Source organism: Algoriphagus jejuensis (assembly GCF_039523455.1).
Taxonomy (GTDB): Bacteria; Bacteroidota; Bacteroidia; order Cytophagales; family Cyclobacteriaceae; genus Algoriphagus; species Algoriphagus jejuensis.
In genome coordinates this window covers 1-115,343 of the sequence record NZ_BAAAFI010000044.1, presented here as the reverse complement: position 1 = coordinate 115,343, position 115,343 = coordinate 1, and the positions used below count along the sequence as shown (strand labels likewise).

Sequence of the window (115,343 nt, the reverse complement as noted above, 5' to 3'; positions counted from 1 at the left end):
GATATACCAAAAGCGAGTACATGTTTGAGGGTAATTCTTGTGGTGTGCTTTCTGCTATTCACGAGCAGTCCGCCGACATCAATCAGGGCGTAGACCGCAAGACTCCAGAGGAGCAAGGAGCCGGTGACCAGGGAATGATGTTCGGATATGCGACCAGCGAAACTGAAAACTACATGCCTTTGGCTTTGGATCTGTCTCATATGATCCTCCGCGAATTGGCCGAGTTGAGAAGAGAGAACAAAGACATCGCTTACCTCAGACCGGATTCCAAGTCTCAGGTAACCATCGAATACAGTGACGACAACGTGCCTCAGCGGATCGATGCCATCGTCGTATCTACCCAGCACGACGACTTCGACGTAGAGGAGACTATGCTGGAGAAGATCAAAGCCGATATCATCAACATTCTGATCCCAAGAGTAAAAGCGAAACTGAAGCCGGAGCTTCAGGCGCTCTTCACTTCTGATATCAACTACCACATCAACCCAACCGGCAAATTTGTCATCGGAGGTCCTCACGGAGATACCGGCTTGACTGGTCGCAAGATCATCGTGGACACCTACGGTGGCAAAGGCGCTCACGGCGGAGGAGCTTTTTCAGGCAAAGATCCATCCAAAGTGGATCGCTCTGCAGCCTATGCTACCCGCCACATCGCCAAAAACATGGTGGCTGCCGGTGTCGCTGACGAGATCCTCGTGCAGGTTTCCTACGCGATCGGTGTTGCCAAACCAATGGGAATTTATGTCAATACCTATGGAACCGCTAAAGTTGGCTTGAGCGACGGAGAAATAGCGAAGAAAGTAGAATCGATCTTTGACATGCGCCCTTACGCCATTGAGCAGCGACTGAAGCTTAGAAATCCGATCTATGAGGAGACGGCTGCATACGGTCACATGGGCAGAAAAAATGAAGTGGTAAGCAAAACCTTCTACTCTCCTTATCGCGACGCAATCACCAAGGAAGTCGAACTTTTCACTTGGGAAAAGCTCGATTATGTGGATAAAGTCAAATCCACCTTCGGATTGTAAAACAACTAAGCTTCGAATCAAATTCGAAGCTTTTTTTATTCCTTAGACAACAACTCCCCCTTTGCGTTGCTGAATTTTCAATTTTTGAAGATTTTTAGCTATATTCAAGAAGTCACCATTTTCAAAAAAAGGAGCTCCTTTTTAATTTTTACTTTAACAACCATGTCAAAAACAATCATTGTCTCCAATAGGCTTCCTGTGTCCCTACGCGTCAAAAAAGGGCAATACGAATCCAAACCCTCTGCCGGTGGATTGGCCACAGGCTTGGGCTCCATCTACAAAGAGGGAGAAAACATCTGGATAGGATGGCCAGGAACAGTGGTAGAAAATCCAGAGCAAAGGGCAGAGATCATTCTAGATCTCCATAACCACAAGATGGCCCCGGTTTTTCTTTCCCAACAAGACGTCGAGGAGTTCTACGAGGGATTCAGCAATGAGACCCTTTGGCCGGCTTTTCATTACTTCACCCAGTACATGATCTACAATCCGGAGCATTGGCAAGCCTACTACCGGGTCAATGAGATGTTTTGCGAAGCAATCCTCAAGAAAGCCGAACCTGACGACACGATTTGGGTGCATGACTATCAACTCATGCTCCTCCCAAAGATGCTGCGGGAAGCTCTTCCAGATGCTACGATAGGCTTCTTCCAGCACATTCCGTTTCCTTCCTATGAGATCCTCCGCATGATTCCTTGGAGAAAAGAAATCCTAGAGGGCGTTTGTGGAGCTGATTTGATCGGTTTTCACACTTATGACGACATGAGGCACTTCCTCAGTGCGGTTGGAAGGATCACCGGACTATCGTCGGAAAGTGGCTATATCCAGGCCGAAAATCGCATTATTAATGTTGATTCTTTCCCGATGGGGATCGACTATGGAAAATTTGAAAAACAGGCGAAATCCAAGAAAACCCAAAACTTGGTGGCCGAGTATCGTAAACAACTCGGAGATCATAAGTTGATACTCACGATCGACCGACTGGACTATTCCAAAGGGATTCCCCAGCGACTGCACGCCTTCCACCAATTGCTGCTTGATCATAAAGAACTCCACGGGAAAGTGTCGATGATGATGATCGTGGTACCCAGTCGCGACCAGGTACAGTCGTATAAGGAGTTAAAAGAGGAGATCGACCTACTCGTAGGCAGGATCAATTCAGAATATTCTACCCTTAACTGGATGCCGGTTCAATATTTCTACCGAGGATTCCCTTTTGACGAATTGAGCGCATTTTATAGTATGTCCGACATCGCTTTGGTGACGCCGCTGAGGGACGGGATGAATCTCGTCTGCAAAGAATATGTCGCAAGCAAGATCAACCAAACCGGCGTTTTGATTTTATCCGAAATGGCGGGAGCCTCCAAGGAGCTGCAAGACGCTGTTTTGGTAAACCCAAATGACAAGCAAGGTGTCGTGGATGCGATCTACCAGGCGCTGAACATGCCGACCGAGGAGCAAACAGAACGCATCAAATCGATGCAGAAAAGTCTAAGGAAATATGATGTCTTTCAGTGGGTTGATGTGTTCATGGACAGACTGAGGCATGTCAAGGCCAAGCAAGCCGAGTTGACCTCCAAAATCGTCGACGGAGAGGTGATGGAAGAAATTGTCAACGCATTTCAGGGGGCTAAAAAACCTGTTTTCTTCTTGGATTATGATGGTACGCTGACCGGTTTTACCGGAAATCCGCAGGATGCAAAACCTGATCAGGAGCTTCAAGATCTCGTCAGATCACTAAGCCAGCGGGCACAGGTCGTGCTGATTTCCGGTCGAGACAAGGATACGCTGGGAACTTGGTTTGAGGGTTTCGATGTCGATCTGATTGCAGAGCATGGAGTATGGATGAGAAAAAAGGAAAACCCCAGCGAATGGGAACTCTATGCCGAAATCGAGGACAGCTGGAAGGAAGACATTCGCAACATTATGGAGTATTATGTGCTGCGAACGCCGGGAGCATTGATCGAAGAGAAACACCACTCGCTCGTCTGGCACTATCGCAAGGTGGAGAAGGGTCTCGGAGACCTCCGAATGAGAGAGCTATTGAGCCATCTCAAATACATGGCTCGCGGGCACAATCTCCAGGTACTCGAAGGAAACATGGTACTGGAGATTAAGCGACCCGATATCAACAAAGGGCGGGCCGCGCTGAACCTGCTGAAAGGGCACGAAAATGATTTCATCCTGGCCGTCGGAGATGACTGGACGGATGAAGACACCTTTAAGGCGCTGCCCAAGGAGGCCTATACCATACGGGTGGGGTATTCCTATACCCAAGCCGATTACAATATCAAATCTTTCCGCCAGGTAAGAAATCTACTGAGCAAGCTGGTGCGCTAGAGCCCAGCTCAAGTTTTACTCAAAGTCAAAATCCCTGGATAATCGCTTTTTAGTGGCGACTATTCAGGGATTTTGGACTTTTAGCGTAGGATATTTCAGAGAAAATTGGGCCTGTCCAGCTTTCTCCCTATGCGAAATGCTGCATTCATCAGCCCCACATGGGAATAGGCCTGCGGAAAATTGCCCCATTGGCTACCCGTTTTTTGATCTACATCTTCAGAAAAGAGCTGAAGGTGATTGCAGTATTTGGTCAGCGTCTCAAATCCCTCAATCGCCTCATCCAGTCGATTCACACAAGCCAGCGCTTCAATGTACCAAAACGCACAGATGAGGAAGGTCGTCTCCGGCGTCCCGAAATCGTCCTGGTGCTTGTAGCGGTAAAAAAGGTAGTCCTTTGCCAAAAGCTCGCCTTCCAGCGCTTTGAGGTGATTGTTTGCCCGCTCGATGTCATTCCCAAAATAGCCCATCGTGATCAGCTGTAGGGTACTTGCGTCCATGTAGATCGATCCGATTGCCTGCGCATAGGCTTGCCTCTCGGGAATGTAGCACTCTTCGATTTTTCTGGCTGCCTCTGCTTTGAGTTCGACAGCCTTAGCGTACATCTCCTGATTTTTGAGGCGATTGGCAATCTTCATCGCTGCCGACGCTCCTGCCCAGTGGAACAAAAAGGTATAGCAATGTTGCTGTGCCAGATTCCTGAATTCCCACAAGCCGGCATCTTTTTCGTGCATGGTGTGCTCGATCTTGTTGAGGAGATTCATGATCATCGGCTCGGAGTAGCTTTTCTCTTTTGCTGTGAATCGGTGATCGGAATACAACGGAAGCAGGGAGACAAGGACTTGTCCGTAAAGGTCATTTTGAACGTGAGTGTAGGCCAAATTCCCAAAGCGTACCGGCTTGTTGCCTAGATAACCTTCCAGCGGGGAGATTTCTTCTGTCAAAAACCAGTCACCCGTAATGGAGTACAAAGGCTGATATCGGTTGTCTTGGACGGTAGGCAGGTTTTGGATGTATTCGAAATATTTCTCCAACTCCTCAAAGTGACCGATGCTATTGAAGCAGGTCAGCGTGTAGTAACTATCCCGGATCCAGCAGTAGCGATAATCCCAGTTTCGCGTAGAGCCGGGGGCTTCCGGTAGCGAAGAGGTGGAGGCGGCAATGATGGCTCCGGTGTCTTCGTATTGGTGGATCTTGAGAATCAAGGCGGATCGTAAGACCAGCCGCTGATGAAAATTGTAGATACTCGTGGACTTGACCCAGCTATGCCAGTACTCCGTGGTAGAGTTGAGAAATTGCTCCGCGGTCATTTCGATAGGTGCTTCCAGCGGACGACCATAGGTGAACACCAAATAGATCGGGCGCTGCAATACAAAACTTTTTTCCTCGACGATGAAGCTGAGCGGCGCGTTGGTTGTCAGGCGTACTTCCTGATCATAGCTCCGGTACTGAATATGATTGCTGCCCTGCGTTCCTTTGAGCTTGACCGTACCCCGCTCCCCTACTGGCTGGCATTTGATTGTGATTTTGGGATAGCCCTTGACTGGTTCAATCTTCCGGATGATCATCAGCGGGCGGTAATAGCGGTCGAAGTTTTTGAATCGCGGAGCAAAATCCGTGACTTTATAAGCCTCATCCCCTGTCTTGATGACCGTCTCCAGAATATTCGTGTTTTCCCGATAAGTCTGAGTGGATTTAAAGTTTTCTGTACCTGGCAGGATCGTAAACTCTCCTCCTTTTTCCTTGTCGAGAATCCCCCCAAACAAAAAGTCTGAGTCAAATCTTGGCATACAAAGCCAGGATATGTTGGTGTTCTTTTGAATATGGGCGATAAAGCTGCAATTTCCGATCAAGCCGGAATCATAAAGGTGCTTTTCCATTTAGCTAGTGGTTTGGTTAAAAAAAATGCTATTGCAATAGGGCAGCTTTCAATAAACTAAAAGCGGCAATAGCATCCAAGATACTGGCACGGAATCTCCCAATTCACTCAAAATAAGTGCAACCCTGCTTTATCGCTCCATCATGATCCAGCCGTTTGGATCCACGATAGGCGGTGTGGCACTGTTTACTTCAGCCGGTTTCGGTCCTAGGTTTACTCTCACTAGCCCGTCGGAGGTCTGGATTTCCACCGGCATCGTAAAGTCAATTCCCTGGAGAGAAATGGCATAACCGGACTTGCCCCTTTTTCCCACCTTAAGTTTTGGCAACGCGGTACTGTAGAGATAGAGATCGAAAAAACCCGTAAGATCCTGACCGGAATACTCCTGCACAAAATCCGTAAAATCCTGCGTGTCGACCATATTCTGATAGGTGAATCGTTCATCAGTGGCAAAGGCTTTGATCATCGGGAAGAAAACCTCGTCACCCAAAATCCCCCGAAGGGAATGGATGACCATGGCACCCTTGGAGTAGATCTCCCCGTGATAGGCCACTTCCTCCGTGGAGTTAACCGGACTGACGACCGGCTTCTGGTGAGGGATAGATTTGTAGTCAGTCTTGACCTTGCCAAAATAGGCCTCTGCCCCACCGTGTTCCCAATAGAACAGGAAATCTCCATAGGCAGTCAGGCCCTCATGAAGCCACATGTCAGCAAAATCCGCCACGGAGATCTTGTTGCCAAACCATTCATGACCCAGCTCGTGATGCAGCAACCAGTCGTATTGGGTATCTCCCATGGGCACAAATTGGAAATTGTTGCCATAAGCATTGATCGTCTGATGCTCCATTCCGAGGTAAGGAGTCTCGACGACGGCGATCTTATCCTTAGGAAAAGGAAATGGGCCGAAATACTTTTCCTGTGTTTCCGCACTCACCTTCAAAACCTCAAGCAAGGCCATGGCTTTTGCCCGATTTTCCTGCAAAACCCAAACGTGCATTGGGACGATTTGCCCGGAAACAGACTGAAAGTCCAGCTTTTCCTCTTGGAAAACACCCATCGTAAAGTTGATGTTGTACACATTGATCGGATAGGTAGTCGCCCAATGGTAAGTAAGTTTATCCTCACTTTCTTTGGTCTCGATCAGTCGTCCGTTGGAAGCGACAAAGTACGGCTTTGGTACTGTGAGGATCATGTCCGCTCCGGCGCTGGGTTCGCTGGCGGGATGATCCAAAGCCGGCATGAAGACCTGCGAACCATCCCCTTGGTCGGACAGCCCCATCCAATAGTTGTCGAACTGGTCCTTTTCCCAGGTAAACCCTCCTTCCCAGGGCGGGTCCTGGGCAATCGGAGTCTTACCGCCATAGAAGACCTGCACCTGATCGCAGTCACAATTGCCAGGGAAGATATCCACTAAATCGTCATGACGATTGAATTGCACCTCCTTGCCTCCCATCAGGACTTTTTCGACCTGATACACATCGATGAGATTGAGTCGAAGAGTGTCCAGTTTTTCGTCAGCAGAGAAGGTAATGGTATTGGAACCTTGGATGCTTTGGGTTTCGGGAAAAAACTCCAACTCCAATCGATAATGCCGGACTTTGAACTTCTGCTGCAAGGGGTCCATTGGCCCACCCCAATCCCAGCCTTGGGCTAACGTGAGTTGGGCGAAAAGGGTCAATATCGAGAGGATAGCTGGTTTTTTCATGTCAAATAGGAATGGAACTTCACGGGAATCGGTAAAGGATTTGATTCATCGGCACACCAAATTCTACCGATTGGCTTTCTGAATCTTTGTGAAAACCGACGCTCTTGTAGAGGTGAACAGCGGGATCGAGTCCTGAGGTGGTGTAGAGGTAAGCGGACGAGTATGCTTTTTCATGATAAAAAGCCATCCACTCTGCCATCAGTATTTTCCCCAAGCCAATTCCCCGGTAAGCTTTTTCAAGGATGAAATACCGCAATTGAGCCTGGTTTTCCGGGCGATGCATGAGGAGCAGAAAACCGACCATTTTGCCCTGGGCCTCTACGACCCAAACGCGGTCTTTTTCGGGATCAAATTGCCGATGAAATTCCACGAGGCTTTCCATTACGTAGGTTTCGAAACCAAATCCAAAACCGTGCTCTTCGGCGTAGATCTTCCCATGGAGGTACGCGACCTGTCCAAGATCGCCTGATCTCAGCGTGTTTCGGATCGAAAAATTTTCCATCGCGCAAATTAGCCAGCTGTCAGATAAACGAAAAACCGCCCGAACGAAACATTGGGCGATATTTTCTTAATCTTCTGCGTAGTTGAAAGCGTCAACTTGCTCTTTGACCCAGTCCAGATATTTGTCCTTACGGTACTCGACCCATTCGCTTTTGTACTTGGAACCATCGATCACAAACTTAAACCCGGTGGCTGCCTTTGGTTTGCTGAGTGCATTGACCAGATCTTCGGCGAGGCTTTTTTCCTTGATTTTGCGATCCACGAAGTCCTGCATCATCTGATGCTCTTGCGATGGCTCCATCTTGGTAAACTCGGCAAAATTGTCCGGATCTTCGTCAATTTCGTCTAAAACATCCTCTTCTTCTTTGGTCAGATCGTAGTTGAAGTAGTCTTCGTCGTCGGGCATTTGGTGGATCTTCTTCTTGTCTATGCGATAGAAGCAGATCATTCCTTTCAATAATTGGGTAGCGATAGTATCTACCTCTTTTTCAGTAAGCGAAAGCATGTATTGGATTCAAGATTTATCGAAAAATAACGAAGACTAAAATTTCGTCAAATTGTTTCAAACATAGCAATCTCCGGGCTAAAAAATAGTCTCATTTCTTTCTATTTATGATTTTTTCTAAAAGCCCGGCATCCAACTCATGTCCACCGGTATGCGACAGTCGCAAAACATCCTTTCCCATGCTGGAAATCAATGCCTCCTGCTGGATCACATGGTCAGAAGTAATTAGTTCGTCCGCGCTTCCGACTGCCAAAATCACCTCTGTTTCCCGAAATGCCGATTTTGATTTTTCAAGATTTAAGTCTAAAGCAAATCCACCCGCCCAAAGTACCAACGTGTCAATCTTTCCGTCCCATTGACTTGCCCAGCGGGTCGCTGTGGCTGCCCCTTGAGAAAATCCCAAGACATGGATAGTTGGCCGATGCGGATATTTTTCCAGAAAAGAATCGAGTAAGGTGTCCAAAAACCGGTGGTTGTTTGCAATAGCCGTTTCCCGCTCGTGCTTGGTCATCCAGTTGGCACCAACACGCCCCTGAAACCCCTCTAGGTAATTGTAATTGGTCCCTTCGGGCGCAATAAAAATTCTGTCCGGTGAAAAAACAGTCTTGAATTTTCGGACAAAAAACTCCGCGAGCTGCCCATATCCGTGCAAAACCAGCCAGATTTCTCGCTCCTCGTACGATGGTTCGTTGGAGAGATAGTAATGTGCTTCGTACGGAAACTGAATGGATGTTTTCACGAGTTGGTAAAGAAATCATTGAACTTCAACGGCAAAAGTGGAGAGATTCCTCTGACCCGTAGGATATTTCCAGTAGCTGTCAAAATCAGAACCGTGACAGATTTTCCAAAGCGTTTTTCGGCTTCGTTGATTGTCTGGCGACAAATGCCACAGGGAGACACATCTGCCCAGTTTTCGTCGGCCGCGCGTTTGGCGACAATGGCAAGCATGACGGGAGCTGAGTTGGGATAGTTGGCACCGGCGTAACCCAGGACTAGACGCTCTGCACAGGAACCCGCCGGGAAGCTGACATTTTCCTGGTTGGAAGATTGAAAGACTTCCCCATTTTCCAGCAGGACTGCGGCACCCACCTGAAAGTCAGAATAGGGTGAGTAAGCCATTTTAGCCACGCTTTGAGCTCTTGAAAGCAAGGTCTGCTCCACATGATCCAACTCTTCAGGACTTAATTCCTCGATCTCTGAACTCAGAATTATCTTTTTCACAGTAAAATTCAGTTTAGAAAAAACCAAACCGTCAAAGTAAGGAATTGTTCTTTAATTAATTTTAATAGGGCTGTTTCCGCCAAATATATTCCCAATTTTGTACCGTAACCCTCAAGCGATGAACACGATTTTAATCCTTGGAGCCGGGAAATCGGCCACTTTTTTAATTGACTATCTGGCAGAAAGCTGTGAAAGAAAAAACCGGCGTCTGATCCTGGCTGATCTGAATTTGGATACGGTCAATCACAAACTTCACGGCCGTCGCTATACTACAGGTGAGCAGCTGGACTTGGAGGATGGGACGAGACGAAAATCACTCCTCAGTCAAGCCAATGTGGTCATCTCCATGCTTCCGGCAGCTATGCACCCCATGATTGCCAGAGATTGCATCGAGCTGGAAAAGCACTTTTTTTCCGCCTCCTATGAATCCGATTTCCTACGGGAAATGAGGCCTGAAATCGAAAGGAAAGACCTTTTCTTCCTAAATGAATGTGGCTTGGATCCAGGGATCGATCACATGTCGGCGATGAAGATCATCGATGATGCGAAAGCCAAGGGCGAGGAAATCCTCTCCTTCAGATCCTATTGCGGGGGCTTGTTGGCACCGGAATCCGAGGACAATCCCTGGAAATACAAGTTTACCTGGAACCCCAGAAATGTCGTGTTGGCTGGGCAGGCGACTGCGCGGTACATCCAAACCGGTGAGCTGAAGTATGTCCCCTACCACCAGCTTTTCCGGCGGACTGAAACGATCAGTTTTCGCGGTTTGGGAGACTTCGATGGCTATCCCAACCGGGACTCACTCAGCTACCGGACGGTGTACGGACTGGAGGATATTCCGACCATGATTCGAGGGACACTTCGCCGAGCGGGTTACTGCAAAGCCTGGGATGTCTTTGTTCAGCTAGGGATGACCGATGATTCCTTTCAGATGAAAATGCCCGATGACGCTACGTTGAAGCAGTTTTTGAATGCTTTCCTCCCCTTTCATTCGCAACTGAGCGTGGAGGAAAAACTCGCTGAAGTAATCCCCGAACTGGATTTCCCAACTTTCGAAAAGCTGCAATGGTTGGGATTTTTCGAAAACAGAAAACTGCCCATAACCAAAGGTACTCCCGCACAACTCCTGCAAGCCATCTTGGAAATCGACTGGAAGCTACAGCCAGAAGACAAGGACATGATCGTGATGAAGCATCTGTTTGAGATCCAAACTACCGAAGGCATCAAAAAAGTGAGTTCCAGTTTGGTAAGTTTCGGGCAGGATTCAGTCTACACGGCCATGGCCAAGACCGTTGGGTTACCGCTGGCGATTGCGGTAGATCTGTTTTTGGATGGAAAAATCCCGCTGACCGGACTGCATGTCCCTATCCTCCCCGAACTTTACAATCCTATTTTGGCAGAATTGGAAAAATGGGGAATCGGGTTTGAAGAGACCGTTACGTTCTAAAAAAAACCTGCTTCTGGAGAAGCAGGCTAGCTTGGTTTCTTGATTAGGGCTTCCAATCTGCCGGCGGACTCACCGAGGTGCCCTGAACCGTCAGACAATCGTCTGGGATCAATGCGTTATTTTGATGAAAAGTAAGGTCTGAATTGTTAACGTAGATTCGCTTGGTAGTTTCACCCGCTGCGATAAAATACCCAAGAACCACCTCTTCAGGATTGTCTAAGCTGGTCATGTTGCCCCGAATAGTTGCAGGAGGTGGGTCAAAAACGGAGCCGCTGATCTCCGCCTGTTGCTTGACTAAGCGCAGGAATCGATAGGCTTCCTGAGAGATCCCAAGCTGCTTCACATCAATTCTGAATGTTCGCACAAATCGCCTACCATCGTCCTCTATAAAGGCAACAGGGATATGAGTCGTCAAGCCATTGAAGTCATCGTCTGTCTCGACAAACATGCTCCGGTTGCTGGAAATCTCAGTGCGATAGCACGTAAAACAGCAGGGCTTTGGTTGAGGTATCCGATCGGGGTTTGCGGGGGACGTCGGAGGTGTGTAGAGATCCGGTCTGGTCTCCAACACGTACGTTGCAGGGCCGTTTCTCCAGTAGTAGAAGTTGTTTTGGTCTCCGGGGTCATTCACCTCCGCGATCACCTGAATTCCGGATCTGGGATTTTCGCCGCCGGCTTGATCGATCACCACAGTACGAATCCCGACGTTTTCCAGCGCAGGCACCGATTCGACTTTTTCCGGACGTGATGCATAGGTCTTTCCATCTATCGTCTCGATCAGAAGCGTATAGGACTTGCCGATTTCAGCTTGGAAACTCGCCGAAGTGAAGTATGATCCCCTTGCTTCCGAGCTTTCTGTAAGTATCGTCGTAGCCCCGGACTCGTCACGAACCGCTACCGTGGCTTGGGTCACCGGCCTGATCAAGGCCTCAAAGATGCTACCATACGTTGCCGTTCGAGTGAGCGTCACGGCATGCGGCCCAGGGCCGGAGGTGATGGTTGCCTCTACCATAAGGAGCTGCTCACCTTCGGGAACGTCAAGCTTGTAAGGTTCGATGCAGGCCACCGGAAGGATCAAAGCTAAAAAGATCAGTCGTCTTAGCATCTTGTCAAAATTTGATTGCATAGCTTAAGCTTGGAAGAGGTACGCCCAAAAGGGCTAGTCTAAAGGACTGCGGCGGCGATCCTTCGGAATGATCGAAATAGACAGAGAATGGATTTTTTCTGCCGTATACATTCAGTAGGGAAAAGGTCCAGTTGCCATCAAAGAACTTGCCCTCACCTGCAAACTTAAAATTCAGCGACATATCCAGTCGGTGAAAATCCGGCAGTCGACCTTGATTACGGTCGGCAAAATAAGCCAGCGTGTTGCCAGAATAGTCGAACTTTGCCGCCGGCAAAGTCACCGGCCTTCCGGTACTGTAGGCAAATGTCGCGGATACTGACGTATTTGTACTGATTTTGTAGTTTCCTATCAGCGTCAGATCATGGGGTTTATCAAAGTTGCTCGCATACCATTCTCCATCGTTGATGTTTTCTTCCTCAAATGAGGTGATCACCCTTCTCAGCGACCTGGAGTAGGTATAAGACACCCAACCCGTGATTCTACCAAGGTTCTTTTTCACATAAAGCTCCAAGCCGTAGGCTTGTCCTTCAGCCGGGACGAGCTCAGTTTCGATGTCATTCTGGAGAATCAGGTTAGCGCCGTCCTTGTATTCCACCACATTCTGAAGGTCTTTGTAATAAACTTCCAGCGAGGTTTCGAAGATGTTGCCCTTGAAATTCTTAAAGAATCCCAACGAATATTGGTCTGCGATCTGCGGAGCAAGGAATTGATCGCTCAGCTTCCATACATCGGAAGGGGCGATGGTGGCCGTATTTGAGATCAAGTGGATAAACTGGTACATCTTGTTGTAGCCAAGTTTGATCGAGCTGGACTTATTGAAGGAATACCGAACGGAAGCCCGAGGCCCCAACCCATTGTAGGTTTGGATAACCTCCCCGTCCGAATACACCGTTTCCGATATGGCACTTCCGTCCGAAATCGGCTCGTTTTCCTCGTAGTCTCTCACCGTACGAGGGCCTAGATATTGGTAGACATCATACCTCAGCCCATAAGAAAATCCAAATTTTTCTCCGAGTTCGAACTCGTGCTGAAAGTGAGCCGCCAGCTCTCGCCCAAGTTCGTCCTGCACCTTTTGAGGCAAAATATCCTCCTCCCCTTCCGGTATCAGTTCACCCGGCTGTATGCCGACTTGCTTAAACATCCCGCCAAAAGAAAACTTGCTGGTCGGACTGAAATCATAGAACAGATTTACCCGTCCCCCCAGATCCTTAATGTCAGAGTTGATCCTAAAATCGTTGATCCCGGATTCATTGAAAATCCCATAATCATAGACGGTATAGTAACCGAGGACATCCAGACTGAGTTTTTCACTGAGTTTACTTTTCCATTGAAGGGAATGAGCGGTATTTTTCCAAGAAATGGTCGTATCGGAGGAAAAAGCAAAATCATCGTAACTGGTGTAGTAGCTGTAAGTAAACTCGTTGTTTTCCGACACCGGAGCGCTGATGATGATATTCCCGTCGTAAAAATTGGCGTTGGAGTTTCGCAGGGTCTCATTGCTCATCGCCTTCAAAAACCAATTGATGTAGGATATCCGAAAGCCGCCTAAGATCGAAACTTTGTCCTTGACCAGTGGGCCGTTCAAGGAGATCTTTCCGGAGTAGTTGCTCACGGACAGGTCTCCTCCCCAGTGATCCACTCCACCAGCCTTTGGCAAAATATCTAAAATCGCAGAGCTCCTTCCGCCAAATCTGGAGGGAACGGCGGCCTTATAAAGTGTCACGTCATTGACCATGTCGGCATTGAAAGCTGTGAAAAGCCCAAACATGTGCGAAGGATTATAGATCGGGGCTCCGCCAAACTGAATCAGGTTTTGATCCACTCCTCCACCACGGACATTTAGTCCTGAGGAGGCTTCCCCGACTTGACTTACCCCCGGAAGCGTGGCCAGAGATCGGACGATATCCACTTCTCCCAAAAAAGGGGGCAGTTCCTTGATCGTGTTCATGCTCAAAGTGACCGCTCCCATGTCCGTGGAGCGGATGTTTTTCTCAGGATCTCTGCCAAAAATCACCACATCGTCCAGCTGAAAATCCTCCTGAATCATCCGGATAGTCAGCCGCCCATCTCCAACCGCAGTGATCGGATAGTCAATAAGCTCGTAACCCACATATCTGAATTGCAGGTTGTACTCAGCCCGGCTTAAAACAAGATCGAAACTTCCATTTGTGTCGGTGACACGCGTCACGTCCAGTTCGGGCACAGAGACGGTTGCACCTACCAAGCCCTCTCCGGTGATTTCGTCGATGATTCGTCCTTGGATTTTTATGCCTTTGAGCTGTCCGATGTCGCGACCGACAACCTCTCGCTTGCCGGGAGTCACAGTCTGAGCCCAAGCCGACTGACCTAGCAAGAAAAGCGCAAGGAGTAATATTTTTTTCATAGACAGGTGTAAAATCCCCTTGGGATCAGATCGGCAGACTCCCTTGGAACTGGGAAGCAAACCGTGGTGAAAAGCTGAAACACAGGGTCGGATGCTAGGTCCAGAGTATGGGATAATAAACTACGGGCCATGCAGACTAAATTCATGGTAACCAATGCCTCCTTTCTCACCGGAACGTCAAACATCGTTTCGGTTTGGCATTGTTATTTCCGATCGGGAAATGCGTAAAACAGCAAGACCTTGGAAGGAGTGGTGGTTGGTGAAATCAAAAATAGAAAAAGCCAAATAATTACAACCTACCATTTTTAATTCGGCTGAATTTTTCTTCAAAAATCAAAAAATAACACCCTGATTTTTTAATAACCCAACAAAAACTCTGAAAGTAAAGCCGAATAGGAACCGGAATAGCTCAGATCTTCATTTTTAAGTATGAGGGTCTCAGATTTCTTATCCTGATTCGACGAGGTGAAGCCACAGACTTCCCGGTAAATCGGTTTGGTTGCGATATCCTGGACTTTGGTTTTTTGAAAAATAAAAAGTCCAGACTTCAGCGCCAGGAGCTCCAGATCCCGCATTTGTCGGGGAGGAAGGATCACCCAAAACGTTCCAGAAGGCGAAAGGAGTGCGGATACTTTTCCGATCAGCTCTTCAAAGGAAAGTTCGTCGGTGTGAAGTGCCTTGTTGCGCTTGGCGTCATGGGACTTGAGATGGTCTGGAAAAAAGGGAGGGTTACTGACGATCAACTCATATTTTTCTTCAGCCGGAAAATCCTGAATCCGACCTTGAAAGAGGCTCATTCTCTTTGAAAATGGACTTTCTTGAAAATTTTCCAAAGATTGATTTGCCGCGTCTTCGTCCAGCTCGACCGCTCGGACGGTTGCATCTGGAAATCGTTGAGCCAGCATCAGCGCAATGACCCCTGTGCCCGTCCCGATATCTAGAATTTTTGTCGGATATTCGGCTTTGGCTAGTGAACCCAACAGGACTGCATCGGTACTGATCTTCATCGCGCAGCGGTCTTGATTTACCCGAAACTGCTGAAATTGAAACCAGGAATTGCCCATCAATTTCGGGCTTTGCTGAAAAATTTGCTTCGGAATCCGGAGCGATCTTCCATCGTATTAAGATCATCTTCGGATACACGTTTTACGCTTTCAATCGTATAGAAGGCCTTTTCGTCTACTTCTTTGACTTTGGAGATAAACTCTTGAAGAGTGTCACGCTTCATGACAGTGAATAGCAGGTTGACCTTTCCGTATCTTCCCTCTCCGCCGACATTGGTAAATCGGTAGTTTCTTTCCTTCATAAACTCCAGCAATTCCGGATGGATCTCCGGAGTGATCACCCGGACGAGCACGCGGCCGATCGCGAGTTTTTCTTCTAGGGTCATCCCGACGTACGTTCCTGTAGCAAAGCCGCCCGCATAAGCGAGGTACGAGATAGGGTTGTCGACATTCTGAAAAATCTGTCCAATCGCCAGCAACCAAATCAAAGCCTCAAAGAAACCCAAAACGGGGACAATACTCTTTTTCCCATTCATCATAAACATGATCCGCAGGGTGTTCATCGACACGTCCCCGATTCGCGCAACAAAGATCAGTAGGGGCATCAGCACGTAGTTGAGCAGGTTTTCGGAAATTCCCAAGGAGGTAAATAGGTCTTGCATCGGTGTTTAAAATTCAGCGCGAATTTACCGCTTTCTTTTGTGACGAAGAACTATTTGCCCAATCTCAGTTCTATAATCTTCCGCCAAGTTATTGTTGAAATTTATACACTAAACATATAATATTTTGCACAATATCCAATATCTAGCCGTTTGAGTTTAAATTTTTTGATTTTTTAAAATAATATTTGTATAATTAGCTGAGTGCAAACACGGATCGCTTGCTTTCTCTCTGAGGAGCACGAAGACAATGATCGACTAATCATTTTTTCACAACGACAACAGCATCAAACCTACCCGCCAGCCTTCGAAATTCAAGGAAAATCCCGCTTTCGTTACCGAAGATCCCATTTAGGGCTACATCTATTTTCGCCGTCAATCCCATCTATTTTTTTCACACATAACCCAAAATACCATGTTAAACTCAAAGACAGTTTTCTATTTACGCTCTCAGAACAACGAGTTGTTTGACGGAGCTGAGACCGGAAATTCGGTCAGTCTGCTGGGCAAGATAGCCGCGACAACTAAAGAAAATGAATTCCAGGTCACCAGGGGATTTATCGACATCGGCAAAATTCCAGGAATCGAAAATTCAGCTTCATTTACCCTTGAGGCCACTATTCAGCCCCAAAAAGTCACGGGAAGTCGGCAGAATATATTGGAGTCGCAATCTCCTCCGGTGGCCATCTTTCTCGACGATGCAGGAAAACTCAACGGCAGCGTCCACACTTCCAAGGGCTGGCAGGTGATCACATCGACGAGCGCGATGCCTCAGGACAAAGAAGTTCATGTCGTATTTTCCCGAGAGGAAAACGGAACGAATACGCTGGAGGCAAACGGCAAAGTCGTAGCAACTAAAAGCATGCCCGGTCAACTGGTTCCAGTGGGTGGCATGGGCTTCCGTGTGGCGACTGGCATGGATGGAAGAGCTTTTCAATTTTTGGGAAAAGTGGCCGATATCCAGATCAAACGCGGAGTCGTAAACAGGGCCTCAGCAAAAAAAAGAATAGATGATTGTCTCAAGCTCGAAGCAGTAATCAAAACCAAATTGGGCTCGAAAGCTTTGGTACGGGTCGTGTCGAGTTGGGACGAAAGTCACGCACGCTTACTCCCGATCAAAAACATCATGAACGCCGCGGGTGTTGAAAAACTCAGCGATTTGGATAAATTGAAGATTGCGGTCCCGACGAATATTACGAGAGGCAAGGTCATGGTTGCCTCTAAAAAGAGTAATCGATTTGTAGTCGATTGGGATGCAATTGCAACAGGTTTTGGCAGTCTAAAAGAAGCGGAGAAAAAGGTTCAACTAGCCAAATTTTTGCCCAACCGAAACAGCGTCCAAGTATTAAAGGCCGCAGCGGACAGTGCTACCAAGCCCTCGACCTCACCGGCTGCAAACGCACCCGCAAAACCAACCTCCAGCATCCTATTGGCCAATCGTAACTTCGGAACCCGCTTGGACAATTTAACTATCGCCCCGAGAACAGGTCTACGCCTACCTAAAGCCGTAATCGCAAATAGTCCGACCTTGGCTACCACCCGAGTTTCTCAACCACTCAATGCAGTCGTGGATCTTGATGTTAAAAATCTGGTGGTCAGAAATCCTGAAATGCTGAAAAACTTAGCCAGCAAACAGCCCCAGAGTTGGCCGATACTGACCACTCAAGCCAAGATGATGTCCTTGACGACGCTGCCAGTGGATCAGTCGGTCATCATCGCAGGAGTACTCGATCTGACAAATATCCGATTGAGTATCGAAGCCAACGTCGAAAAGCTGATCATCATCGCAGAAGAGATAATTTGTGGTCCAAACGCGGAGATCACCTGGAAAAAGCCGGGAGGATCTACTCCACCTCGCGCGACTGACCCTGGACTGAACGGCCGTGGATGGTCGGGAATCCACACCAATGGAAACAACAGGCATGGACTGGACGGTGAAAACGGCCGGGGCGGCTCCTCAGGGATCACCGGCTCGAACGGATTCAATGCGCCCGAACTTGAAATCTGGGTAAAAAACCTGACAAATATTCCGAACATTAATCTCAGTGGCGAGGATGGAATATTGGGAGGAAAGGGCCAGAATGGCGGACGAGGAGGAAATGGTGCTAACGGTGAAGGTGGAAAGTGGGCATGGTTCTTTGGCGAGCATTGTGTATCCGACCCGGGAGATGGTGGTGACGGTGGTGACGGTGGTCGAGGAGGAAATGGAGGAAAAGGAGGTAACGGTGGCAACGGAGCCAAAATCACCGTCGGTGTGTTAGATGGAACCTTGGCGCAGACCGTTTCAGCCAATGCCTTTCGACTCAAGAATGAAGGTGGAAGGGCCGGAAGAGGAGGGGCTGGTGGCTCTGGAGGTCAAGGTGGAAATGGCGGCAGAAGTGGCAATGGAGAAGTTTGCAAAAGTGCCCGAAACGGAAAAAGTGGAGCGCAAGGTCAGCCGGGTGCAGTGGGCTCAGATGGAAGCCGAAATGGCATAGATGCCTTAAACGAGTTCTTTCAGTTTAGCGAAGATGCTTGGGATGATTTGTTGACTCGACCTTATATCACGGAATTGAACCCGGTGGAGGTTTTTCCAGGGAATAATATCACCATACGTGGGACTCGATTTGCCAACAACGATCGGGTGATCTTAGAGGGAGGCATTACTTTGGTTCCCACCATCAATGCGGATGAAAGTATTTCCGTGACGATTCCCAACAATATCTCAGGAGGGAAAAAGTCGCTTTTCTTGAGACGAGCCTTCGACAATACCGAAAGCAACAGGCTGTTCATACGGGTGAAACCTCAACTGGACAATTTGCCGGCAGTGCTTGCTCCTATGGCAACCATCGAACTAACCGGGAAAGCATTCTTGAACGGGGCGACAGCGCTGGTGGACGGTCAAGCAATACCCGCCGAAGTTCTAACCCCAAACAGACTGAGATTTGTGATGCTTGGAACTCCGGGCACCGGGACATCCGGAGGAAATGTATCCATACAAGTACGGAATCCCGACGGGCTGCTTTCCAATGCCAGGACAGCGGCTAAACCGAGAGTTCTGGAGATTCCCTTCACCTACGGTGTGCACAACTTACCTTTCGACAATTTCAAAGATGGCGTTCCAACTTGGGGGACGTTTGAAGATACCTTTGGTGCAGCCGAAGTTTGGCATGAGCTGCTGGATCCGGTGTTCGGGCATCCGGTTTTGACCGGCGCCTTTTACATCTTTTATGAACACTTTCTCAAAGGTGAAGACAACGGAGGGCTTGCCACTGGATTTTGCACCTCCTTGGCGAGCGTTGTGGCTGACAAGCTCTGGACCGGACAGACCAATGCGATCTCTACTTCCAAAGCCAGCATTCACACGATGCTAACGGCAATTCATGGCAAGCTGCTCAGTCGCGAAAGCCTGATTCATTTCCATGACCAAAGCAGGGAAGGCGTATCCAGGGTTGAGCGAACTGCCCGTTCGATCGAGCGGACTTTTATGACGGGATGCGACCGGGAAAATGCCCCGTTGCTGTTCTTCATCCCTTCAGGAGCGATTTGGGATGCAGGTTATATCGACGGATTGAGTTCTTCTCACTGTATTATGCCTTACCGCTTTGTCTATCCGGAAGGCCATCCTGGGCCCCAATTGTCGCCCGGAGATTTCACGACCATCTCTAGTCTGGATGGCGTAGAGATGTATTGTTGGGATTGCAACCATGCTGATAATACCAATTGCAGACTGGTATTCAAACTGATTGAGGGGGTGTTGCACTACGACTATTTCGATGGCGGCGACACGGTCAAATTCTGCAGCGAAGAAAATATTACCCTGGGAGTCATGAGCAATGGCAACTATTTATTGGCAGATCATGATCTGCCATTTAGCGGCCCATTTGGTCTGACCAGCTTTATCCTGGATTTTCTACTCAGTCCAGCAGAACTGGAAATCACCGATGAGAATGGATTGCGTGTGGGAACATTCAATGATAAGATCTTCAGCGAAGTTCCGGATTCACATCCATGCTATTTGGTAAAAGGAGCCTACCTGCTTCCTTTGGACCGAAACTATACCCGAAAAATCGTCGGAAATGGGGCGGGAAAATATACCTATAACAGCATCATGCCGGATGGCACCACGATACGGGTGGAAGACGTAAACACCGCACCGGGACAAATCGACACCTTGATTGTCAATGCTGATGCGAGTTTGATCCGTTTTACCCCGCAGATCGAAAAGCAGTTCACCATGACATTTTCCAGAATGGTAAACAATCAGGTGCGATCCCTGTCCTTTAGCGGAATCGGTGGTGGCCCGACTGCCGAGACGGACATTACAATCAGTCCAGATCTGAGCATACTGCGATTGGGAAACCGGTCAACCTTGAAAAATGTCCAAGTGAAAGCCTTCACGGTAAGCAGGTCGACAAACAATCCGATTACCACGAGCTCTTCAATTCAGCTTCCGCAAAATCATGATCTGATCGTGACGGTTGCCAACTGGAACAATGCTCAAATGAATCTTTCGACCTTGGATTTCTGAGTGAACTGAAGGATGTATTCTAAAGACTGCTTCATCCTTTGGAGCAGTCTTTTGTTTTCCTTCGCAAAAAACATACTGAGAGTCAGCGGACTTACTGAATCTTCTTATCCCTCCCCGCCGGCAACCCAAAAGCTAAAAACTGAAGGGTCATAATCAGCAAAAACCAGATCAGAAAATTCCAGTTGCCAAACATGTCCATCGAGATCCCGAAAATCAATGGTCCCAAAGCGGCCAAAATATAACCGGCCGACTGCACCATTCCGGAGAGTTTGGCAGTGGTCAGATCCTCCGCCGAACGGAGCGAAATCAGCGTGTAAGCGATACTTAGACTCGCTCCACTTCCTATCCCGATGATGGTAAGAGCCGCGAAAGTGACTAGTTCATTGTGTATAAAAAGGGCTCCGTATCCGATCAGATAGCCGATTCCGACGATCAGGATTACGTTGGATTGTTCTTTGAGTCTTATCAATAATCCCGGGATGAAAAACGTCCCTATCAGCGAAATCAGCTGCATGTAGGAAAGAGAAATGCCAGCCCGCACCGGGCTCATTCCTCGGGCGATCAGCATATCCGGCAGCCAGGTAATCATCGTGAAATACATTACGGACTGAGCTCCCATAAACAGCGTGACCTGCCAGGCCAAGCGCGATTTCCAGACATTCTTGGCAGGAAGGAGCTTAGTTTGATTGCCCAATTGATGAGGCTTCAGTTGTGGCAGCCAAGCAACCAATGCCAAAACCATCAACACGCTCCAGGAAGCCAAAGAACCCCTCCATCCCCAGCCCAAATCTACTGCCAACGGAACACTGATTCCGGAAGCGACGGCTGCGAAAAGCGACATGCCGGTCGTAAGAATTGCAGTCATCAAGCCGATTTTCTCAGGTATCCTCGCTTTGAAAAAAGGAATCATCAGCACATTGGCTATAACGATCCCGATCCCGGTCAGCGCAGTCCCAAAGTACAGTAGTTCAATACCTCCGAGGACTCGGATCACTACACCAATAGCCAAAAAGAAGATCCCCATGAAAATGGCTTTGCCGTGTCCTAGTCGCTTTCCGATAGAAGGCGCAAAAAGTGAAAATACAGCGAAAGTCAACAGGGAAAGTGTCGTCAGAAAACCAGCAAGCCCATTGGAAATCCCCAGATCCTCCCGGATGAAAGGGATCAACGGTCCCACCGAAGCGATGGAAGTCCGAAGGTTGATGGACACCAGGATGATGCCGAGGATGAGGAGAGACTGGGCGGAGGATTTGTTCAAGGAAGTATCAAGAAGTGAGACTTAAGTATCAAGACGCTAGACATAAGATTCGAGGGACACAAAAGTCACAGTAGGAAAGTATACCATTTGCCGGGGCGAACTCCCCCTTTATTTTTGAATCCCATTTTGGAAATGCAATTATCATCAAAGGGGGTTGGGGGGATTTGGTTGTTTTAAACCTATTTGCCAAGGCTGAAGGCTTCGACTTCGCTCAGCCTGACAGCGCTCGACCAAATCTCAAACCCCGATTCTCAAACTGACCTTATGTTTTGCGTCTTCTCCAGAAGCTGGAATTCTAATGAGAAATTTTTAACTCCTAGACTAAACCTGATACGCCGACTGGAAGAAATCTCGAATGTCGAATATCAAAGTTCGAATCATTAAGATCTTGACTCCACCATGTCCTTCACACAATCCACCCAGGTGTCGTTGGAGTTTAGGCTCGGTACCAACTCCCAGTGTTCACCGCCGAGCGCTTCAAACTGCTCTTTGTATTCCTGAGCGACTTCAACGGTCGTTTCCAGACAATCCGCCACGAAAGCAGGCGAGAAAACGAGAACTTTCTTCACCCCTTCCGCTGCCAGTTCCTTGATGACTTCATCCGTGTAGGGTTTGACCCAAGGATCTTTGCCGAGTCTGGACTGGAAGCAGTTCGTGATCTTCTCTTTCGCCAGACCGAGTTTCTCGGCAAGCAGTCGGGTCGTATGAAAGCATTGTGCACGATAACAATATTGGTTCTTCGAACTGTAGGTATCGCAGCAGGTTCCTAGCTGACAGTGCTCTCCGACACTTCCTTTTAGAATCTGACGCTCGGGCAGGCCGTGATACGAAAATACAAATTTATCGTAGTCATGGCCTTGCATCGCCTTTCTCCCCAATTCGGCCCAGGCCTCGAGGAAAAGCGGATGCTCTATGAAATTACTGATGAAAGTGATCTCGGGGATGATTTGCCAAGTGCGGGCAATTTCCATGACTTTGTCATGCACTGATCCTGTACTTGCGGAAGCATATTGCGGGAAGAGCGGCAGGACGATGATCTTGCCCACTTCGGCTGCTCTCAGCTCGGCAAGACCTTTTTCGATACTGGGATTCTGGTAGCGCATTGCCATCGCCACGATATAGTTGTCGGGATCTAGCTTTTGGATGAGCTTGGCCTTGAGATCTTCTGTGTGAAAAAGCAGCGGAGAACCTCTTTCCGTCCAGAGTTTCCGGTATTCGGCGGCGGATTTTGGAGCTCGGGTAGGAGCAATGATCAGGTTGATCAACATCCAGCGATTGACAAAAGGAATGTCAATCACGCGTCCGTCCATTAAAAATTCCCGCAGGTATTTTCTTACATCACTGGTTTGGGTGCTGTCTGGCGTTCCCAGGTTGACCAGCAGAACGCCGGTTTTCGCTGTAGGCTTAGTCATCGATTGTAATCAGATTTCCGTTAGAAAGCGCAAAAATAGCCCCTTTGTTTAGATTCTCCCGATTGAATTTTTTGATGTGTTATTGAAATACAGGATCGCAACCCTCGTCATGCTTCGTTGAGGAGGGCGAGTGCTCAGGAAGGCACTTAGTGTATTTTTTCTCAAATCTTGTGTGAATGTCTCGCGCCTCATTTCCGCGTATCTCATCAGATTTTGCGTTTTTCTGCCCAAGCCATCATCGGCCCGGTACCAATACTGGCGACTAAGGCTAAAATTACCAAACCGATAAACAGCGATTCCGAGAGCAACCCGGCTTCCAAGGCGATCAAACCGAGAACGATATCCATACTGCCCCGTGCACTGAGCCCAAATCCGACGACCATCGATTGCTTTCGCGAGACTCCACCCATTCGGCCACCAAAGTAGGCTCCAAAATATTTGGTGACTAGACCAACGATTACCACGATACCGACGATTGCCAAGTCAAAGCCCTCGATAAAATTGACCTTGAGCCCGATACTCAAAAAGAAAATCGGAGCGAAAATGTTGTTGATAAACTGGTGCAAGATTTCCTTGGCCTTTTCCGTTAGATACTCTGAATCGCCCAGTGCCACACCGATGATGAACGCTCCGAAAATGGCGTGAATACCAATAAATTCTGTGAAGGACGCCGCCAGAAAGCAGATGGCTAGGGACAAAGAAAGTAGACCTCCTGGCCAGGCCAATTTTTTATTAATCCAAGGTAAAACCCGATTGATCAGTCCTTTGCCGACAGTCAGCATGATAATCGTAAATGCGAATGTCAGGCCGATAGTTTGCCAGAGCCCGAGACCTTCCTTGCCAGTTTCGGACAGGGACAGAATCACCGAGAACACGAACCATCCCAAGATATCGACGATCATCGCCGACGCGATGATCAGCAATCCTGTTGGAGTTTTGAACAAGCCCAGATCCATCAAAACCCGCGCGACTACGGCCAGGCCTGTGATGGAGATCGCCAATCCAAAAAAGGTAGAGGCTACGATCCGGTCGTTGATGTTTACTCCCAAAAACTCAGGGAATGCGTAAGCGACCACGAACCCTGCAATGATTGGCAGAACCATAGAAGCCACAGCGATCTTTAAGGCGTTTTTCCCCTGATTCCAGACGACCTGCAGCTCCACTTCGAGCCCAGCGATAAAAAGCAACAGTACGACGGAGATCTGGACAAAGCCATCCAGCGCGATGTTGGTTTTTTCATGAGATTCAAAGAGATAGGTGAAAAATTCCGGCATCAGTGCCCCCAAGATCGTGGGCCCGATAATGATCCCGGCCAATATCTCACCCACGACGGCTGGCTGCTTTAATTTTCGCGCTATCTCGGCAAAAACCCGCGCCATGATCAACAAGGCCGCGAGTTGTAAGAGAAGGTTGATGACCTCCTTGTGGTTGAGGGTTTCCATGGAGGTTTAGTTTTTTACGATTAAAAGATTGCAAGGAAGGGTACTGAGCAAGTCCTCCAAATCGTGAGGGAAAATTCGATCAAAGAAGTTTAGCTTTTGATCATCGCCTACCACCAATAAATCTGCTTCGATCTTTTCACAATATCTCGCCAACTCCACCGCCCATCTACCTCCCGTTACCTTGATATTGATCTTCAGAGAGCCTTTGTCCATGGTATTTAGAATTTCCTCCACGTAGGTGATCTCATCCTGCACCAGTTGGCGTCGGGTATTGGAAGCCTCGAGTTCGGAATCTTCTGCCGCGGTAGCCATTTGTAAGCCATACATCTTGATCTCGTTGAGTATGGATACCTGATTTGCGGATACTTTTTTGGAAAATTCTATTCCAGCCTTGATGACTCTTGGGGTGATCTCCAATTGCGTTCCGTTGATAACGACCTTCGAGAAATCAGACGATTGTTCTTTGGGTTCGATCAGTGTCAGCACCGAGCAATAGGCTTTTCGGATAACTTTTCTGGCCACCGAACCCAGGTAGTACGCCAGAAGCCCCTCACTTTTCAATGCCCCCAACACCAACAAATCTACTTGCTCTTCCTTACAGGTATGGAGGATCGTCTTTGCTGGTTTTCCTTCCTTCCAGATCGTCTTTACCCGACCAGCTTCTAGCCCTTGATTCTGAAGAAATGCTGAAAGTTTCCCTTCTACTTCAGGGGTTTTTAACCCAACATGAATCAAAACCAATTCTGATTCGAAAATTTCTGTAAGTCTTTTGGCTTCAGCAATCAATGCCTCCATCCTGGGAGAGAATGCGATCGCAAGTGCAATTTTCTGGTACATGGGAACCGGCTTGTTTTTTCTGAAATAAGGGAATTTTTGCCAAAGGGCAAGACGAAATCTGAAACCGCGCCGCTTATCCAAGGCGGTTTCCGCTTGCGACTGATTTCTTTTTTCAAAAAAATCCACCCTGAAAATCTTGCCTTTTTTTGCTAAACTACCCTTGAATTTCTAATCCCGTTGTTCAGAAAAAACCCGAACCCATAACTTATGCGAAAATTCTTACTTACCGGACTGATGCTGGGGAGCCTGATTTGCAGCAGCGTTTTTGCGCAAGCAGACTATCCCACCCTCAGTCAGGTCACCCAACGACTCCAGAAACTTGGCAGCAACGCCTCCGTCGAACTGACGTCTCTCACCAAGACCGCTGGCGGCAAAGACATCTATGTCCTCAAAGTCGGCACCGGTGCCAAAGATGAAAAACCAGCTATCGCCGTTGTCGGTGGTGTGGAGGGCTTTCATGTGCTGAGCGTCGAGCTGGCCTTGCAGTTTGCCGAAAAGCTGGTGGCTGAAAATTCCGAAGCATTGGAAAAGACTACATTTTACATCTTTCCCAATATGTCCCCTGACGCTTACGAGCAATACCACGCCGCTCTCAAGTACGAGCGCCGAGGCAATGCTGCCGTAGTGGATCACGACCGGGATGGAAAGTCTGGCGAAAGCGGATACACGGATCTAAATGGCGATGGAATGATCACTTGGATGCGTGTCGAAGATTCGATGGGTGATTGGACCACTTCCAAAGAAGACGAAAGAGTCTTGGTCAAGGCCGATCGCGCCAAAGGAGAATCAGGAAAATATAGCCTCTATAAAGAGAGCAAAGACGACGACAAAGACGGGAAATTCGCCGAAGACTTGCAGGAAGGCATTGCATTTAACAAGTCTTTGACTTACAAATTCCCTGTTTTCGAAGCTTTAGCGGGAGATCTCGCTGTGTCTCAGTTGGAGAGTCGGGCGATGCTTGATTACCTCTTTGAACAGTGGAATATCTTCGCTTTTGTGACCTTCTCACCAGCAAACAACCTTTCAAGTCCCCTGAAGTACAGCGCTGGAGATGCCAAGAAGCGCTTGGTTTCATCCATCTTGGAAAAAGACCAGGCGATCAATGCGATGGTGTCAGAGATTTATAATGAGACCGTCCCGACCAAGGCTTTCCAGCAAACCAACCAAGGAACTGACGGGGATTTCTTTCAATGGGCATACTTCCATTTTGCCCGATTGAGTTTTTCGACTCCGGGCTATTGGACGCCGGAGTTTAAGGGAAAAACCAACGCCGAAGCCAACCTGCTCGCTTGGTCGGACTCGCTGGGACAAGAAGCTTTTGTGCCCTGGACGGCGGTGCAGCATCCGGACTTTCCGGGGCAGAAAGTTGAGGTCGGTGGAATTAAGCCATTTGCGGCAACGAATCCACCGTATGAAAAAGTCGATTCCATCGCGGTGATGCACACGGCATTCATCCTGAAACTCTCCGAAATGCAACCAAAACTAGAGTTTCATAACCTCAAGACCGAGTCTTTGGGAAATGGCCTGACTCGGGTGTCGGTAGATCTGTACAACAATTCTCCGCTTCCGACCCATTCGGAAATGGGAGCTAGATCCCGCTGGCTGCGGAAAATTCGGATAGACTTGGATGCTTCAGCCGACAAAACTGTCTCCGGTGACAAGATCAAGCTGGTGGATTCGCTGGGAGCTTTTGAGAAAACCTCACTCAGCTGGATCATCCGCGGAGGAGGCAACGTCACAGTCAAAGCCGGAGCGCCGCATGCCGGATTCGCCACTCAATCTGTAAAACTCTAAGCCATGAAGACTATGAAAACAAAAAATCTGATCGTAGCACTGGCTTTGGGAGCAAGTAGTTTGTTTGCAATGAATGCCACTGCCCAGCAGGAAAATTACTTCCGAGCTATCGGCACACCACATAAGCCAAAAGTCGAAATCGCCTGGAATCGGTACTACAGTGCCGAGGGACTTTGGGACTGGATGAAAAAAATCGCCGCGGCCCACCCGGACTTGGCCAAGGTCGAATCCATCGGCAAGTCAGTGGAAGGACGCGAAATTCTCACCCTGACCATCACGGACTTTTCCGCAGGAAAAGATACCGACAAACCAGCCATGTGGATCGATGGAAACATTCACTCCAATGAAATTCAAGGCGGCGAATTTTCGCTCTATGTAGCTTGGTATCTCACCGAGATGCACGCGGACAATGAGTTTGTCAAGCAATTGCTCAAGGATAAGACCTTCTACATCACGCCGACGATCAATCCTGACGCGAGAAATAACTTCTTCAAAGAGCCAAATACGGCCAATACACCGCGATCCGGCATGCTGGTCTTGGACAACGACGGTGACGGGCAGGTCGGAGAGGACATGATGGACGATCTCGACGGAGACGGCAATATCACCATGATGATTCGCCAGTCTCCTACTGGTAGATATATCAAAGACCCCCTTGATCCACGCAAGCTGATCGCTGTCGGTCCCAATCAAGTCGGTGCCTATGAGATGCTCGGTCAGGAAGGTCTTGACAACGACGGCGACGGCGAAGTTAATGACGATGGGGTGGGCTACTACGATCCCAACCGGGATTGGGGATGGAACTGGCAACCAGATTACATCCAGCGGGGAGCCTTAAAGTATCCCTTTACTCTGCCTGAAAACCGCTCCGTGATGGAGTTTGTCATGAAGCATCCCAACATCGCCGGCGCGCAAAGTTTCCACAACTCAGGCGGGATGATCCTTCGAGGCCCAGGAGCTGAGGAGGACTTGAATACCTACAATCAGAATGACATCCGAATCTACGATGCCATCGCCAAGAAAGGTGAGGAAATGATCCCCGGCTATCGTTACTTGACGGTTTACAAGGATCTATATTCTGTGTTTGGAGGAGAACTGGACTGGTTCTACGGCAACCGAGGTGTTTTCACCTACTCCAACGAGCTGATGGTTTCCTACCTTTATTTTCATCAGCAATCCAGCGGCCGAGGCAACCAGGATGAGCAGTTCAAAGTGGACGAATTGCTGACTTTTGGCGATGCCTTTGTCAACTGGAAGGAGTTCAAGCATCCACAGTTTGGAACAGTGGAGATCGGTGGGTTTAAGAAGACCTTCGGGCGTGCCCATCCAGGATTCTTGCTGGAACAAGACGCACATCGAAACGCGGCCTTCTCTATCTATCACGCGTATCACACGCCAAAACTCTCGGTGATGGACGTAAAGGAGGAAGACCTTGGCGGAGGACTGAAGGCCATTACAGCTACGATTTTCAACGAACGTTTGATGCCAACCCATGCCAGCCAAGATCTCAAGTACAAGATCGAGCGTCCCGACTATGTAACTATTTCGGGTGCCAAAGTCGTAGCCGGATTTGTGGTGGAGGATGCCGATATGAAGAAGTTTGTCGAGCAGAAGTTTTCTCCCGAAAAGATTGCGGTCGAAAATATTCCTGGTATGAGTGCTGTGAAGGTGAAATGGATCGTGTCATCCGGCTCAGGCTACAGCATCACGGTTGACTCCGCCAAAGGCGGCAAAGCCAGCTGGAAGAAATAAGAGTAGCTGACTACAAAAGCCAAATCCCTGTCTTGGAATCGAGACAGGGATTTTTTTTGACCAAAACCGAAGCTTGCATTGTATGCGTGTGGAAAATTCGGGTTTCAAAAACACTGATAGGATTCAAATCAAAACGCTATTTTTAAACTGGGCCTGCAAGAGGAGCTTGCAGAAAACCGATGTTTCAATTTCTACTCAACCCATAGCCAATGAATTTAACGGATCAGATTGTCTGGATTACCGGAGCATCCTCCGGCTTGGGAAAAGGCATGGCCCTGGAATTTGCTTCAAAAGGCGCAACAGTGGCGCTAGCTGCAAGAAGAATTGACCTAATGAATCGTTTGGTCGAAGAAATCGAATCCAAGGGTGGAAAAGCAAAAGCCTACTTCTGTGACGTACTCGATGCGAAAAGTATTGAGACATGTGTGTCCCAGGTGGTTTCAGACTTTGGCAGGCTGGATATCGCAGTAGCCAATGCCGGATATGGCGTAGTAGGCAAGATCGAAGAGCTGAATGAGGCGGATTGGAGACGACAGATGGACGTGAACGTGACAGGCTTGGCCCTTACCTGCAAATATGCCTTGCCACATCTCCGCAAAAGCCGGGGAAGACTAGCTTTGATCGGCAGTGTGGCGGCCTTGCTTCCCAATCCCGGAATCGCTGCCTACGGGGCTTCCAAAGCTGCTGTTCATAACATCGGCGAGTCCCTGCAGGCGGAATTGATGGGCAGCGGAGTCTCCTGCACCACCATCCATCCGGGATTTGTGGACAGCAATATTGCCCGAATCGACAACGAGGGGAATTTCCATCCTGAGCGGGAAGATCCCCGTCCGGCCAACCTGATGTGGTCCACCGAAAAAGCCTCCAAAGTGATGGTGAAGGCAATCGCGCAAAGGAAAGCCGTGTTTGTTTTCACAGGTCACGGAAAATTGCTGGTAACCGTAGCGAAAGTTTTCCCCGGTCTGATGAGGAAACTTGCAGTGAAATTCGCTCCCAAATAACAGACTATGAAAAAAATCGTCTTTTTGATGGGTTTATGGATGGGGCTGAGTTTCCTCTCGTTGTCCCAGAAAATGCCCGAAATATTGATCACCTACTATTCCCAATCCGGCAGTACCAAGGCCTTGGCTGAATCCATTGCCGAAGGCGCAAAATCAGTCACGGGAGTGAAAGTGAATCTACTTCCCATTGATCAGGTGACCTCCCAACATCTACTCGATGCCCGTGCAATCCTGGTCGGCTCTCCGGTGTACAATGCCAACATAGCACCGCCGGTTCAGGAATTCATCAATTCCTGGCCATTTGAAGGGCGCCCCCTGAAGGATAAGATCGGAGCTGCTTTTTCGACCGGAGGAGGAATCTCGATCGGAGAAGAACTGGTGATGTTGAATATCATCCATTCGATGCTGATTCAGGGGATGATCGTGGTGGGAGGAGAAGAAACTGAAGCTGCATTTGGCGCGAGCGCAGTGACAGGCGAGCCTCCATTTGAATCTGAAAAAGTGGATGAGATTTTTATAGAAAAAGGATTTGGCCTGGGAAAGCGAGTAGGAGAATTGGTTCTGAAATTTTAGAGGATTTTAGACCGAAATATGCACTCAATGCGGTTTCAGTGATATTATTTGAGGTGAGGTTGTAGAGGTGATTTCCTGCTGATCTAGGTAGAAAAGAATGCTAATTTTCTCCGATTTTCAAAAAACCAGTGCAGAAATAGTCTAGGGTGGCTTTCTGCGGTATTTTATTTTTCCATCGGAAAGCCTACATTGGTAGAACTCTGATTTTCAAATTTTTAACAGCCCTAACCAATATTAACCAGTCCCCTTATGGAACAAACCGAAATCAATAAGGATCTACTTTCCAAAAAATGGAGTGGATCGAGTGTCAGTGAGCGTGAAGGTCAGGCTTGGGACAAGAAAAAGGAGATGGATTTCACCTATACCAACATCGACAAGTTTATCCGAAGTAGTCTCGGCGAAAATGCCGTCTTTTCCAACGCGATGTACGAAGGCGATTTTTCCCTCTCCCTTGAGGAGGCACAACGCCGGAAACATGAATTTGTGACCAAAGATCTCGGGATCAAGAAAGGTAGCCGGGTACTGGACTTGGGATGCGGCTGGGGTGGCTGGCTCAAATACCTGCGGGACGTGGTCGGTGCCGACGGGATCGGCGTCAACCTATCCGACGGGCAGGTGAACGCCTGCCGTCAAAATGGCCTCAATGCCTACATCAAAGACGCCAGATTTGTGAAGCCGGAAGATTTCGGAACCTTCGATGCAATTACCGCTTTTGGCAGTTTCGAGCATGTCGCCTCGGTAAAAGATTACTTGGGAGGCAGACAGGACGAAGTTTATGAAGACTACTTTCGCCATGTAGCCAATCTCCTGAAGCCGGGCGGAAAGTTCTACATGCAGACCATGACTTTTGAAAAAAACATGATCCCCTTTGACCAAATCGACATCGATGCACCCAAAGATTCCGACAGCTATTTCATAGCGCTTTTGCTGAAACACAATCCAGATTCCTGGGTGCCCTATGGCTATGAGCACGTCGTGCGCACTGCCAGTCCGTTTTTCAAAAACACCTATTACAGCGATGGAAGGCTGGATTATGTGAAAACCAACCGGGAATGGACCAAGCTTTTCTACAAGTTCAGCTGGGACAAATACGTCTGGTTTGCCTCCTTGGTGCCCAAGCTATTTACTGACAAGGAGTTCAGACATCAATTGGCGATTCTCCGCGTACGCCCCAATCGGGTTTGCTTTGAGCGGGAGATCATGGGGCATGCCAGGTTGGTATTTGAGAAGCTGTAGTTTGTGGTGAAAAGGGTTTTGTGACCCAGACCGTGATTTGAATTAGAAAAGTTGCCGATAGCCTCAATGGAAGCTATCGGCATTTTGTTTCCTCGAACGCTGCCTACTGATCACTGTGACTGATCACTTTTTTCTATCCACCAATCCAGTCCAGATATCCAACTTTACTCTCCAAATTAACTGACACAATTAATGTTAATTCCGTCAATTGACTGACTCAATTTAGGTGAATTGCGTCTGGTGGAGACTCAGATATTCCACCAATAAGTAAATTTCAGCACGACGGATCTGTTTTTTACATTAAAAGGATCCGGAAGATAGTTGTCCGTGTAGACGATGTAGATGTCCGAAGCGGGCTTGAATCGCCATTGGAACCGCGTATTGAGATTGACGTTGTCGATCTGCTCGTTGTACTGGATGAACGCGGTGAAAAAAAGCGTATTGGTCATCGTGACGTCGATCCTCGGCCCGACGAGCAAATAGTCTGTCGTACCCCAAGGCTCGGGAAGGATGATTTTGTTATAGGTGGTGTTGAGTGCCAAACTCACATAGGGCTGAAAGCGGTAGCCCAGGTCTGTAGTGAGCGTGTACAACTCTCCATCCGCATAGTAGCCTCCCATTCGCGTCGTAAAACCATAGGTGAAGACGCTTTGAGGTTTTGACACATACTCCGTCCTCCAGCTGAAGGCATAGTGATCCGAGCCGACCGGCAGTTTTTCATTGCCGGAATTGGTCGGATCAAAGGGCGCCTGCAGCTTCACAAAGTCATAGACAAAATAGGTTGCCAGGTTGCTCTGACTGCGGAAGCGGACGTTGTAAGAGACAAAGGAATTGTTGTCCGTATGAACGCCCTTGGTGTTGTAAAACAAGGTCATGCTGCCATCCGGGCCGTGGCTTAGGATTTTTTCGCTTTTCGGAAACCAACGATAGCCTACAAAGGGATTAACCTTGTAAAAGCCCCGTCGGGGGACATAACCGACTTCGGCCGTGTAGTTTTCGGAGACGTATTCATGCTGCCAGCTCCAAGTCAGGTTTCCCGCCGCATACTTCAGATTGGCGGCGTGGACAAAGCCGTTGCCGGTGTTGTCGGGGGCAAAACTTTGCAGCAGCATAGCCTTTCCAGTCCACATATTGTTGGCCGAAGCAAGATTGTATTCCAGACCCACATTTCTGTTAAACTGCGAGTAAATCGGATTCTCTGAAGTCGTGTCTGGATGGTAATTGAGCGACTGCTTGTTAACAAAAATTGCCCCAATATTGGATCTGGCTCCGACTTGGCGCTGGAGTGCCATCACGGTGAAGTTTTGCGAAGGAAGAGCGGTTTCTTCCACGTCTCCGGTTTGCATGTTCATGGCCCCGATTCTCCAGTCTTTGTTGATCTTACCGCTCAGCCTCGCCCCAAACTGGATCGGGGCATTGAGTCCGATCCTTCTGGAGAAAAAAGGGCGGATCGTCGTGTAGCCAAAGCCTGCAAACAAGTCTCCATTTTCCAAAAAGAACTGCCTTCGTTCCGGAAAAAACAGCTCAAAGCGATCCAAGTTGGTCACTTGCCGATCAACTTCCACTTGCGAGAAATCCGGGTTTACCGTCAAATCCAAATTGAGCGAAGAGGTCAGCGCAATCTTGGCATCTACGCCGACTTCGCCTCTATTCTCAATTGAGCCTTCGTTTTGAAAGTCCTTGCTGACTCCGCCCAACGCATACGGGATGATCGAAATATTCGCTCCGGCATCGGGTGGAGGATTGTCCCAGACGAGCGTACCGGTATAAGCCAAAGAGGCTGAGGGAAACTGTCGTGGCACAGGCGCCCAGCCGGATTTTTCGGTCGTCTTCAGATCAAGCCTGGAAAAATTGATTCCCCATTCGGTGATGCCTTTTTTGTAGCGAATGGATTTGAAGGGAATCGCCGCTTCAAAAATCCATTTGTCGGCGTAGTTTTTGACTTTTGACGTCCACTTATTGTCCCAACTGAGATCGACTGAGCCGCCATTGTACATCTGTCCGTCCCACTGCGCGCCTGCTGCATTTGCACCGAAAGAAAATCCATTGGTCAGATCTTCAAAGGGATCCATGAAGAGCAGGAAGTTGTCATTTTTCCCAAAAGAAAAATCCCTTCGCAAGGACTCGACCATATAGGGGCCTTCGACTGCGTGATGATTGACCACGATCAAGTACAGATTATCTTCGTCATAACTCATCCTCACGTCGGTTTTCACCCGGGCAAAGCTCGTATCCATTGGCGTGATCATGAAAAAGTCCGTCGCCACGTCGGCTTCTTCCCAAGCTTTTTCATCCAACACCCCATCAATCAAAATCGGCGAACTCGCTTTTCGAATATCGAGACGATAGGCTGCATTGATTTTTTGCGCAGAAAGCGTAGTGGCCAGGCCGAGGAAAAACACAGAAAAAACAACGAGTGAACGCATGGGTGGGATTACACTTTCGAAGCAAACGAAAACCAGCCCGAGGCCGGGAACAAGAAGTACAAGATAGGCTATTGCTTGATCCGGTAGGCGAAGGTCAGGTTGCTTTGTCTTCGCATCATCTGCGATTCCCCTTCGGTGTAGAAGTTATACCCTTCGGAGATGAAGCGGTTGATGCGGCTGTTGAAGATGTCCGTAACGTTGAGAACGAGCGTTCCTCGATCTTCCAAAATTCGCTTGCTGGCCGAAAGATCCATGAAGAAAATACCTTTTCTGTAGCCCTGAGCCGTTTTTTGCTTGGCTTCGTAGTTGGCCCGAACCTGGATATCCCAGCCCTCGCCAAAGGTAAATCTAGAAGTCTGGCGGAAAAGCCAAGAGTAGGTTTTCCGCAAATCGGTCTGTCCGATGTTGCTGGCGTCAATCCGGGCGTGAAAGAAGTTGGCGTTGAAGTCCAGTTTCCACCAGTCTTTCACCCGATAATCCCCACTGAATTCCACGCCAAAGGACTTCTCTCCAGTCAGGTTGTAGGGAGCCGTTACCGAAAATCCGTCATCATTCACCTGTCGGATTCGCTCGATCTTGTCCACTGTATTTCTGAAATAAACGGTGGAAAAGAGCGTGGCTTTGTCAAAATATTTGATGTGACCCATCTCGAATGCATCGGTGTATTCGGGGTTCAAATCTGGATTGCCGCTAAAGAAATTGCGCTGATCGGAGAAGGTAACATACGGACTCAAATCGTTGTAAACCGGACGTCTAACTCTGCGGCTGTAGCTCAGCTGGAAGGCATTTTCTTCGCTGACATTATACGTCAAATGCGCTGAAGGGAAAAAGTTCAGGTAGTCTCTCGGGTTCTCTTCGCCGGTCTCCACCAGGATCGTTTCTACGTCGGTATGCTCCGCCCGAAGACCGCCTTGGTAGCTCCATTTCCCGGTTTCATTGCCGACGATGGCATAGGCGGCGAGGATGTTTTCGTTGTATAGGAAGATATTGTCCAGTCCCGGAATGGTCACATAGTCACCGGATTCGTTCTGCTCCTGAACGATGTAGTCATTTTCCATCTCCCTAAAACTAGTCCGCAGTCCAGTCTCTATTTTGCCTTTGGTGGCAAATGGCTTCACGTAGTCCATCTGCAGCAAGTACTGGTTTTCGTATTCGTCGTTAAGGGAAGTTTGCACCAAATCATTCGCAGGAATCGCAGTATCCTCAGGAGTGAAAGAATACTGCGTAAAGAGCTGATCAGACCTTTCCCAATAGTTAAGGTAGGTAAATGAGGCCGTGAATTCGTGGCCCTTTTCAGCGAAAGTCCGCTTATAATTGATGATCGCTTCCTTGTTTGGCTCGTCCTCGGTTTCGTCCTGACGGCGGAGTGAATAACCCAAATAATTATCAAAACTGTTCAAATAGTCATTGTATCGAATGTCGGTGATCCGATGGGCATCGCTTCGTCTCCAAAGATACGAGGCGGTAAGAATGCTGTTTTCGTTGAAATAGTAATCCAAACCGCCGCGCAGGTTATTGTTCAGTCCGGTGACAGTTGAGGAATTATTTTGGCTCAAGATCGAGGTCGTGCCGTCTTCATTGTAAACTTCTTGATAGAGCTCGCTGACACCCGGTCGCTTTTGATAGGATAGGCCGTAATTGATAAACCAATTGATCCGATTGTGGCGAAAGTTGAGATTGGTCGTGAAACCGGTGTTGAGCGGATATCCTGCAATAACCTCAAAAGAGCCGTTGAATCCCTGTTTACTGTCTTTTTTCAGAATAATATTGATGACCCCTGCCATACCTTCAGCCTCATATCTCGCCGATGGATTGGTGATCACCTCCACTCGTTCGACCATATTGGCGGGAAGCTGACGAAGCCCACTGCTGCCTTTGAAGCTGACGAGCCCAGAAGGTTTCCCATCGATCAAAATGCGTACGTTGGAAGAACCACGCAGACTGACGTTTCCGTCCGGATCTACCGCTATAGAGGGCAGGTTCATCAGGATGTCGGAGGCGTTACCCCCGGCGTTGGCAAGGTCTTTCCCCACGTTAAAAATCCGTTTGTCGAGCGAAAGCTCCATGACGGTTTTTTCTCCCTGCACGACCACTTCGTTAAGATCTGAGGCGGTAGACGCTAATGCGATTTCACCCAAATCCACATTTTGATCTTCACGGGAAAGCGTAAAAGCTCTTGTCTTTTGAGATTCAAAGCCCATAAACTCAATCAAAGCGTAGAATTTACCAAAGGGCAGTTCTACATTATATTTGCCGTTTTCATCCGAAATCCCACCACCTATCAGGCTGTCTTTCTCTGTATAAATCCCGATAGTTGAAAAAGGTAGTGGCTCTGAATTTTCTTTGTCCACTATCGTCCCCCTGAGTTTTCCTTTTGCTTGCTGCGCAAAAGACCCTGTACCGAGCAGCAGGAAAAGGAAGATCGAAAGAATGAACAGGTTTTTCTGGGAAAAAGGCATCATAGGTTTGGGCTATTGAGCCAAATCAAAATTACTTCGAGATGGTTGCTGGAAATTTAGAATGAAACCAAGATTGAAACACGGTAATTTTGACAAATGGCAAAACGAGAAGGAAGGAGGAACTCCTGAACCAATCCTTTCGCTCCACTTCTGTCACCTCAGTGAATGGCAGTTCCGCATAAGCATCGATGTTTCTTCCTATTCCGATGGATTTGTCCAGCTGATTGATGTTCCAAAAAACTGACAAAGACTCTGTCCGGACCTTCACAAGGAAAAAGCGATTTCTTCTCTCATCGCGAAGGTCAAAAAAGTTTGATCATCCACTGGACCGGTTTAGCGTATATCCTCCAAAAAGAAAAAGTGAAGGATTACTCCTTCACTTCTTCATAGTCGACATATTCTCCGCCCTGTATGTTTTTCTTCCGTTTTTCGAGTTCTTCTTTCGGGATAAAATCCACGTTTACCGAGTCTTTGGGCCTCGACGCACGTTGCTGGGCTTGCTGCTGCTCTTTTGCAGCTTCATTCACTTGCTTCGCAAATTGTGCAAGTTTGGACCGGAGAAAGTAGCGAATGAGTTGGCCCAAAAGCCAACCCACGCCCAGAAATATGATGAGAAATTTTAACAAAATAATACGGATTTAGTGGAGCCGGATTATCTACTCAGGTAGAGATTTCTCTCCGAATAGATTTTCAGAAAATAATCATCCATCAGATCATCGATAAAGTAAATCGCCTCACCGGTAGATTTCATTTCAGGTCCGAGTTCCTTGTTGACATTCGGGAATTTATGGAAAGAGAACACAGGTTCTTTGATAGCATAACCCTTTTTCACCGGCTTGAATTCAAAGTCGGTGACTTTATTCTCGCCCAACATCACCTTTACGGCATAGTTGACATAAGGTTCCTGATAGGCTTTGCAAATGAAAGGAACCGTACGGGAAGCTCTAGGGTTTGCCTCGATAATATAGACTTTGTCATTTTTGATTGCAAATTGGATGTTGATCAAGCCGACAGTCTTAAGGGCAAGGGCGATCTTCTCGGTATGCGTCTCGATCTGACGAATGACCAGATCTCCCAGGTTGTAAGGAGGAAGTACCGCATACGAATCTCCCGAGTGAATCCCAGCAGGCTCGATGTGCTGCATGATTCCGATGATGTAGACATTCTCACCGTCGCAGATCGCATCCGCTTCGGCTTCGATAGCACCTTCGAGGAAGTGGTCAAGGAGGATTTCATTGTTTGGGATATCATGCAGTACGTTGACTACATGTTCTTCCAGTTCTTTCTCGTTGATCACGATCTTCATGCCCTGACCTCCCAATACATAGCTAGGACGTACCAAGAGCGGAAATCCGATGGTCTTGCAAAGCTCCAGCGCTTCGTCAGTATTGTGAATGGTACCAAATTCTGGATATGGGATACCTAGATCCTTCAGCAAGGTTGAAAACCGGCCTCTGTCTTCTGCCAAATCCAAGGCCTCGAAGCTCGTTCCGATGATCTTGATCCCGTATTTATCGAGCTTCTCAGCAAGCTTCAAAGCAGTCTGCCCGCCGAGCTGCACAATCACCCCAACCGGATTTTCCTGCAGGATAATCTCGTAAATATGCTCCCAGAATACAGGCTCGAAATATAGTTTGTCCGCGATATCGAAGTCTGTCGAAACCGTCTCAGGGTTACAGTTGATCATGATGGTCTCGTAGCCGCACTCTTTAGCTGCCAACACCCCATGTACACAAGAGTAGTCAAACTCAATGCCTTGACCGACACGGTTAGGGCCCGAACCCAGGACCACGACTTTCTTCTTGTCTGTTCTGACAGATTCGTTTTCCTCACCAAAGGTAGAATAGTAGTAAGGGGTCTGCGCCGCAAATTCAGCCGCACAGGTGTCCACGAGCTTGTACACTCGCTTGATCCCCATCTCGTCGTAGCGTTTGTTGAACACTTCACTTTCCAGACAATCCAACAAATGCGCAATTTGGCGGTCTGCATAGCCCATTTTTTTGGCGCGCTCCATGACTTCCTTTGGGATGGTGCCGATCTTATATTTCTCAACTTCCGCTTCGAAATGAATTAGTTCTTCGATTTGTCTGAGGAACCATTTGTCGATCTTGGTCAGGTCGTGAATAGTTCTGAAAGATATACCCAACTTAAAGGCATCATAGACATGGAAAAGTCTGTTCCAGCTTGGATTGGCCAGCGAATAGAGAATCTGCGCTTGATCTTTCAGCTCTTTGCCGTCGGCGCCGAGTCCATTTCTCTTGATTTCGAGTGATTGACAGGCTTTTTGAAGTGCTTCTTGGAAGTTGCGGCCGATGCCCATGACTTCGCCCACGGCTTTCATCGAAAGACCCAAGCGACGGTCAGACCCTTTGAATTTGTCAAAGTTCCAGCGCGGCACCTTCACGATCACGTAGTCGATCGCTGGCTCAAAAAATGCCGACGTAGTGCCGGTAATGGTGTTGGTCAGCTCATCGAGATTGTATCCGATAGCCAATTTTGCAGCTACTTTTGCGATTGGATATCCGGTCGCTTTGGATGCCAAAGCTGAAGAGCGCGATACGCGTGGATTGATCTCGATGCCGATGATGGTCTTGTTGTCAGGGCTTACAGCGAATTGGACATTACATCCGCCTGCAAAATTCCCGATTCCTTTCATCATCTTAATTGCCTGATTTCGCAGCTCTTGATAGACCGTATCAGGCAGCGTCATCGCCGGAGCGACCGTGATGGAATCACCGGTGTGCACTCCACAAGGATCAAAGTTTTCGATAGAGCAGATCACGATCATATTTCCAATCGAATCCTGCATCACCTCCAGCTCGTACTCTTTCCAGCCCATGATGCTTTGCTCGATGAGCACTTCGTGGGTTGGAGATGCCTGAAGGCCGACCGTCAATGCTTTTTCGAAATCCTCAGCTTTCTCCACAAACCCCCCACCTGTACCACCGAGGGTATAGGACGGACGGATCACCAGTGGGAAACCGATCTCCTGTGCAATTTCTTTACCCTGAAGAAAGGAGGTTGCCGTATCTCCGATGCAAACGCCGACTCCCAATTCTTCCATCAGAGCCTTAAATTTCTCACGGTTTTCGGCGGTCTCTATCGCATCGATATCCACACCAATCATCCGTACGTCATATTTTTTCCAAATGCCTGCAGTGTCGCAGTCAATCGCTAGGTTAAGCGCAGTTTGGCCACCCATGGTCGGCAAAATCGCATCGATATCCGGGTGATCTTTGAGGATTTTGATAATCGATTTCTTTTCCAACGGAAGCAAATAGACATTGTCGGCAGTCACTGGATCGGTCATGATCGTGGCTGGATTGGAGTTGATCAAGGTCACGATAATGCCTTCTTCACGAAGGGAGCGTGCTGCCTGGGAGCCTGCGTAGTCAAATTCGCAAGCTTGACCGATGACAATGGGACCTGAACCGATGATGAGAACGTGCTTGATGCTACTGTCTTTTGGCATTGTGAGGTGGGATAGAGAAAGAGGTTTTACTTATGTCCAAATTGGCGCAAAATTAGGGAAATTATCGGAACCGGGAAGGATAAACTCCGATAAAAGCCCCTTGAAAGAAGAGAAAAGTCGGATCAACTTCATTTACCAAGACCTGCCAAATTATTCTATACGATCCCCTATTTTCACCGAATGAACTGGAATGAATTCGAATTTTTCCCGGTATTGGGAGAAAAACTAACGAGCGAAAACACACTAAAACTTGATTTTACCGCAGCAAACCATGATTTGGAGGAGATCGATCTAGCGGATACCTCCACATTTGAAAAGTACGTGTTGGGACAGTTGGAAAGTGCGGGAAAAACCTACGGCATCGGCGGCTATCTGGAGAAAAGGGCAATCTATCGCCGGAGTGAGGTGTTTGCGACCTCGGAAGCAGACTTCCGAAATATCCATCTCGGAATTGATATCTGGACTTCAGCGGGAGTACCGGTTTTTGTCCCGTTTGATGGGAAAGTTCACAGTTTTCAAGATAATGCGGGCTTTGGCAACTATGGCCCGACGATCATCCTGGAGCATATGATGGAGGGCAAAAAGCTTTTCACACTTTATGGGCATTTATTCAGAAGTGATCTTGAGAAATTAAAAATCGGGCAGGAATTTAAAGCGGGAGATCTGCTTTGTCATATCGGCCCTTTTCCCGAAAACGGCGATTGGCCAGCGCATCTGCACTTTCAGCTGATGTGGGATTTGGGCGAAAATATCGGGGATTACCCTGGAGTAGCGGCGGAGAAGGATCTGGACTTTTATCAGGGAAATTGCCCGAATCCGGATTGGATTTTGGGATTTGAACTATCGAATTAACAAAAACACAGCGAGCAATGGCTCTCATCCTTAAATCTATCGCCCTCACATTCCTGGGATTGCTACTTTGCTTTCGCGTCCAAGGACAAAATGAAGCCGTACTCAGGGGGAAGGTTTTGGCTGAAAGTTACTGCTCATCCTGCCATGCCTATCCATCGCCTTCTCTTCTACCGAAGGATGTCTGGACAAATCGGGTTTTGCCACAGATGGCAGCCTTCATGGGATTTCGGGAGGCCCAGGATAGCCTTCTGATTTGGGAAAACAAATCAGAAGAAGAGCTTGCTGTTTTGAAAAAGCTCGGAATCTACCCGCCCTCACCTCAAATCGATCCCAAAGATTTTCGCTCGATCACGGCCTTTTATGCCGCAGAATCACCCGAAGAACTGCCTGGCCAAAAGCCCAAAGAAACACCGGGGGTTTTAGAGGGCTTCACCCCAAAAAAGCTTTTCATCGAAGGTATCCAAGGCCCAAAAACCAGTCTGGTCGCCATCAATGAGCCAAGGGCTGAGCTTTTTATCGGAGATGCAGGCACCAATCAACTCTATGTGAAAGTCCAAAGCGATGAACTTTTTACACTTCCCCCTACAGCGAGCCCCCCGGTTCATTACCTGCAAAAAGCGCCGAACGTCTTCGTTTTTCTGACCATTGGCTCCATCGCTCCCAGCGACCTGTCACAGGGGGCGATCTATGAAATGGACTTGAATTCAGATGGATGGAGTCAGGTCTTGGATCAGCTGGCCAGGCCGGTGTTTGGAGTTTGGGAAGATCTGAAAAAAGACGGAAAACCCGACCTTCTGCTCTGCAACTATGGTAATCACGGAGGAAATATTTCCGTTTATCCCGATGGAAATCTAAGTTCCAAACCGCTTCTGCTAGGCGGAGCCGGTGCACGGAAACTAGAAGTTCACGACCTGAATCAGGATGGGAAACCGGATATCGTGGCGCTGTTTTGTCAAGGGAATGAACGCATCTCCGTCTTCTACAACCGGGGAAACGGTGAGTTTGAGCCAGAAAAAATTTTATTGAGATTCTCCCCCGTAATGGGCTCCAGCTTCTTCGAAATGCATGATCTGAATGCAGATGGGAAGCTAGATCTACTGGTAAGCAACGGAGACAATTGGGATTACTCCTCTGTCCTGAAGCCTTACCATGGCTTTCGCATCTATGAAAACAAAGGGGATGCAACTTTCGAAGAATCTTGGTTTTATCCACAATATGGCGCGGCCAAGGCGATGGCGGTGGACTTTGACGAAGATGGAGATCTGGACTTGGCGACGATTGCTTTCTATGACGAACTTGAAAATCCCGAGCAGCAGTTTCTTCTTTTTGAAAACCAGGGAAACCTCACTTTCACACCCAAGTACAACCCCGAGGCAGCATTGGGAAAATGGCTAACCCTAGATGTAGGCGACATTGACGCGGACGGAGACAAAGACATCGTACTGGGCGCGTATTCCCACAATACGCTCGAATACACCAAGCTGCTCCTGCGGGGTATCGATGAAATCCCGAGTGTGTTGATTTTGGAAAACGGTAAAAATTAGAAGCTATCTATACGCCTTTCTGCTATTGGTCGAAATTTCTCTGTCAAATGGAATGGAAGACGGATGACCGATGTATCGTTGACGACATTGCTGAGCGAATCGCCCCTTCAGGGATGAATGAAACAAACCGTTTGAATGGAATAGGTACTTGGTGGATTTTTGGTTTAATTATCCATAGATTATTGCTACACCGACTACCTGATCAATCAAAAACCCAAACCGCATGAAATCGAAGATCAGCTTTATTATTTGCCTGCTTTGTATGGCAGTTGTTTTTCCGCTTACTGCCCAAGATCAAGAAATCCCCACCCTCGACAATCCTATGTCGGCGGCCTACCTGAAAAAAAACCTGAGAAAATCCCAGCCCCGGCTGGTTTACAACGCCGAAATCCTCAACAACCTAAAGAAAAAGACCAAGACTGACCCGGTTTTGCAAAGCATGTATGCGGAAATCAAGGCGAGCGCTCAAGCCATCTTGAAAAAGCCCCTGCTGGAAAGAGAGATGGTCGGCCGCCGTTTGTTGGGAACCTCCCGTGAAATGCTGTATAGGATCAACATGCTCGGACTGGTGTACCTGATGGAAAAAGATCCAGACATCTTGGCTCGTATCAACGAGGAGCTTATTGCAGTTTGCAATTTTACCGACTGGAATCCGGCTCACTACCTCGATGTAGCCGAAATGTCCACTGCGGTGGCATTCGCCCTCGATTGGACAGCGGGAGCTTTACCCAAATCCACCCAGGAGCTGTCCAAAAAATCCCTGATCGAAAAAGGAATCCTTCCCAGCTGGCCAGAAAACGGCAAATCTCCAGGCTGGGTCAATGGCACCAACAACTGGAACCAAGTCTGCAACGGCGGGATGATTGCCGCTTCGATTGCCATTGCAGAAGTCGATCCAGAACTCGCCGCAAAAACGATCTCACGAGCCCTCGACGGGTTACCTCTCTCCCTGGTTGAATATGGCCCAGACGGAGTTTACCCGGAAGGCTCCACCTACTGGGGCTACGGCACCAGCTTCTCTGTGATCACCGCCGCTATGCTGGAGAGTGCCTTTGGGCAGGACTTTGGGCATTGGGATTTCCCAGCCTTCAAAGAGAGTGCAGTTTTCAGAGCTTTGACCAACGCCCCGTCGGGCTGGTATTACAACTTTGCCGATTGCGGAGATAAGCGAAGCCAAGGCGGTGACGTCATCCTAGCTTGGTTTGCTGCCAAATCTGGGAATCCCCAGTTCTTTGAAAAAGACCGGTTTCTTAATGCATCCAAAGACCCTGGAAAGCTGTTTCGTCTTAGTGGCGCCTCCATGGCTTGGATCTCGCAATACGAAGAGAAAGGTGGGGAAGGACTCCCCGCCGCCTGGAAAGGCGAAGGTTCCAACCCGGTGGTAATTTTCACCGGCGGTAATGAGGATCCGCATTCGTATTACTTCGGTGGAAAAGGAGGCAGAGGGATGGTAAACCACGGAAATATGGATGGAGGCTCCTTCATCTTTGAACTGAATGGAGTACGCTGGTCCATCGATCCGGGAAACCAAAGCTATAATGAGCTAGAACAGACTGGCTTTGATCTCTGGAGTCGATGCCAAACCTGCGAGCGCTGGGATCTGCTCACCAAAAACAATTACGGACACAGCACGCTCACGATAAACGATTCGCTGCACCGCACCGAGGGTTTGGTTACGCTGACAGAGTTTAAGCAGGGGCCTAACCCAGAAGCGACGTTTGACATGAGTGCAACGCTAGGCAGACAGGTCAAATCTGCTTCACGCAGGTTTGTCAAGGACAGCCCCCTTTCCATCACCATCGAAGACGCCATTGAACTCTCTGAAAGCACCCAGTTGATCACTTGGCAGATGATGACAACTGCCGACGTGCAAATCACCCCCGGAGGCGCGATACTGACACAGGACGGGAAGGTGCTGAAACTCGAAAACCAATCCGATCCCGAACTGACGGTTTCCGTGGTCTCTCTGTACCCTGCTCCACTTGCACTCGACCGTCAGATTGAAGGTTTAAAGAGGGTCGAGATACGCATTCCAGCCTGGAAAATTGAGGATGGGAAGACAACGATAAAAGTGCGGCTTTCTGGGGAATAGTTGGGTTTGAAGGCTTTTCAATAATTTCACCCAATCATCCTAGACTTCCCAAACCTTGATTACAAATGTATTAGTCGGCTTATTCATAGCCCTCATTCTGTTTTTACTTTTTCGCTCGAAAAGAATAAAAAGCGGCTTTGACGTCCCGGTTACCTTTCCGGAAAACTGGAGGCTTTACCTGCTCAAAGAAGTAAATTTCTATGCTTCGCTGAATGATGACGAAAAGACGACGTTCGAATCGGATGTTTTGCGATTTCTAAAGCGCGTGAGAATAACCGGGATCAAAACGACCGTGGATGACGAGGACCGACTTCTGGTAGCCAGCAGTGCCGTGATCCCGGTCTTTGCTTTTCCAGAATGGGAATATAGTACCCTGCATGAAGTGCTCCTATACCCTGATTTGTTTACTGAAAAGTATGATTTCAGCGAGCAAGACCGCAATATCTCAGGCATGGTAGGCAGTGGCGGCGTGATGCATCACGTGGTGATTTTTTCCAAACCGGCATTGCACCAAGGCTTTGACAATGCCAATGACAAGTCGAATGTGGGGATCCATGAGTTTGTGCACTTGTTTGACAAGCAGGATGGCGACATCGATGGAGTTCCGCTTCTGATCATGAAAAATCAGGCAATCATGCCTTGGCTGCATTTGATCAGCGAGAACACTAAAGAAATGATCGCTGGGAAAAGCGACATCAATATCTACGGAGCGACGAATAAGCAGGAGTTTTTGGCGGTAGCCAGCGAGTACTTTTTTGAGCGACCAAAGCTTTTCAAAGAAAAGCATCCTGAGTTATACGACGTGCTTTCCACGGTTTTTAGAAATGATTGGGCGGAAAGCCAGGTAGGTGACAATAAGTTAAAGCGAACCATCGGGAGAAATGATCGATGTCCCTGTGGCAGTGGAAAGAAATTCAAGAACTGCTGTATGAAGTACGATTGAGATAGCTTAAGTATGCGCCTAGCAACCGCAGTCCTTCACCATTGCAGCGGTCCCCTTGTCCACGCCATGAAAAAGTACGCCTGAGATGCTAGCAAAATTCCAGTAGTCCTCCCCGCCGTCTTCGTCGGTATTGCTCCAACCCGAGTTGCTCGAAACGACCGTCTTGTCAGAGACGATTTGTCCCGTATCTGTTTCTATCAAGGCGATTCGTACTGTCGCACTCACTTCCATGTCCGGAGACGGTGTAGGAACACTCGCATTAACTTCTTCGGGACTGAGGAATGCCCAACTCTCTCCTGCCCGACTTGGTCCCATCGAAAGACCCAAAAGATACGGATAGCCCAGTTCTGAACTAATCTTGGAAAGCTGCTTCGGATCATTCAGATCCTTGATGCCCGCTTTTAGCAGCTCATAGTCCAGCCGGTCATACAGTTCCACCTTGGTAAATCCCCGGCTTCGGAGTTTTTCCAAGATCTGTCGCTCCAATTGGTTTTGCTCCGCAACACTCAAGAGCCGAAAGCTTGTCTCCCAAGCCAAGGGGAGAAGTAAAACACCGTCTTCTTGGCTCAGGCACACCTTGCAAAACTGAGTGGTAAAAACTTTGGACGAAGTGCAAGCAGTGGCTGAAATCAGTAGCATGGCTAAAAGTACAGCTCTAAAATCTCGATTCATCCCGCAAGTATAACTAAAAAGGCAAATTCAGGTAGCGAATTTTTTTAGCAACTCTGCCAAGCTTGAATCGGAATCCGTCATCGATCTTGCTCAGCACGATTTTTCCTGAAATATGCCCTTTCAATCATTTGGGAAGGCTTATTTTTAATTAGTACAAATTCATATTGATTGGCTATCAGAACCATATTGGTTTTTTTGGGGTAAATTAATGTACACCAAAACACCGAAGCCATGTCTATCCGAATCTCCTCCAGTTGCAACCACTGCAATTCCTTCACCGAAGCCAATCTCTGCAAAACCCACGAGCTGAAAGTAAGCGAAGAATATACCTGTGATCAATTTTCTATCCTGCAACAGCTTGACAAGTCTATGCACTGCAACAGCTGCCAGCGTCATCATCGACCGGACTGTGCCCATCCTGACTTGGCAGCCGACGGCATGCTCTGCGCCAGTTGGGCTCCCAAAGTCTGATAAACGGCTAACTTTCGCTTATTTCAAAAAATCTTCACGAGAGGAGTTGGCAAGGTCCGGTTTGTCAACTCCTTTTCTTTTTGGCTCCTCCCAATCGATTCTGAGGGAGAGTGATCTTCCAGCATTCGCGAGCTTCCTCGGGTAATCCCAATCGCCCTCACCGGGTCATATTCTCCAGCACAGCGACAGATGGCCCTTTCGTCAGCCATCTTTTCCCCAATCCCGTGCTATCTCCCATTGGTTCGAAGTACACAAATGAGCCCAGCGCCAGATCGATATCTCCGTCGCCATCGAGGTCTCCCGCATCCATGACAAACCATCGCCCACTGGTGGCCTCGGGAAAGGAAAAATCCCGAAAGTTCAAATCTCCCCTATTCTCCAGATAGACGAAGCTTTCCTCCGGCGCATTTACATAATCCGGAAAAAAGGAAATCGCGGCGATGTCCAAATCTCCGTCCAAGTCATAGTCGCGGGGGATCGCCTTGTAGGCGCCGTTCATCTGATAAAACCACGACTGCGAAAAATTGAAATTGCCGTCATTCTGAAAGATGTAAATACCATGATAGGCTTTCAGAAAGGGCGTGCGGTCCGCATTGTCGCCAGCGACATAGATCAGGTCTTCGAAGCCATCGTTGTTGAAGTCTGCCAGTTCGATGTAGAGCGATCCATTGAGCGGAGAGAAGGACAACAGCCTCTTTTCGCTGAATTCGCCATTTCCCTTGTTGGTATACAGAAACACCCCTTCATCCCCCTGCGCCATCAACACGACAATATCCTGAAGACCGTCGCTGTTTACGTCTTTGATGATTGCGGAGACTGCACCCGGCTTTGCACGTAGGATTTTCTTTGAGTAACGGTTTTGGCCTTTGTTTTCAAACCATACCAAATTACCCGTCAGGTCCCCAAATTCGCAGGCGACAATGTCTTCGAGCCCGTCGTTGTTCAGGTCGCCGTAAGCCGTCTGCACGGGTCGCTGCATGCCACCGATCACTTGGGTGGCGGCATTGTAGGTTGCCGAACCGCCGGATTTGGAAAGCTTCTGCAGCGATCCGCCCGGAAGATCGTTTGGAAATACGCCTACTCCCGCCATTGTCAAGTAAAGCGTGTCGGCTTTCTCATACAAATCGACTGGAGTCGCGGCAAAGCCAAGGTCATATGTTTTCTCCAAATCAGGGCTTAGGAAAGTTAAAATGCTTTGCTCTCGTTTTCCGTCGCTATAAGCGATTCCGCGCTGATCGGGCAGGATCTTGACCATCGTCGTCATGGCCGGACGATTGGCGTAGTTTACTTCTTTGTAGGTAAAACGGGCTAACCCTTTTTTGATTTTCTCGCTTCTTTTTGGCGCTAGGATCGTGTCAGGGGCATTTTCGAGATAGAAGGCGATAATTTTATTCCAATCTTCCGTCGCCATCGTCTGATTCTCGGGATAGATTCCCGCACGCCGGACGATCGCTATATTTTCTCCCCGACCAAACAAACTGTCGGGCTGATGTTCGCCTTTATAAAAGCCCAGTCGATGTCCCATCGAAGGCAGAACGTCCTCCTCCCAGCTAGATCGAGGAAGCATGCTCGGATCAACATAAGCGTGACAGCTGCTACAATGGGTCGCGGCAAGTTCTTTACCAGAAATTCCCGATGGGGTCGGGATTAAATTAGGGGTGTCTGTCGTTTCAGAATTTTTTCCTCGACAGGAGAAAAACGAAACTAGAACAACTATAGCGAAGAAAAACTGTTTCATGAAGCCGTAAATTGCGGATTAAAAATGAATCGTACGTTTAAAAAGTCTGCGCTTCTAAGGTTGAATCTTTCGGTAAAAGCCTTCATCAATGGCAAACCTGCCGGCGACCGTGGACTGTCCACCGATAACGAGAATTCAAAAACTCACTTCCTCGGATGAAAATCCGTCAGCGTCTGCCGCAGATAATCCCGATCCAAGTGCGTATAAATCTCGGTCGTCGTGATGCTCTCATGTCCCAGCATCTCCTGTACGGCTCTGAGGTCAGCTCCGCCCTCGATCAGGTGCGTCGCAAAGGAATGCCGGAAGGTATGTGGGCTGATGTTTTTGTGGATTCCGGCCAGTTCTGCCGTCTTTTTGATAATCAGAAAAATCATCACCCGGGTGAGTTTTTGACCGCGCCTGTTGAGAAAAACATATTCCTCATGTCCTTTTGCAGGGTGTTGATGGACTCGGACATGCTCCTCGTAGAGTTTGAGGTATCTCAGAGCGTCCTTGCCGATGGGAACGAGCCGTTCCTTGTTACCCTTTCCCACGACCTTTAAAAACCCGATTTCCGTGAAGATTTGGCTTTTTTTCAGTTCGACCAACTCACTCACACGCAGGCCTGAGCTGTAGAGCATCTCCAGCATGGCCCGATTGCGGTGACCTTCCGGTTCGCCTAGCTTGATAGCTTCCAGCAGCTTTTCGATTTCGATAAAGCTAAGCGTGTCAGGCACTTTTCTTCCGAGTTTGGGAGCTTCGAGTAGCTGGGACGGATCCTCCATGATCCGATCTTCGTACATCAAAAAGCGGTAGAACCCTTTGATCCCAGAGATAATCCGTGCTTGGGTAAAAGGCGATATTTCGAGCTTCGCAAGGGCGTAGACAAACTTTCGGAGGTGATCCAGATCCAGATCCAGCGGACTTTTTCCGGCCAATTCCCGCTCCGCAAAGGTTGCCAGCTTCTCCACATCACCGGTGTAGGCATCGATGGAGTTTTCGCTCAGCGAGCGCTCGAGCTTCAAGTGATGGCGAAATTGACGAATGAGTTGGGGCCACATAAGTTGCAAGGTGGGAAAGTGGCAAAGTTGGAAAGATGAACCAACCTTACAACCTTGCCTCCTTACAACTTTTCCACTTTTTTCAGAAAACTTGTCATATAAATCCCCGCCTCTTCCGATCAACCTGTGTAAATGAACCGCAACCAGCTAGAAACTTTTCTCCGCGATCACCACAGAGAGGCCTTCCTTTGGGCGAGGCAGTGCTGTGGGTTTGACGGGGAACTGGCAAAGGACGTCATTCAGCAGGTTTATCTAAAGATATTGGAGGGGAAAGCAAGACTGAAAAATGAGGAGTATCCCAAGACTTGGCTGTTTGCCATCATTCGGTTTACAGCCATCGACGAGCTAAGAAAATCAGGAAAAACAGAAAGTCTGGATGCTGAAGTAGAGATCATCTGGGAAGAGGCAGAACCCGAGCCGGAAACCTACGAAGCGTTGATTCGTCGGCTTCCAAAGATGCAGCAGGAAGTGATGCTGATGGTTTTCTACCACGAAATGACGCTGGAGCAAACCGCAGAGGTGCTCAAGCTCCATATCGGGACGGTCAGAACTCACTACGATCGGGGCAAAAAGAAACTGAAAGAATGGATAGAAAAAATGAGAATTGAGAAATGAGACATTCCGAAGAAGAAAAAGAAATAAGAGGCTTCTTTCAGGCCATGAAAGAAAAAGATCGGGAGATTCCTCTACCTGATTTCCCGAAAATCCCGAAAGAAAGGAGCCTAAGCTGGTGGATTCCGGCTGGAATTGCAGCTTCCCTGGCGGCAGGATTTTTCCTGTTGGGAGAGAAAGAAATCCTCGGAGAAAAAGACGCTATCGTTCCTCAAAATTCAATCGGTGAGGTAATCATCATCACGCTGGAAGAAGGCCCCGACCGGGAAATGCAATTCTACATCGAACATACGACCGAGATGGATATCTGGGAATCTCCCACGGCTTCCCTACTCACCGAATACTAAACCAACTATTTCAATTCAAAAATCCAGAACTATGAAAAAGACACTCTTCCTCCTTTTTTTCCTGACTGCCAGCCTTACTCAGGCCCAAGACATCTTCAAGATGAGAATCTACTCCACGGACAATCTGATGGAATCACGGGATGACATCGAACTCTCCGATGCTCAAGTAGCCAAGATCAAGAAACTCCATGCGGACAATGCGGGCACTTTCTCCACGCTCAAGTGGGATCTGGACGATGCTACCTCCAAGCTCAAAAAAATGCTGGATCAATCCAAGATCGACCAAGCCGCTGTGTCCAAGCAAATGGACGAAGTGCTGAGACTGGAAAACCAGATGAAGAAAACACAGCTCAGTACTATGGTTTCGATCAAAAACGAGCTGACTGCTGAGCAGATCACCAAGCTGCAGCAGCGAGGTATCGCTGTCGTTGGCGGGGCATCTTCGCTCTATGGCAATCAAGTCCAGGTAATCTCAGGTTCCGGTACCGCGACCGTGCAGGGTGTAGCCACTTCCACGTCTCCCAAAATCGCCGTCAGCGTCGCCGGAAATGGTGCACAGCCCATCTTCTACATCGAAACCAAATCGGGCTTAAAGAAAGTAGCAACTTTGGAAAACATCGAGCCTAAGGACATCGAAAGCATGTCGGTCTTCAAAGGCGAAGAAGCAATCAAAAAATATGGCCAGGAAGGCGAAAACGGCGTAATCGTAGTCAAGCTGAAGAATATGCCGGATTGAGTTTCGGATCTGTTTTAAACCAAAAAAGGAAGGCTTAGGCTTTCCTTTTTTGTTGAGCAAAGTCTAACCCTCCAAGGGATCTGAAACCCTTGGAGGGATCATTCCATCAATCCAAAAACTTCCAGCTAGCCTTATGATTTTTATCCAGCGGCTTGCCGGTCACTTTGGCTCTCAGAATTTCGATCGGCATAGCGTTCTGGCTTAGGATCAGGTCATGAAATTCCTTCTCGGGCATCTTGCCGGATTCCACCATTTCTTTTCGCAGGGAATAGATTTCCAAAGCTCCAATCATATACGCGATCTGATAAAGCGGTCCATAGCTTCCTTCAAAAGACCTTCTGACTTCCGCTTCCGCATTTGCCCGCTCATGGCCGACCTTGTCCACCAACAGATCGATGCACTGCTGTGGAGTCATTTGCTCCAGATGGTAGCTGAGCGAGAAAATAATTCGTGCACAGCGGTGCATTCTCCAGAAAAGCATCCCGACTTTGTCTTTGGCATCACGCGGAAAATTCCGATCCCAAAGCACAAACTCCCAATACAGCGCCCAGCCTTCTGTCCAAAATGGCGTTCCAAACATGCGCCTGTGGGTCATGTTACGCTGATTCATAAACTGCTGCAAGTGGTGCCCAGGAATCAACTCGTGCTGAACTGTCGCGCGGGAGAAATGCGGATTGTTGCCGCGCATGGACATCATCTTATCGGCATGGCTCATATCCGAAGTCGGATAGGCGATCTGAATGACTTCCCCTCCCAAGAAGAAAGGACTCACCCGCTGTCTTTCGGCAGAGATCATGATCGTTCTCCAGCTTTCCTTTGCCAAAGGCGGTACGGTAACCAAGTCGTTTGATTCAACATAGTCAGTCGCTTCCTCAGCCAGTCGGATCACTTCGGCAGGCCAGTCGCCAGCCGGAAAATACGTCTCCTTTACCATTTCCAAAGCAGCTTTCCAGTCGTTACCAAAACCCAGTTCGTTGGATGCCTTTAGCATTTCTTTCTCACACCAGGCAAACTGCTTTTCCGCCTCGGCAATCAGTTCTTCGGGTGAATAAGCGATCATCTCGAAGCCTAATTGCTTCTCCAGCGCTTCCCGGCCGATTGGCTTTCCGATGATGCCGCTGCCATCGTCCTTCACGGAATTCGTGTAGTGCTCACGCAATGCTTTGGCATAGGCGCTCAGGTTTGCATCAAGATTTTTCCACGGTTCCGGCATCCACCAGGTGAACTGCGGATCGTAGTCAAAGTAGTAGCTGTAAGCCTCTTTGGTCACTTTTTGGATACTTTCCACGGCCTGTGCCGCCAAATCTGCTTTTTGCCAAGAGGTGTATTTTGCTGCGCTTGGAAGCGCTTTCAGCTGTGCGTCCACGGCCTTCGAGACCTCATTCCAGCTCACAGCCAGCGCTTGGGAGTCCGGCTTTTTAGCTCGCCTCCGACCCACGACAAACTCCTCCAGTGGAGCACCAAAAGCCACGACATTCTGAACTTCTGAAAATGCTCTTTGATCCAAATCCAGCTCTGCCAGTTGCTCTTCGAGAAAATTTCTGAACAGGACGTAGTCGATTTTTCCGTCTTCCGATAGCCCGCTGTAGTTCTGAGCCTGAAGCGTTTTCAGGTAATCCTGATTGAAAGCCAACATACGGGTAAAGTACTCCGCAGAAAGCTGGTTGGTGTAGAGACGGCCGAGCGCGCCTCGATCCGCTTGATAGGTTTGGATCAGGTTCACCAGCTCGGTCGCCCAGGTCAGGGTGGCGCAAAACACCAGCACCAGGGAAAGTAATAGTTTTTTCATAGTCAGTGTTTTAAATCGGTTTCTCACCCTTTCGGGAAAAATGAATGATTCCAATTAGGATTATTTTTTTGAAAAACCCGTAACCAATCACGGAAATTCTACTCTAACCGACAGTAATGTGCATTTTACATTCTTTTATGAAAGTCCTTTGAAACCAATTAATTATATTAAAAATCGCTTTGATTCGAAGGAATCTCCGGCCTTGTCACAAACAATTTATACGCACTTTTCTCCCCACTTATGGAATTAATCATCTCCAACCTCACCAAAACCTACTCCAATGGAGTGAGGGCTTTAAATGCTATTTCTCTTACCATCCCACAGGGAATGTTTGGACTGCTCGGGCCAAACGGCGCCGGAAAATCCACGCTGATGCGAACAATCGCCACGCTTCAGGATGCGGATTTAGGCTCCATTCATTTGGATGGAATCGACGTGCTGAACGACAAGCAAGCGGTACGTGAGCGATTGGGTTATCTGCCGCAGGATTTTGGACTTTATCCCCGGATCAATGCGGAAACGATGCTGGATCACATCGCGCAGATGAAAGGAATAGGAAACAAATCCGAAAGAAAGGAATTGGTCGAAGCGCTTTTGAACCGGGTTAATCTTTTTAAGGATCGCAAAAAAGCCCTAGGCACTTTCTCTGGCGGGATGCGCCAGCGATTTGGGATTGCTCAGGCGCTGGTGGGAAGCCCATCGTTGATCATCGTCGATGAACCAACCGCCGGACTCGATCCATCCGAGCGAAATAGATTCTACAATCTCCTGTCGGAAATCGGGGAAAATACCATCGTGATTCTATCCACACACATCGTGGAAGACGTGAATACGCTTTGCTCCAACATGGCTATCATCTGCATGGGCGAAGTGCTGATGCAGGGCAAGCCCAAAGACGGGTTGGCAATGGTAAATGGGAAGATCTTCCAAAAGTCCATCGAAAAGTCAGATCTGGATCAGTATCGCAAAGACTACCATGTGATCTCCACCAAGCTGATCTCAGGCAAGCTAAGCCTGCGGATCGAAAGCGAGGAAGTTCCCGGAAATGGATTTGAGCCGGCATCGGCAGATCTGGAAGATGTATACTTCAGCTTTATTTCCAAAAAAGTAGATCCCATCACCATCTAAGCGGCGCCATGTTTAAAGCTATCTTTCTCTTCGAGCTCAAATATCGATTTGGGCGACCGGCCACTTGGATTTACTTTCTGCTGTTGTTGATCGTCACAATGCTCCTGATCGGATTTGGGAATACTCCAGCATCTGAAAAAGTCTTTCACAACTCGCCATACGTTGTAGCACAGCTGCTGGTGTTGATCTCCATCTTTGGGATCCTGATCGCCTCGGCAATCATGGGCGTGCCGCTCTACCGGGATCTGGAACACAAGACCGGTACCTTTCTCTTCAGCTACCCGATCACCAAATCCGCCTACTTTATGGGCAGGTTTTGGGGATCATTCGTGACACTGCTTTTTATCTCTACCGGAGCGATCATCGGAATCTGGCTGGGAAGTCTGCTTGGCCCGACCTTCGGAACGGATGCGGAGCGGTATGGTCCCAATTTGCTGATCAACTACCTCCAGCCTTGGTTTACGCTTTTGCTGCCCAACCTCTGGCTGGCGGGTTCGCTGTTCTTTGCGCTGATTGTTTTCACCCGGAATATCCGATCCATCTATTCCGGTGGCATCGTGGTCTTCATCGTGTACCTGCTGGCTAATTTTCTTTCGCAGGACATCGAAAACAAGGACATAGTACAGCTGATTGACCCCTTTGGACTCAACACACTCAACCTCCAGACCCGCTACCTGACTCCCTACGAAAAAAACTCCTTTCTCCTGCCGGTTGAGGGAAATCTGCTCCTGAATCGGCTGCTTTGGACGGGGCTTGGTCTGGTGTTTTTTGTCTCGGCCTATGCGCGATTTAGCTTCAGTTATTTCTTTCAGACTGCTCAGAAAAAAACCAAAGTAAAGGCTGAAGCTGCCCCGACTTTTATCAACAAGAAGATCAGCGCGGTCTCCGATTTTTCAAAAAACTACCAATGGAACAGTCTGAAGACACTCACCAAGATCGAGTTTCAAAATATCGGCAAGGACATTTATTTCCGCTCCATTCTCTTGGGCGGTTTGATCTTTTTGGTCTTGGATTTCTGGATCGGAAGCACATTATACAGCGTCCCAAATTTCCCCTCCACCTCCTTCTTGATGGAGTACAAAACCTATGATTACAACCTGTTTGTATTCATCATCATCGTTTTTTTCACCGGGGAAAGTCTCCATCGAGACAAGGCCACTGGCTACTCGGTGATCAACGACACCTTCCCGGTCAGAGACGGTGTGGTGATCGCTTCCAAGTTTCTCGGCATGGCTCTGATCTGTCTGATCTTGACCAGCACTCCCATCTTAGTCGGCATGATCGTACAGTCGCTCAAGGGTTATTTTGATTACGATCTGAAGGTTTACCTGATCGACAGCTACCTGATCTCTTTCCCCGATTACCTGCAGATGGTCATGTTAGTCTTTGCGGTACATCTGCTGGTCAACAACAAGTTTGCAGGACACGCTGCCGCGATTGGTGTTTGGCTCGTGATGATCATCCTGAGAGATTTTGCCGAGTACAACTTCAACTTGTTTTTCTTCAGCTACAAGCCGGGCTATACCTGGAGCGACATGAACGGACTCGGGCATTTCGCCGAACCCTTGATTTGGTTCAATGTTTATTGGACGGCCTGGGGCATCTTTCTGGTGTTGTTCTTCAGTATCTTCTTCAGTCGTGGGACAGAAAATTCCTGGAAAAGCAGATGGAATACTGCCAAATCCCGCCTTTCTAAACCTGTCCCAAGGTTGTCTTTCATCTTCTTGGCCATCGCCCTGCTATCCGGTACCTACATCTACCACACCGTGGTGTATGAAAACAACTACGTGACTAGCGAGGAAGGCACCAAGCTGCAAGTCGCCTATGAAAAGCAACTGAAAAAATACGAGGGAATCCCTCAGCCCAAATACACAAAAGTGAACATTCAAGCAGATCTCTTTCCGCTGGATCGAAGCGCCTATTTTCTTGCAAAAGTGGAGCTGGTCAACAAGACCAACTCTCCGATTGACTCGGTTCACTTCAACTCCACTGCGCTGTATGATTTCAAAGTAATTTTGGATGGAGACACGTTGTCACATCGGTTTCCTTTGGATTTTGAAGCCAGGAAATTCCAGCTTTTTGGAAAGAAGCCTGAAAAGGAATGGTACCAGATCACAGCGCTACCGCAGACAATGATGCCCGGAGACACGCTCAATCTGACCATCGTCAGTAAGGTGGAGAACAAGGGCTTTCCGAACTCCGGATATGGTCGTGAACTGGTGTACAACGGCACATTTTTCAGCGGAGGAATCCCTGAAATCGGTTATGATCCGAGCCAGGAGATCACTTCGGACGAGGATCGGAAAAAGTACGAGCTGCCTGATAGACCTGAGGATCTTCCTCCGCACGACGATCCTAAAGGCAGAATGACGCTGCTGTTTGCGGACGATGCTGACTTCATCCAGTTTGAAGCGGTGGTCAGCACGATTCCATCTCAGATTGCGGTGGCACCGGGATACTTGCAAAAAGAATGGGAAGAAGATGGACGACGTTACTTCCACTATATCCAAGACACGCCAATCCAGTCCTTTTTCACTTTCGTGTCCGCAGAATATGAAGTACTGAAAGACGAAGCCATACTTCCTGATGGGCAAAAAGTGGCCATCGAAATCTTCCATGATCCCAAGCATACCTACAATCTCGACCGCTTCCTGGCGGCCTACAAAGATGGCCTGACCTACTTCTCAGAGACCTATGGCAACTTCCAGTTTCGGCAGATGAGATTGCTGGAGTTTCCGCGCTACGCCGGTTTTGCACAGTCTTTTCCCAATACGGTTCCGTTCTCCGAGGACTTCGGTTGGGTGGCCAACTTCGGTGATCCAGACGATTTTGACTACGTCTACTACGTTACTGCGCACGAGCTGGCTCACCAGTGGTGGGGACACCAGATCGCCCCAAATGCAACTCGCGGTGCTAACTTAATCTCAGAAGCTTTGGCAGAATATTCCGCTTTGATCTTGACGGAAAGAAAATACGGCAAGGACAACATGGCGAGGTTTCTCAAGGACGAACTTGACGGCTACCTACGCGGCAGAGGGAACGAAAGCAAAAAGGAAAACACCTTCATCAATACGAATCGGGCGTATCAGTGGTACAACAAGGGTAGTCTGATCCTGTATGGCCTGAGAGATTTGATCGGAGCCGAGGCGATGGATTCTGCGATGTACTCCTTCAATCAGGAGTTCGGACTGAAAGAAAATCCGCCTTTCCCTGGGAGTTCGGATCTCTACCGTCACCTGAAGGCCGTGACACCGGATAGCATCCAGTATTATTTGGATGACACCTGGAATAGGCTCGCACTCTATGACAACAAAATCGAGACCGCGGAAGCCAAGAAAATTTCCGAAGGAGAATATGAAGTCACACTGAAAATCAAGTCTCAAAAACTCTATGCGGACGAGGCAGGGCGTGAGACTAATGCTGAGTACGATGCGGACTACATTGACATTGGAGTATTTGCCGCCGATGATACCGATGAATATGGCCGAAAACGTACCAATCCGCTCTACATCCAAAAACATAAAATCAAACCAGGAGAAAGCACCATCTCGATCCGAGTGAAAGGTGAACCTGCAAAAGCCGGAATCGACCCGTATAACAAGTTGATCGATCGGATTCCTGATGACAATACGATCCCTGTGGAAACTCAGTAACCAGAAAAGGACACTCTTTCATCAAGGGTGACCTTTTCTACCAAATATACCAGCTCCTCACCTCTTCCTCCTCACAATAGCGACAAGAATCAAGATAAACGCTGCCGCACCGACTACCCAAACCCAAGGCTGTTCATACCATTCAGGTTTGCCAAGGTCGATGTCAATATCCAATCCGCCATCTTGAGCGAAGAGTTGGACAGAAATCATCAGACCTAAAACGGCCAAAGCCGAGATTTTCGAAAACTTATTTTCTAGATAGTTCATGGTGAAAAGTAGTTGAGGTTAACTTATTTAAATCGAATGTTATATGTCCAAGCGATACCGATCGACTGCACGTCGATAGCGGGATCCGGTGTGAAAACGTGATTATAGTAGGCGAAAATATTCCAGTTGTAATTGTGGTATCCCAGCTGTGGGCGTATATACGCACCTCCGCTTTCACTCATTCCGCTTCCTGTAAAAAACGAGTATCCTGCATCCGTACCGACAAAGACGCCTTCGGGCTGTGGATAATACCTGAACATCACTCCCAAGGGAATCACGCCGAAATCATCCGATCCTACGACGTCAGATTTTTTAAAATAGTGTGTATACCCGGAGGCGACACCGAGCCCGAAGTTGTCGGTTCGCATAAACTGCCCGGCAGCATCCAACCCCAGCGCAAACGAGGAAAAATCGGCAAGATTACCGACCGGCGCTGCGATGTTTAGCCCAAGTTTCAGCCATGAGTTTTCCTCATTGATTTCCTCCAGTTCTCGGACTTGCTGCGAAAAGGCGCTGATTCCAAATAGTAAAAGGGTAAATGACAGTAATAGCTTTTTCATAAATTAGTTGGTTTTCCACCTAGAAGCCAATAGTGGTGCCCCAAACAAATTCATCCTACCCAGAAGGCATTAAGACCCTCAAATTGAGTGATTTGGGAAAGTTTTTGGAAAGGCCGTTGCCGCCTGATGGGGACACAAATGAGAAAATGGATTCCGGAAGTGTGGAAAATCGGACACAAAGCCTGACCGCTTCACCGATGTTGATCTATTCTCTCGTTTTTCGGAAATTCAAAGGGGTCGTCCCAGAGATCGACTTGAAGCTTCGGTTGAAGTAGGATAGATTTTCAAATCCTACCCGATAAGCGATCTCCGAAATCCCGAGATCGGTCTCTTGCAAGAGTTTTTGCGCATCATTTATTCGAAGTTGCAGCAGGTATTGGGTATAGGTCTTCCTAGTTCGGAGTTTGAAAAAACGGCAAAAGGCCTCCTTGCTCAGGTTAGCGACTGCGGCGGTTTGCTCTAGTGTTATTTTTTGAAATCGGTTTTCCAGCAGAAACTGCATGACTCGATTCATCCTTGAGCCATCCTTTTCTGAAAAGTCTCTGAAAGGCACCATTCTATTCAGCGGAATCAGCTCTTCGCCTGAATTCTCGAGCAAATCGAGTAACTCAAAGGCGCGTTGAAATCGAACCAGGCCGGATCCTTTTTCGAAAATCTCAAAAATCTCAACAACTCTCTTCCGAGATTCCCCCCTCAGTTGAAAGCAAAGGCCTGCGTACTCCCTGAATTTTTTCAGAGCTTTCAGATCTTCCAACTCTCCGACAGCATTTCCCAGTGTCTCAAAGTCGAAGAAAATCGTGCTTCCTGCTATTGACAAATCAGAATCAGCGTCAAAATATTCCGCGTCGCTTCGGAATACATGGGGCGCATTTTCCCCCAAAAAGTAAACGTCTCCAGCCTGAAAGCGACCCACATAATCTCCACTCAAAAACTGCCCCTTCCCCTCCAAGATCACCGTCAACTGCAACTGCGGATGCTGATGTAGCTTATCATAAAAATGTCGACCTCTTTCTTCCTGATACCGCACAAATTCCATGTCGGATTTGGCTATTTGGAAGGAAATTATCTTTGTCATCTCTTAAAACTAGTATCAAATTGGAGCTATTCTGTCGTAATATTAATCACATTGATCAATATAGTATCACAAACTATTAATCCCGTGAAAGAATTTAGTATTTTGACAGCTTACTTTTGAGGAATAATTGTAGCCGGAAAGAAGTCCCCGGAAACTCATACAAAGCACTCATTTAAAAGATTTACTATGAACTGGAAAGGTGTATTTCCCGCGGTCACAACCAAATTCCACGCAGACGGCAGTCTGGACATGGAGCTATTTTTCAAAAACATAGATTTCCAATTGGAATCAGGTGTGCACGGAGTCATTCTGGGCGGAACCTTGGGCGAAAGCTCAGTATTGTCCCAGGAGGAAAAAATCACTCTGACGGGAGAAACTGTCAACTACATCAACGGACGGGTTCCTGTGATCTTGAATATTGCTGAAGGAGCTACAAAGGATGCACTTTTTTGGGCGAAGAAAGCCGAAGAATTGGGTGCAGCGGGCCTGATGATCTTGCCTCCGATGCGCTACGGTGCAGACGCCCGTGAGGTGGTCACCTACTTCAAAACTGTGGCCAACTCCACGACACTCCCAATGATGATCTACAACAATCCAGTGGACTACAAGACTTTGGTGACTCTGGACATGTTCGCCGAATTGGCGGAGTGTAAAAACATCGAAGCCATAAAAGAATCGACTCGGGACATCTCCAATGTCACTCGCATGATCAATCGGTTTGGTGATCGATATGCAATTCTTTGTGGTGTAGATACCTTGGCAATGGAAGAATTGCTAATGGGAGCAGTTGGCTGGGTTGCAGGTTTGGTTTGCGCTTTCCCTAAGGAAACCGTCACCGTCTTCAACCTCTTGCAGGAGGGAAAAATCGAAGAAGCGAGAGAAATCTATCGTTGGTTCCTGCCACTATTGGAGTTGGACATCCACCCGAAACTGGTTCAATACATCAAGCTCGCCGAGCAGCATTGCGGCATCGGATCTGAGCATGTACGCGCACCAAGACTGACGTTGATCGGAGAAGAAAGAGAAAGAATCGAAGGAATCATTACCGAAGGCTTGGCAAAAAGACCGAAATTGTGAGGAAGACGGAAGTCTGAAGACCGGAGACGGAAGCCTTCTCCGGTCTTCGGACTTCCGCCTCTTAACAAATCTCTCCTTTCTCTAACCTAGCAAAACCATGAACTTCGACTCAATTTTCAGCGCAGCCCAAGAAGCCTTCCTTTTTTACAAAAACCTCCCGGGAAAAGAGAAGGGGGAGTTTTTGGACACACTTGCAGAAACCCTTGAAGCAAACCGCGCAGAAATCGTCCCGTTGGCGGTGAAAGAATCCAACCTTCCTGAGGGCCGAATCAACGGCGAATTGGGCAGGACAACCGGTCAGATCAAGCTTTTCGCGAACATGGTCAAGGAAGGTTCTTGGGTGGAAGCAACCGTCGATCCGGCTGATCCCAACCGTGCCCCTTTGCCAAAAGCCGACATTCGTCGTATGCTGACACCTCTCGGTCCAGTCGTCGTGTTCGGCGCGAGCAACTTCCCGCTTGCATTTTCCACTGCAGGTGGTGACACCATTTCCGCCTTGGCTTCTGGTTGTCCGGTGATTTATAAGGCCCACCCCGCTCATCCTGAGACCTCTCGAAAAGTTGCCGATTGCATCCATCAGGCGATCTTAAAGTCAGGTTTGCCATCTGCACTTTTCACCCACGTCGAGGGAGGCATCGCCGAAGGACAGGCTTTGGTAAAGCATCCGGCAGCAAAAGCGGTGGCCTTCACTGGCTCTCATGTCGGCGGAATGGCACTCTTCGATCTTGCCAACAAGCGTGACGAGCCGATTCCGGTCTATGCCGAGATGGGCTCTGTGAATCCTATTTTCTGTTTCCCCAAAAAACTAGCGGCCAATAACGATGCGCTAGCCAAGGCTTTTGTAGGATCTTTGACCTTGGGCGTCGGGCAGTTTTGTACCAATCCCGGCTTGATCTTCGTGCCGGAGAGCCAGGCAAAAACTTTTGAAAATGCCATCGCGGAGGAGTTAAAAGATATCGCTGGCGCACCGATGCTCCATCCCGGGATCGCGCAAGCCTATTACGACTCGATTCAGTTTTTGGAGTCTCGTGAAGAGCTTCGCTGGGTCAAAGTGGCCGATCCCAAACACCTGATCAATGGTAGTACGGCCTTGGCAGAGATCAAAGCGGCAGATTGGCTGGCGGACAAAGTCTTCCAAAAAGAAGTCTTCGGCGCATTTGCCATGATGGTGGTCTATCAGTCTGAGGACGAATTGGCCGAAATCGCCAAAAACCTCCACGGACAGCTGACGATCACCGTCTGGGCGGAGGAAGAAGAGTTGAGAAATCAACTTTTCCTGATCAATTTGTTAGAGGAAAAGTGTGGCCGCCTACTCTTCAAAGGCGCACCGACGGGTGTGGAAGTTGGCTATGCGATGCAGCACGGCGGACCTTATCCATCAACTACCGCAGCAAACAGTACCTCTGTTGGCGCTCATGCCATCAAGCGATTTGCCCGACCCATCGCTTTTCAAGATATGCCACAGGATTTGCTTCCTGATGCTTTGCGAGATGGAAATCCGCTGGGAATCTGGAGACTGGTAAATGGAAATTACGAGAAGTGAGTTTATGCCCTTCGGCTTCCAACAAAATTATGTCAGTCCGAGCGGAGTCGAGGACCCTTCGACTTCGCGACTCTAGTCGCTCAGGGTGTCGCCAATTTTCAAATCTTACAATTTTAGAATTTTGCATTCCAATAGATGGCTTCACGTCACACCTTTAGCTGCATAGATGCCCACACCTGCGGCAATCCCGTCCGGGTAGTTTCCGGCGGAGTTCCCTTTCTGAAAGGAAACAACATGCTGGAAAAGCGCCAGTATTTTCTGGAAAACCTGGACTGGATTCGTACCGGCCTAATGTTTGAGCCGCGCGGCCACGACATGATGTCTGGGTCCATGCTTTTCCCTCCTCACGATCCTGAAAATGACTTCTCGGTACTCTTTATCGAGACTTCGGGCTGTCTGCCCATGTGCGGACACGGCACGATCGGAACGATTACCATTGCGATTGAAGAAGGTTTGATTCAACCCAAAACCCCCGGCTTTCTCCGAATGGAAGCGCCTGCCGGGCTCGTGCTGATCGAATATAAGCAGGAAGGCACGAAGGTCAAATCTGTGAAGTTGACCAATGTGAAAAGCTTCCTGGCTGCCGAAGCATTGGAAATCGAAAGCGAGGAGCTTGGGAAATTGACGGTAGACGTAGCCTATGGCGGCAACTTCTACTGCATCGTCGATCCACAGGAAAACTTCCCCGGAATCGAACACTTCAAAGCCGAGCAACTGATCTCGATGGCACGAAATCTTCGCCAAAAGATGAATGAAAAATATGAGTTCATCCATCCCGAACATGACAAGATCCGTGGACTTTCTCACGTGCTCTGGACGGGGAAAACCTTGGACCCTACGAGTACCGCACGAAATGCCGTATTCTACGGTGACAAAGCCATCGACCGCTCACCCTGCGGTACCGGCACCTCGGCGCGCATGGCACAGTGGTTTGCCAAAGGCTGGCTAAAGCCCGGCGACGAGTTTATCCACGAGAGCTTCATTGGCTCCAAATTTATCGGTCGGATCGAGGAAGTCACCGAGATCGGCGACAAGCCTGCCATCATCCCGAGCATCGAAGGCTGGGCCAAAGTCTATGGATACAACACGATCATCCTGGACGACGACGACCCGTATGTCCATGGATTTCAAGTCATCTAAACAGACGCTAGATATTAGACACAAGTATCAAGACTTCCAACTTTCATTGTCTGGCGTCTTGCTACTAGCTACTTGATACTTATTCATGAAACCAACCCTCATCATCGGCGGCGGCATCGTCGGTTTATTTTCTGCTTATTTTCTTCAAAAAGAAGGTGTCGAAGTCACGGTGATCGATCGGACAGACCTGTCTGAAAATTGCTCGACGGGCAATGCCGGTATGATCGTGCCGAGTCATATTATCCCATTGGCGGCTCCGGGGATGATCAGCAAGGGGATTTCTTGGATGTTTTCCTCCAAAAGTCCCTTTTACATCCATCCCCGTTTGGATATGAAACTGGCTAAGTGGTGCATGCTTTTCTTCAAAGCGGCCAATGAAAGTCAAGTGAAGAAGGCCATTCCTTTTCTCAAAAACCTCAGTTTGCTCAGCAAAGCGCTCTATCTGGACTTCAAAGAAGAACATCCCGATGCTGCTTTGGCACTTCAGGAAAAAGGCCTGCTGATGGCCTACCAATCCGAGGCGATGGAAAGGGAAGAAACCGAATTTGCTCATTTGGCCAGAAAACACGGACTCGACGTCGATATTCTGACTCCGGAAGACATCCGAAAAGCAGAACCCAACCTTGAGCTCAAAGCACGTGGTGCGGTGCATTTCACAGGCGACGCACATCTGGATCCGGGAGCTTTGTATGGTTTTTTGAAAAAATACCTGGCTGAAAAAGAAGTAAAATTCCTAACGAACACGCAAGTGACAGGCTTCGAAAAAACCGCTTCAAAAGTCACTGCCGTCATTACGGATCAAGGAAAGTTCGACTTAGAAAAAGTGATCCTTTGCGGCGGATCTTGGTCAGAAGAACTGGCTAACATGCTTGGATTTCCCCTTCCGATGATGGGTGGAAAGGGCTACTCTTTCCTTCAGGAAAACAAACCGGAAATCAAGCTGGCCGCGATCCTGACCGAGCAAAAAGTCGCCGTCAGCCCGTACGGAAAAACCGTCCGATTTGGAGGGACAATGGAAATCGCAGGAACGAATCAGTCGATCAACAAAAACCGGGTGAAGGGAATCTATGAAGCCATCAACAGGTACTATCCGGACTTTCAAGCCAAGTTTCCTGAAGAGGGCAAGATCTGGAAAGGGCTCCGTCCCTGTTCTCCCGACGGTTTGCCATACCTCGGTTTCGCACCAAACTATAGCAACGTGCTGGTGAACAGCGGCCATTCAATGATGGGGGTTTCTTTGGCGCCTGCCTCTGGAAAAATCGTCGCCGAACTTCATCAGCAAAAAGACCCTTCTATGGAAATCCAGGGATTTGAGGTGGGGAGATATGCTTAAAATTTTTGTGCAAAGGCCCTTCTGCCCTGCTTTTCCATCCAATAGCAGGACCTAGTCCATATCCTTTTTCGAAGTCATCGCCTCCACCATCATGTCAAAAGCCTTTCGAATTTCTGCAAACTGCCGATCTCTAGATTCTTCGAGTAGGTCATTTGAAACTGAAGTAGCGGTCACAAACCGCTCAAACAAACCGGAAAACTCGACCGCATCCTTGTTGCTTTCGATACCCCAAGTACCTAGATAAGCACTGAGCTTTTCCACTTTCAATCCGACATGCGGCACTGCATAGCTCATCGCGGTAATCGCTCCATGAAGACTCGTCCCGATGTAGCATTTTGAGTTGGCGATCAGATACATGATATCCCAGATCGTGTCGGCATCGAAGTAGGTAAACGGCGATTTTACCAGCTTACCTAGATTTTGCAGAGCCTCGTGATCGTCGTGATCCAGTGCCTTCCCGATGGGGCAAAAACACAATTTGGTATCTCCCTCCCCATACACCAGATCCAGTTCCGCAGCAATGGTCGTTTCATGCCCTCTAGTGGTTTTCTTATTGATCTGTACAAAAGCAAACTTCCCCTTATTTTTTTCCACATAGGATTTTACTTCAGGACTCACGTTAGCTTCAAGAGTTTCCACGGGAAAAAACTCCGACATCAAAATCGCCGAGTCAGGAAACAGATCGGCTTTCAATCCTGCTTTTAGTACATTTTGAAGCGTCACCTCATCTCTAACTGCGAAATAATCGGCTTGTTGAAGATTGGGTTTCAGCTCGGGAAACTTCGCAAAAGTCGCTGCACTGAGTCCCGATCCACCCAAAGAATTGAGCAGTACCGATTTTATTCCTGGGAAATCTCTTTTGTCCAATAGAAAGGGAAGTGGCGTCTTCCCCTTGAGAAACGCTTTCGTGAGCGCATTGAGATCGAGAATCTTGTTTATCTTTTTATGGCGGTAGTTGATCTTCTGAAAAAGTGGATTCAGAGCCGCATAGAGTGAGTTCCAGGTTACTCCCAAGGCTTCACCCCCCGCGATGATTACGTGAACGGGGTGATTGACGTCGGAGCATTGGCGATAAAACTCCCGAAGTCCCTGCGTAGGGATACCACCTTGAGGCCTTAGATCACTTCTGACCAAACCAAAAAATTGAAACCGAAAATCCAGCCCATAGGATTGAAGCTGTTTTTCCAAGATGATGGGAAAAAGGAGATCCCCGTAATTGTATCGATCAAAGGCGCCGATAATAAGTATGTCTCGCATTGAATTTTCCAGTTTTAAAATGCAGGCTCTTATCCTGTCTGCAATGTTGATTGGGAAAAGATGACTAAATTCCTTGCCAAGCCCGAAACTCGACCTTGTTTTTCAGCATATTAATTTCGCTACGCTAAGGTAATCCAAAAGCGTCCTAAGTTTTGGCCTACTTTTGGAAAGGTGGCGAGTACAAATTTTATCAAACATCTCTGACTTGAAAAGCCCATCGCCCGCAGCAAAGCGCATTTTTTCCGGATCGGTATGGGGCATCCTTTCCAAAATTCTGGATGCGGGTGCAAAATTCATCACGATTCCTCTATTGGTAGGTTATTACGGCAAAGGCGACTATGGCCTTATTGCTTTGGCATTTTCGCTCAATGCCTACCTCCGTCTGATGGACCTAGGCATGAACGTTGGTTCGGTGCGGTTCCTTTCGCAATGGGAAGCAAAAGGCGATTGGAATTCGATCAGCAGAGCGTCAAAGTCCGGCGTCATCTTTTACGGCATCATCGGGTTATTCAATGCGCTGGTCTTCCTGTTTATGGCGTTTAATGGGGAATTTTTCTTTAAGCTTTCCCCCGATCAAATTCCCGTCTATCAGACGATGATGTTTATCCTTTCGGCCAGTACTATCCCAAACTGGCTCTCCAATGTTGTGGTGCAGTTGCTGAGCGCAAAAGACGAATTAGGCTACGTCAATCGTGCATTTTTGATCAGCAGCCTAGCTAATTTTGGCGTAGCCTTGACAGCAATCCATTTCAAATGGTCTCTTCCTGCTTACTTCTTGGGGTACACCTTGGCTACGCTGCTGCCCATTCCCATGAACATCGTCAGGCTAAAGGTCTTTCCGCTCCGGCTTTCCCAACTCCTGCTTCCCAAATGGGATCTGCCGATATTCAAAGAAATCATCGGATACAGCGCTGCGATTTTTCTGATGGGAATTTTCCAGTTGACTGCTAATGAGCTCCGGCCGATCCTCTTGGCGAGATATGCTTCCAGTATTGACGTGCTGACCGATTACCGTGTGATTCAGACGATTGCGATGTTGGTCATCTCGTTTGGAAGTATCTTTCTCCAAGTGTTACTGCCGTCTGCCTCCAAGGTCTATGCGGAAGGAAATCCGGCCAAGATGGAGCGGATGGTCCTAGAGGCTACGCGCTACATCTCGATCTTTCTGTGCTTTGTCGTGTTCATTCTTATCCTCAATTCCCGCGATCTACTAGGCGTGTACATGGGGCCCGACTACCTCTACCTTTCTCCCTGGCTGAACCTCTGGCTGCTCACCGTCCTGCTCAACATGCACAATACACCGGTGGCAAGTCTGGTACTTTCCTCCGGCAAAACAAAGGCACTGATCTACTCATCTGCCATCTCGTGTATTGTGTCCCTCCCGATCACCGTGATTCTCGCTCCGACGATGAACGTGGGCGCAGCGGTATTGGGCTATCTGGTGTACATGTCTATACAAATTGGCTTTTTTTATGTGTACTATATCCCAAAGATCCTTCACTTGAGCAGTCGAAAGATCTTAACCACTTCCTTCATCCCAGCCTTGGCGGCAGGGCTTTTGTCCTTTGGCGGAGCCTACGGATTGCAAAAGTGGCTAGCATTGGGAGATTCTGAGTGGCTAAAAATGATCGTAAATTCAGGTGTGTTTTTACTGATATTTTTGGGAATGGTCGGCGCGTTTCTGATTAGATCCGAAGAAAAACAATTCCTCAGTGCCCTTGTTCAACGGATTACCAAAAGAGTCAAATAAGTCAACGATGGTCAAATTTTCTATCTGTATCCCCGCATTCAAGAGCAGCTTTTTGCAGGAATGTATTGAGAGTATTCTGACACAGACTAACGACGACTTTGAATTGCTCATCCTCAACGACTGCTCTCCCCAGCCCGTGGAAGAGGTGGTGAAGAAGTTTGTTGATCCAAGAATCCGGTATTTTGCCAATGAAAAAAATGTGGGAGCCTATCACCTCGTCGACAACTGGAATAAATGTCTTTCTATCGCAGTTGGGGAATTTTTACTCATTATGGGGGACGACGACCGCCTTCATCCTGACTACCTCAGCGAGTTCGCGGCGTTGATAGAAAAATTTCCTGACTTAAACGTCTACCACTGCCGAAGCAAAATCATCAACGACGATGGGGATACTGTGCGCCTTACGCCAGCATTGCCAGCCTTTGAACACGTCTTTGATTCCATCTGGCAGCGCCTGGAGCAGCTGCGCTCCAACTACATCTCGGATTATGTCTATCGTACCGCTGCTCTTCGGGCGCAGGGCGGATTCTTCCACCTTCCCTTGGCTTGGGGCTCTGATGACATCACAGCGTTCGTTGCATCGCGGGAGCATGGGATCGCCCATACCAACCGACCCGTTTTTGAGTATCGGAGTAATACGCAATCCATCACCTCCACCGGAAGTGACCTGACCAAGATGGAGGCGAATCTGGGCTATGCGGATTGGCTCCGGGATTTTTTGAAAAATAAACCCGCAGATGAGATCGATCAGATTGCGAAAGACTACCTGCTGACTCATTTCGATAGGCTGATGCAAAAGCGTCGCTCCTATACGATACTGATATCGATGAAAAGCAATCGAATAGCAAAAGCCAGGAATTGGTGGAATAACCGACAGAAGTTCGGCTTGTCTAGCCGTGATATTGCAGTTACTTTTTTAAAGAGTTTTCAACAATGATGAATTCAGAGAATGCTCCGATTCCGATAATTTTCAACCCTCCGGAAAACTCGGAAAATCAATACGTCGGTATTCTGGTGAAAGGAATCGAAGCAAATGGGTTTTTGGTGAATGGTTTAGATGATTTCTTCAAAAGCCCAACTCACTTCAAATCGATCCAACTGGTGCATTTAAATTGGTTTGAAAATCTGGATGAGAGCTCCAAGTCAGCGATGTGGAAGAGTTTTTTCCGAAAAACCGTTGCGCTCTTGGCTATTAAAGCAAGCGGGAAAAAGCTCGTCTGGACAATGCACAACCGCCTTTCCCATGAAAAAGGGTCTGGGAACCTCAGCAGAGTTCTCGTAAAGCTACTACTCAAAAGCGTCGACGCAGTCGTGATCCATTGTGCCGAAACTGCCAGTGTATTGAGAGAAATTTATCCCAGGTTTCGGACAAAAGTCGTCCTAATCCCGCACCCTAACTTTATCGGTACCTATGGTCCAATTGCCAGTCCTTCCGAAAAACAGCAAAGTACACTAAAGCTCCTCTTTATGGGAGCTGTGAAGCCCTATAAAAATCTGGAGCTATTGATCCGGGTGTGTCGGCAATTTGAAGGTGTGCAGTTGACGATAGCGGGAAAGCCCGCCACGGAAGCTTATGCCCATGAGCTTCAAAGTTTGGCGACAAATGCAGAACAGGTCCAGCTCAAATTGGGTTTTGTCGACGACCATCAAATCCCGGAGTTGATTGGAGATTCTGACCTATTGATTTTGCCTTATGATCTGAGGAGCAGTCTCAATTCAGGGACGGTAATCCTGGCTTTTTCCTATGCCCGCACCGTGATCTGTCCGAGAATTGGCACCATTGATGAACTTGCTGCCGGGCAATCAGATGTCTTTGCTTATTCCTATGTATCGGAGTCGGAACATGAATCGAAACTCCGCAATGCCCTCCAAAAAGCATTGGAAATCAAGCAAGAAAACAGGCTCAGCCTTTTGCAAATGGGCAAAAAAATGCAGGATTTGATTCGAAAAGAGAATGATCCGTTGATCGCAATAAATGGGCTCTCCAGTTTGTATCGGGACCTTTTATCTTAATTTTCAAACGATGAAAATACTCTACATCAATTCCCTATACAGTCCTCTGATCAAGGGCGGAGCCGAGCTGTCACTCCAACTGATCGTGGAGGGCATGAAAAGCTTGGGTCATGAGGTGGTGGTCGCCAGCCTGCACCCCGAACCTGCACCCAAGGTGGACGAGCTGAATGGAGTAAAAGTCTATCGTGTTCCGTTGGAAAACGCATACTGGCCTTATTTGGATACCCAACCGTCAACACTTGCTAAGATGGCGTGGCATGCCCGGGATCGAAAAAACCTTACCATGGGCAAGAAAATTCGACAAATCCTTAAAGACGAACAGCCTAGTGTGGTTTCCTGTCATAATTTGGCCGGCTGGTCTATCGCCGTTTGGGATGAAATCTATGCGCTCGGTGTCCCCATCATCCAGGTGCTTCACGATTTCTACCTGCTGTGCCCCAACAGTAATATGAACAAAGCTGGGATTCCCTGCGAGGATCAGTGCATGAGTTGCCAACTCCTGCGATACAGTCATGCAAAGAACTCTTCCAAAGTAAGTGCTGTAGTGGGGATCAGTCAAAGTATCTTAAATCGGTTCACTTCCGCGGGCTATTTTTCCCAGGCCTCCAAGCAGGTCATCTATAATGTCCGAACAGCCCCCGAACCCCAACCTCCGAGAGTACGGAAACCAAGAGAAAAACTAATCTTAGGCTATCTGGGCACAGTCTCAAAGGTGAAAGGAGTAGCGTGGCTGATCGATCAATTTCAAAAACTGAGTATCCCCCGAACGCTGAAAATAGCCGGAAAAGGTGATGATGCTACTTTGGAAGAGTTTCGGGCTTTGGCTAAAATTTCTCCGGTTGAATTTGTTGGCTACGTTAAACCCAACGAATTTCTAAAAACGATCGATATCCTCGTGGTGCCGAGCCTTTGGGAAGAGCCGCTCGGAATGGTGGCCATAGAGGCATTGGCCAATGGCATTCCTGTAATCACTTCAGGAAAAGGTGGGCTGAGCGAAAGTGTCAAACATGAAAAAAACGGGTTAATCTGCTCTCCCGAACAGCCAAATTCCTTGGGCGAAGCAATCGTCAGAATATACGACTACCCCTCACTATACAATCGTCTGAGCGCTGCTGCGTCATTTTCTGTTTCTCACTTTCTGGACAAAAGCCGACTAATCTCAGAATACAGCCAAGTCATCCAAGAAACAAAATCTAAAAAATTCACGGATTGATATGCGTCCCTCCCTTGCCACCGGCTCAGTGTCGCCATCGGGTTTTAACCGGCGATCAGTTACCTTGGGGGAAGTGCTTTTTCTATTGTCACTGATCAGCATTTTTGTTCCATGGAAAGTCTACCCGTTTTTTTTTCTCGCTTCGTCCCTATTCTTCCTCTGGGAATCCAGACCCGTTCAGCTCGAAAAATGGACCATTGCCCTGACTGTTTATGTGGCTTATGGATTACTGATCTTCGGTCTCACCTATTCAGGTCAAGGGTTGGAAATCAGCAACGCAGCCAAACTCGTGGTCAATATGCTATTCTTGGCCTGCTCCATCCATTGGCTCCGCAAGCGTGACAATGTCAGATTGACTTATTTTCTTGACTGGGCGCTGGGAATTTTATTGCTGCTGTCGCTCGTCCAGCTCTTGGTTTACCATTCCTCATTTGATTTTCGCCTGATTCTAGGATCGGACACCTCAGGGCAGGCCAGTGGGCTATATCGAAAGGCGCTCTACTATTGGGGTTTGGAAGACAAAAATATGTTTGGGGCCAGAATTGCGCTTCTGGGTTCTGTCTTTGTTTTTATCCCAGTACTTAGAAGTCAAAAACTGAGCGCATTGCGGATCTTGTTTATATTTTTGATTGCATTCCTGAGTCTATCCAGGACGCCGATGGTGGCGCTTCTGATTGGTATTTTCGCGTTGAGTTGGATGATTTTGGAGAGAAAATGGAGGATCGCTCTGCTACTCGTCCTCGCGATTGCACTCCCTTTTTTCCTTACCCAAGTGGTCCGCATCGACTCGATCACCTCGTCCAACGACGGAATGGGGATCAGGCTTGTTTATTGGAGCGCGTTCTTCAGTCACTTTTCCGACCTTTCCATTTGGGGCGGGGGATTTCTCGAGGCAGGTAGATTCCTAGAGCAAAACGCCAAATTCTACCGTGGAGAGCCCCATATCCACAACACGCTGATGACGACCTATGTCGAGTTTGGGATCATCGGATTTCTCGCATTTATCCTTTTTGTCGGACTGTTTTTCAAAACCTGCTTCCAGCAAGTGAGTCAAGTCGGCTTATGGATTGTCCTTTTCCTTCCGATCCTCGCGATCATGATGATCCTGTATTCAGGCTATGACAATGACATCGTCGTTTATTTTGTTTTAATCTGGATGGTAGGCACCCAAAGGAGGATCGATTTTCAACAAACCAAAATCAAAGCTATATGAACCGGACCAAAGTTTTGATCGATTCCAGCTGGGACGGAGAAACCGGAATCGGCAGACTCTACCGGGAGGTCATGGCCAGGAAGCCTGACTCCGTTGAAGCAATCCCACTCCTGCAAGAAAAGAATCCTGCTGGTTTTTTGGCTCCTTATCACCTGGCAAAAAAAGCCAAGGAGTTCGATGCAGAAGTATTTTATAGCCCGACTTTTATCCCTCCACTCTTTTCGGACATGCCTTTCGTCTTTACCATACACGATCTGATGCATTTGTTCTTCTACTCACGGCTGCACAAAGAATACTACCGTTGGGTAATTGGTCCCTTGGCCAAAAAAGCTAAGAAAATCATCACCGTTTCCAAGTACAGTAAGTCCCTCCTGGTAGATCATCTTGAAATCCCAGCCGATCTAATCCGGGTAATCTACAACGGAGTGGGTGAGAATTTCATGCGAAACGAACGGGAATTTGAGATGGACAGACCCTATTTTCTCTACGTGGGCAACCGACGGAATTACAAAAATATCCCGGCGATGATGGAGGCTTTCTCTCGAGCCAATATCCCACAAGACTTTGTTTTTGCCCTTTCAGGACATCGAGATCCTGAGATTGAAAATTTGATCCGCTCACTGGGAATCGAAAGTAGGGTAAGGTTTTTGGGTATGATTCCAGAAGAAGATCTCCCTGCAGTCTACAAAGGCGCGCACGCTACGCTGTTTGTTTCTAAGATGGAAGGCTTCGGTCTTCCAGTGATCGAGTCGATGGCTTCGGGTACGCCGGTGCTCACCTCCTCAGAGTCTTCCCTGCCTGAGATTGCAGGCGGAGCGGCCATTTGCGTTGCGCCGGGTAAAGTCGAGGCGATTCAGCGGGGAATCGAGCTTCTGGTCCATGATCAGAGCGCCTATCTCCACTGTGTCCAAAGAGGCCTGGAAAGAGCCAAGGACTTCTCCTGGGAAAAAACCGCCGCACAGACTTGGGAGACCATCTTGGCTTAAAACCATCAATGAAATGCAATCCATTCCTTCTTTTTTTCTTTTGCTCCTTACGCTCTTCCAGAATCCAAAAAGCGATTTGCAGCCGGCGGATTATTCTGGCGGGGTCCGTCTGAACGTCACTGACTTTGGAGCAATCGGTGATAGTACAAGTGACAACACTGCACCGATCCAGCAAGTGTTGGACAAAGCAAGTCCTGGAGACACGGTATTTATTCCGGAGGGAAATTTTCTGGTGCGGACGCTTCAGCTCAGATCCGGAGTTCATTTGATTTCCAGGGGGATTTTAGCCCATCATGCTGATGCAAAATCCGGCGAGTATTCGATCGAAAAGCAAAACTCACCGAATCCACTTTTGAAGGGAGAAGGCGTGGCCGACATCTATATTTCGATTCGGGCAAAATCAAAAAATGAAGGCATACATCTCACCAAGTGCCAAAATATCCGAATCGTGAACTCCGATCTGGAGGGTGACTCCACCAAGTTCAGAGCCTACCCCGGCATCTTGGCTTTTCAAGTCAGCGGGCTTGATGTGAGCTCGACCCGCATTCACCACTTTGGCAGTGGCAGAACAGAGACTCACTCCTACCAGCCCGGCACAGGCATTCGGGTTCTCTCCAGCAACACAATTTCTATCCGGGATTCTGAGATTTTTCACAACGGAGAAAATGGCATTTTCATCCATGGCTCACGCAAAGCGGAAGTCCTGAATAATACTATCCACCACAATGGGATGTCTGCTATCCAAGTCGCTTTTGGGAACAGCGGAAAAGAAAACGACTACAATTTCTCCGGCAATATACTGGATCAAAACGCCGCTGATGGGATAGACATCAACAACCGCTCTCCCGAAAACGCCAAAGAGATCAACACGACTATCGCTTACAACCTGAGCTGCGACAATGGTTTTGTCAATGGAAAATCCACACCCGATGGTTCTGGATTTGGTACGCTGATCAATGTCTCCGATATCGTCATCTATCGCAATCAGGCCATCGGCAACAACCGCCCGGCACTGTATATCGAGGACTGCGGCACGCTTTTGACCAAAGAAAATCAAGCTGATAATCAGGTGGAAATAGTCCTGAATCTCGGTGAGCTCCGGATCGAATCCAGCCAGTACAGCAGTATCAATCTGATGGCAAACGCCAAAGCCAAGCGCATCCTGGTCAGAGACAGTAAAATCGGCTCGCTCTCTTTGCCAAACCAAATTGAAGTAGAGCAGTTTGAAGTACTTTCCAGCTCTTTTTCCCACGCACGATTTAATATCAATATGAAAGGGAATTTGATCCTGAGGGACAACGATTTAAAAAACACCAGTGATTCCAATGTATTGTTGTTGGCTAATGTTGACAGTGCCGTGATCGAAGACAATCGGATCGAAAGTCTAAAAACGACTGCGGTTGCAATTCGAAAACCTGCAAAGAATGTCCGTCTGAGCAGAAATCTGATTCGATCAAGTGGCCCGGTGATCTTTGACGAAGGCAGTCCCAATCTGCTAATTCAAGACAATACAATCGAGGTGATCCCTGGCGGGGAAGAAAACCTGACGCTGAAAAGCAACTTCCCCGACCGACTTCGTCTCGAGGGAAATGAGCATCTCGGTGCCGATGGAAAACCAACCCTGGTGTTCGTCGGCAAAGGAACTGCGACAGTCCAAGAAAAGCGGATCATCGGGACGACGGACTTTGCGGAGGTAAACGTAATTGAAAATTAATCTGAGCAAGTCATGAAAGTGAACCTGTATATCCCAACGCTAAATGGTGGCTCCAGAATGGAGGAGGTGGTGGCTGGAATTCAAAAGCAAACATTTCCGATCCACCGCCTAGTGATCGTCGATTCCGGCTCGACGGATGGTACGCTTGGATACCTTCAGGGGGTGGCCCATGACCTGATGACGCTGGACAAAAAAGACTTTGACCATGGCGGGACGCGTCATCTAGCGGTGACCAACTATCCCGATGCGGACGTTTTCGTCTTTTTGACCCAAGATGCCATCCTGGAAAATCCGGATGCCATCGAACGTATGGTTCAGGCCTTCCAAAGCAATCCCAAACTGGGAATGTGCTATGGTCAACAACTCCCCCACCGCAACGCCAAAGTGCTGGAGTCCCACTCTCGCCTCTTCAATTATCCTGATAAGTCCCAAATCCGTACGATTGAAGACCGGGACAGATTGGGCATCCGGACAATCTCCTGCTCTAATTCCTTTGCTGCCTATAGAAGTCAGGCCTATTTCGATGCGGGCGGTTTCCCCTCGGACAATATACTGGGGGAGGACGTGTTGATCGCCGGACAAATGATCTTGAAGGACTGGGAGATGGCGTATTTAGCAGAAGCAAGGGTTCGCCACTCCCATGATTATTCGGTGGCAGAGGAATTCAGACGGTATTTTGATATCGGAGTTTTTCATCGTGACAATCCCTGGATTTTCGAAAAATTCGGGACAGCGGGCAAGGAAGGCATGAACTACCTTAGATCTGAGCTAGCCTATGTGTGGAAAAACAATCCATTACTCTTACCTAAGACTATAGCTTCTTTAGCGGCAAAGTGGATCGGATATCGATTAGGCCTAATGCACCCTTCCCTGCCCCATTCGGCCAAATCTTCCCTTTCCATGCATTCTACGCATTGGAGAAAACACAAGTGAACCATTTTCCACATATTCGAGCCTTCTTGTAGCAGGTGTAAACAATGTGTGGAGTATCTCAAAAAATAGATTTCCACATTTTTTTCGGAAAAATTCTGCTTAAGTAAAACCTAGACCTTTTCAGAAAAACTACCCTCATTAACTGAGAAGGCACTTTTTTAAATTTTGAAAGTCAAATTTGGCACTTCTACTAACCTAAAAAATCTTTTTGATCTACTGACGCAATAGGTCGTGGTATGCTAATTGGAAATTGTTTGTCACCAACTACTATCACGATAAAATTCTTTCAATCATGGCAGCATTTAACCAAAACCAAGAATACGTACTCAGAGAGTACAGAGGGCAAGCCTCCCTTCCGACTTTTATAGACCTCTACCGCGTGTCCACAGACACCGTGCGAGAAGTGATCTTTGACGGGATCGAGATGACCACGCGCTTTGCCAAGCGAAGTTTTGATATTTTATTTTCCAGTGTGATAATGCTTCTCGGGCTTCCGATCTTCCTTACCGTTTTGTTGATCACCAAACTCAGCTCGAAGGGGCCTGCGTTTTACAAGCAAGAGAGAATCGGCAGAAACGGAATCCCTTTCTATATCTACAAGTTTAGAAGTATGATCGTGGAATCAGAAGTAAACGGTCCGCAAACGACTAGTGACGACGATCCAAGAATCACACCATGGGGAAACATTATGCGGAAAACACATTTGGACGAACTTCCCCAATTTTGGAATGTGCTAAAAGGCGAAATGTCTATTGTAGGCCCAAGACCAGAGCGAGCATTTTTTATTCGACAGATAACTGAAAAGGCACCTGCTTACTGGAAATTGCTCGCCTTGAAACCAGGAATCACCTCAATCGGACAAGTGGGCTATGGCTATGCGGAGAACGTGGATCAGATGGTAGAGCGCATGAAACTCGACCTGGGTTATCTACAGGAAGTTAACATTCTCACCGACTTGGAGATTATCTTCAAGACTGTGGGTACCATGATCGGAGGAAAAGGGAAATAACGAAAAACAGTAGATGGGAGATCAAAATCCCCTAGTTTCCTAAGGTTTAGCTGAAAAAGTTAAAGTCATGTAAATAAAAAACGCTAAAGCCGATGTCGGTTTTAGCGTTTTTTTGTTTTAAACTGAATGCAGTTTAGAATCCTACAAAGGCAGGTGGCTCGACGCCATTGGCCCTCAAATAAGCAATAGCGGAACCTCGGTGGTGGGTACTATGGTCGATCAACAGCGCTTCGACTTGTCTTCGAGTCACCTTGTTGCCGAACACTTCGATCTCCTCGGCAGCATCTGCATCACTCAACGCTTTGCAGGTCGCAATTCCGTAGTCATACGCATCCGCTACATACTTTGCCAAATCTGCTTTTGAAGCTGTCTCTAAATCTAACTTAGGGGCATCTTCTGCTCCCTTGAGAAATCCCTGTGAGATTCCGACTATGGCATCGCCGATGTGGCTGATCTGCTCTTTGAAGGACATTGCTCCAGGGTCGGTCTTGTAGTCCATTCCCGAATCCGGCATTTTTGCCAGCACGTCCAGGGTGAATTTTTTGCTGTTTTCAAACTTGGATAGAAATTCATTCTCCGAGGTTTGTGCTTGAGCGAGCGATACAAAAAGCATCAGGCTTGCAGAAAAAAACACTGCAAATGAAAGTTTAATAGACGTTTTCATGGGTAAGATTTTTGGTTTATCGTTAAAGTTCTGCTATTCCCGATTCAATTCAAATGGAAAACCTAATTTTGATCCATGAAGAAACTGTTGGCTCTGCCGCTTGTCATTTTAGGTTTGACCGCCTGCGAAAACACCTGGCTACCCAAACCTACCGGATATAACAAGATTGATTTACCCCCGCATTCGTTCGAAAGCCTTGACGGAGACTATCCCTATGAGCTGGATTATGCCCAAGCCAGTCAGGTTGAGGCGGATTCTTTTAACCTGGCGGAAAAGGCTTGGATCAACCTGAATTACAAAGATTTCGGAGCCAAAGTCCATCTGACCTACAAGAAAATCGGCCCAGAAGGCGCCGACTTTGAATCCCTTTCGAGCGATGCTTTCAAGCTCACGGCTAAGCACCAAATCAAAGCCTACGGAATCGAGGAGGGCATTCTGGTGACACCGAACGGATACACAGCAGTTGTGGCAGAACTTTCCGGAGAAGTTCCGACCCAGTTTCAGTTTTTCGTAACTGACTCTACGCGACACTTCCTTCGCGGAGCTTTGTATTTCAACACAGCCATGAAAAACGACTCACTTGCACCGGTCATCGAATACATCAAGATCGACATGACCCATCTGATGAATTCGGTCAAGTTTGTCGATTAACTCTCCGGACGGGTTTACCCATATTTGATCCCAAGCAGCAATTGACCCTTAGCTCTTGCTTTTTGCTACTTTGACAATGAAAAAATCCTGCCTCGGTAGATGAGACAGGATTTTTCCGATTATGGAAACCTAGCAGAACTAGTTAATGTAGATTTTTCCAGGCTTTGATGATGATCCCTCCGCCTACAAGGGCGATTACTGCCGCAATTGCTCCTCCGACCATATTTCCATAGATAAAGAAACCGGTGGAAAACAATGCCGCATAGACCATAACAGTCCCAGTCAGCATCAATCCCAATTCTTTTGGCAAAGCACCTTGATCTTGCTTTTCAGCAGGATATCTGTCCAATACTTTTTTCCAGCCAAATGCGGCGGGTGTTACTTTTCTGTAAAAAGACAATAGCACTTCATCTTTCTCAGGTGCGGTAAGGAAGGTTACGAGCAACCACCCCACTGTCGTAATCGAAACGGAATAAACCAATTTCAAATAGGCTTGGTTTTCCGGGATCAAGATCCAGTTTACTTTCGGGTTGATCACTTCAAAGAAGATCGCAACCACGAAAGAAATCGCCATCGCGGAGATCTCGGTGTAGGCGTTGATTCTCCACCAAAACCATCTCAGGATAAAGATCAAACCCGTACCAGCACCGATCTGAAGCAAGATATTGAACGCATCCAAGGCTGACGAAAGTGCCAAAGCCAACACAGCTGAGAGTGCCATCAATGCCACTGTGGAGATCCGTCCCACTGCTACCAATTGCTTGTCTGTAGCTTCAGGTTTGACAAATCTCAGATAAAAGTCATTCACAATATAGCTTGATCCCCAGTTAAGGTGCGTCGAAAGTGTAGACATCACTGCCGCAATCAATGACGCGAGCACGATACCGATCAAGCCAGTCGGAAGATAGGTAAGCATCGCAGGATAGGCCAAGTCATCGCCCAGTTTGTCCGCAGGAATGTGGGGGAATGCAGTCTGCAAGTCTGAAATATTCGGGAAGATCACCAAAGATGCCAATGCAATAAGGATCCAAGGCCATGGTCTCAACGCATAGTGCGCAATGTTGAAAAACAAGGTCGCCCCGATTGCATTTTTTTCGTCTTTCGCAGAAAGCATACGCTGGGCGATGTAGCCTCCACCGCCTGGCTCTGCACCAGGATACCATGTCGCCCACCACTGGATGGCGATCGGCATGATGAACAACGGAATGTACACATTAGGATCGTTGAAGTTCGGCAGAAAATCGAGCTTGGTCGCGACGACTTCGTGTGACAAGAGGTTGCCCAAAGAGCCAATTTCCGGAAGGTCTAGGATAAAATAGGCCGCTCCGAAAGAGCCGATCATCGCAATAAAGAACTGGAAGAAATCTGTCAATAAAACCCCTTTCAAGCCACCTAAGGAAGAATAAACCACGGTCACTATAGAAGCGATCAATAAAGTCTGAACCGGTGAAAGACCCAACATGACTCCGCCGATTTTGATGGCGGCAAGGGACACCGTCGCCATGATGACCACGTTGAAGAATACTCCCAAATAAATCGCACGAAAAGCTCTCAAAAAGGCGGCTCCTTTGCCGGAGTAGCGCATCTCGTAAAACTCCAAATCTGTCGTCGCTTCCGATCTTCTCCAGAGCTTGGCATATACAAACACGGTCAGCATCCCCGTCAGCAAAAACGCCCACCAGGCCCAGTTGCCCGCCACACCGTTTTTACGGACGATGTCAGTCACCAAGTTTGGCGTGTCGGCAGAGAAGGTGGTCGCCACCATGGAGACCCCCAGAAGCCACCAGGGCATGTTTCTGCCGGAAAGGAAAAACTCTTTGGCAGAGCTCCCGGCAGATTTAGCAGTAAACAGACCGATGAGCAGTGAGATAATAAAGAAGGCTGCAATGATGCCCCAATCCAAGGCCGTAACATTCATAGAGTTTGGGTTTAAACCAGCGGACAATTAACAATTTTTTTTTCTAAGGAATGACACCTTCTTTAATATTTTTGAAAAATAAAAGCCTAAATCGGGCTCATGTCTTTCTTTATATCTTTTACAAAAACAAAATCAGCAAATTTTCTTTTCTTCCCTATTTTCGCAAAATGATTCCAAACTTGATCCCTACGCTTTCCAAGTCGTACGCTATCCTTGAAAATCAGTCAATTAAAGTCACCCCACTCGGTGAAGGGCTGATCCACGAAACTCTCTTGCTGGATAACGGGACAAATAAGTGGGTTCTCCAGGGATTTAATGAAGCGGTTTTCAACTTCCCGGACCGAATCGATCATAATCTATCAGTTCTGAGTATTCATGCAAAGACGCACCCTCTGCCTTTCCTACTTCCTCTACCAATACTCAATAATTCAGGAAAAGGGCTAACTGAACTCCAAGGGAAAAAGTATCGGCTTTTCGATTTTGTCCAGGGCACTACCCTTCAACATATCAGCGATCCCAATCAAGCCTACATTGCTGCGCTTGCTTATGGCGAATTTGCCAGCTGGGCAAAAGAGATCAGCGGCGAACGGATGCAGGAAACCATCCCGGATTTTCATCGCTTGGACCTTCGCTTCGAAAAATTGATTCTGGCATCAAATCAGAAAAACAATCTAAGTGTGGAGGAGACCGAGATTTTAGACTTTTACCTCAGCCAGCAGCTTCTCGTAGACTGGTACCTGAATCGACTAAACCACTTGCCTCTCCGAATCACGCACAACGACACCAAGATCAACAACCTGATTTTCTCAGAAGATCTGTCTAGCGTGAAAGCACTGATCGACCTTGATACCCTGATGGGTGGTTTTCTGATGTATGACATCGGGGATCTGATCCGGACGGTCACTTGCAGCCTGCCGGAGACGGCAACGCAGTGGGATGCGATCCATCTGATTCCGGAGATTTTTGAGGAATTGCTGAAAGGCTACTGGCGGGGCGTGAAGGATGTCGCAACTGCCGAAGAAGCCAAGTCCTTGCTTTTTGGCGGAGAAATTATGACGCTCATTATGGGATTGCGGTTTCTCACAGACCACCTCCAGGGAAATATCTACTATCGGGTTAGCTATCCCGAGCAAAACTTTCACCGAGCCAAAAACCAGATGATCTTCCTCCAAAGCCAGCAGGAGCAACGCCCGACTCTAAAAAACCTTTGGGAAGAAATCACAGGCATGCAGCCTTGATCTGCGACAATTGATTTCAAAGTTTTGGCTTTTGACTTGTCTGAGGCTTAATTTGCTTTTCCCAAAAAACAGCTCACTTGTCAGGAATCTTTGATACCAGAATCGAATACCTCAAAGGCGTCGGCCCCCAAAAGGGCGAGTTGCTAAACAAGGAGCTTAACATTTTCACCTATGGGGAAATGCTCCAACATTACCCCTTTCGCTACGAGGACCGCACGAAGTTTTTTAAGATCCGCGAACTCAGCGACGAACTCGAAAGCATCGAAGTCATTGCCAGAATCAAAAAGATTGAGCTGATCGGCATGGGTGGCAAAAAGCGTCTTGTCGCATATGTTTTTGATGATACCGGCGAGATGGAGATGACTTGGTTTAAAGGTATTCAGTGGGTGCAGCGGAAACTGAGGGCGGGCGCGGCGTACATTTTTCTGGGAAAACCCGCTCAATACGGCCGAAAATGGAGCATGGCCCATCCAGAAATGGAACCCGTCACAGCAGCTAACGAAACCCGAAACAACTTCCAACCCGTCTATTCCACAACGGAAAAGCTTCGTGCAAAATTTCTCGATTCCAGAGGGCTTTCCAAGATCTTGGAACAATTGGTTCCGCAGGTTTATCCGCAAATCCCAGAGACACTTTCTCCGGAAATCCTTCAGCAATACCAACTGATCGGAAAGCCCGAATCAATCCGACAGATTCATTTCCCCACCGCTCCTGATCTCCTCAATCGGGCTAGGAAACGACTGAAGTTTGAAGAGTTTTTTTACCTCCAGCTCCGCCTGCTGATGATGAAAGTGACCCGAAGTGAAAAGTCCCGGGGACAAGTGCTCGGCAGCACTGAACTGCTGACAGATTTTTATAAAAACCACATCCCATTCGAGCTGACCAATGCGCAGAAGCGGGTGGTCAGAGAGGCGTTCACCGACCTGAAATCCGGCAAGCAGATGAACCGTCTGATCCAGGGAGACGTCGGAAGCGGCAAGACGATGGTGGCGTTTATCTGCATTTTGATCGCGATCAGTTCCTGCGCGCAAACTTGCCTGATGGCGCCGACGGAGATTTTAGCCAACCAGCACTATGCAGGACTAAAGGAATATGCCGATATGATGGGGCTGAAGATTGCATTGTTGACTGGTTCGGTAAAAAAGTCTGCTCGCAAAGTCATCCATGAGGAACTACTCAACGGCGAGTTGACAATCCTGATCGGCACGCATGCCGTGCTGGAAGATGTGGTGCAGTTTCAAAATCTCGGTTTGGCAATCGTCGACGAGCAGCACCGCTTTGGAGTAGCTCAACGGGCCAAACTTTGGGCGAAAAACGAGCAGTTCAATCCGCACGTCTTGGTCATGACGGCCACGCCCATCCCGCGGACTTTGGCCATGACACTCTATGGAGACTTGGATGTGTCAGTGATCGACGAGCTGCCTGCGGGGCGAAAACCGATTCAGACCGTGCACCGCTACGACAAGGATCGGCTAAAAGTCTTCGGATTCATCCGGGAGGAAATCGAAAAGGGTCGCCAGATCTACATCGTATACCCTTTGATAGAAGAATCCGAAACACTGGATCTAAAAAACCTGATGGATGGCTACGAAAGCATCGCGAGGGCTTTCCCCCAATATCCCCTCAGCATCGTCCACGGAGGCATGAAATCCGATGCCAAGGACTATGAAATGCAGCGCTTTGTAAAAGGCGAGACCAAGATCATGGTGGCAACTACCGTCATCGAAGTGGGCGTGAACGTGCCTAATGCTTCCGTGATGATCATCGAAAATGCGGAGCGGTTTGGACTTTCTCAGCTTCACCAGCTACGCGGAAGGGTTGGACGCGGAGCCGAGCAAAGCTATTGCATCCTGATGAGCAAGTACGAGCTGTCCAAAGACTCGCGCGTTCGGCTCGACACCATGGTCCGCACCAACGACGGATTTGAAATTGCCGACGTCGATCTCAGATTACGCGGGCCGGGTGATCTGATGGGAACACAGCAGAGTGGAATTACCGATCTACTGATCGCAGACCTAAGTAAGGACGCGCCGATTCTGACTTTGGCTAGAGATGCCGCGCAGCAGCTTTTGGCGAATGATCCGGAGCTGAGTCAACCTGACAATTCACCGATTTTGAGACAGATCAAGCAGCAAAAGAAGACGGCGGTAAATTGGAGTAGGATCAGTTAAAGAATTGAAATCGGGAGTTGTAAATTTTTGTAAGTAGTGAGTAGTAAGGGGTCGAATGCGGAAAATTGCTTTGATCCCTTTTCACAACTGTAAATCATACTTCGTAAATCCTAAATCAGCTTTTTTTCCCAAAAAGACCTGCGATCCGTCTAAAAAACTGCTTTTCTTTTTCCCAAAAAAACTTAAACTGGCCAAAGATGAATCCATAGATCAATAGAATGATCTGATAAAGGGGCAAGACAAGCAGGAGATAGAGTGTCGTGTTGACGAAGCCTCCTTTTTCTACTCCAAAAAAATCCAGGATGGGATTTTTGATAAATAAAATGGTAAAGCCCGTGCAGGCAAAGACGACCAAGACCAAAACCACCTGAAGCAAGCTTTCCAGTTTCCACTTAGTCTGAAGTCGCTGAAGGAATCCTGGCTTTTCGTTTTGGTCTGGCATGCGGCAAAAGTAATAAGAAACAGTCTAAATAAAAGAGCCGGAAAAGTCCGGCTCCAACTATTAATTAACCTTGAAACTCAATTTTTCAATTTTCAAATCCGCCAATCTTAAAATTATTCCCAGACAAACACTCCCTCGTTGAGATTTTTGAGCGCCTGCAATTTGTATTGTGCATCCACCAATACGGAGACATTGTGACGGCTGCCGCCATAGGAAACCATCCGAACGGGAATATCCTCCAAGGAATCCATCACCGATTTGATCGCTCCTTTGGTTTCGGATACCATATTTCCGACGATGCAAATGATGGTCTGGTTCTGATCAACCTCCACGGTACCCAAAGCCTGCAACTCAGACATGATCTGATCCAGGTGAGTCAAATCATCGATCGTCACAGACACCGCGACTTCCGAGGTTGTGATCATGTCGATCGGAGTCTTGTACTTTTCAAACACTTCGAAGATTCTCCTTAAAAAGCCATAAGCCAAGAGCATGCGACTGGATTTGATCTTGATTGCGGTGATCCCATCCTTAGCTGCAATCGCTTTCACACCTGTAGTATCCACTTTCTCCTTAATCAGGGTGCCATGCGCCGAAGGCTCCATAGTATTGAGCAATCTTACCGGCACATTGTACATCTGCGCTGGCCAGATAGAAGCCGGATGCAAGATTTTTGCTCCGAAATAGGCTAGCTCGGCCGCTTCGTCAAATGACATTTCCGCGATTGGACGTGTACGGTCTACCATTCTCGGATCATTGTTGTGCATGCCGTCAATGTCCGTCCAAATCTCGCAGACCGAAGCTTTGATGGCAGCGGCGATCAGCGAAGCAGTGTAGTCGCTTCCTCCGCGCTTCAGGTTATCGACCTCATTTCGGTTGTTTTTGCAGATGTAGCCTTGGGTGACGAAAAGCCTTCCGTCGGGATTGCTGGCCAAGATTGAGGTAAGCTTTTCAGAGATTTTACCCAACTCCGGCTCCGAGTTCTCATCGATGCTCATGAAGTCCAGGGCCGGAAGGAATACTGCCGGGATTTCTAATTCTTGTAACAGGGTATAAAACAACTTGGTAGAAAGCAATTCTCCCTGCGCAAGAATATCCCGGTTGATCGCCTCATTGAACGATATTTTCAACAGGATATTCAAAAACTCAAAATGTTCTTTAATGATCTCTTCTGCTTTGGCCTGAGCTGGTGCTGTTTTAAGCAACGCCGGATAAAATGCCAGATAGTGCGCATGGAGTGCGTCAATGCGTGTTTTCGCCAGATCTTTGTCAGCAGCGGCTAGCGCTTCGCCGATGCCTACCAAACCATTGGTCGTACCAGACAGCGCGGATAAAACGACGATTGTTGGTTCGTCTCCACGGGTTACCAGGTCTTTCACCTGATGCATGCGTTCAGGACGGCCCACGGAGGTACCACCGAATTTCATGATTTTCATAAAGTATTGCGTATTATAGGTTAATAGGTTTTTTTAGAATCCCAGCATTTTCACCGCTGTGATGGCAGCTTCATCGCCTTTGTTGCCGTGCTTTCCACCGGCGCGGTCCATGGCCTGCTGCTGGGTATCGGGAGTCAATACCCCAAAGATCACCGGCTTGTTGAACTTCAGGCCTACATTGGTAATCCCATGAGCAACGGCATCGCAAATGAAATCAAAGTGGCGCGTCTCTCCCTGAATCACGCAACCAAGGCAAAGTACCGCGTCGATACTTTCGTCCTGCGCACACCACTGCGCGGCAAGTGTGAGCTCAAATGAACCGGGCACATTCTTTCGGATGATGTTTTCTTTCTTCGCTCCATGCTGAAGCAAAGTCTGATATGCAGCTGAAAAAAGAGATTCTGTCACTTCTTCGTTCCACTCCGAGACGACGATTGCGAATTTTCTAGCGCTGATGTCCTGGATATTTTTGGAGCTGTGCGCGCTAAGGCTTTTGAGGGCAGTTGCCATGAAATGTTGATTTTGAAAAGGGTTTGAACAAAAAAGGAGCAAGACCGTTGGCCTTACTCCTCTAACTCATGCGGTACACACACCTGCATTACTTAGCGGCAAGGCCTTCTAAGCGAGCTTTGTGTTTTCGTGCAGCAGCATATTCAAATGACTCGTAGTATTTCTCTTCGATCTCCGCATAGGTCGCGATCGCGTCCGCTACCTTACCTGCCTCTTCCTGCGCTACGGCAAGTTTCGCCAAATATTTAGGAGTAGTGTATTTGTTCTCATTGGTACTCGCAGCCTTGGTGTAGCTTGCAATTGCCTTATCCACGTTGCCCAATTCTAGATTTGCATCGCCAACTAAGGAAACAGCTTTAGACTGCACCAAGTAATCGTCTGAAGAGAAATCTTCCAAATGGGTCAATGCGTCTTGGAAATTCTTCTGAGAAAGGTAGATTGAGCCGATGTAGAAATGCGCCAGATTTGCAGCATCAGTTCTTGGATAGTCTTCCACAATAGTCAAAAATCCTTTGTTGATGCCGTCACCATTCAGCGCGAAGTCGATGCTGTCTTGCTCAAAGAAATAAACCGCCTGAAACATCTCAGCCTGAGCCTTCTCGTTTTGATTTTGGTTGTTGATCTGGAAGAAAAGAATTCCGCCGATCAGAATTACGGCCGCAGCCAATACTCCTCCAAGTACTTTTGTATTTTGTTTCAGAAAAGCCTCGCCTCTACCAATTCTCTCTGCGATTTCATCTGGGTTTTCCAAAAGATCGTGATCAGCTGCTTTTCTTGTTTGTTTTGTTGCCATGTTACTCAAATTTCGGACGCAAATATACGGTTTTTATCAAATACACAAGTCCTCATAAAAAAGCCATGAATTCTTTCAGACTTCATGGCTCTCCCGGGATAAGAATCCAGCTTTATTCCATTACAAACGGATAGTCTTCCTGGACATATACGTCCTTGAAGGCGTCCTGTCCGTCTGGCAACGGTGACTCTTCAGCAAATTTCACGGCGTCGTCTACCTGCTTTTTCACCTTCTTGATGATGGCGTCGATTTCTTCTTCAGTCATGATCTTATTATCCCTGATCGTAGCCAATACCTGCTCGATCGGGTCACGCTGCTTGTACTCTTCGACTTCTTCTTTGGTACGGTATTTCTGAGGATCAGACATGGAGTGCCCTTTGTACCGGTAGGTACGAAACTCCAACAAAGTAGGCCCATCGCCTCTTCTCGCTCTGTCGGCGGCTTCTGATACCGCTTCGTGGATCGCTTCCACGTTCATGCCGTCCACTGGAAAAGATGGGATGTCGTATGCCTCACCGATTTGGTATAGTTCTGTCACATTGGAAGTTCGAGCCACGGAGGTTCCCATCGCGTAGCCGTTGTTTTCGATCACGAAGATCACCGGCGTTTTGTATAGCATCGCCAAGTTCAAGGATTCGTGAACTGCGCCCTGACGGACTGCACCGTCACCCATGTAGCAGATTGCCAGGTTTTTGGTGCCTTTGTATTTTTCAGCCCAGCCGAGTCCCAAGCCCATCGGTACCTGCGCACCGACGATCCCATGACCGCCTGCGAAATTTTTTTCCTTGTCAAAGATGTGCATCGAGCCGCCTTTTCCTTTGGTGGTGCCTGTAGCTTTGCCAAACAGCTCAGCCATGATCGCTCCCGGATCGGTACCCAACCCCAGTGGGTGGGCATGACAACGATAGGCAGTGATCCACTTGTCGTCTTTGGTCAAAGCACTGATAGAGCCCGAAGCACAGGCTTCCTGTCCAATATAAAGGTGACAGAACCCACGGATTTTTTGCTGACCGTAAAGTTGCCCTGCTTTCTCCTCAAACCTCCTCATTAAGAGCATGCTTTCGTACCAAAAGCTGTAGGTTTCCTTCGAATATTTTACTTTGGACTTGGTCGCTGCAGTTTTCTTTGCCATATCGTAATGATCAAAATATGCTATTTTAGGCCCCAAATATAGCAATCCCGACCTAAAAATCAGGCTACTGTTAAAATAATTACCGCCGCATGCATCTGGAGTCCGTCGATTTAATCCAGTTTAAAAATCACCTGAAAACCAACCTGGAGTTTAGCCCGCAGCTAAACTGCATCATGGGTTTGAATGGCAGCGGTAAGACAAACATTTTGGATGGGATCCACTATCTGTCGCTCACCAAAAGTGCCGTCCAGAATAGTGATTCCCTGAATATCTCGCACGGCCAGGATTTTTTTGCGATAAAAGGAGCATTCAGTTTGAGCAAAAAGAACCTGGAAGTCCGCTGTACCTTTGAGTCCGGGAAGAAGAAGCTCATCTACCAAAACGGCAAAGCGCTCGACAAAATCAGCGATCACGTCGGGATGATTCCGCTGGTGTTGATCGCTCCGGACGACACCGAACTGATCAAAGGTGGTAGCGAAGGACGTCGGAAGTTTTTTGACGGACTGATCTCCCAATTGGATCATCTCTACCTCGACCACCTGATCCGTTACCATCATTTTCTAAAGCAAAGAAACGCGCTGCTCAAGCAATTTGCAGAAAGTGGCAGAAGAGATCTCACTCTACTCGGAACCTATGACCAAGAGCTGATTCGGCTAAGTGTGATCTTGGCAAAAAGACGCATGGCCTTGATGGAGGAAATGGCGCCGTCTTTTCAGGATCATTACGCGGACATCGCCAATAGACAGGAGGAAGTCGCTGTCAGCTATGAAACCGAGGCCTTGAGAGCGGACTTTGAATCGTATTTTCTGAGCCTTCGGCAAAAGGATCTGGCAACCAAAAACAGCAATGCGGGAATTCACAAAGACGATTTTGAATTCCGAATCGGTGCTCATCCGATCCGAAAAATCGGCAGTCAGGGCCAGCAGAAGTCCTTCATCATTGCGCTGAAGTTGGCCCAGTTCCAGATTTTTGAGAAAGCAAAAGGCGAAAAGCCGCTGTTATTGCTCGACGATATCTTCGACAAACTTGACGATGAGCGGATTGCCAAGCTGATGGAGCTGATCTCTCATCGTACCTTTGGGCAGATCTTCCTGACCGATGCGCGGCCGGAGCGCTCCAAAAAGATTCTGGGCGATTTGGACGCGGAAGTGAAGTTTTTCGAAGTGGAGCTGGGAGCCGTAAAAAAATAAAAAGAGACCGAAGCCTCTTTCTTTACGTTAAGCGATATCCAAAGTTGAACTCTAGATTGATCGGCCAAATGCCGCCAGAGCCAGTCCATTCCTAATAATAGATTGGTCCGACATTGCTTAGCAAGGTCCATCGTCCAAATACTCTTTTGGAACGGAGTTGATAATGTTTGAGACGAAATTCTTTTGAATTCTGTGCAAACAAAATCGTGTAGATCATTAACAGATTCAGTGCGGCAATGCGATTCTTGTACATTTATTCTTACTTTCTTTTTAAGGGCCGCTAAGACTTCTCATAAAAAAGTGTCAGAAAATACCCTCAAAAGGGTTTTTCCCGGCAGTCTTTGTAATAGAAAAGAGGCCGAAGCCTCTTACTATCAATTCCACAGGTCCGCAGGATATTCTCCGGAGTCGTGCAGCTTTTTCAGCGCTTCGATCACCACAGGCTTGTCCTCCGTATAGGTTACTCCAAACCACACTTTGCCGCCTTCCAGGATTTCGAAAGCCGCTTTGTCTTCTTTGATCAAGTTGTTGGCAACGGTGGGAATGTAGAATTCAGACTTCAAATTCCCCAGATTGGATGGTAGAAAATCATTCCACATACGTTCGATATCTGCGAAGGCATCTTGATGAAATCCCCAAAAGTTCATGCTTACGGGCGTGTTTTCTGCAATTTCCAAGAGTTCATTTTCTCCTTTGCTTACAATCTTGCCGCCTTCTCTTGCGATCGAAGTCCGCTCTACCATCCCTATCAGTTGCCCCTTCTCGTTGGTATCACATACACCGCGGCTGACTGTGCCATTTTCGGAAAGCACATTTTGAACCGCATAGCCAACCATGGCATGCAGGTCCGGCTTCACGTCCGTAGATAGGAATTTCCCCAAAACATCAAATGCTTCCTTACCATAAAAGTCATCCGCATTGATTACAGCAAAGGGTTCTTTGATGACATTCTTCGCACACAGCACCGCATGGGCAGTACCAAAAGGCTTCACGCGGTCTGCTTGCTTCAATTCTGCCGGGACAAAACTATCCAGCGACTGGATCACCCAGTCCACGTCGATCTTGCCTTCCAGCTTCGGGAGAAATTTTTCCCTGGCTACTTCCAGAATCTCCTCCCGGACGATGAAGACCACCTTGCCAAATCCAGCTCGGATCGCATCAAAAATAGAATACTCTAAGATAGTCTCGCCATTTGGGCCAAATCCATCGATTTGCTTGGTTCCTCCGTATCGACTGCCCATTCCGGCGGCCAGTACCAAGAGTGTTGGTTTTTTAGTCATAGTATTAGGTTGAAAACTGTGGCAAAAATAGTTCTTTATGCTCCACAGGCAAATTAGCATCTAAACCTATCTTCCGTGTCGCATTTGCCATGTTTGATAAAAATGCAGGTAAAAATACTCATCTAGAGTCTTTACATCCCCCACTTTTCCAAATATTTACACTTTATTTAACAAACCAAGGTATTTTTTAAACCATAACTACGCATAGTTCTAATTTTTATCTTACTTTCATGCCATAATCTCAAAAAACCACTTAATCTATTGTAAAAAATGAAAAAAATAGAAGCGATCATCCGAACCTCTCGCTTTGATCAAATCCATCTGTGCGTCTCTAAACTAGGAGTCAACTTCCTTTCTTTCTATGAGATCAAAGGGATGGGATTTGAGCATGCCCGGCCCGAAATGTACCGCGGTGTGGCATACGAACCCACCTATATTCCTCGCACCAAGTTGGAGATCGTCGTGCCTGACGAAATAGCTCCTTCGGTGATCAAGTGTATTCTCACTGAAGGAAAAACCGGTGAAGTTGGAGATGGAAAAATCTTTGTGACCGATGTACTCGAGGCCTACCGAATCCGCAATAACGATACCGGCGAAGCCGCTCTTTAAGACCTATTGAAAACCACCTCACCTATTTTAGACTCATGGAAGAAATACCTGTACAAGACCTTTTCACGGTCAACAATCTCTGGATGATGATTGCCACGACGATGGTTTTCGTCATGCACTTGGGATTTGCCACGCTGGAAGCTGGGCTAACCCGGTCAAAAAACACTGTAAACATCCTCTTTAAAAATACCATTATCCCCGCTATCGGCTTACTGTCATATGCTATCGTTGGGTTCAATCTGATGTATCCTGGAGCCGACTTTGCGGGAAGCTTCTTCGGTTTTGCCGGTTTTGGATTGACGTTGCCAGAGGGATGGGACACGAGCAACTACAATGCTGGCTACACCTATTTTACTGACTTCATCTTTCAGGCCATGTTTGCTGCTACAGCAGCGACCATCGTATCGGGAGCTGTAGCTGAGCGGGTCAAACTCGGCCCTTTTATCACTTTCTCTATCCTCTATGTTGCGTTCATCTATCCGATCGTCGGAATGTGGAAGTGGGGCGGAGGATTTCTCAACACACTGGAAACCCCATTCTACGACTTTGCAGGCTCTACCATCGTCCACTCTGTTGGCGGATGGGGAGCATTGGTTGGCGCTTTCCTTTTGGGCCCACGAATCGGCAAATACACGCCTCAGGGCATGAAAGCTATGCCAGGGCACAACCTTCCCATGGCAACTATCGGCGTATTCTTGCTGTGGTTTGGCTGGTTTGGATTCAACGGCGGCTCGGTACTGAGTGCTGATCCGGGATTGGTATCCAAAGTGTTTGTGACCACTTGCTTAGCGGCAGCCGCAGGAGCGATTGGGGCACTGATCGTCTCCTACCTAAAATTCAAAAACTACGACATCACCATGGTGCTCAACGGAATCTTAGCCGGTCTCGTCGGTATCACCGCCGGAGCTGACCAAATGGGTGTCTTTGACTCTATCATCATCGGTGTTGTCGGTGGCGCACTGGTCGTGTTCGGAGTCGTGTTATTTGATAAAATAAAAATTGACGATCCAGTCGGTGCCATCTCTGTCCACTTAGTGGGTGGCGTGTGGGGCACTTTGGCGGTCGGCATTTTTGGCGACCTCGCAGGATTTGACCAAGTGATTTCCCAATTGATCGGGATCGGAGCTGTAGGCTTGTTTTGCTTTGTGTCCGCATTTTTGATTTTCTTCATTCTAAAGAAAACCGTGGGTATACGTGTCGACGAAAAAGAAGAAATCGAAGGCTTGGATATCAACGAACACAGCATGCGTGCCTATCCGGACTTCGCCACTCGAGATTAACAACTAGTAGATACAATCAACCACCAACCCAAGAGCCCTGAATGTAAAAATTCAGGGCTTTTCTCTTTTCAAGCTAAAAAGCTGTTACAAAATACCGGTTGAGAATCGGCCGATGACTCAGGCCAAAGGATGCATAACACCAGTCTCTAAACTCCTCAAGTTCTGCGGGAACCAGATAGCGGATTCCTTTTTTCAATTCTCGTTCAAACAAATAAGTACTAAAACTTACTTTCAGCAAAATGGTCTTCACATATTCAAGCATGGCCATAATGATTTGGGTTTATTAACTGATTTTAAGCAAAGAAACGAGGGCTATTACCAAGATGTTACGTTATTTTTGAAATCCCTAAGTATAGAATAATCCCTACTTTCGCATCCATGACAAAAACGATGCTCCGCCTTGCTTTCGTATATCTCTCCTTTCTTCTTGTAAGTTTTGGACATGCCCAAGATGTCAAAATAGACTTGGGTCCGGATCAAATCGGGCTAAATGAGACCTTTACAATCAAAGTCACGCTATCCAACGACAAGATCAAATCCTATGACCAATTTCCCGAAATAGCGGGATTTCAGAAGCAGGGAATTTCTCAGTCTTCCTCGATGAACATCATAAACGGACAGATGAGCAGTTCCAACAGCATCATCCAATACTACAAACCCACAAGGAAAGGGCAGTTTACCCTGGGCAGCTTTAGCGTGCAGATCAATGGAGAAGCGTTCACTTCCCCAGGTAAGTCCATCACTGTGGGGGATGCTGCCAACAATCAGAGCTTTGGGGGAAATCCAACCGATCCTTTCGCCGAGTTTTTTGGCCGTAGCGCCGAAGAACCTGAATATGTCGAAATGGACGACGATGCTTTTTTTGCCGTGTCCGTGGACAAAAAGGAGATCTTTGCGGGCGAAGGATTCAACCTGAATATTGCCTTTTACATGTCCGAACAAAACCGGGCTCCCTTCGAATTTTACGAGCCTGGCAGACAGCTGGACGCGATCCTCAAAAAACTTAAGCCAAACAATGCTTGGGAAGAAAACTTCAACATCACCAACATCCAACCCGAGATAGTCGACATTAATGGCAAGAGATGGATGAGGCATAAAGTATACGAGGCCTCTTTCTTCCCATTTTCCGAAGGAACTATAGAAATCCCACAGGTACCCTGGGAAATGATCAAATATAAAGTCGCAAAAAACCCTACTTTCTTTGGTGCCAATCGTCAGGAAGACTTCAAGACTTTCTACTCCACAGGACATACGATCACGGTGAAACCGCTTCCTCCCCACCCGCTCAAAAACGAGGTGAGTGTCGGGGTTTTTCAACTAAGAGAAAATATCACCAACCTGGAGGTGGAGACTGGCAAGGGTTTCGAGTACAATTTCGGAGTCAGTGGCATCGGAAACATCAATTCCGTGTCACCCCCCAAACGACTGCCCGGAGCGAACCTAAACACCTTCGATCCCAATGTGCGCCAACAGGTCAACCAAGGCTACGGTCGAGTGTCGGGCATCAAGGAATTCAACTACTACATCACCATCAACGAGGCCGGAGAATACGAGCTCGACGATCATTTTCAGTGGATCTATTTTGATCCGGTGAGGGCGGTCTACGACACGCTGATGCCTCAGGCAAAGATTTTAGTGACCGGCGAAAGCAAAGTAAATCAGGCCATTTCTGGCCAGAGGCTCGGAGGAATCTACGACAGAATTGATTCCGAAAGCAATCAGTTTTCAAACGAGCAATATAAATACTATTTTACGACCGTAATCAACTTGCTTCTACTCGGTGCAGTCGCCCTGCTGGCGGTTTTGATAATCAAGAAAAAATAATGGGAAATTCATTTGGCAAGCTTTTCAAGATCACCACGTTTGGTGAATCACACGGAAAAGCCCTGGGAGCTATTGTGGAAGGATGTCCGGCTGGATTGGTATTGGATGAGGAGAAAATTCGTCTCGAAATGCAGCGAAGGAAGCCCGGACAGTCCAAGATCACCACCCAACGCAAGGAAGAAGACGAATTTGAAATCCTATCTGGCGTATTTGACGGCAAGACCACCGGTACGCCTATCGGTATCGTGATCCAAAACTCCGATCAGAAGAGTAAAGACTACTCCCATATCTCAGACAAATTCCGTCCTTCCCACGCCGACTACACTTACTTCGAAAAGTACGGGATCCGTGACTACCGCGGAGGAGGCCGCTCCAGCGCACGCGAGACCGCTGCCCGAGTAGCCGCCGGTGCTATCGCAAAGCAATTTTTGGGTGCAAAAGGAATCAGTATCCAGGCCTTTGTATCTCAGGTAGGCGATTTGATTTTAGAAAAAAGCTACACAGAACTCAACTTGGATTTGGCAGAGGAAAACATCGTCCGATGTCCTGATCCAGAGCTGGCTGAACAGATGATCTCACTCATCGATACCGTGCGCCATGATCGCGACACCATCGGTGGAGTGGTCACGTGTGTGATCAGGAATACCCCTCCAGGCCTGGGCGAACCGGTATTCGACCGACTCCATGCCGAGCTGGGTAAGGCCATGCTGAGCATCAATGCGGTGAAAGGTTTCGAATACGGCAGCGGCTTCGAAGGGGTGAAAATGCGGGGTTCTCAGCACAATGATACCTTTGTCAACGATGCCGGTCAAATCCATACGCTCACCAACCACTCCGGAGGAATTCAGGGCGGAATCAGCAACGGCGAAGACATCTATTTCCGGGTAGCCTTCAAACCTGTCGCCACCATCATGCAGGACCAGGAATCCTTGAACGAAGCAGGTGAAACCGTCACCGTCAGCGGCAAAGGCCGGCACGACCCATGCGTAGTGCCACGTGCAGTACCGATCGTGGAGGCTATGGCGGCCTTGGTCATAGCTGACTACTTTCTTTTGTCCAAGTCCAATAAATTGAATCAAATATAAAACCGCCAGCGATTGAAAAAGAAGAAGAAAATACCCTTGCATACTCAGATTATCCTAGGTCTCGTACTCGGGTTAGTCTTTGGACTGGTGGTGATCAAGACTGGAATCCCTAATTCATTTACGCTGAATTACATCAAACCGATTGGTACCATTTTCATCAATTCACTCAAGATGATTGCCGTACCACTAGTACTTGCTTCACTCATCATCGGTGTGGCCAATCTGGGAGACATCTCGAAACTAAGCCGGATTGGCGGCAAAACCATAGGGATCTATCTTTGTACTACCGTTGTGGCTATCTCGGTCGGATTGGGACTGGTGAATATCTTTCGCCCCGGAAAAAGTCTTCCTATCGAAACCAGAGAAAACCTGATGCAACTCTACCAAGGCGATGCCGGTGCCAAGGCAGGTCAAGCCACTGAGATTCAAGAGCAAAGTCCGCTTCAGCCCCTCGTGGACATCGTGCCCGATAACATCTTCGCTGCCACTGCTAACAACGGCGCCATGCTTCAAGTGGTGTTTTTTGCACTACTCGTCGGAGTAGCGCTCTTGCAGATTCCAAAGGCAAAAGCCGACCCTATCATCGTCTTCTTTGATGGATTCAACGAAGTCATCATTCAGATCGTCAATTACATCATGCTTGTGGCTCCCTATGGGGTTTTTGCGTTGATGGCCTCTCTTATCGTCGAGATCGCCGGAAACAACCCTGACTCAGCGGTTCAACTTCTCCTCGCGCTGCTCAAGTATAGCTTGGTGGTATTAGGTGGCTTAGCACTGATGGTATTGGTCGTGTACCCACTCTTACTGAGAGCCTTCACCAAAGTCCCGTACAAAGACTTCTTTAAAGCGATCCGACCGGCTCAACTTCTTGCCTTCACTACCTCGTCTAGTTCGGCAACACTTCCGGTGACCATGAAGCAGACAGAAGAGGAAATCGGAGTTTCTGAAAACATCTCCAGCTTTGTATTACCTCTTGGAGCTACCGTGAATATGGATGGGACCAGCCTGTACCAAGGGGTCGCTGCAGTTTTTATCGCACAAGCGCTTGGAATGGATCTTAGTATCACACAGCAGTTGATGATCGTATTGACCGCAACGCTAGCTTCTATCGGCTCGGCTGGTGTGCCTGGCGCTGGCTTGATCATGCTGATTATCGTACTGGAATCGATCCAGGTGCCAGCTGCGGGAATCGCCTTGATTATTGCTCCTGACAGGATCTTGGACATGTTCCGAACGGTCGTCAACGTAACCGGAGACGTGGTGGTAACCACGGTAGTGGCAAGCACCGAAGGGGAATTACCCGAGGGATTGATTCGAAAAGCGAATCCGTTCACAGCTAATGAAAGTGTACAGGAGGAGTTGTAAACCTCCAAAAAGCACAAAAAAGCCCGGGTTTAGATCCGGGCTTTTTTATGCTCAATAGTTTTTCAGAAAGGCAATCAAGCGATCAAACTCCTCGGCCGTAATCGCCGGAAAATTTGCAATCCGGAAGCTCGTCGGCTTATGTGGGCCATAGCCGCTTCCCAGCTGCATTCCTTCTTTTTCAGCAGCTTTTTTCACCGCTGCTATCAGCTCTTCCTTTCCGGCCACAGCCATCACGGTTGTGCTTCGAGTGTCGGCGTTGTCCACCAGCATTCTGAGTTTGTCTGACTGGGCAATGGTATTTTCCAGCTTGCTCATCCGGGCTCTAAGTCGGGCGTCGACGTGCTGAATTTCTTCCAGATCCTTCAAAACTCGGTTGAGCAGGTAGATCCCAAAGACATTCGGCGTGTAGTGGGTCTGGTATCCCGCAGCATTTTCCAGCATAAAGCTCAGACTATTGTAGCGGCCTTTTTCACCTTTGCTTTGAGATTTCTCGATGGCTTTTGGGGAAAGAATCAGAAAGCCCAAACCCGCCGGGAGGCCGAAGCATTTCTGCACCGATCCATACCAGATATCAGCCAAACCAAAGTCAAGCTCGATACCTCCCATCGAGGAAGTCGTGTCCACTGCGATCATTTTTTCCGGGAATTTCTCGCCTATCGATTCCAAAACCGACATCGGAACCTGCGTCGCATTGGCAGTTTCATTTTGCGTGATCGCGATCAGGTCAAAGGACTCCCCGATATCGAGCCCTGCGACGTCCAAGGCTTGATTGGCTTCAAGTTTCAAAGAGCCAGTTGCAGGGATAATGTGCTTGGCAAACTCCACCCATTTTTTCCCGAAGGAACCCGAGTAAATATGAAAGCTCGCCTGCTCCACGATGGACTGGGTGATGATTTCCCAGTTTTCGGTTGCCGAGGAAGTGAACAATAGCTTGTAGTCATCCGGCATGTGGAGCTTGTCGCGCATCAGCTGCTCGGTCTCCTGATAGAGATGCATGAACGCCCCACTGCGGTGGTTGGCACTGAGGATCCCCTGATCGTAGGCATCCTGCATGTACTTGGGGAGCGCGTCGTAAACCTTAGACGGGCCCGGAGCAAAAGTGATCATAGTGCTGGTGTGTGGAGAAAATAAGTAATGCCGAGTTCGTAGCCTTTGAGTCCCAAGCCTGAGATCATGCCGACGCAAGACTTGGAAATGATGCTTTTGTGGCGAAACTCCTCGCGCTTGTAAATATTCGAAATGTGGACTTCGAGCGTCGGTGTGGTCACGCCGGAGATCGCATCCGAGATCGCCATCGAAGTATGCGTATAACCTCCGGCGTTGAGTAGGATGGCGTCAAAGCTGAATCCCACTTCATGGATCTTATTGATCAGCTCTCCCTCCACATTACTTTGGTAGTAGTGAAGTTCGACCTGGGGAAAGCGCTTCTTCAGTTGTTCAAAATAGTCTTCGAAAGATTCGCTTCCGTAGATTTCCGGCTCACGCTTTCCGAGCAGATTCAGATTGGGGCCGTTGATGATTTGGATTTTCATGTATTTTTGATTTGATCTTCAATGGCCACATAGCCCGTCCCGGTAAAGAGGGGAATCCCGCAGTGTAGAGTTTTCTTCATGCTCGATTTCAGGGATAAATAGGTTTAAAGCTTGAATTCAAAGTTAAGTAGTCCCCCGAAGCATTCAACTTTTTTACTTCCATTCTTTTATTCTGAAAAGATAGGCCAAGGTAAACTCCAGATTGGTTGAATTCATATCGTATATCCTACCCTGGGACTCCGGATTGGTGAAATCGTAGGCAAATCTGACTTCTCCCGAGATTGTGCTTTTGCCAAAAAGCTTGGATATCCCCGCTCCTGCCGTGAGTCCATACATTAGTTTGTTGGGATTGTCGGTGGATCCGCCGTAGGTTGGCAATTCAGGAGGAGTGGCTCCCGAGTATTCTCTTGTGACGTCGTCGGCTTTCAGCAAAACACCCAGATGTGGGCCAAACTTGATCTGAAAGCGACCGGATCTCCCCGCAAAAAAGCTCGCAAGCATAGGCATCTTGAGATAGGTCAGTTCGGTATGGTTAAGGAATTCCTCCTCGGAAAACTGTCGAAACCCAAGCGTCAATTGTTGGAAATTGAACTCTACACCCGCATTTTTTGCATTGAAATATTCTACCACCAACCCAAAAGTGGGGGCGCCAATCCCGTCCACGGACGTGCTGCGTGTGGAAGCCGTTCCCTGATAACTGTAGCTAGATGTGGCATACCCCCCTCTAATTCCGATGCTGAGCTGGGCAAAAGCTCCTAGGGGCATCGCTAGCAGGAAAAGGAAGACCAAAATTTTATTCATGTTCAAAAATAAGGGAATTCAACCAACCCAGCCTATTTCTGATTGAGGATAAAAGTTCCGCTGATGATTTCCCCATCGATACCCAAGCCCCTCACTTCCACGACGACCGGTCCCTCCGAATCGTTGGTATAAAATGAGAACGTCAATTCGCCTTTTTCATCCACTACCAAAAAAGGATTCCAATAGAGAGTCTGCCGGTCATCTTTTTCGACAGGCTCGGTGACCTGCTCATAGTCCACCGCAACAAAGCTCCCCTGTGGCTGATACCCCTGCACGACAAATTCCTTGATGCCGGGCTGGCCTGAAAGGTTACCCATGCCGACGTTGTCTTTGAGATAGACTGAGATCACACCGTTTCGGCCTTGATCACCCAGCATGGGCGCCATACGGGTCACAACCTCCACTCGCTCGATATCAAAGGGATTGATTCCTCTCAGATTGTCGGCGGCTGTAGCACCTCCGGCAGCGCCCATGATCGCACCGTTCAGCATGACCAGGGGTTCCATACTTCCTCCCCCTGACACCGATCCTCCACGAATACGGATCTGCTGCTGACCCGTAGCGCCGACCTGCGTGACTCGCATACTTGGGACATGTCCGGCCAAGCTGCTAACCAGGTCGGAGCTATTACCCGTTTTCATCAGATCTTCCCCCAGCACCACAAAATCTGGATTGCCGTAGATCGCTGCCTTTCCTCCGGTGTTCTTTGTCTCCTTACTTGCCTCCTCGTCGAGTGCGAGTTCAGGCGTCCTGACCGGGGTTGCGAGGATGGTTATTTTTGGAAAAAAGGCATCCGCAGGCAGCGCAACCGGCGCTTTGAGCGGCACATCTAGAATGACACTGAGCGGCTTTCCCTTTTTATCCAAAGCCGAAAAAGCGAGTGCCATCGGTCCATAGAATTCCATGTCATCGAGGACGAACGAACCATCATTCCCGGATTCGAGATCAATCATCCCCTGAAAATCATTGACAAAAGCAGTCACAGCTGCCGAGGTGCCTTTGCCCTTATCATCTAAGACTTTCCCCTCCAGTTTCAGACTTTTTTCCACCGGGTAGGAAAATCGCTCCAAGCCCAGTGTCTCTGAAATACCTTGTAGATCCAGCGTCTTTTCCATATCCGTACCCCGTTGGATCGGAACGAGCTGTCGGGCATCCCAGACCCCCAGCGAAAGGGTTGCCGGAATCGCCCGACCCTTTTTGTCACTAATCTTGAGCGTTGCCGATACCTTTTGCCTCGGACTAAACTGACCCTCCTGGGCACTGATCACCGCACCTTGGTTTGTCCAATTGGACACGGTCTCCTCCGGAGCGATTCTTTTATAGGGATCAAGGATCGAAAACGTCTGAAGAAAATAATGATTGGGACCGTAATTGCGCATCCAGTTGGTATAGGCTCGAAGAAAGTACTTTTCTCCCGCCATAGAATCCGGCAGGTAAAAATCGCCAACAACGATTCCGTCCCGGATTGGAAACTTCTTCTCGATGACCAAATCACGCTCGCTGCTAACCACTTCCACATACAGCACCTTGCTCAACTCATCTCTCAGGTAAGGATTGCCGTAGGCGAAATATCCTTTGAAAAAGACTTGGTCACCAGCATAATAATAGGGCTTGTCGGTGTGGATATAGACTTTCTCCTGGTAGTTTTTGGCTGTTTTGGCCAAGTCTTGTAGCATGATCGCCTTGCCTGCATCGTAATCCAGAGGCAGCAGATTGGAAACTCGCTTTCGATCCATATCTCCGGAAAAGACCAGATCCTGAGGATTCATCACCATGCCATTTTCCCTCACTTTTACTTTGCCCCCGCTTACTTCCAGCCAGGAAACCGGGTAGGGGGCGTCCTTATAGGTATTCGCTTGCGCAAAACCTTTTTGATAATGGATCTCGATCCGGCCTTTGAGATTGATAAAGGACTCCCCGGCGGGACTTGTCGGAGTCACCAATGGGTCGGCCTTGTACGGCACCACGGATTTACCCAGCTCATTGGCAAAGACGTCCGAACGCATATTCATGCTCGCAGATCCCCCAGCCTTGTCTCCATAGAGGTAAAATCCTTCCCGCTCCTGGCTGCCGCTGAGTATGGCCCTAAACATATTCATGGGCGACTTCCGGTAAACCTCAGCGCGATTCTTTTCCCAAGTAGACTTCTGGCTATCGGAGTCTGGCTTCATCTCTTCAAACCTCGCCGCACCGGCGATGCGGTAGTTATTCGGAGAGTCAAAAAACTCCTTTAAATTAAAAGTGATCTTGTAGCCCAAATATCGGTTTTCGATCTCGATCGGCAGATCGGCTTTGGCAATAAAAGCGCCTTTTTCGGTCGCCACAGGAAAGTCAATCACCCAAGCATTCAAAATCTGCGTTTGGACGGCTGCCTCATCAATTCCGACGAACAGGTTTTGGAACTTTCGCAGATCCCGCTCCCAATTTTTGTCTCGGGAGGCTTTGATCTCTACATCGCTCAGATCTTGGGCAAATGGCTTCATCGCCAGATTGAGGGTCAAGCTTCCACCGGCGTTTAGGGTCACCTTTTTGGTCTCTGCAATGTATCCGGTAAAGGAAAATCCAACTTCCAACGCCCCGGCAGCTAGTCCGGTAAGGGTAAATTTCCCGTCCATGTCGGTCGCAGTCGCGATGGTCGTGTTGTTGATAAAAACATTGCAAAAGGGAAGTGTCTCGCCAGTCTCGGCGTCCTTGACTACTCCGGTAATCGAGCCCGTTTGGGCCATAAGGGGACACCCAATTCCAAAAAATAAAAATAGCGCTATGACGGTTTGTTTCATCCTTTTTTTTTCTGTTGAAAAGTGACGTTCAAGTATATGAAAAAAGCTCCAATCAGGAGCTTTTAGTTTTATTTTTTAACATTCGAAGTGCTTATTCTTCTTTACCGAGATCGTCTCTGTCCTTGAGTTTCTTATCCTCCACATTTTTGTTGAGAAACTCGTTGATCTTATCTATTGGAAAACTGGATGAAATCTCCCCAAAGGAATTGATCTCCATCTTGAAGCCTTTCAGTTCGTCATGAACCCGAGGATCGGATTCCTTCTTCTTTTTCTTTGTCATCTTATGCTACAATTGTCAATGTGCTTAACGCAAATCGGATTCTTTTGGCTACCTCAGCAGTACCCAAGATAGCAAAAACCTCCATCAAATCCGGCCCGGCGCCGGATCCAGTCACTGCCAAGCGAACTGCCTGCATTACTTTGCCTAGCTTGATGCCTTCGGTTTCAGCCGAGCTTTCCAACACGGACTTGGCAGTCGCCGCGTCGAATGTCCCTCCGAATGCATCCAAAGCCGCAGCATAATTGCCGAGAAGATTAGCTGCATCCGAATTCCATTTTTTGGCAGCGATATCCATGTCGAATTTCGTTGGCGCACTCACTACAAATTTACTTTCCTCCCACAAATCAGCCGGAAACGTCATTCGTCCTTTGACCAAATTTACAATTGCATCGGCTTTATCACCAGGCACTTCGAAGCCATCTGCATTTGCGTCAGCAAGCAAAAAGTCTATCAACTCCGAATTGGGCTTAGCTCTCAAATACTGTTCGTTATACCACTTGGCTTTGGCGATGTCAAACTTGGTTCCGGACTTGCCGATGCGCTCCACGGAGAACGCTTCCACCAACTCCTCCAGTGTGAAAAGCTCCCGCTCGTCACCGGGATTCCAGCCGAGGAAAGCCAAGAAGTTTAGAAATGCATCTGGCAAATAGCCTTGCTCGCGGAATCCGGAGGCTTTTTCCCCGGAGAAAGGATCTACCCAATTCAATGGGAAAACCGGGAAGCCCAGCTTATCGCCATCGCGCTTGGAGAGCTTTCCGTTGCCGTCGGGCTTCAGCAAAAGCGGCAAATGCGCAAACTGAGGCATGGTGTCCTCCCAGCCAAAATACTTGTAAAGCAGCACGTGAAGCGGCGCGGAAGGCAGCCATTCCTCGCCACGGATCACGTGGGTGATGCCCATCAGGTGGTCGTCCACGATGTTGGCAAGGTGGTAGGTTGGCATCCCGTCGGACTTCATCAGGACTTTGTCATCCAGCGTGCCAGAATTCACCAGGACCCAGCCGCGGATCATGTCGTTGAGCCGCACCTCTTCGTTTCTCGGGATCTTCACGCGGATCACATAGGGATCGCCCGACTCCAGCCTCGTCTTCACCTCTTCGGCTGACAGCGTCAGGGAGTTTTTCATCTGGGTACGGGTGATGCTGTTGTATTGAGGCGACACCACGCGGGCAGCGGTCAAGCGCTCGCGCATGGCCTCCAGCTCTTCGGAAGTGTCAAAGGCGTAGTAAGCGTGGCCTTTTTCCACCAAGTCCATTGCATATTGCATGTACATGGGCTTGCGCTCCGACTGGCGATAGGGGCCGCAGTCACCGGGATTCCAAGGGCTCTCCTCGGGGGCGATGCCCAACCATTCCAGGGATTCCTTGATATATTCCTCCGCGCCGGGTACGAAGCGGGTCTGGTCGGTATCCTCGATGCGGAGGAGGAACTTGCCTCCCATCTTTTTTGCAAAAAGGTAATTGTAAAGGGCGGTGCGTACGCCGCCTATATGCAAGGCTCCTGTGGGTGAAGGGGCAAATCGTACTCTAACTTCTCTGCTCATGGATATACTGTTATCAGCTAAAAACCCTGAAATCCGGATTTTGGTTTGTGTAAATCAGGCGGCAAAGATAGGGAAATGTTCCCGAAGGGCTGAAGTACCGATGCTGCAAATCAGGGAAATTGGGAAAGGACAGACCAGATGAAAAATCTAAACAGGAAACCAATCTCCTCCGACCCCGGCGTAAAAATAATCTCCAGACTTTTGGCGACTGGATTGCTTAATCTTCAGGCTTAGGTATTCGCTTTCTCGTCCTTTCTTTTCTGCCCCTCGATTTTCGCTTTTTCCCATTCCAAGATCCAGCCCTTGCCCAGCGCGTGCTTGGCGGCTTCCAGGGTGTCTTTGACCAATACCAGCTCCACGCCTTTTTCCAGGTAATCCCGAGCCAGTAGGGAAAGATCCGCTCCGGACACATCGCGGATATAGACCGCTAGAATTCTGCCGGGATATTTCTGAATGATCTCATCGTAGATAGTCGGATCCTCCTGTCCGCTATCCCCGATCAGGACAAAGCTCAGCTCCGCAAACACCTCCAAAATATGCTCAATCTGCTTCAGCTTATGCTCTCGGTGCGGACCGGCAATCCACTGATCCCGGGACAAGCCCAAGTCACGGAGCATCAGCGGTCCTTTCGGAATTTGGTGGATATCGAGAAACTCCATCAGGAAATCGTAGAGATTCCAAGGACTGCTCGACACGTAAAAAATGGGATTGCTGAGGATGCGGTCGCCGCCTCGTCTCAGCGCGTCGTAAAACTCCGACACTCCGGCAAAGGGCACGCGCGTATGGGCATTTTGCCCAAACGTCACCTTCAGCATCTCCCAAAGCCGCATCGCCCCGGTGCTGAGAATGGTGTCGTCGATATCTGAAATGATGCCGAAGTCCGCGTCCTCGGCAGGAATATAGACCTCGCCCAATGCCACCACTTCAGTTTGTCGACCCAGTAGGTCGTGTAGCAGCCGCAGTCGTACCGGGTGCCAGCCCACCCGCAAAGAGCCATCTTCCAAGGCCATTTTGACTTCAAAATAGCCTTCCTCATCCGTAGTGGTTTGGAGGGTCTTTCCCTGAAACTCCGCCTCCAAGGCTACTCCGGGAAAGACTATCGTCAAAAATCGCCGCCGCATCTTCGCGAAATTCCTCCAAAAACTATCTTCCGGTGCCGAAGCTTGAATATTGCGATCGGCAATTACCCGCCCCGCCAGATAGATCTCCTTTCCATTGCCATAGCCTGCGTAGGGTTGGATTAGGACTTTTTTCACGAAGCCAAGCTTAACGGCCACCCACAACAATCCACCTGCTATCTGCCTCTTGACGAAATAGAGGGCAGGAAGGATACGGGATTTTCTGAGTGCTTTATCCGACAACTTTAATCATGGTTATAACTTTTCTGATCTCTCCTGGGCCTGTTTAAAAAGGCAACTTACCCAGATCCACATTGCCACCAGAGATGATGATTCCAACCTTTCTCCCGGAAAAACGCTCTTTGTTGGCCAAAAGTGCAGCGAGAGGAACGGCTCCGGATGGCTCGATCACCACCTTCATCCGCTCATAGACCAAGCGCATCGCCTCGACGATTTCCGGATCGGTAGCCAGCAGGATATCCTCCACATGCTTTTGGATGATTGCAAAAGGCAGCTTGCCGAGGGTCGTGAGTAGACCGTCCGCCATGGTTTGGGTTGTCGTGTTGGGAATGATGGCGCCCTCCCGAAAGGAACGAAAAGCGTCATCCGCTCCGGTAGGCTCCCCGGCGATGACCTGAGTTTTTGGATTCAAGTAATGAACCGTCAAGGCTGTCCCTGCCAAAAGTCCGCCGCCCCCGACCGGCGCAATTACCACATCCAGATCCGGCAGCTCTTCCAGCAGCTCCAGCGCACAGGTAGCCTGTCCCTCAATCACGTCCAGGTAGTCAAAAGGCGGGATAAAGGTTGCTCCGGTTCGCTCCACTACCGCTTCGAGCGTGGTTTCTCTGTCTTTCTGGGTAGGTTCGCATTCGATGATTTCTCCACCGTAGCCTTTGACTGCTTTCTTCTTGATCTCGGGGGCATTGGAGGGCATCACAATGTAGGAGGGAATTCCCGCTACGCTGGCCGCTCGGGCAAGTGCAGCAGCATGATTGCCGGAGGAGTGGGTCGCCACACCTTTGGCTTTTTGTTCGGGAGAAAGCTTGAGCACGGCATTGGCGGCCCCGCGGGCTTTGAATGCGCCAACTTTCTGGAAGTTTTCACACTTGAAAAAAATCTCACATCCTGCTATCTCATTGATCGCAGTGGAGGTCAAGACGGGTGTCCGGTGGATGAAAGGCTGGATGCGTTCGTGCGCCGCGCGGATATCGGAAAGGGTCGGAAAATTCATGACCTAAAGATAGGTTTTCATCTTTTCTGTAAAAATCGTTTTCCTCTAATCCGGACAATCCTGATTTGCGCAGATCCCCCAGAATTCAATCAAGTCCAGCTTCTGGAAAAACAGGACAAGGCTACTCTACTCCTTCCACCGGAACGACCTTTCATCAATCGCCCGCATCGTACACAGAATACCATCCAGATGGTCGTATTCATGCTGAATCAATTCGGAAATCGCTCCATCGACTTTCCAAGACCGCCGTTCCCAATTTTCATCCCGATATTCCAAAGTCAGGCTTTGGTGCCTTTTCACCCGAACGAGAAGGTTAGGAAAGCTCATGCAATCGTCCCAAAGTTCAAATTGCTCCTCACTCAGACTTTTGAGTTCCGGGTTGAGGACAATGTAGGGTTTGTCCAGATTGAGATAAAACATCCGCTTCATGATCCCGAGCTGCGGGGCTGCTATTCCCCTTCCAAAGCCATATACCCGACGAATATCCTCCATCGCTTCGTGGAGCTGCCGGGTCCACTCGGGAATTTTCGGCAAGTCAGCCTCCAGCACAGGCTCGGAGATTTCATGCAATCTGGGATCGCCAAGCTTGAGGATGTCGTGGATGGTTTTCATTGTCAAAAGATAGATTTTCAAGTGAATATTCTGACATCAATTGCCTCCTGTTTCTTGCGCCAATGAAGCAATCGGCTCAAAAAGCATATAAAAACATTGAAATACGGCTCACTTTGTTCTGATTTTGAGCCGTATTTTACACACAAATGAGCCGATTCCGATGGAATGTTTTGAAGCTAACCTGAATCTGGCTAAGCTTTTCCCTACTTTTGCGGCATGAATTACCTGTCGGTTGAAAATCTCAGTAAGGCTTTCGGAGAACGAAAGCTTTTTTCCAATATCTCTTTTGGCATTTCCCAGGGGCAAAAGATCGCCCTCGTCGGCATCAATGGCGCGGGCAAGTCTACGCTCATGAAAATCATCATGGGTCTCGAAATCGCCGACACCGGTCAGGTGGCCTCAAACCAATCCGTAAAGATCGCCTACGTCCACCAAAACCCGGTGTTCGAGGCCAATCTGAGCATTTACCAAACCATCTTTGACCAGAGTAATTCGGAGGTCTTGCGCGTGATCGAGGACTACCACAAGGCCATGCTGGATGCGGAGCGAGGCATCGACAACTCGGACCAGATGTCCAAGCTTTTTGAGAAGATGGATGCGCTACAGGCTTGGGACTTTGAGTATCAGGTGAAAGAAGTCCTGGGAAAGCTCGGGCTTCATGATACCGAACTACCCGTTGGAAATCTCTCCGGAGGGCAGCGGAAACGCGTTGCTTTAGCAAAGGCCATCCTGGAAAAGCCCGATCTGCTCCTGCTCGACGAACCGACCAACCACCTCGACTTGGAGACAATCGAGTGGCTGGAAGATTATCTGGCCAAGGCGAACCTTGCCCTGTTTATGGTCACCCACGACCGCTACTTCTTGGAAACAGTCACCAATGAAATCCTCGAACTCGACGGGGGCAAGATCCACCGCTACCAGGGCAACTACGGCTACTTTTTGGACAAGAAAGCCGAACGGATGCAGATTGAAGACATCGAAATCGAGAAAGCAAAAAGTCTCTACAAAAAGGAGTTGGACTGGATTCGTCGCCAGCCCAAAGCTCGAGGCACCAAGGCAAAATACCGCGTGGATGCTTTCGAAGAAACCAAAGAAAAAGCCTTCACCAAGCGTGAGGAGCGCGATATTGAGCTGACAGTTTCTACCCAAAGATTGGGAAACAAGATTCTGGAGATCGAAAAGATCAGCAAGTCCTTTGACGAAAAGACATTGATCAAGGACTTTTCCTACATCTTCAAAAAGAAAGACCGGATCGGCATCGTCGGCCCAAATGGTGCCGGAAAGACGACTTTCCTCAAGATGATCACCGGACTTTTGGCTCCCGACGCAGGAAAAGTCACTGCCGGACAGACCACCGCCTTTGGCTACTACCGCCAGGAGGAAGATCGATTTGACGAGGAAAAACGCCTGATCGATGTCGTGAAAGAAATAGCCGAAGTCGTGGTCTTGGACAAAGGACAGACGATCACGGTCAGCCAGTTTTTGACACAATTCGGCTTTCTGCCCAAACAGCAATTCACCCCGATCGGTAAGATGAGCGGGGGCGAGCGACGACGGCTCCAGCTCCTGATGGTTTTGATCAAGAACCCTAACTTCCTGATTCTTGACGAACCGACAAACGATCTGGATTTGATGACGCTAAACATCCTGGAGGAGTTTTTGGACACTTTTCCGGGTTGTTTGATCATCGTATCCCACGACCGCTACTTCATGGACAGACTGGTCGAGCACTTGTTCGTCTTCGAGGGTGAGGGAGCACTTCGGGATTTCCCTGGTAACTATACGGATTTCAGAGAATGGGAAAAAGAGAGTCAAGAGGCTAGACCCAAGACCCAAGATTTAAGTAGCAAGACTCAAGACGCTAGTATCAAGACTACCCAGCCTAAAGCCGAGGAGGAAGGGGCCAAAACCCCGAGTCCGGCAAGCACTCCGAAAGTCAAGGCGAACTACAAGCAAAAGCAGGAGTTCAAAAAAACCAACGAAACCATCGCCAAGCTGGAAGCTGAAAAGGCGCAGCTCAACGAACAAATCGTGGCCGGCACGTCGGACATGAACCAGCTGATGACTTGGTCCAACCGCCTGCAGGCCATCGATGGCGAACTGGAACAACTGGAGCTGATCTGGCTGGAGCTGAGCGAGCTGGACGGGATAGAAGACTGAAGGCGCGGACGTTTTTTCTCTCGCAAAGACGCTAAGGCGCAGAGATTTCAGGTTGAAAGAATACCATGCAAAAGCTAACCTGCGCCTTGTGCTTTATTCTTTGCGTCTTTCCGCATCTGCGAGACCTTTTTTCTCGTAGCGGCAAGTAAGATGGAGTGGTTTACAAAGGAGTTTTCTAACTCAATACTTCACGCCTCAGCGAGAAACCACTACTAAAGATTATTGACAATCCTCGTAATTCCATTCTTGATAAGCGCTTCATTGAAATTGATCAGCAAACCCAATTTTAGGCCAGTCAGTTTCAAGTAAATTAATACTTGTTTTTTGTGAACAGGCTCAACACTCGCAACCGACTTGATTTCAATAAGCACCGAATCTTCGACAACCAAGTCTGCGCGAAAACCTTGATCCATCTTGATTTCCCGCCAAATCACCGGAATCGGAAGCTGACGTTTTACATTCAATCCCTGTTGGGTCAACTCATAAAAAAGAATCTCCTCATATACTGACTCAAACAGTCCGGGGCCAAGTTCGACGTGTATGTGATAACACGTGTCAACAATTATACCTGAGAGGTAATTTTCCATAGGTTCTAAAAAAAATGTTTTCAGTAAAAAATACTGTTTCTTAATTACCTAAATCAATAATACAAAAAAATCAAACGATACCTCTACACCCTCCCCTTCAAGAAATCCTGGCGTAGCTCTTCCGGGAATTTTTCGATGGCATACCTCAGCGCAGTGCGTGGCATGGTCTGATAGTGCTTTTTCAAAAAGTCCATTTCCAACTCGAAATCCCGGTTTCCAATCTCCCGCAGCATCCAACCGACGGCTTTGTGCATCAGGTCATGTGGATGATCTTTTAGGATTTCGGCCAAAGCCAAGGCATCGGCAAACTCGCCCTTTTTGATCCAAAAAAAGCTGCTGATCATAGCCACTCGTTGCCGCCAGAGATCGTGAGAACCTGCCAAGTCATAAAAGAGCTGTTTGTCGCGGTGAAGATAATAGTGCCCGAGGATGGCGTGGCTGGTTGTATCCACCAAGTCCCAACTGTTGACCCATTCGAGGTGGCTAAGGTAAAAATCGACCAGCTGTTTTTGATCAAATTCTGCTTTCAACTTTTGATAGCGATAAACCAGCGCAATCAAGCCGGTCAGCCTTACCTCATGGTAAGGGTCTTGGATTAATTCAGACAGTTCATCCAACCCGATTTCTTTATAAAACTGCTTTGCAATCCTCCGCTGGTCGGGCACTTTCACTCCCAAAAACAGATCACCCTCGCCGTATTCCCCGGGTCCGGATTTGAAAAATCGGGGGAAAAATTCCGCCTTCTCGGGGATAGCTTTATCCCTCAGGGATTCGATGATTTGCTCAGTAAGAATGCTCATGATTAAAAATAAAAAAGGCGCTTTATATCACCAGATTTTCCTCTCTAAAAATCGTCTCCGCCCATGTCATCTCCTCCCTCTCTACTGCTCCTGCCTTCGGTTTTTTCCTTGTATCCGCCAAAGCGGTAGGTAAAGGAAAGCGTGCCGATGCGAGTCTCCCGCTGGAAGGTTCGGTTTTGCACAAACCTTGAATCAAAGGTGTTGATCCGAAAATTCCTTGTATTGAAAAGATCACTGATATTCAAACTCACAGAACCTCTTCCTGCCAGCACATCCCTGCGCATCCCGAGGTTGACAGACCACTGTGGCAGGATTTCTCCCTGCGGCAATACAATAGGTCCACGGTAATTGCCCTGGAACTGCACGCTAAACCAATTCGGGATCAAGAGATTTCCCAAGAGGCTGATCGTCCAGCTGAAATTTTCATTGCTGAACCCTTCCTCAATATTCTCTCCATTGACCTGGGAGTAAAAAAAGTTTCCTGTCAGCGTAGCATCGAAATTTTGCCAAACTTGAATTTGGTTGATGACTTCCAGCCCATCCGACATCCGCGTATCCGCATTCTGCCGGGTTTGTACAGCCACGTTGTTATCGTTTAGATAGGTGATTCGGGTTTCCACATCCGTACTGTATCGATGGTATACCGTGGCATGGAGAAGGTAATTTGTCCATCCTTTGCGATAGCCAAACTCATAGGAGTCCGTATACTCGGGTTGGAGATAGGGGTTGCCGATACTGACATTGTATTGATCCCGTACCCGATAGATCGGAGCCAAATCCCATATCCTGGGTCGGGAGATCCTTCGGGAATAGTTGAGGCTAAACTCACTTTCCTCTCCAAGGGTGTAGGTCAGATACGCACTGGGAAACAGATTGAAGTAATTGTTGGGGATTTCCGTCTGTCCCTTGACTGTGGTACCGAGTGTCTGCGTGGCTTCTGCCCGCAAACCCAGCTGATAGCCAAACTTGTTTTTCTTTTGCTTGAAAGTCAGATAAGCGGCATAGACATCCTCAGAGTAGTCATAGCTTTCATTGAGACTATCCACCACGATGGGGACAAAGTCCGTATTCACATCTCCTGTGGCAAAGGTTTGCCCCGAAAGCCAATCTGCGAAAGTGCCCTTGAGCCCCGCCTCCAAGCTGGAATTTTCCCCCAGAGGTTTTTCGTAGTCAAATTGGGCGACCACCAGCTTACTGGTACTCGGACGCTGGTTGGTCTGCACCAGCCCCTTGGAAGGATCCAACTCTCCCGAGGAACTGTAAAACTGTTGGCGATAGAGCTCGTCCCGATCCCGATCATCGTAGGCATAGGAAAGTGAAGAATAGAGGCGTTGACCGAGGGAATCGATGTCCCAGGTATAGTTGAGTCCTCCCTCAAGGTTTTTGCTTTTGCTCACCTCTTCATTTCTCCTGACGAAAGAAGAATCCACCGAGCCGGATGCGCTCAGATTTTGCTGGTCGATATCTTCATATTCCTTTTCGTCTTCGAAATTGCCCTGAAAGTAAAATCCAAAAACCCGCCCCTCACCCAGCGTCCAGTCTATGCCTGTTCGGACGAGGTGTTTTTTTTCTTTCTCTGAGCCATCTTGTGTTTGGTCAAGCGTCGGGGAAAATCCCTCAAGGTTGGTGACACGAGTCCCGCTGCCGGTCTCTATCCTTCGCCGGTCTTGCCAGTTGTAGGAGAAAAAATAGTTAGCCTTCTCAGTACCGTAATTGAGGTTGATGCCTGCCTGATACTTATCTCGGGTACCAACGGAGGCGTTGACTTGCCCGTTGAAGCCGGTTTCCTCATTCTTTTTCAGGACAATATTGATGATCCCCCCCACTCCGGCTGCATCGTATCGCGAGGAGGGGTTGGTGATGAGCTCAACTTCCTTGATGCTGCTGGCGGGAAATTGTGTAAGAATACTAGCCATGTCGTCTCCTGAAAGGTTAGAGGGTCGTCCATTGATATAGATCAGAATATTGCCACTGCCCCGCATGGAGATCCCCCCTTCGTCATCCACTTGGATCGAAGGCAAGGTGGCGAGTAGCTCCGATGCCGTCGCTCCGGTGGCCAAGATGTTGTTTTCAACATTGTAGATTCGCTTATCCACGTCGGATTCAAAGATGGACTGGACTCCCTCGACGACGACTTCATTGAGATTTTGTGTATCGGCTTGGAGCTTGATATTTCCCAGCTGAACGGGCGATCTCCCATCAAGAGTGATCGTCTCAAAATAGTTTTGGTACCCGATAAAACCTACCCTCAAAATGTACCGGCCCAGGGGCGCATCAAATTCGAATTGTCCATTCAAGTCGGTCATTCCACCGGATATCATCACGGAGTCAACTGGACTCAGCAGAGAAATATTGGCAAATTCCAAGGGGCCAGTTTCGGACGCATCGCTTACCCGCCCTTTCAGCGATACTTCTTGAGCCAGAATCACTCCGGCCCATAAAAGAAAGCAAAGAAAAAAACAGGTCTTGATCATCGGCTTGAGGTTTTTGGGTCCTAATAAAAAGACTGAAAAACACCAAAAAGTCGAAAGCTCACAAATGCCTAATAATCAATGTTTTTCAGACCACACACTACCTATACAACTGATCGGAACACCTTAGGGTTTAGAAAAACCGCATTTCTTTCTTGTCGGAATCTAGGCCTTATGAATAGAAATATCTTGGTCTGAGCGGGCCAAGATTTCTGAAAAGTAGGGAAAACTACCCCCTCAATACCCGAACATTTCGAGTGCTGTCCGAATCAGTCGATCGACCGTGCGTTCGGCATCCGAGTCAAACTTCTTCAGCGGACGGTTGGCTACAATCGCATTCAGGCTCAGCATTTGATGGCCCAAAAGTTCCCCCAAAGCATAATACGCAGATGTTTCCATCTCAAAATTGGTCAAGCGACAACCCTCGATATTCAGCTCAGCCAGTCTTTCGAGCATGCGCTCCATACGTGGCTTCAAAAGTACGTGTCTTCCCTGTGGCGCATAAAAACCCGGGCAGGTCAGCGTCACTCCTTTGATGAAATATCCTTCCACTTTTGCCAGCAATTCAGGATCGGCATAGGCTTGATAGGGAAGAAAACTCAGATCGAGTTCCTTCTGGACAGCATCTGCGATGTCGTGATTTCCTTTCAAATGAGGGTAAAACATCATCATCGTATCCAGCCCTATTGCGATGGCTGACACCAGCAGTTCGCCCGCGTGAACGTCTTCTTGTAAGCTGCCAGAAGTTCCAAGGCGCACGATTTGAAGGCGGGTTTTTTCGGTTTTCACCCGACGATTTTCCAGATCGATATTGACCAAGGCATCAAGTTCGGTGAGGAGAATCTCAATATTGTCCGTGCTCATGCCCGTACTCATCACTGTGAGCCGCTTGCCGTTTTTCCAACCGGTGTGGGTGACGAATTCCCGCTTTTTGATCTTGAAATCGATCTGATCAAAGTACTGAGAAACCAAGGCCACACGATCCGGATCTCCTACGGTAAAAACAAAAGAAGCCAGATGCTCTGGCTTCAGGTGTAAATGATAGATACTTCCGTCGGAATTCAGAATCAGTTCGGACTCAGGAATGTGTCGGTTATCCATGAAGCTTTTCAATTAGTGCTTTGGTTGGAGCGCGGTGAAGCCCTTTGAAGGGATTGTATCCGTTGGTGTTTTTTTGGTAATAGCCGGTGCCGTCGTAAGGGCGTTTTTCCGGATTTTCTTTGCACTCGACAGAGCACGTTCCTTCTAGCTCCACACCACATTTTTCGCAGATAGGGAGGTGCTCGTTGCAGGTAGGATTGGCGCAGTTGACCATGCGGTCACAGTCGGTACCACAGACGTGGCACTTGGATACGACGGATGGATTGACGGAGTTCACGTCCACGGCGATGCGGTTGTCAAAGACGTAGCATTTGCCTTCGAAGTCTTCTCCTCCTGCTTCCATGCCATACTTGATGATCCCGCCATGCAGCTGATAGACGTCTTCAAAACCTTGTTCCAACAAGAATGCAGACGCTTTCTCACACTTGATCCCGCCGGTGCAATAAGTTAGAACCTTTTTGTTTTTCAGATGCTCGAGCTCTTTAACTTTCTCCGGAAAATCACGGAAGTTGTCAATATCGAGCGTCAGTGCATTCTTGAAATGCCCTAACTCATGCTCGTAGTTAGAGCGGACATCGAGGATGACGACGTCTTCCTGATCTTTGAGCGCTTTGAAAGCTTCAGGGTCAAGGTGCTTGCCGGTCTTGACATTGGGGTCGAGATGGCGAAGTGCAGAGTGTACGATCTCCGGCTTGTAGCGGCAGTGGATCTTGGCAAACGCATGCTTTTCGTGCTGATCGATCTTAAATTCCGTCATGGCAAAGCGGGGATCGGCATGGATGTAGGCCATGTATTTTTCGCAGTCCTCATGCAGACCGGAGACCGTGCCGTTCAGGCCCTCGTCCGAGATGATGATTCGACCGCGGATGTTGTTTTCCACGCAAAAGAGGTGATGTTCTTCTCGGTACGCCTCGGCGTTTTCGATCTTGGCGTAGCAGTAGTACAGCAGGATGCTGTAGGGTTTGCTGGTGTTTTCCATAACTTGTGCCCTGTTTCGGCAGGGTGTTTTTTGGATCTGAAATTTGAAAATTAAGATTTGAGATTTACCCTCGCGACAAGCTTAAACTGTAAGTTGAACGTCGTAGCTCGTAAATCAAAAATCGTAAATACTATTTTATTTTCGCCGCCGGATTTCCGAAGACTGTTTCATTTTTTCCTACGGTCGCTATCACCACCGAACCAGCGCCTACTCTAGCGCCTTTGCCGATGGTTACTCCGCCGACGATGGTCACTCCGGATCCGATAAACGCGCCTTCTTCAATCTTCGCTTCCGCATTGACAATCGATCCTGCACCGATCTGCACGAAATCTCCGATCTCTGCTTTATGATCTATTACCGCACCAGTGTGGAAGATACAGTGGCTTCCTACTTTGGCACCGGCGCCGATCGCCACATTGGCATTGATAAAATTACCATGGCCGATAAAAGCATCGGTAGAAACATACGCGCGTCCGTGAATCGCGTTCACAGGCTGAACCTTCCGAACTTCAAGGAGCATCTCCACGAGAAACTTGCGGTATTTGACGTCGTCTACTGCGACAAACGCTTCGGTTTTCTTCCCGATCAACTTCAGGAAACCTTCGTCTTCAGTGCTTCCTAGAACCGAGACTTCATTGATCTCCGTGCCATGAAGGCTCTGATCCTCATCCAGAAAGCCATAAACGATGACTTGGTTGCTGTTGAAGATTTCGAGGGCGGGATGGGCGATGCCTTTTGCGCCTAGAATGATCACCGGTTTGTCCATGGATGCGTTGGTTTTGGCCTGCAAAAGTACGGGAAATCACTCGCTTGCGCAAAATTTCCTTTGGACATCAAATGGGAACAGCTTCTGGATCAGCATAAAGCTTCAATGAAAATGACGAAGACCAGCGGATTTGGCTTTCTCAAATAAAATTACACTGAATACATAGACAGTTTCGCGGAGTGACACTCCGCTTCATTTCCACCGTAAAATCCTTTGCGTCTCTCGCGTCTTGGCGAGAGATAAAAAGCGCTCGCAGAGATTCTGTGTTTAAGATCAAGAAGAAATAAGGATTTTCTTAAATTTCGTTACTCAAGTCGGCGTCAGCCAGACTGT

The 115,343-nt window shown here is 48.3% G+C and carries 93 protein-coding genes (1 of these 93 running past the window's edge); 43 read left to right on the top strand and 50 right to left on the bottom strand.

Going from position 1 to position 115,343, the window contains the following annotated elements; translation table 11 throughout:
* Window positions 1–1,028, top strand: partial view of a methionine adenosyltransferase gene (gene metK, locus ABD031_RS17770; protein WP_343853896.1) — the 3' portion only. 226 nt of this gene lie to the left of the window's left edge; the window shows 1,028 of its 1,254 coding nt (coding positions 227–1,254); its start codon lies off the left edge, out of view; it ends in the stop codon at window positions 1,026–1,028.
* A 162-nt stretch (window positions 1,029–1,190) separates the two neighbouring features.
* Window positions 1,191–3,365 carry a bifunctional alpha,alpha-trehalose-phosphate synthase (UDP-forming)/trehalose-phosphatase gene (locus ABD031_RS17765; RefSeq protein ID WP_343853895.1) on the top strand — a complete coding sequence of 725 codons (2,175 nt, stop codon included), beginning with the start codon at window positions 1,191–1,193 and terminating at the stop codon, window positions 3,363–3,365.
* A 95-nt stretch (window positions 3,366–3,460) separates the two neighbouring features.
* Here ABD031_RS17765 and ABD031_RS17760 read toward each other — a convergent pair whose 3' ends face one another.
* The 6 genes from ABD031_RS17760 to ABD031_RS17735 all read right to left on the bottom strand — a co-directional run bounded on the left by ABD031_RS17760 (window position 3,461) and on the right by ABD031_RS17735 (window position 9,173).
* A complete protein-coding gene (locus ABD031_RS17760; protein WP_343853894.1) occupies window positions 3,461–5,242 on the bottom strand; it encodes a glycoside hydrolase family 15 protein in 1,782 nt (593 codons plus the stop codon).
* 129 nt (window positions 5,243–5,371) lie between these two features.
* Window positions 5,372–6,946 (bottom strand): M1 family metallopeptidase, encoded by a 1,575-nt coding sequence (locus ABD031_RS17755; protein WP_343853892.1) that lies wholly within the window; start codon window positions 6,944–6,946, stop codon window positions 5,372–5,374.
* A 19-nt stretch (window positions 6,947–6,965) separates the two neighbouring features.
* A complete protein-coding gene (locus ABD031_RS17750; RefSeq protein WP_343853890.1) occupies window positions 6,966–7,448 on the bottom strand; it encodes a GNAT family N-acetyltransferase in 483 nt (160 codons plus the stop codon).
* 66 nt (window positions 7,449–7,514) lie between these two features.
* Window positions 7,515–7,952, bottom strand: coding sequence for a UPF0158 family protein (locus ABD031_RS17745; protein WP_343853889.1), 438 nt, complete (start codon window positions 7,950–7,952; stop codon window positions 7,515–7,517).
* A gap of 91 nt (window positions 7,953–8,043) precedes the next feature.
* A complete protein-coding gene (locus ABD031_RS17740; RefSeq protein WP_343853886.1) occupies window positions 8,044–8,691 on the bottom strand; it encodes an alpha/beta hydrolase in 648 nt (215 codons plus the stop codon).
* The gene (locus ABD031_RS17735) at window positions 8,688–9,173 is read right to left on the bottom strand and encodes a cytidine deaminase (RefSeq protein WP_343853885.1); all 486 of its coding nucleotides are present in this window, start codon (window positions 9,171–9,173) and stop codon (window positions 8,688–8,690) included. The genes ABD031_RS17740 and ABD031_RS17735 overlap by 4 nt, the downstream gene beginning before the upstream one ends.
* Before the next feature lie 118 nt (window positions 9,174–9,291).
* On the opposite strand from ABD031_RS17735, the gene ABD031_RS17730 reads away from it, so the two are divergent.
* Entirely contained in the window at window positions 9,292–10,620 is a 1,329-nt protein-coding gene (locus tag ABD031_RS17730; RefSeq protein ID WP_343853884.1) for a saccharopine dehydrogenase family protein, read from the top strand.
* Between the two features lie 43 nt (window positions 10,621–10,663).
* On the opposite strand, the gene ABD031_RS17725 is transcribed toward ABD031_RS17730, so the two are convergent.
* The 4 genes from ABD031_RS17725 to ABD031_RS17710 form a co-directional block, all read right to left on the bottom strand.
* Window positions 10,664–11,725, bottom strand: coding sequence for a DUF4249 domain-containing protein (locus ABD031_RS17725; protein ID WP_343853883.1), 1,062 nt, complete (start codon window positions 11,723–11,725; stop codon window positions 10,664–10,666).
* 4 nt (window positions 11,726–11,729) lie between these two features.
* Window positions 11,730–14,129, bottom strand: coding sequence for a TonB-dependent receptor (locus ABD031_RS17720; protein WP_343853881.1), 2,400 nt, complete (start codon window positions 14,127–14,129; stop codon window positions 11,730–11,732).
* 356 nt (window positions 14,130–14,485) lie between these two features.
* Window positions 14,486–15,193 carry a tRNA1(Val) (adenine(37)-N6)-methyltransferase gene (locus ABD031_RS17715; RefSeq protein WP_343853880.1) on the bottom strand — a complete coding sequence of 236 codons (708 nt, stop codon included), beginning with the start codon at window positions 15,191–15,193 and terminating at the stop codon, window positions 14,486–14,488.
* A complete protein-coding gene (locus tag ABD031_RS17710) occupies window positions 15,193–15,795 on the bottom strand; it encodes a DUF2179 domain-containing protein (protein WP_343853879.1) in 603 nt (200 codons plus the stop codon). Before ABD031_RS17710 ends, ABD031_RS17715 begins: the two co-directional genes overlap by 1 nt.
* 412 nt (window positions 15,796–16,207) lie before the next feature.
* Between ABD031_RS17710 and ABD031_RS17705 the strand changes: the two genes are divergently transcribed.
* Window positions 16,208–20,302, top strand: a complete 4,095-nt coding sequence (locus ABD031_RS17705; RefSeq protein WP_343853877.1) for a LamG-like jellyroll fold domain-containing protein — start codon at window positions 16,208–16,210, stop codon at window positions 20,300–20,302.
* Window positions 20,303–20,393: 91 nt separating this feature from the next.
* Here the strand turns inward: ABD031_RS17705 and ABD031_RS17700 are convergent, their stop codons facing one another.
* The 4 genes from ABD031_RS17700 to ABD031_RS17685 all read right to left on the bottom strand — a co-directional run bounded on the left by ABD031_RS17700 (window position 20,394) and on the right by ABD031_RS17685 (window position 25,251).
* Entirely contained in the window at window positions 20,394–21,560 is a 1,167-nt protein-coding gene (locus ABD031_RS17700; protein WP_343853876.1) for a CynX/NimT family MFS transporter, read from the bottom strand.
* 380 nt (window positions 21,561–21,940) lie between these two features.
* Window positions 21,941–22,972: a ferrochelatase gene (gene hemH / locus ABD031_RS17695; protein ID WP_343853875.1), complete on the bottom strand. Its 1,032-nt coding sequence runs from the start codon at window positions 22,970–22,972 to the stop codon at window positions 21,941–21,943.
* 206 nt (window positions 22,973–23,178) lie between these two features.
* The gene (locus tag ABD031_RS17690) at window positions 23,179–24,414 is read right to left on the bottom strand and encodes a cation:proton antiporter (protein ID WP_343853874.1); all 1,236 of its coding nucleotides are present in this window, start codon (window positions 24,412–24,414) and stop codon (window positions 23,179–23,181) included.
* A 6-nt stretch (window positions 24,415–24,420) separates the two neighbouring features.
* Window positions 24,421–25,251 carry a universal stress protein gene (locus ABD031_RS17685; protein WP_343853872.1) on the bottom strand — a complete coding sequence of 277 codons (831 nt, stop codon included), beginning with the start codon at window positions 25,249–25,251 and terminating at the stop codon, window positions 24,421–24,423.
* 207 nt (window positions 25,252–25,458) lie between these two features.
* Between ABD031_RS17685 and ABD031_RS17680 the strand changes: the two genes are divergently transcribed.
* From ABD031_RS17680 to ABD031_RS17660, 5 genes are all read left to right on the top strand, one after another.
* Window positions 25,459–27,045, top strand: a complete 1,587-nt coding sequence (locus tag ABD031_RS17680; RefSeq protein WP_343853871.1) for a M14 family metallopeptidase — start codon at window positions 25,459–25,461, stop codon at window positions 27,043–27,045.
* 12 nt (window positions 27,046–27,057) lie between these two features.
* Window positions 27,058–28,797: a M14 family metallopeptidase gene (locus tag ABD031_RS17675; RefSeq protein ID WP_343853870.1), complete on the top strand. Its 1,740-nt coding sequence runs from the start codon at window positions 27,058–27,060 to the stop codon at window positions 28,795–28,797.
* 209 nt (window positions 28,798–29,006) lie between these two features.
* Window positions 29,007–29,798: an SDR family NAD(P)-dependent oxidoreductase gene (locus ABD031_RS17670; protein WP_343853869.1), complete on the top strand. Its 792-nt coding sequence runs from the start codon at window positions 29,007–29,009 to the stop codon at window positions 29,796–29,798.
* 6 nt (window positions 29,799–29,804) lie between these two features.
* Window positions 29,805–30,371 carry a flavodoxin family protein gene (locus tag ABD031_RS17665; RefSeq protein ID WP_343853867.1) on the top strand — a complete coding sequence of 189 codons (567 nt, stop codon included), beginning with the start codon at window positions 29,805–29,807 and terminating at the stop codon, window positions 30,369–30,371.
* Between the two features lie 249 nt (window positions 30,372–30,620).
* Window positions 30,621–31,607 carry an SAM-dependent methyltransferase gene (locus ABD031_RS17660; protein ID WP_343853866.1) on the top strand — a complete coding sequence of 329 codons (987 nt, stop codon included), beginning with the start codon at window positions 30,621–30,623 and terminating at the stop codon, window positions 31,605–31,607.
* Window positions 31,608–31,855: 248 nt separating this feature from the next.
* Here ABD031_RS17660 and ABD031_RS17655 read toward each other — a convergent pair whose 3' ends face one another.
* Together ABD031_RS17655 and ABD031_RS17650 are read right to left on the bottom strand one after the other, a co-directional pair.
* Window positions 31,856–34,033, bottom strand: coding sequence for a DUF5916 domain-containing protein (locus tag ABD031_RS17655; RefSeq protein WP_343853865.1), 2,178 nt, complete (start codon window positions 34,031–34,033; stop codon window positions 31,856–31,858).
* 68 nt (window positions 34,034–34,101) lie between these two features.
* On the bottom strand, window positions 34,102–36,495 hold the full coding sequence (locus tag ABD031_RS17650; protein ID WP_343853863.1) for a TonB-dependent receptor: 2,394 nt from the start codon (window positions 36,493–36,495) through the stop codon (window positions 34,102–34,104).
* Window positions 36,496–36,553: 58 nt separating this feature from the next.
* Here ABD031_RS17650 and ABD031_RS17645 point away from each other — a divergent pair, with 58 nt between their 5' ends.
* The gene (locus ABD031_RS17645; RefSeq protein ID WP_343853862.1) at window positions 36,554–36,736 is read left to right on the top strand and encodes a hypothetical protein; all 183 of its coding nucleotides are present in this window, start codon (window positions 36,554–36,556) and stop codon (window positions 36,734–36,736) included.
* 124 nt (window positions 36,737–36,860) lie between these two features.
* Here ABD031_RS17645 and ABD031_RS17640 read toward each other — a convergent pair whose 3' ends face one another.
* Together ABD031_RS17640 and carB are read right to left on the bottom strand one after the other, a co-directional pair.
* A complete protein-coding gene (locus tag ABD031_RS17640; RefSeq protein ID WP_343853861.1) occupies window positions 36,861–37,118 on the bottom strand; it encodes a DUF4834 family protein in 258 nt (85 codons plus the stop codon).
* A 26-nt stretch (window positions 37,119–37,144) separates the two neighbouring features.
* Window positions 37,145–39,964 (bottom strand): carbamoyl-phosphate synthase large subunit, encoded by a 2,820-nt coding sequence (gene carB / locus ABD031_RS17635; RefSeq protein WP_343853860.1) that lies wholly within the window; start codon window positions 39,962–39,964, stop codon window positions 37,145–37,147.
* Window positions 39,965–40,144: 180 nt separating this feature from the next.
* Here carB and ABD031_RS17630 point away from each other — a divergent pair, with 180 nt between their 5' ends.
* The 4 genes from ABD031_RS17630 (at window position 40,145) to ABD031_RS17615 (ending at window position 45,395) form a co-directional block, all read left to right on the top strand.
* Complete coding sequence (locus ABD031_RS17630) at window positions 40,145–40,816, top strand: peptidoglycan DD-metalloendopeptidase family protein (protein ID WP_343853858.1); 672 nt, start codon at window positions 40,145–40,147, stop codon at window positions 40,814–40,816.
* A gap of 17 nt (window positions 40,817–40,833) precedes the next feature.
* Entirely contained in the window at window positions 40,834–42,360 is a 1,527-nt protein-coding gene (locus ABD031_RS17625; RefSeq protein ID WP_343853857.1) for an FG-GAP repeat domain-containing protein, read from the top strand.
* A 223-nt stretch (window positions 42,361–42,583) separates the two neighbouring features.
* Complete coding sequence (locus ABD031_RS17620) at window positions 42,584–44,452, top strand: heparinase II/III domain-containing protein (protein ID WP_343853856.1); 1,869 nt, start codon at window positions 42,584–42,586, stop codon at window positions 44,450–44,452.
* A 55-nt stretch (window positions 44,453–44,507) separates the two neighbouring features.
* Entirely contained in the window at window positions 44,508–45,395 is an 888-nt protein-coding gene (locus ABD031_RS17615; RefSeq protein WP_343853855.1) for a zinc-dependent peptidase, read from the top strand.
* 18 nt (window positions 45,396–45,413) lie between these two features.
* On the opposite strand, the gene ABD031_RS17610 is transcribed toward ABD031_RS17615, so the two are convergent.
* Window positions 45,414–46,034: a hypothetical protein gene (locus tag ABD031_RS17610; RefSeq protein WP_343853853.1), complete on the bottom strand. Its 621-nt coding sequence runs from the start codon at window positions 46,032–46,034 to the stop codon at window positions 45,414–45,416.
* A gap of 264 nt (window positions 46,035–46,298) precedes the next feature.
* On the opposite strand from ABD031_RS17610, the gene ABD031_RS17605 reads away from it, so the two are divergent.
* Entirely contained in the window at window positions 46,299–46,538 is a 240-nt protein-coding gene (locus tag ABD031_RS17605; protein ID WP_343853852.1) for a hypothetical protein, read from the top strand.
* 157 nt (window positions 46,539–46,695) lie between these two features.
* Here ABD031_RS17605 and ABD031_RS17600 read toward each other — a convergent pair whose 3' ends face one another.
* Both ABD031_RS17600 and xerD read right to left on the bottom strand, forming a co-directional pair.
* A complete protein-coding gene (locus ABD031_RS17600) occupies window positions 46,696–48,105 on the bottom strand; it encodes an FG-GAP repeat domain-containing protein (protein ID WP_343853851.1) in 1,410 nt (469 codons plus the stop codon).
* A gap of 314 nt (window positions 48,106–48,419) precedes the next feature.
* Window positions 48,420–49,316 (bottom strand): site-specific tyrosine recombinase XerD, encoded by an 897-nt coding sequence (gene xerD / locus ABD031_RS17595; RefSeq protein ID WP_343853849.1) that lies wholly within the window; start codon window positions 49,314–49,316, stop codon window positions 48,420–48,422.
* Window positions 49,317–49,448: 132 nt separating this feature from the next.
* On the opposite strand from xerD, the gene ABD031_RS17590 reads away from it, so the two are divergent.
* From ABD031_RS17590 to ABD031_RS17580, 3 genes are read left to right on the top strand one after another with little or no spacing between them, the layout of a single operon-like run.
* Window positions 49,449–49,931 carry an RNA polymerase sigma factor gene (locus ABD031_RS17590; protein WP_343853848.1) on the top strand — a complete coding sequence of 161 codons (483 nt, stop codon included), beginning with the start codon at window positions 49,449–49,451 and terminating at the stop codon, window positions 49,929–49,931.
* Window positions 49,928–50,275, top strand: a complete 348-nt coding sequence (locus tag ABD031_RS17585; RefSeq protein WP_343853847.1) for a hypothetical protein — start codon at window positions 49,928–49,930, stop codon at window positions 50,273–50,275. Before ABD031_RS17590 ends, ABD031_RS17585 begins: the two co-directional genes overlap by 4 nt.
* Before the next feature lie 31 nt (window positions 50,276–50,306).
* On the top strand, window positions 50,307–51,011 hold the full coding sequence (locus tag ABD031_RS17580; protein WP_343853846.1) for a periplasmic heavy metal sensor: 705 nt from the start codon (window positions 50,307–50,309) through the stop codon (window positions 51,009–51,011).
* A 106-nt stretch (window positions 51,012–51,117) separates the two neighbouring features.
* Here ABD031_RS17580 and ABD031_RS17575 read toward each other — a convergent pair whose 3' ends face one another.
* A complete protein-coding gene (locus ABD031_RS17575) occupies window positions 51,118–52,800 on the bottom strand; it encodes a DUF885 family protein (RefSeq protein ID WP_343853843.1) in 1,683 nt (560 codons plus the stop codon).
* 240 nt (window positions 52,801–53,040) lie between these two features.
* On the opposite strand from ABD031_RS17575, the gene ABD031_RS17570 reads away from it, so the two are divergent.
* Both ABD031_RS17570 and ABD031_RS17565 read left to right on the top strand, forming a co-directional pair.
* On the top strand, window positions 53,041–53,928 hold the full coding sequence (locus ABD031_RS17570) for an ABC transporter ATP-binding protein (RefSeq protein ID WP_343853842.1): 888 nt from the start codon (window positions 53,041–53,043) through the stop codon (window positions 53,926–53,928).
* Between the two features lie 8 nt (window positions 53,929–53,936).
* Window positions 53,937–57,581, top strand: coding sequence for an ABC transporter permease/M1 family aminopeptidase (locus ABD031_RS17565; protein WP_343853839.1), 3,645 nt, complete (start codon window positions 53,937–53,939; stop codon window positions 57,579–57,581).
* 57 nt (window positions 57,582–57,638) lie between these two features.
* Here ABD031_RS17565 and ABD031_RS17560 read toward each other — a convergent pair whose 3' ends face one another.
* The 3 genes from ABD031_RS17560 to ABD031_RS17550 form a co-directional block, all read right to left on the bottom strand.
* Window positions 57,639–57,848 carry a hypothetical protein gene (locus tag ABD031_RS17560; protein ID WP_343853838.1) on the bottom strand — a complete coding sequence of 70 codons (210 nt, stop codon included), beginning with the start codon at window positions 57,846–57,848 and terminating at the stop codon, window positions 57,639–57,641.
* A 23-nt stretch (window positions 57,849–57,871) separates the two neighbouring features.
* Window positions 57,872–58,408 (bottom strand): hypothetical protein, encoded by a 537-nt coding sequence (locus ABD031_RS17555; RefSeq protein WP_343853836.1) that lies wholly within the window; start codon window positions 58,406–58,408, stop codon window positions 57,872–57,874.
* A 205-nt stretch (window positions 58,409–58,613) separates the two neighbouring features.
* Window positions 58,614–59,483 (bottom strand): AraC family transcriptional regulator, encoded by an 870-nt coding sequence (locus ABD031_RS17550; protein WP_343853835.1) that lies wholly within the window; start codon window positions 59,481–59,483, stop codon window positions 58,614–58,616.
* 186 nt (window positions 59,484–59,669) lie between these two features.
* On the opposite strand from ABD031_RS17550, the gene ABD031_RS17545 reads away from it, so the two are divergent.
* The 4 genes from ABD031_RS17545 to ABD031_RS17530 all read left to right on the top strand — a co-directional run bounded on the left by ABD031_RS17545 (window position 59,670) and on the right by ABD031_RS17530 (window position 64,576).
* On the top strand, window positions 59,670–60,560 hold the full coding sequence (locus ABD031_RS17545; protein WP_343853834.1) for a dihydrodipicolinate synthase family protein: 891 nt from the start codon (window positions 59,670–59,672) through the stop codon (window positions 60,558–60,560).
* Window positions 60,561–60,657: 97 nt separating this feature from the next.
* Window positions 60,658–62,103 carry an aldehyde dehydrogenase (NADP(+)) gene (locus tag ABD031_RS17540; protein ID WP_343853833.1) on the top strand — a complete coding sequence of 482 codons (1,446 nt, stop codon included), beginning with the start codon at window positions 60,658–60,660 and terminating at the stop codon, window positions 62,101–62,103.
* Window positions 62,104–62,238: 135 nt separating this feature from the next.
* Complete coding sequence (locus tag ABD031_RS17535) at window positions 62,239–63,243, top strand: 4-hydroxyproline epimerase (RefSeq protein WP_343853831.1); 1,005 nt, start codon at window positions 62,239–62,241, stop codon at window positions 63,241–63,243.
* Window positions 63,244–63,328: 85 nt separating this feature from the next.
* The gene (locus ABD031_RS17530) at window positions 63,329–64,576 is read left to right on the top strand and encodes an NAD(P)/FAD-dependent oxidoreductase (RefSeq protein WP_343853830.1); all 1,248 of its coding nucleotides are present in this window, start codon (window positions 63,329–63,331) and stop codon (window positions 64,574–64,576) included.
* Between the two features lie 51 nt (window positions 64,577–64,627).
* Here the strand turns inward: ABD031_RS17530 and ABD031_RS17525 are convergent, their stop codons facing one another.
* Window positions 64,628–65,833: a polysaccharide pyruvyl transferase family protein gene (locus ABD031_RS17525; protein ID WP_343853829.1), complete on the bottom strand. Its 1,206-nt coding sequence runs from the start codon at window positions 65,831–65,833 to the stop codon at window positions 64,628–64,630.
* Window positions 65,834–66,038: 205 nt separating this feature from the next.
* Between ABD031_RS17525 and ABD031_RS17520 the strand changes: the two genes are divergently transcribed.
* From ABD031_RS17520 to ABD031_RS17480, 9 genes are all read left to right on the top strand, one after another.
* Complete coding sequence (locus tag ABD031_RS17520; protein WP_343853826.1) at window positions 66,039–67,583, top strand: lipopolysaccharide biosynthesis protein; 1,545 nt, start codon at window positions 66,039–66,041, stop codon at window positions 67,581–67,583.
* Window positions 67,584–67,590: 7 nt separating this feature from the next.
* Window positions 67,591–68,520, top strand: coding sequence for a glycosyltransferase (locus ABD031_RS17515; RefSeq protein ID WP_343853825.1), 930 nt, complete (start codon window positions 67,591–67,593; stop codon window positions 68,518–68,520).
* The gene (locus ABD031_RS17510; RefSeq protein WP_343853823.1) at window positions 68,517–69,596 is read left to right on the top strand and encodes a glycosyltransferase; all 1,080 of its coding nucleotides are present in this window, start codon (window positions 68,517–68,519) and stop codon (window positions 69,594–69,596) included. The genes ABD031_RS17515 and ABD031_RS17510 overlap by 4 nt, the downstream gene beginning before the upstream one ends.
* A 10-nt stretch (window positions 69,597–69,606) precedes the next feature.
* The gene (locus tag ABD031_RS17505) at window positions 69,607–70,809 is read left to right on the top strand and encodes a glycosyltransferase family 4 protein (RefSeq protein ID WP_343853821.1); all 1,203 of its coding nucleotides are present in this window, start codon (window positions 69,607–69,609) and stop codon (window positions 70,807–70,809) included.
* A 1-nt stretch (window position 70,810) separates the two neighbouring features.
* Window positions 70,811–72,022, top strand: a complete 1,212-nt coding sequence (locus ABD031_RS17500; RefSeq protein ID WP_343853819.1) for an O-antigen ligase family protein — start codon at window positions 70,811–70,813, stop codon at window positions 72,020–72,022.
* On the top strand, window positions 72,019–73,008 hold the full coding sequence (locus ABD031_RS17495) for a glycosyltransferase family 4 protein (RefSeq protein WP_343853817.1): 990 nt from the start codon (window positions 72,019–72,021) through the stop codon (window positions 73,006–73,008). The genes ABD031_RS17500 and ABD031_RS17495 overlap by 4 nt, the downstream gene beginning before the upstream one ends.
* Before the next feature lie 13 nt (window positions 73,009–73,021).
* The gene (locus tag ABD031_RS17490; protein ID WP_343853815.1) at window positions 73,022–74,722 is read left to right on the top strand and encodes a right-handed parallel beta-helix repeat-containing protein; all 1,701 of its coding nucleotides are present in this window, start codon (window positions 73,022–73,024) and stop codon (window positions 74,720–74,722) included.
* A gap of 12 nt (window positions 74,723–74,734) precedes the next feature.
* Complete coding sequence (locus ABD031_RS17485) at window positions 74,735–75,655, top strand: glycosyltransferase family 2 protein (RefSeq protein WP_343853813.1); 921 nt, start codon at window positions 74,735–74,737, stop codon at window positions 75,653–75,655.
* Window positions 75,656–75,947: 292 nt separating this feature from the next.
* A complete protein-coding gene (locus ABD031_RS17480; RefSeq protein WP_343853812.1) occupies window positions 75,948–76,664 on the top strand; it encodes a sugar transferase in 717 nt (238 codons plus the stop codon).
* A gap of 133 nt (window positions 76,665–76,797) precedes the next feature.
* Here ABD031_RS17480 and ABD031_RS17475 read toward each other — a convergent pair whose 3' ends face one another.
* Window positions 76,798–77,328 carry a DinB family protein gene (locus ABD031_RS17475; protein ID WP_343853811.1) on the bottom strand — a complete coding sequence of 177 codons (531 nt, stop codon included), beginning with the start codon at window positions 77,326–77,328 and terminating at the stop codon, window positions 76,798–76,800.
* A 75-nt stretch (window positions 77,329–77,403) separates the two neighbouring features.
* Here ABD031_RS17475 and gldD point away from each other — a divergent pair, with 75 nt between their 5' ends.
* Complete coding sequence (gene gldD, locus ABD031_RS17470; RefSeq protein ID WP_343853809.1) at window positions 77,404–77,979, top strand: gliding motility lipoprotein GldD; 576 nt, start codon at window positions 77,404–77,406, stop codon at window positions 77,977–77,979.
* Window positions 77,980–78,121: 142 nt separating this feature from the next.
* Here the strand turns inward: gldD and ABD031_RS17465 are convergent, their stop codons facing one another.
* The gene (locus ABD031_RS17465) at window positions 78,122–79,897 is read right to left on the bottom strand and encodes a sodium:solute symporter family protein (protein ID WP_343853807.1); all 1,776 of its coding nucleotides are present in this window, start codon (window positions 79,895–79,897) and stop codon (window positions 78,122–78,124) included.
* Between the two features lie 167 nt (window positions 79,898–80,064).
* Between ABD031_RS17465 and ABD031_RS17460 the strand changes: the two genes are divergently transcribed.
* Entirely contained in the window at window positions 80,065–81,135 is a 1,071-nt protein-coding gene (locus ABD031_RS17460) for a phosphotransferase enzyme family protein (RefSeq protein WP_343853806.1), read from the top strand.
* Window positions 81,136–81,212: 77 nt separating this feature from the next.
* The gene (gene recG, locus ABD031_RS17455) at window positions 81,213–83,306 is read left to right on the top strand and encodes an ATP-dependent DNA helicase RecG (RefSeq protein WP_343853804.1); all 2,094 of its coding nucleotides are present in this window, start codon (window positions 81,213–81,215) and stop codon (window positions 83,304–83,306) included.
* A 115-nt stretch (window positions 83,307–83,421) separates the two neighbouring features.
* Here the strand turns inward: recG and ABD031_RS17450 are convergent, their stop codons facing one another.
* From ABD031_RS17450 to pdhA, 5 genes are all read right to left on the bottom strand, one after another.
* Window positions 83,422–83,748 carry a DUF6787 family protein gene (locus tag ABD031_RS17450; protein ID WP_343853803.1) on the bottom strand — a complete coding sequence of 109 codons (327 nt, stop codon included), beginning with the start codon at window positions 83,746–83,748 and terminating at the stop codon, window positions 83,422–83,424.
* Between the two features lie 113 nt (window positions 83,749–83,861).
* On the bottom strand, window positions 83,862–85,184 hold the full coding sequence (locus ABD031_RS17445) for an aspartate kinase (RefSeq protein ID WP_343853801.1): 1,323 nt from the start codon (window positions 85,182–85,184) through the stop codon (window positions 83,862–83,864).
* 33 nt (window positions 85,185–85,217) lie between these two features.
* A complete protein-coding gene (gene ribH, locus ABD031_RS17440; RefSeq protein ID WP_343853800.1) occupies window positions 85,218–85,694 on the bottom strand; it encodes a 6,7-dimethyl-8-ribityllumazine synthase in 477 nt (158 codons plus the stop codon).
* Between the two features lie 88 nt (window positions 85,695–85,782).
* On the bottom strand, window positions 85,783–86,487 hold the full coding sequence (locus tag ABD031_RS17435; protein ID WP_343853799.1) for a tetratricopeptide repeat protein: 705 nt from the start codon (window positions 86,485–86,487) through the stop codon (window positions 85,783–85,785).
* 112 nt (window positions 86,488–86,599) lie between these two features.
* A complete protein-coding gene (gene pdhA / locus ABD031_RS17430) occupies window positions 86,600–87,619 on the bottom strand; it encodes a pyruvate dehydrogenase (acetyl-transferring) E1 component subunit alpha (protein ID WP_343853797.1) in 1,020 nt (339 codons plus the stop codon).
* A gap of 89 nt (window positions 87,620–87,708) precedes the next feature.
* Between pdhA and recF the strand changes: the two genes are divergently transcribed.
* A complete protein-coding gene (recF, locus tag ABD031_RS17425) occupies window positions 87,709–88,809 on the top strand; it encodes a DNA replication/repair protein RecF (RefSeq protein WP_343853796.1) in 1,101 nt (366 codons plus the stop codon).
* Window positions 88,810–89,183: 374 nt separating this feature from the next.
* On the opposite strand, the gene ABD031_RS17420 is transcribed toward recF, so the two are convergent.
* Window positions 89,184–90,089 carry a nucleotidyltransferase family protein gene (locus ABD031_RS17420; RefSeq protein WP_343853795.1) on the bottom strand — a complete coding sequence of 302 codons (906 nt, stop codon included), beginning with the start codon at window positions 90,087–90,089 and terminating at the stop codon, window positions 89,184–89,186.
* A 270-nt stretch (window positions 90,090–90,359) separates the two neighbouring features.
* Between ABD031_RS17420 and ABD031_RS17415 the strand changes: the two genes are divergently transcribed.
* Window positions 90,360–90,698, top strand: a complete 339-nt coding sequence (locus ABD031_RS17415; protein ID WP_343853793.1) for a P-II family nitrogen regulator — start codon at window positions 90,360–90,362, stop codon at window positions 90,696–90,698.
* Between the two features lie 35 nt (window positions 90,699–90,733).
* Window positions 90,734–91,978 (top strand): ammonium transporter, encoded by a 1,245-nt coding sequence (locus ABD031_RS17410; RefSeq protein ID WP_343853792.1) that lies wholly within the window; start codon window positions 90,734–90,736, stop codon window positions 91,976–91,978.
* Between the two features lie 73 nt (window positions 91,979–92,051).
* Here ABD031_RS17410 and ABD031_RS17405 read toward each other — a convergent pair whose 3' ends face one another.
* A complete protein-coding gene (locus ABD031_RS17405) occupies window positions 92,052–92,240 on the bottom strand; it encodes a hypothetical protein (protein ID WP_343853920.1) in 189 nt (62 codons plus the stop codon).
* A 116-nt stretch (window positions 92,241–92,356) separates the two neighbouring features.
* Between ABD031_RS17405 and ABD031_RS17400 the strand changes: the two genes are divergently transcribed.
* The 3 genes from ABD031_RS17400 to ABD031_RS17390 are packed head-to-tail and all read left to right on the top strand — an operon-like array spanning window position 92,357 to window position 96,252.
* Window positions 92,357–93,802, top strand: coding sequence for a BatD family protein (locus ABD031_RS17400; RefSeq protein ID WP_343853790.1), 1,446 nt, complete (start codon window positions 92,357–92,359; stop codon window positions 93,800–93,802).
* The gene (gene aroC, locus ABD031_RS17395; protein WP_343853789.1) at window positions 93,802–94,887 is read left to right on the top strand and encodes a chorismate synthase; all 1,086 of its coding nucleotides are present in this window, start codon (window positions 93,802–93,804) and stop codon (window positions 94,885–94,887) included. Before ABD031_RS17400 ends, aroC begins: the two co-directional genes overlap by 1 nt.
* A 12-nt stretch (window positions 94,888–94,899) precedes the next feature.
* Window positions 94,900–96,252 (top strand): dicarboxylate/amino acid:cation symporter, encoded by a 1,353-nt coding sequence (locus tag ABD031_RS17390; protein WP_343853788.1) that lies wholly within the window; start codon window positions 94,900–94,902, stop codon window positions 96,250–96,252.
* A gap of 51 nt (window positions 96,253–96,303) precedes the next feature.
* Here ABD031_RS17390 and ABD031_RS17385 read toward each other — a convergent pair whose 3' ends face one another.
* The 9 genes from ABD031_RS17385 to ABD031_RS17345 all read right to left on the bottom strand — a co-directional run bounded on the left by ABD031_RS17385 (window position 96,304) and on the right by ABD031_RS17345 (window position 106,146).
* The gene (locus ABD031_RS17385; protein ID WP_343853787.1) at window positions 96,304–97,359 is read right to left on the bottom strand and encodes an aminotransferase class V-fold PLP-dependent enzyme; all 1,056 of its coding nucleotides are present in this window, start codon (window positions 97,357–97,359) and stop codon (window positions 96,304–96,306) included.
* Window positions 97,356–97,784 carry a type II 3-dehydroquinate dehydratase gene (gene aroQ / locus ABD031_RS17380; RefSeq protein WP_343853785.1) on the bottom strand — a complete coding sequence of 143 codons (429 nt, stop codon included), beginning with the start codon at window positions 97,782–97,784 and terminating at the stop codon, window positions 97,356–97,358. The genes ABD031_RS17385 and aroQ overlap by 4 nt, the downstream gene beginning before the upstream one ends.
* Before the next feature lie 153 nt (window positions 97,785–97,937).
* Window positions 97,938–98,585, bottom strand: coding sequence for an outer membrane beta-barrel protein (locus ABD031_RS17375; protein ID WP_343853783.1), 648 nt, complete (start codon window positions 98,583–98,585; stop codon window positions 97,938–97,940).
* Window positions 98,586–98,617: 32 nt separating this feature from the next.
* Window positions 98,618–101,311: a carboxypeptidase-like regulatory domain-containing protein gene (locus ABD031_RS17370; RefSeq protein WP_343853782.1), complete on the bottom strand. Its 2,694-nt coding sequence runs from the start codon at window positions 101,309–101,311 to the stop codon at window positions 98,618–98,620.
* Between the two features lie 145 nt (window positions 101,312–101,456).
* Window positions 101,457–101,645: a hypothetical protein gene (locus ABD031_RS17365; RefSeq protein WP_343853781.1), complete on the bottom strand. Its 189-nt coding sequence runs from the start codon at window positions 101,643–101,645 to the stop codon at window positions 101,457–101,459.
* A 1-nt stretch (window position 101,646) separates the two neighbouring features.
* Entirely contained in the window at window positions 101,647–103,185 is a 1,539-nt protein-coding gene (gene gltX / locus ABD031_RS17360; protein ID WP_343853779.1) for a glutamate--tRNA ligase, read from the bottom strand.
* A 230-nt stretch (window positions 103,186–103,415) separates the two neighbouring features.
* Entirely contained in the window at window positions 103,416–104,546 is a 1,131-nt protein-coding gene (locus ABD031_RS17355) for an App1 family protein phosphatidate phosphatase (RefSeq protein WP_343853777.1), read from the bottom strand.
* Window positions 104,547–104,589: 43 nt separating this feature from the next.
* Window positions 104,590–105,534 carry a pyridoxal-phosphate dependent enzyme gene (locus tag ABD031_RS17350; protein ID WP_343853776.1) on the bottom strand — a complete coding sequence of 315 codons (945 nt, stop codon included), beginning with the start codon at window positions 105,532–105,534 and terminating at the stop codon, window positions 104,590–104,592.
* A gap of 126 nt (window positions 105,535–105,660) precedes the next feature.
* Window positions 105,661–106,146, bottom strand: coding sequence for a peptide deformylase (locus ABD031_RS17345; RefSeq protein ID WP_343853774.1), 486 nt, complete (start codon window positions 106,144–106,146; stop codon window positions 105,661–105,663).
* Between the two features lie 216 nt (window positions 106,147–106,362).
* Between ABD031_RS17345 and ABD031_RS17340 the strand changes: the two genes are divergently transcribed.
* Window positions 106,363–108,306 (top strand): ABC-F family ATP-binding cassette domain-containing protein, encoded by a 1,944-nt coding sequence (locus ABD031_RS17340; protein WP_343853773.1) that lies wholly within the window; start codon window positions 106,363–106,365, stop codon window positions 108,304–108,306.
* Between the two features lie 212 nt (window positions 108,307–108,518).
* Here the strand turns inward: ABD031_RS17340 and ABD031_RS17335 are convergent, their stop codons facing one another.
* The 6 genes from ABD031_RS17335 to ABD031_RS17310 form a co-directional block, all read right to left on the bottom strand.
* On the bottom strand, window positions 108,519–108,893 hold the full coding sequence (locus tag ABD031_RS17335) for a GxxExxY protein (RefSeq protein ID WP_343853772.1): 375 nt from the start codon (window positions 108,891–108,893) through the stop codon (window positions 108,519–108,521).
* Window positions 108,894–108,976: 83 nt separating this feature from the next.
* A complete protein-coding gene (locus tag ABD031_RS17330) occupies window positions 108,977–109,693 on the bottom strand; it encodes a DNA alkylation repair protein (protein ID WP_343853770.1) in 717 nt (238 codons plus the stop codon).
* 44 nt (window positions 109,694–109,737) lie between these two features.
* Window positions 109,738–112,167, bottom strand: coding sequence for a TonB-dependent receptor (locus ABD031_RS17325; RefSeq protein ID WP_343853769.1), 2,430 nt, complete (start codon window positions 112,165–112,167; stop codon window positions 109,738–109,740).
* Window positions 112,168–112,401: 234 nt separating this feature from the next.
* Window positions 112,402–113,265 carry a nucleoside phosphorylase gene (locus ABD031_RS17320; protein ID WP_343853768.1) on the bottom strand — a complete coding sequence of 288 codons (864 nt, stop codon included), beginning with the start codon at window positions 113,263–113,265 and terminating at the stop codon, window positions 112,402–112,404.
* Entirely contained in the window at window positions 113,258–114,244 is a 987-nt protein-coding gene (trhO, locus tag ABD031_RS17315; protein ID WP_343853766.1) for an oxygen-dependent tRNA uridine(34) hydroxylase TrhO, read from the bottom strand. Before trhO ends, ABD031_RS17320 begins: the two co-directional genes overlap by 8 nt.
* Before the next feature lie 130 nt (window positions 114,245–114,374).
* Window positions 114,375–115,010 carry a NeuD/PglB/VioB family sugar acetyltransferase gene (locus ABD031_RS17310; protein ID WP_343853765.1) on the bottom strand — a complete coding sequence of 212 codons (636 nt, stop codon included), beginning with the start codon at window positions 115,008–115,010 and terminating at the stop codon, window positions 114,375–114,377.
* Between the last annotated feature and the right edge of the window lie 333 nt (window positions 115,011–115,343).

Excerpts from the sequence above, each read along its gene's own strand:
- ABD031_RS17495 (WP_343853817.1), top strand. The coding sequence starts at position 72,019 with ATGAACCGGACCAAAGTTTTGATCGATTCCAGCTGGGACGGAGAAACC.
- ribH (WP_343853800.1), bottom strand. The coding sequence starts at position 85,694 with ATGGCAACTGCCCTCAAAAGCCTTAGCGCGCACAGCTCCAAAAATATC.
- ABD031_RS17450 (WP_343853803.1), bottom strand. The coding sequence starts at position 83,748 with ATGCCAGACCAAAACGAAAAGCCAGGATTCCTTCAGCGACTTCAGACT.
- ABD031_RS17435 (WP_343853799.1), bottom strand. The coding sequence starts at position 86,487 with ATGGCAACAAAACAAACAAGAAAAGCAGCTGATCACGATCTTTTGGAA.
- ABD031_RS17675 (WP_343853870.1), top strand. The coding sequence starts at position 27,058 with ATGAAAACAAAAAATCTGATCGTAGCACTGGCTTTGGGAGCAAGTAGT.
- ABD031_RS17545 (WP_343853834.1), top strand. The coding sequence starts at position 59,670 with ATGAACTGGAAAGGTGTATTTCCCGCGGTCACAACCAAATTCCACGCA.
- ABD031_RS17540 (WP_343853833.1), top strand. The coding sequence starts at position 60,658 with ATGAACTTCGACTCAATTTTCAGCGCAGCCCAAGAAGCCTTCCTTTTT.
- ABD031_RS17565 (WP_343853839.1), top strand. The coding sequence starts at position 53,937 with ATGTTTAAAGCTATCTTTCTCTTCGAGCTCAAATATCGATTTGGGCGA.
- ABD031_RS17680 (WP_343853871.1), top strand. The coding sequence starts at position 25,459 with ATGCGAAAATTCTTACTTACCGGACTGATGCTGGGGAGCCTGATTTGC.
- ABD031_RS17710 (WP_343853879.1), bottom strand. The coding sequence starts at position 15,795 with ATGCAAGACCTATTTACCTCCTTGGGAATTTCCGAAAACCTGCTCAAC.
- ABD031_RS17610 (WP_343853853.1), bottom strand. The coding sequence starts at position 46,034 with ATGCTACTGATTTCAGCCACTGCTTGCACTTCGTCCAAAGTTTTTACC.
- ABD031_RS17625 (WP_343853857.1), top strand. The coding sequence starts at position 40,834 with ATGGCTCTCATCCTTAAATCTATCGCCCTCACATTCCTGGGATTGCTA.
- ABD031_RS17715 (WP_343853880.1), bottom strand. The coding sequence starts at position 15,193 with ATGGGCAATTCCTGGTTTCAATTTCAGCAGTTTCGGGTAAATCAAGAC.
- ABD031_RS17630 (WP_343853858.1), top strand. The coding sequence starts at position 40,145 with ATGAACTGGAATGAATTCGAATTTTTCCCGGTATTGGGAGAAAAACTA.
- ABD031_RS17500 (WP_343853819.1), top strand. The coding sequence starts at position 70,811 with ATGCGTCCCTCCCTTGCCACCGGCTCAGTGTCGCCATCGGGTTTTAAC.
- ABD031_RS17340 (WP_343853773.1), top strand. The coding sequence starts at position 106,363 with ATGAATTACCTGTCGGTTGAAAATCTCAGTAAGGCTTTCGGAGAACGA.
- gldD (WP_343853809.1), top strand. The coding sequence starts at position 77,404 with ATGAAGAAACTGTTGGCTCTGCCGCTTGTCATTTTAGGTTTGACCGCC.
- ABD031_RS17560 (WP_343853838.1), bottom strand. The coding sequence starts at position 57,848 with ATGAACTATCTAGAAAATAAGTTTTCGAAAATCTCGGCTTTGGCCGTT.
- ABD031_RS17665 (WP_343853867.1), top strand. The coding sequence starts at position 29,805 with ATGAAAAAAATCGTCTTTTTGATGGGTTTATGGATGGGGCTGAGTTTC.
- ABD031_RS17335 (WP_343853772.1), bottom strand. The coding sequence starts at position 108,893 with ATGGAAAATTACCTCTCAGGTATAATTGTTGACACGTGTTATCACATA.
- ABD031_RS17490 (WP_343853815.1), top strand. The coding sequence starts at position 73,022 with ATGCAATCCATTCCTTCTTTTTTTCTTTTGCTCCTTACGCTCTTCCAG.
- ABD031_RS17580 (WP_343853846.1), top strand. The coding sequence starts at position 50,307 with ATGAAAAAGACACTCTTCCTCCTTTTTTTCCTGACTGCCAGCCTTACT.
- ABD031_RS17600 (WP_343853851.1), bottom strand. The coding sequence starts at position 48,105 with ATGCTTCCTCGATCTAGCTGGGAGGAGGACGTTCTGCCTTCGATGGGA.
- trhO (WP_343853766.1), bottom strand. The coding sequence starts at position 114,244 with ATGGAAAACACCAGCAAACCCTACAGCATCCTGCTGTACTACTGCTAC.
- ABD031_RS17405 (WP_343853920.1), bottom strand. The coding sequence starts at position 92,240 with ATGCTTGAATATGTGAAGACCATTTTGCTGAAAGTAAGTTTTAGTACT.
- ABD031_RS17350 (WP_343853776.1), bottom strand. The coding sequence starts at position 105,534 with ATGAATTTTCCGACCCTTTCCGATATCCGCGCGGCGCACGAACGCATC.
- ABD031_RS17310 (WP_343853765.1), bottom strand. The coding sequence starts at position 115,010 with ATGGACAAACCGGTGATCATTCTAGGCGCAAAAGGCATCGCCCATCCC.
- ABD031_RS17645 (WP_343853862.1), top strand. The coding sequence starts at position 36,554 with ATGAAACCAAGATTGAAACACGGTAATTTTGACAAATGGCAAAACGAG.
- ABD031_RS17550 (WP_343853835.1), bottom strand. The coding sequence starts at position 59,483 with ATGACAAAGATAATTTCCTTCCAAATAGCCAAATCCGACATGGAATTT.
- ABD031_RS17385 (WP_343853787.1), bottom strand. The coding sequence starts at position 97,359 with ATGATCACTTTTGCTCCGGGCCCGTCTAAGGTTTACGACGCGCTCCCC.
- ABD031_RS17570 (WP_343853842.1), top strand. The coding sequence starts at position 53,041 with ATGGAATTAATCATCTCCAACCTCACCAAAACCTACTCCAATGGAGTG.
- ABD031_RS17750 (WP_343853890.1), bottom strand. The coding sequence starts at position 7,448 with ATGGAAAATTTTTCGATCCGAAACACGCTGAGATCAGGCGATCTTGGA.
- recF (WP_343853796.1), top strand. The coding sequence starts at position 87,709 with ATGCATCTGGAGTCCGTCGATTTAATCCAGTTTAAAAATCACCTGAAA.
- ABD031_RS17505 (WP_343853821.1), top strand. The coding sequence starts at position 69,607 with ATGAAAATACTCTACATCAATTCCCTATACAGTCCTCTGATCAAGGGC.
- ABD031_RS17660 (WP_343853866.1), top strand. The coding sequence starts at position 30,621 with ATGGAACAAACCGAAATCAATAAGGATCTACTTTCCAAAAAATGGAGT.
- ABD031_RS17485 (WP_343853813.1), top strand. The coding sequence starts at position 74,735 with ATGAAAGTGAACCTGTATATCCCAACGCTAAATGGTGGCTCCAGAATG.
- ABD031_RS17605 (WP_343853852.1), top strand. The coding sequence starts at position 46,299 with ATGTCTATCCGAATCTCCTCCAGTTGCAACCACTGCAATTCCTTCACC.
- ABD031_RS17765 (WP_343853895.1), top strand. The coding sequence starts at position 1,191 with ATGTCAAAAACAATCATTGTCTCCAATAGGCTTCCTGTGTCCCTACGC.
- ABD031_RS17535 (WP_343853831.1), top strand. The coding sequence starts at position 62,239 with ATGGCTTCACGTCACACCTTTAGCTGCATAGATGCCCACACCTGCGGC.
- ABD031_RS17325 (WP_343853769.1), bottom strand. The coding sequence starts at position 112,167 with ATGATCAAGACCTGTTTTTTTCTTTGCTTTCTTTTATGGGCCGGAGTG.
- ABD031_RS17655 (WP_343853865.1), bottom strand. The coding sequence starts at position 34,033 with ATGCGTTCACTCGTTGTTTTTTCTGTGTTTTTCCTCGGCCTGGCCACT.
- ABD031_RS17725 (WP_343853883.1), bottom strand. The coding sequence starts at position 11,725 with ATGCTAAGACGACTGATCTTTTTAGCTTTGATCCTTCCGGTGGCCTGC.
- aroC (WP_343853789.1), top strand. The coding sequence starts at position 93,802 with ATGGGAAATTCATTTGGCAAGCTTTTCAAGATCACCACGTTTGGTGAA.
- ABD031_RS17760 (WP_343853894.1), bottom strand. The coding sequence starts at position 5,242 with ATGGAAAAGCACCTTTATGATTCCGGCTTGATCGGAAATTGCAGCTTT.
- ABD031_RS17460 (WP_343853806.1), top strand. The coding sequence starts at position 80,065 with ATGATTCCAAACTTGATCCCTACGCTTTCCAAGTCGTACGCTATCCTT.
- ABD031_RS17480 (WP_343853812.1), top strand. The coding sequence starts at position 75,948 with ATGGCAGCATTTAACCAAAACCAAGAATACGTACTCAGAGAGTACAGA.
- ABD031_RS17525 (WP_343853829.1), bottom strand. The coding sequence starts at position 65,833 with ATGCGAGACATACTTATTATCGGCGCCTTTGATCGATACAATTACGGG.
- ABD031_RS17345 (WP_343853774.1), bottom strand. The coding sequence starts at position 106,146 with ATGAAAACCATCCACGACATCCTCAAGCTTGGCGATCCCAGATTGCAT.
- ABD031_RS17555 (WP_343853836.1), bottom strand. The coding sequence starts at position 58,408 with ATGAAAAAGCTATTACTGTCATTTACCCTTTTACTATTTGGAATCAGC.
- ABD031_RS17320 (WP_343853768.1), bottom strand. The coding sequence starts at position 113,265 with ATGGATAACCGACACATTCCTGAGTCCGAACTGATTCTGAATTCCGAC.
- gltX (WP_343853779.1), bottom strand. The coding sequence starts at position 103,185 with ATGAGCAGAGAAGTTAGAGTACGATTTGCCCCTTCACCCACAGGAGCC.
- hemH (WP_343853875.1), bottom strand. The coding sequence starts at position 22,972 with ATGACTAAGCCTACAGCGAAAACCGGCGTTCTGCTGGTCAACCTGGGA.
- ABD031_RS17400 (WP_343853790.1), top strand. The coding sequence starts at position 92,357 with ATGACAAAAACGATGCTCCGCCTTGCTTTCGTATATCTCTCCTTTCTT.
- ABD031_RS17365 (WP_343853781.1), bottom strand. The coding sequence starts at position 101,645 with ATGACAAAGAAAAAGAAGAAGGAATCCGATCCTCGGGTTCATGACGAA.
- ABD031_RS17585 (WP_343853847.1), top strand. The coding sequence starts at position 49,928 with ATGAGACATTCCGAAGAAGAAAAAGAAATAAGAGGCTTCTTTCAGGCC.
- ABD031_RS17670 (WP_343853869.1), top strand. The coding sequence starts at position 29,007 with ATGAATTTAACGGATCAGATTGTCTGGATTACCGGAGCATCCTCCGGC.
- ABD031_RS17575 (WP_343853843.1), bottom strand. The coding sequence starts at position 52,800 with ATGAAAAAACTATTACTTTCCCTGGTGCTGGTGTTTTGCGCCACCCTG.
- ABD031_RS17620 (WP_343853856.1), top strand. The coding sequence starts at position 42,584 with ATGAAATCGAAGATCAGCTTTATTATTTGCCTGCTTTGTATGGCAGTT.
- ABD031_RS17515 (WP_343853825.1), top strand. The coding sequence starts at position 67,591 with ATGGTCAAATTTTCTATCTGTATCCCCGCATTCAAGAGCAGCTTTTTG.
- ABD031_RS17720 (WP_343853881.1), bottom strand. The coding sequence starts at position 14,129 with ATGAAAAAAATATTACTCCTTGCGCTTTTCTTGCTAGGTCAGTCGGCT.
- ABD031_RS17475 (WP_343853811.1), bottom strand. The coding sequence starts at position 77,328 with ATGAAAACGTCTATTAAACTTTCATTTGCAGTGTTTTTTTCTGCAAGC.
- ABD031_RS17745 (WP_343853889.1), bottom strand. The coding sequence starts at position 7,952 with ATGCTTTCGCTTACTGAAAAAGAGGTAGATACTATCGCTACCCAATTA.
- ABD031_RS17690 (WP_343853874.1), bottom strand. The coding sequence starts at position 24,414 with ATGGAAACCCTCAACCACAAGGAGGTCATCAACCTTCTCTTACAACTC.
- ABD031_RS17370 (WP_343853782.1), bottom strand. The coding sequence starts at position 101,311 with ATGGCCCAAACGGGCTCGATTACCGGAGTAGTCAAGGACGCCGAGACT.
- aroQ (WP_343853785.1), bottom strand. The coding sequence starts at position 97,784 with ATGAAAATCCAAATCATCAACGGCCCCAATCTGAATCTGCTCGGAAAG.
- ABD031_RS17650 (WP_343853863.1), bottom strand. The coding sequence starts at position 36,495 with ATGATGCCTTTTTCCCAGAAAAACCTGTTCATTCTTTCGATCTTCCTT.
- pdhA (WP_343853797.1), bottom strand. The coding sequence starts at position 87,619 with ATGGCAAAGAAAACTGCAGCGACCAAGTCCAAAGTAAAATATTCGAAG.
- ABD031_RS17730 (WP_343853884.1), top strand. The coding sequence starts at position 9,292 with ATGAACACGATTTTAATCCTTGGAGCCGGGAAATCGGCCACTTTTTTA.
- ABD031_RS17410 (WP_343853792.1), top strand. The coding sequence starts at position 90,734 with ATGGAAGAAATACCTGTACAAGACCTTTTCACGGTCAACAATCTCTGG.
- ABD031_RS17685 (WP_343853872.1), bottom strand. The coding sequence starts at position 25,251 with ATGTACCAGAAAATTGCACTTGCGATCGCATTCTCTCCCAGGATGGAG.
- ABD031_RS17755 (WP_343853892.1), bottom strand. The coding sequence starts at position 6,946 with ATGAAAAAACCAGCTATCCTCTCGATATTGACCCTTTTCGCCCAACTC.
- ABD031_RS17445 (WP_343853801.1), bottom strand. The coding sequence starts at position 85,184 with ATGAAAATCATGAAATTCGGTGGTACCTCCGTGGGCCGTCCTGAACGC.
- ABD031_RS17465 (WP_343853807.1), bottom strand. The coding sequence starts at position 79,897 with ATGAATGTTACGGCCTTGGATTGGGGCATCATTGCAGCCTTCTTTATT.
- ABD031_RS17375 (WP_343853783.1), bottom strand. The coding sequence starts at position 98,585 with ATGAATAAAATTTTGGTCTTCCTTTTCCTGCTAGCGATGCCCCTAGGA.
- xerD (WP_343853849.1), bottom strand. The coding sequence starts at position 49,316 with ATGTGGCCCCAACTCATTCGTCAATTTCGCCATCACTTGAAGCTCGAG.
- ABD031_RS17420 (WP_343853795.1), bottom strand. The coding sequence starts at position 90,089 with ATGACTAAAAAACCAACACTCTTGGTACTGGCCGCCGGAATGGGCAGT.
- ABD031_RS17415 (WP_343853793.1), top strand. The coding sequence starts at position 90,360 with ATGAAAAAAATAGAAGCGATCATCCGAACCTCTCGCTTTGATCAAATC.
- carB (WP_343853860.1), bottom strand. The coding sequence starts at position 39,964 with ATGCCAAAAGACAGTAGCATCAAGCACGTTCTCATCATCGGTTCAGGT.
- ABD031_RS17530 (WP_343853830.1), top strand. The coding sequence starts at position 63,329 with ATGAAACCAACCCTCATCATCGGCGGCGGCATCGTCGGTTTATTTTCT.
- ABD031_RS17705 (WP_343853877.1), top strand. The coding sequence starts at position 16,208 with ATGTTAAACTCAAAGACAGTTTTCTATTTACGCTCTCAGAACAACGAG.
- ABD031_RS17510 (WP_343853823.1), top strand. The coding sequence starts at position 68,517 with ATGATGAATTCAGAGAATGCTCCGATTCCGATAATTTTCAACCCTCCG.
- ABD031_RS17590 (WP_343853848.1), top strand. The coding sequence starts at position 49,449 with ATGAACCGCAACCAGCTAGAAACTTTTCTCCGCGATCACCACAGAGAG.
- ABD031_RS17330 (WP_343853770.1), bottom strand. The coding sequence starts at position 109,693 with ATGAGCATTCTTACTGAGCAAATCATCGAATCCCTGAGGGATAAAGCT.